Below are 115343 nucleotides of genomic sequence, written 5' to 3'. Positions count from 1 at the left end.
GTCTTCGCGCCGAAGATGACGGCCTGGAGGCCCGAGCCGCAGACCTTGCTCACGGTGGTGGCCGGCACCTTGCTCGGGATGCCGGCGAAGATGGCGGCCTGCCGGGCCGGAGCCTGCCCGATACCGGCGGACAGGACATTGCCGAGGAACACCTCCTCGACGGCCTCCGGAGACAGCTTTGCCCGCTCGAGCGCCGCCCGGATGGCGACCTCACCCAGGCGGGGGGCGGGCAAGGGCGAGAGTGCGCCCTGGAACGCGCCGATCGGCGTCCGGGCCGCTGCGACGATGTACACGGGGACGGGCAGGGTCATGATCTCCTCCAGCAGCGCTGATGCCATTTCATTCGATGACGCCGGCCATGCGCCTTGCGAATGTGTCTTGGGTACCTCGGTTGCCCTGGGGGGGCAAGCCGGCCCCGGGGACGCTCCGCTGCCTGCACGGTCGCGTGCGCGGTTGCCTGCGCGGTTCGTTCGGTTCGCGGGTTCACATCGATCGCCCCCCTGCCTCGCTCCGCCGGCCGGGCTCTTCGCGGCCCGGCTCCTCGCGATTCCATCGAGATCGTATGTCGCCACGCAGTCGTCCATCGCGCCCGCGCGCCGCGCCTCGCGGGACGGTCGCCGCGGCCGCGCGCAGGCGCGGAAAACCGCGCGTGGAGCGCTGTCGAGGTGCGGCCGCTTTCGGACGGAATCCAAGCTCCGCCCGAGCCGGATCCGGGCTGGCCCTGAGCGCCCGCGCCCTCCGGGCCGAGGCCCCGCTGACTCGGCGCCTCGTCGCCTCGGCGCGGCGCGCGGCGACGCTGGCGCGCGCCGGGGGGCGCTATGTGGTACGCCGGGGACGTCGCGTGATATCGTGCGCGCCGATGGGGAAGGGGGGCTGTCCTCCCTGCGCCCGGGCGGACAAGGAGCGAACGAGCGATGGTGAATGCAGGCGATCGTGCCCCCGACTTCTCTCTCGAAAGCGACAGCGGTAAGACAGTGGGCCTCGCGGATTTCCCGGGCAAGACGGTCGTCCTCTACTTCTATCCAAAGGACGACACGCCCGGCTGCACGCGCGAGGCCCAGGCCTTCTCCGCGGCCCTGCGCGCCTTCGCCGAGGCCGGCGCCGTCGTGCTCGGCGTCTCCCGCGACTCCGTTGAACGCCACCGGAAGTTCAGGGACAAATACGATCTCGGGGTGACGCTCCTCAGCGATCCGGATCTCGCCGCGCACAACGCCTACGGTGTCTACGGCGAGAAGTCGATGTACGGCAAGAAGGTGATGGGCACCATCCGGAGCACCTTCATCATCGGCCCCGACCGCGCGGTGAAGCACGCCTTCAGCGCCGTGAAGGTCGACGGACACGCGGACGAGGTGCTCGCGCTCGTGCGCGGCGGCGGCCGCGAGGCGCCGCCCGCGCCTGAAGCACGGGCGACCGCGAAGAGCGCAGCCAAGGCGCCTGCGAAGAGCGCGGCCAAGGCGCCTGCGAAGACTCGATAAAGGACCGCATGAACCGTCGGACAACGACATAGCCGACTCGCGGCGTGCGGGCTGTCGATCGCCTGATGCATGGCATCGCGAGGGCCTCCGGCGCGGGGATGGCGCGCTCGCCAAGCTGGACGGGCCCGGCGCTTCATGAAAGAATCTGTACCGTTGCTTGCAAATCGATGAAGTTACCACGACACCAGGGCTCATCTCTCGATCCGCTTCGTGGCAGGTGGAGCGATGAGCGCTGGAGCGAGGGAGTGAGGGAACTGGATTATGATGTTGAAGCATCCGATGCTACGGACTTTTGCTTTGCTGAGCTGCCTCTCCGCGATCGCCGCGTGCGGCGATGACGCGCCGCCGCCCAAGGTGACCGAGGGCGACGGCGGCGGAGGCAGCGGGGGGGACGGCGGCGCCGGCGGCACCGGCGGCGCCGGCGGCGTGCCGGTCGAGACGTGGGATCTCGACCGCAGCAAGCCGCTGTCGGACGTCGCTCCGGAGTTCACGGAAGCGGAGCACCCGCTCGCGCCGGGCGCCGTGCTGGCCGATCTCAAGGCCCCGCTCCCCACGAACGCCACCTGGATGAACTTCGCTCTCGGCGAGGGCGATCAGCGGATCAACGCCGCGCCGTACGACCTCAAGGCGGTCCGACAGGCGCTTTCGATCTCCCGGCCCGACGTCGTGGTGGAGAGCACGGCCGTCACCTCGGCGGACTTGACGCAGCTCGCGCTCAGCGCGCGCCAGGCCTTCGCCGGCCACACCGTCAAGTCGGCCGATCTCCTCTCGGTCACCGTGGAGTGGGCGGCGGAGGGCGGCACGATGACGGCGCCCATCGTGTACGGGATGCCGTACGTGACGGCCACCTACGACGGGCTCGCCCCCTCCGTCCGCGCCGGCGACGGCGTGGCGATCACCGAGGTCAACGGCGAGTCGACGAGCCCCACCACGGTCACGGGGGACCGATTCGAGATCTCGCTCAACAACGGCCAGACGTGGGTGCTCTATGCGTTCCCCGAGATCAGCCTCGAGTGGGACGCCCTCTCCATGACGGCGGATGAGCCGTACGAGGGCTCGCTCCGCCTCGCGCTCGTCCCCGGGCCGAACGCCGCGGCCGCGCTCGACGACCACGCCGCTGCGATCCCGGTCGGCGGCGACATCGAGGCCTCGGTCACCGAAGACACCGCCACGGTGCGCTTCGTCTGGAAGACCGAGGGCGAGGGCGATCTCCTGACCATGGCGCTGCCGCATCACATGGCCAAGCTCGATATGTACAAGACGGCGGACGTCTCGTACCCGACCGTGATCGGCCAGATGAAGGGCATCTCCGGCGCGAGCTGGGACCTCAAGTACGAGCTCAGCACGATCGGCTGGGACGCCCCGCGCCGCGCCTCGGACGACTGGGGCCCGGACATCGTCGCGGCCCTCGAGGAGGACAAGGGGTTCATGCCCGACGAGACGGTCGCCGGGACAGACCCCTATTTCGGAGGCAAGCAGATCGCGAAGCTCGCGCGCCTCGCGCAGATCGCCGAGGTGGTCGGCAAGGCGGATCTCGCGGAGGAGCTCAGGGCGCGGCTCAAGTCGCGCCTCAACCCGTGGCTCAACGGCCAGAACGACAACCCCCTCGTCTACGACACGACCTGGGGCGGCCTCGTGACGACCAAGGGCCTGACGGACGAGGCCGCCGACTTCGGCCAGGCGTATTACAACGATCACCACTTCCACTACGGCTACTTCCTCTACGCGGCGGCCGTGCTGGCGAAGAGCGATGAGGCGTGGCGCGAGGAGTACGGGGACAAGGCGCTCTGGCTCGTCCGGGACATCGCCAACCCGAGCGCCAAGGACACGTATTTCACGCCGTTCCGCAGCATGGATTGGTTCAGGGGCCACTCGTGGGCGTCAGGGCTGTTCCCGTTCGCGGACGGCCGCAACCAGGAGTCGACCTCCGAGGCCGTCAACGCCTGGTACAGCATGCAGCTCCTCGGCGAGGCGCTCGAGAACGAGGACGTGGAGAACCTCGGCCGGGTGCTCCTCGCCGTGGAGACGGCCTCGGCGCAGACGTACTGGCAGGTGACCGCGGACAGCACCGTTTACCCCGAGCCGTTCAAGAACAACGGCGCTGTCGGCGTGCTCTGGTCCACGAAGGCTGACTTCGGGACGTGGTTCGGCGCCAACCCCGAGTACGTCTATGGGATCCAGCTGCTCCCGATCACGCCGATCTCGGAGTCGCTCATCTCCAAGGACTGGATCCAGGACGCGTGGCCCGTGATCTCGGAGACCACGCAGGACGCGGAGGACCCCTGGAAAGCGTTCCTGATCGCGGCGCACGCGACCGTCGACAAGGAGGCGGCCTGGGAGGACGCGCAGGCGCTCACCACGCTCGACGACGGCCTCAGCCGGACCGCGCTCCTCTACTGGATCGCCACGCGGCCCTGAGCCGGCCGCCCTCGCAGTCGTTCGCCCCGCGGCCCGGTGGTGGGGGAATTCCCCCACCCTGCCGGAATGATGGAACCGCCAAGGCGCCATAAGACGCCAAGAATCTTGTGGTGTTCTTGGCGTCCTTGGCGCGCTTGGCGGTTCAAAAGACCCCCACCTTCAGCCAAAGTAGCACCCTACCACCTGTGGCCGTGAGCCGGCCGCCCCTCAGTCGATGGGCTCGACCCGCACGTCGACCGCGAGGCGCTCCGCCCCTCCGCCCACGTAGATCGTGCCCGAGGTCGGCGTCGCGTCCACGTAGTTGCGCCCGACCGCGACGCGGATGTGATCGGTCTGCGTCAGGATCCCGTTCGTCGGGTCGAAGCCCTTCCACCCGATCTCCGGCAAGTACACCTGGACCCAGGCGTGCGACGCCTCGCTCTGCCGCTGGTTCTCGTGCTTTGGCCCCGTGTAGATGTACCCGCACACGTAGCGCGACGGCACGCCGAGCAGCCGCGTCAGGCAGATGAACAGGTTCGTGAAGTCCTGGCACACGCCGCGGCGGTTCGCGTACACGTCGAACGCCGTCGTGAACAGGTTGGTCGACCCCTGCTTGTACTCGTACTCCTCGAAGATCGACGCGTTGAGGTCGAGCAGCGTGTCGAGCAGATCGTAGCCGTTCCGCTCCACGAAGGTCATCGCGTACTCGATGAGCTCCGCGAGCTCGCTCTCGGCCAGCTCCGGCGGCAGGAGGAACGGCTGCAGGATCTGGCGCTGCCACGGCATCCACACGAGCGGGATCGTCGACCGCGCGCGCAGCGGGCGGAAGCTCAGCGGATCGGTGTCGAGTAGCTCCACGCGCGACCTCGACTCGATGACGAGATCATGGAACGGCGTGTCGAGCAGCACCCGCCGCGCGCGGTTGCCGAAGACGTCGTCGTACTCGCGCTGCTGGCCCTCGACCGACACGTCGATCTCGTTGTGCAGCAGCGTCTGCAGCCGGTCGTGGGCCGGCGTCAGCCGCAGGAGGTGCGTGCTGCGCTCCACCGCGGTCGCATAGTGGTACGACGTGCGGTGCACCACCTGGAAGCGGCGGATCGCCGCGTGCACGGGGCGCCGGACCGGGCGCGACGAGAGCGGCGGCGTGGACGACGACGCCTTGCGCCGGTCGGTGCGCGGGGACGCCGTGGCCCGGAGCGCCCCCTGCCGCAGCACCACGAGGTGCCCCGGCGGCACGCGCTTCCAGGCCGCCGGCCGGCCGCCCGCGTGGACCTTGAGCTCCTCCGACGAGACGATGACACCCTTGCGGCTCTTGACCCCACGGCGCGTCAGGTCGACCTCCAGATCGTCGTCCCCGAACGCGAGGCGCTCGTACGGCGGCAGCACCTCCCACAGGAAGGCGTCCCCCTCGCGATCGCGATCCGCGTAGACCACCAGATCGCGGCCGTCGGCCAGGACCGTCGTGAGGGGGCCGTGCTCGTTCATCTCGTCGAACCAGTCGCGCAGCACCGCCGGGTCGATGTCGCCGATGCTCCGGAGGCCCTCGGACGCCATCCAGCGCATGAGCTCGCACAGGATGAGCTCCGTGTCCGTCGAGCCGACCGGCTGGAAGAGCGACTTCGGATCGACCTCGATCCGGTCGACCAGGCTGCCGCTGTGCGCGAACAGCCAGTCGCGCCCGCCCCAGCTCCGGCTGAACGGCTGCGTGTTGGCATCGTTGACGCTGCCCCACGTCGCCGTGCGGATGTGCAGCACGAGCAGCGACGACTCGAGGTGCTCCCACGCCTTGACGAGCTCGCTGCGGATGCTCCCCTGCGGCGGCGCCGGCTCCTTGAGCACCGAGGCGCTCGGCTCGCCGCCGGGGTAGTAACCGATGCCCCAGCCGTCAGGCAGTTTGCGTCCGGGCTGCAGGCAGGTGAGATCGAAACATGGGGCGAGCTCGCCCTCGAACGACATCGCGAGGAGATTCGGCATGGGTGCGTCGGCGACTCTTGCGGCTACTGGCTCGTGACCATGGGGTTGCTGTCGGGCGGCCCGTAACCGAGCAGCTCGCGACCGATACCGTCGCAGATCATCGCCGTTTCGTCGACCACATGGGTGAGCGCCACGTGGACCGCCATCGGGTCGAACGCCTCCGTTGCCCTGTCGGCCACCCACTGGTGCAGGAGCTGGAGCCGCTCGAGGCTCTCGCCGCCGGGGAGCGCCACGCTCTCCGGCGGCCGGATCTCGCAGAGGCGCGCGAACGCCGCGTGGACGCAGTGCCGGATCGAGCGCGGGAAGCGCGGCTCGTACAGGAGGAACTGGGCGACAGCCTGCTCGCTCACCTGACCCTGGTTGAGCTTCATGAACGGCTCGAACCCCGAGCAGGCGCGGAGGAGCGAGAGCCAGAGCGCCGTCTCCACGACCCGGTGCTGCCTGCGCAGCGCGCCCTGCGCCTGGACGCTCATCTCGGACGGCGGCGGCGGCGGCAGGTTGGTCAGGGCGTGGTGGTGCACGTCGAGCGTGCGCGCGGTCTGCCCGACGCGCTCGAGCAGCACGCCGAGCCAGATGAAATCGAGCGGCGTGTCGTTGAGCATCGTGCTCTGCGTGAGCCCGAGGCAGAGCTGTGTGAGCTGGCGCACGCGTCGGTAGAAGGCGTAGCGGCTCGACCTGAACTCCTCGGCCGCCTCCTCGCTGTTCACCCAGAGGTGGAGCTCGTTGACGGTCTCCCACACCTCGAGGCTGACGACCTCCCGGATCGACCGCGCGTTCCAGCGCGCGGCCGAGATCGAGCGGCGGAGGCTCGTCGGGTTGTCCTCGTCGAAGCTCATGTAGCGCTGCACGAGCTCGCCGTCGGCCGCGGCCTCCTCGCCGTGCTCGGCCCCGAAGTGCGCCTTCTGCCCGGCCACGATGATGACCGGCAGCCAGCACTGCTGCGTCGGGATCTCGGCGTCGAGCGCGAGGTTCTGCGTGACGGCGAGGATGCGGGCCATGTTCTCGGTCCGCTCGAGGTAGCGGCCGAACCAGAAGCAGTGATCGGCGACGCGGGAGATCACGGGGCCTCCGGGGGGTCAGAGCCCGGCGCCGCGCCGGGAGGGTCGTTGTTCGCGGCAGCGGGGCCCGCGTCGGAACCACCGACCGAGGGCGTGCGCTGCGCGCTCTCTCCAGGGCCCTTCAGGACCCAGGTGTCCTTCGAGCCCCCGCCCTGGCTCGAGTTGACGACGTAGGAGCCGGCCACCAGCGCGACGCGCGTGAGCCCGCCGGGCAGCACCCACGAGCCGTCGCGGCCCGTCAGCACGTAGGGGCGCAGGTCGAGCCTCCTCGGGACCGCGGTCTTCGCGGTCGGGTCCCAGGTGGGGCTCGTCGAGAGCTCGATCCGGTGCTGGGCGATGTAGCGGCGCGGCGTCGCCTGGATGCGCGCCCGGAACTCGTCCCGCTGCGCGGCGGTCGACTGCGGCCCCATCAACATGCCGTAGCCGCCGGCCTCGTCGACCGCCTTGACGACCAGCTGGTCGAGGTGGTCGAGCACATAGCGCCTGTCGTCGTCGCGCATGCAGAGATAGGTGGGGACCTGCTCGAGGACCGGCTCCTCGCCGAGGTAGTAGCGGATCATCTCCGGCACGAAGGGGTACACGGCCTTGTCGTCCGCCACGCCGTTGCCGGGCGCGTTCGCCAGCGCGACGTTGCCGGCGGCGTAGGCGCGCATCAGGCCGCGCACGCCGAGCAGGCTGTCGGGGCGGAAGGCCTCGGGGTCGAGGAACGCCTCGTCGATGCGGCGGTAGATGACGTGGACGCGGCGGGGGCCGCGCGTCGTCCGGACGAAGACCTGGTCCTGATCGACGAACAGGTCGGGGGCCTGCACGAGCTCGAGCCCCATCGTGCGCGCGAGGAAGCTGTGCTCGAAATAGGCCGAGTTGTAGGGCCCCGGCGTGAGCACGACGGCGCTCGTGCCGCTCGGGCTCGCGGGCGACACCGAGCGCAGCGTCTCGGCGAGCCGGGCCGGGTAATGGTCGACCCGCTGCACGCGCGCCTTGTCGAGCAGGTGCGGCAGGACGCGCTTGCTGATGAGCCGGTTCTCCAGCACGTAGGAGACGCCGGAAGGCGTGCGGAGGTTGTCCTCGAGGACCCGGAAGGTCCCGGCCGGATCGCGGATGATGTCCACGCCCGCGATGTGGATGCGCACGCCGCCCGGGGGCCGCAGGCCGTGGACCTGCTTCAGGTACTGCCCGGAGCCGAGCACGAGGTCCCGGGGGACGCGCTCCTCTTTGAGGATGCGCTGGTCTCCGTAGATGTCGTCGAGGAAGAGGCCGAGCGCGTGGACGCGCTGCTCGAGGCCCCGTTCCATGTGGGCCCAGTCCGCCGCGGAGAGCATCCGGGGGATGAGGCAGAGCGGGAAGATCTTCTCCGCGCCGCGCTGATCCGCGTAGACCGAGAACGTGACGCCCTGGTTGAGCAGGGCGAGCTCCGCGAGGTGCTGCGCGCGCGCGAACTCGTTCGGCGCGAGCGCGCCGAGGAGCGTGGCAGTGCGCAGGAACTCGGGGCGAGGAGCGCCGTCTCGACCAAACAGCTCGTCGTAGGCGCCGGGGAGGGGAGTGTAGCCGGCGAAGAGGCCGGCACCCGGGTTCTCTAACAACACTGGAGTGAAGCTACCGCTGGACGGCCCTCGAGGTCCATGGGCCATTTGCGGTTTTTGCCTCGATGGAGGCAGTGGCGCGGTCGGCTGATCGACGCGATCTACTCGGCGTCGAGGATTTGCCGCTCTCTGGAGCGCGTGAGCTCGTCGACCGCGGCGAGGAAGGCGTCGTAGTCGATCGGCTTGGGCAGCACCCGAGCGACACCGAGGCTCGTCGCGTCATGTTTTGAAGACGCGGATGAAACAATGACTGGTATACGGGCCGTCTTCTCGTTGTGCCGGAGCGCCGTGAGCAGGCCCCAGCCGTCCATCACCGGCATCATGATGTCGACGACGAGCAGATCCGGCGGCGCGATCTGGTCGAGCAGCGCCAGCGCCTCCTCGCCGTTCGAGGCGCAGCGCACCTCGTAGCCGCCCTCGCTCTCCAGGATCATGCTCACGACCTCCTGGATGTTGGGCTCGTCGTCCACGACGACCACGAGCTTGGCGCGGCTGTTCGGCGCGCTCGATCGTGTTCGTACTTCTGCGTTGCGCCGCACCGTCCGACCTCCGAGCGTATCGACCAGCATGCCGTTCTCCCCTGCGCTCTCCGGACCCCGAATTCTCCGGATGAACCAGAGTATTCCCCACGCGCTCCGTTCCGTCGCTGCGTGGAATCCAAGATTGAAAGCTCAGGAGACTCCCGAAAGCGGTGAGGTTCGAACGCTTGCATCATTACGCCCGAACCACGATCGGGCGCGCGGCGCGACCAGGACATCCGCGTGCGCACGCCCATGACAGGCCCGCGTCCGCCGCGCGGCCGCGTGGACGCGGGAAAGTTGGCCATTCCCGAATTTCCAGGTCGAGCGCCATGCGTCCGCCATGCGCCGTCGTTGGTCGTCGTTGTTCGTCGTTGTTCGTCTGTTCCGAGATTCCTACTGACCCGCGCTCTCCAGCTCCGCCGTCGCGTCGTGGTAGGCGCGCGTGACGTCGGATTCGTCCAGGATGCCGACGATCTTGCCCTCGGCGTCGGTGACCAGGAGCTCCCGAACGCGCAGCTCCAGCAGCACCTGGAGCGCGTGGTGCAGGTCCTCCGCTTCGTTCACCGAGGCGGGGCTCGCCATCATGTCGTGCGCGATCGCGAGCCCCGAGAGCTCGGGGCTCGTCGCGGTGGCGCGGAGGATCTCGGCGTCGATGGTGCCGACGACCTTGCCGTCCTCGGAGAGCACCGGGAAGGTGTCCTGCCACTCGCACGCCGCGATGCGCTCGACGACGATCGAGGCGGGGGTCCGCGCCTCGAACGACACGAACGGGCGGCTGCGGATGACGATGTCCGCGACGCGGATGCTGCGGAGCACGTCGACGATGAGCTCGCCCCGGTGCGCCGGGGACTCGCGCTTGGTCGCGACCTGCGCGCGGTACAGGGTGCTGTGCCTGAGCGCCACGAAGGCGATGCCCTCGCAGAGCATGAGCGGCACGAGCAGGTCGTAGCTGCCGGCGAGCTCGCAGACCATGACGAGCGAGGCGATCGGCACGTGCGCGATCCCGCCGTAGAACGTGCCCATCCCGACGAGCGCGAACGCGCCGGGGTCGATGCGCGGGTCGCCGAGGAGGAGCTCCGCCGCGCGCCCGAAGGCCCCGCCCGTGAGCGCGCCGAGCACGAGCGAGGGGCCGAAGTCCCCCGCGCTGCCGCCCGAGCCGACGGTGAGCGAGGTCGCGACGATCTTCGTGGCGAGCAGCACGAGCAGGAGCTGCACCGCGGTCCACCCGCCCGGCAGCCACGGGGCCCCCGTGATCGCGATCTGGGCCGCGCCATAACCCGCGCCCAGCATCCCGAACCCCTCCCCCGGCCTGTCGAAGCGCGGCCCGAGGAGCATCAGCAGCGGGGTCACGAGCGCGCCGAGCGCGAGGCCGCCGAGCGCGGGCTTTGCCCAGGGCGGCAGCGGGATCCGGTGCACCGTGTGCTCCACGGCGTGCAGCGTCCGGAGGAAGACCGTGGCCACGAGCGAGACGACGAGCGCGAGCGCGGCGTAGAGGGGGAGGTGGCTCGGGATGAACGGGTAGCGGGGCGCGTGCGCGAAGAGGGTCGACTCGCCGAAGAAGTAAATGAAGACGGAGTACGAGACGACGCTCGCGAGGATGGAGGGGATGAGCGCGTCGGCCTCGAAGTCGTCGCGGTGCAGCACCTCGACGGCGAGGAGCGCGGCCCCGAGCGGCGTCCGGAACACGGCCGCCATGCCCGCGGCCGCGCCGGCGATGAGCAGGATCCGCCGCTCGCGCGTGTCCACCCGGAGGGCGCGCCCGATGATCGAGCCGAGCGCGCCGCCGATCTGCATCGTCGGCCCCTCGCGCCCGCCGGCCCCGCCGCAGCCGAGCGTGAAGATGGAGGCCAGCGCCTTCACCACCGGGACGCGGCTGCGGATATGGCCGCCCATGTGGTGGAACGCCCGGATGAAGGCGTCGCCGCCGCCGCCGCGGGTCTCGGGCGCGAGCTTCGCCGTGAGCACCCCGCCGACGAGGGCGCCGAACGCCGGCAGGATGAGGACGAGCCAGGGCCGGAACGCCCCGATGTGCGTGCTCGAGAGCACCGCCTCGCCCTTGGCGCGGAGCGGTTCGTAGCCGGTGACCGCGATGAAGAGCTCGTGCTCGGCGAGCTCGAGGGCGGCGAAGAACAGCGAGCCGGCGATGCCGGCCGTCACGCCGACGAGGATCGCGTGGAGCAGCACCCGACCGACGAGCTGGAACGGGATCAACCCCTGCGCGCGGGGCATCGGCGTGCGCGCCGCCCCCGTGCGGCTGGGGCGTGATGGGGAGTACTCGCGGGACGACATCATGATCCGTGGCCCAGGGCTCCCCCGTCGAGCGATGGGCCTGGCAGGAGCGGTAGCTTCCCTGATCTTCGGCGGGTTGCCCCCTGAAATCGCCGCCAGGATCGGCGTTCCCAGAAGCTCCCTCGCGGTGTCAGCTTCCGCTCGGCTTCCGCTCGGGCCTTCCGCGCTCCATGAGGGAGGAAGGAAGCCTGGCGCGGGCGCGGCCTCCGGACCCGCCCGAGCCCGGACGAGGTGGAGTCATGACGACCGATCGGAGCACCGTCGAGTACGGCACCCTCATCACCGGAGACGCGAGCGTCACGATGGGCGACGCGGCCGTCCAGACGACGGACGAGAGCGTCCGCACGACCGCCGAGACCGTGGTCACGCCCGTGGTGGCGCTCGACCTGGCCGCCGAGATCCTGGCGGGCTCGCTTGGCACGCTGATCGACGAGGATTACGTGCAGGGCAAGACCCGGTTCCGGGATGTGCTCTGCGACCGGATCGACATCTCGCAGCTCGAGGCGGAGGAGCTAGTCGACGATATGGAGCGGTCGGGGCGGATCCGTTTCATCGGCGTGGCAGAGGGCCGAGGGTGGCACATCCAGCAGGGAGCGGGGGTGCGTTGATCGCCGCTCTCTCGCGCAGAAAGACGGGCTTGCCGGTGGTGCCTGACGAAACAATTCCCTTGCCGGCGTACTCAACTCGTGGCCTACGCTGAGGCGGCTATGGAGGACGGTACGAAGCCGCGCAAGGCCGTGGTCCCGAACGCTCCGCCCGCTCCGCTCGTGATCGTGGCCGGTTGTCCTGCCGAGCTCGTTGCCGTGTGCCGGGAGGCGGGGGCTCGGCTCGGGGTGGCGGTGCGCGAGTGCGATCTGCGCTCGCTCCGGGCGACGAGCGCGGCGTCGCAGCTGTACGCCGTGATCGTGGGGGAGGAGCTGTACCGGTTCGATCGGGAGGTGTTCGACGCGATCACCCGCCAGGCGCCGGCGTCGCTGGTGCGCGTCGACCGCCGGGAAGCGGACGACGAGTCGGCGCGGCGGCTGCTCGTCGAGGCCGTCTTCGAGTCGGCGGCGACCGAACCGAGCAGCGGTATCCGGTCCATCCTGACGTGAAGCGGCGCGGCGCGGCGCGATGGCGCGCCGCTGCCGCGAGCGGCAGCGTCAGGGCTTGCGCTTCATGCCGGGGAGGATGGCCTTCTCGGGCGGCGGCTCCAGGTACTCGATCTGCTCCGCGGACAGGATGCCGTACTTCGGGTTGGCCGCCGCGCCGCCGGTCGACTTCGTGAACGTCACGCCGTAGGTGCCGGTGACCTTCACCTTCGCGCCGACGGCCGGGATCGGGTTCGGCAGCTCCTGGCCCCAGAACTCGTCCGTGAGCTTCGCCTCGCCCTCTTTGCCGCGCGGCGCTTTGTCGATCGCCTCGATCATGCTGTAGATCTGCGCGAAGTTCGACGCCCAGCCCATGACGTCGATCATGTCCTTCGTCTCGCCCTTCTCGTCGGCGATCGCGAAGCTCGGGACCGGCGCCTTGCAGTCCGCCGGGTCACCCTTGCCCGTCTTGTGCACGGCACAGGCGGGGGCCTCCGCGAGGTTCGTCTTGACGATGTAGCCGACGATCGAGAGCTTCTTGCCGTTCACGTCCTCGAAGTGGACGCGGCTCCGGAGGTCGTGCGTGACGCCCCAGACCGTGTAAGCGTCGCCCTGCTTCTTGTTCTTCGCGGGCAGCGTCGGCACCGCGGGCAGGGTCGCTTTGCGGCCGCTGAAGGCGGGCTTTGCCTGGTAGGGCTGCTCGTCCGTTCCGCACCCTGAAGTGCCCGCGACGAGGAGGATAGCGGCGAGGAGGGTTCGACCGAATCGGGCGTTCATGGCATCTCCAAGGTCAGCGTGACGGGCCCTCCAGCAGGAAAGATCCAGCGCTGGAATAGCCCTCGGACAGCGGTGCGCCGCGTGCGGGTCAGGCGCCTCTCGCATGCGCGCGCGACGGCGGAAACGGCTAACACGGCCACGAGTCGATCGTAAAGAGAAACGGAGACGTCCCCCTCTCTTCATCGATCATCGTCGCGCATCGGCGCGCGGCAGCGCACCGCGGCGGAGGATGGGCGGAGGATGGGCGGAGGATGGCAGAGCGCGACGGGCCGCTGCCGGCGCCGCCCGATCGCGGGGCAGGAGGGCGCGAGAGGCGCCTCGGCGACGCGCGCCGCGCGACCCGCCCGGCCCCGCCCCGCGCCGCCAGGCCGGGTTGCGCGGCTCTCCGTGGCGTTCTCCCGGTCCCTGGGTTGCCTCGAATACGCGAAGGACGTGTTTCCGCTCTTCGCGATGGCAACATCGATCGAGTACCCTCTCCGTCCCATGCGCGAGACGACCCTGCGCACCGCTTTCGAAGCCTCGAAGGTTTTGGTGATGATCCTTGCTGGCGGCGAGGGCCGCCGGCTCGGCCCCCTGACGCACGACCGGGCGAAGCCGGCCGTGCCGTTCGGCGGCCGGTACCGGATCATCGACATCGTCCTCTCGAACTTCGTCAACTCCGGCCTGCACCGCATCAAGATCCTCACGCAGTACAAGAGCGCGTCGTTAGACGAGCACATCGCCCGAGCTTGGCGCCTCTCGCCGATGCTCGACAGCTTCATCGAGACCGTCCCAGCGCAGCAGCGTACGGGCAAGAGCTGGTTCAAGGGGTCGGCGGACGCCGTCTACCAGACCCAGCACGTCATCACGGACGAGTCGCCCGAGCACCTCTGCATCTTCGGCGGCGACCATGTCTACAAGATGGACGTGCGCCAGATGCTGCACGATCACCTGTCGCGCGACGCGGAGGTGACCGTCGCCGCCATCCCGGTGCCGAAGGACGAAGCCCGGGCCTTCGGCGTCATCGAGTGCGACGAGTCGGGGCGCATCCTCGCCTTCCACGAGAAGGCGCAGGATCCGCCGAGCATGCCCGGCAGGCCGGGCATGTGCCTCGCGTCGATGGGCAACTACATCTTCAAGACGAAGGCGCTGCTCGACGTCCTCGAGCACGACGCCGCGACCGAGGACAGCGCGCACGATTTCGGGCGCGACATCATCCCGCGCATGGTCCAGAGCGGCAGCCGCGTCTACGTCTACGATTTCCACGAGAACCGCGTCCCCGGCGAGGACGAGGGCGCGGGGTACTGGCGCGACATCGGGACGATCGACGCGTACTGGGCGGCCCAGATGGATCTCGTCAGCATCCAGCCGGCGTTCAATTTCTACAACCCGCGCTGGCCGATCCGGACCGGGATCAGCCACGACCCGCCCGCCAAGTTCGTCTTCCGCGACGAGGCGAACGCGCGCGTCGGCATCGCCACGGACAGCCTGGTCTCGCTCGGGTGCATCATCTCCGGCGGCAGGATCCACCGGAGCGTGCTCTCGAACCGCGTCCGCGTGAACTCCTTCAGCCACATCGAGGAGTGCGTGCTGTTCGAGGACGTCAAGATCGGGCGCCACGTCAAGCTCCGCCGCTGCATCATCGACAAGGACGTCGAGATCCCCGCCGGCGCCGAGATCGGCTTCAACCTCGAGGAGGACCGCAAGAAGTGGTTCGTCAGCGAGGGCGGGATCGTCGTGATCCCGAAGCGCGCCAAGATCGACTCCCCGTAATGCGCCTGACCGGCGCCCAGCGCGGCGCCCTCCAGGTGGCCGGCGTGTAACTACCCTGAATTGCATGTAAAATTCCGATCGCGGCGCGCGGCGGCGCGTGGTGGCCGCTGCGCGCTCGCCGGCGGGGCCGCGCGGTCCTGCGGCGTCCGCGGGGACGGGCCTGGGCGCCCCCCATGGAAGGGGCGTCCCTGCTACGTTGGGTGTGAGATGCCGCGCACGATCATCATCGGTGACGTTCACGGCTGCCGGGATGAGCTGGCGCGGCTGATCGAGCACGTGGGCCTCGAATCGGGCGATCGGGTCGTCATGGTCGGCGATCTGATCGTGCGCGGCCCTGATCCGTGCGGAACGCTCGATCTGCTCCGGGAGGTCGGCGCGATCTCCGTGCGGGGCAACCACGAGGATCGGCTGCTCCGCTGGCGTGCCGGGCGGAGCGATCCTCGCGGCGAGCCGCTGGGGGAGCTCTCGAAGGAGACCGCGCAGCAACTGCGCAAGCGGGACTGGGCGTGGCTCGAGACGCTGCCGTACTGGCTGGATCTGCCGGAGCACGGGCTCCGTGTGGTCCATGCAGGGTTGATCCCTGGGCTGCCAATCGAGCGACAGGATCCGCACACGTTGATGTACGTGCGCTGCCTCGGCCGCTACGGCGAGCCGGTCGAGCGCCGCGGGGGCAAGACGCTGTGGGGCCAGACGTACCAGGGACCGCCGCACGTGGTGTTCGGTCACAACGCGCGGAGCGAGCCGCAGATGCACACGTGGGCGACCGGGATCGACACGGGCGCGGTCTACGGGGGGCGCTTGACCGCGATGGTGCTCCACGACGGTGAGCGCGTCCCGCCGCCGGCGTCGCGCTCCGAGGTCCTGGTCTCGGTCCCGGCGCGGCGCCGCTATGTAGGACGTTAAAAATGCTCCGCATCTTCCAGCGCTTCCGCGCGATCGGCCGCGCCTCTCTGCGGGAATTTCGTTAGGCTCCCGTCCGCGCCGCGGCCGCTCTCCAGGCCGGCGGCCCGTCACGGAGCAAGCCAGGTGGAGCCTCGATACCCGTTCGTTGCAGTCGATGTCCCCGAGCCGGAGGCCGACGAGATCGGCGCCCTGCTCTTCGAGCTGGGCGCCAGCGGCGTCGAGCAGCGCGACGAGCAGACCCTCGTCCGCGGCGCGCGCTCGGGCCAGGTGACGCTCGTCGCCAGCTTCGAGGAGCACGGCGAGGCGATGGAGGCCATCGCGGCGCTCGGGGAGCTGTCGCCGCCGCTCGCCGCGCGGCTCGAGGAGGTGGTGGGCGACGCCTGGCGCGACGCGTGGAAGGAGCACTTCGCGCCGTTCGCGCTGACGCCCACGATCACGGTCGTGCCGCCGTGGGCGGAGCGCGGGCCGCAGCGCGAGGGCGAGCGGGTGCTCCTGCTCGAGCCGGGCAGGGCGTTCGGCACGGGGCTCCACGCGACGACGGCGCTCGTGGCGGAGCTCCTCGACGAGCACGCGGCGGAGCTCCGCGGTCGTGAGATCCTCGACGTGGGCACGGGCAGCGGCATCCTCGCGCTCGTCGCGCTGCTGCTCGGCGCAGAGCGGGCGGTCGCGATCGACAACGACGAGGACGTGATCGAGGTGGTCCTCGAGAACGCGGCGCGCAACGGCCTCGAGGGCCGCATCGAGGCGAGCGCCGGCGTGGTCGAGGGGGTGACGCGGCGGTTCCCGTGGGTCGTCGCGAACATCGAGGCGCGGGTGCTGCGGCCGCTGGCGCCGGAGCTCGCGCGTGTGCTCGATCCGGGCGGCTGGCTGATCCTGTCGGGCATCCTCGAGAGCGAGCGCGACGATCTGATCGCGCGGTACACGTCGCTGCCGCGCCCGCTCGCGCACGTCGCGACCCGGCCGGATCCGGCGTCGTCGGGCGGCGATCGCCGGGCGGGGCGGGGCGACGCGGGCGGCGAGGGCTGGGTGGCGCTCCTGTTCCGCGCGCCGGGCGGCGCGGCGTCCTCGACGGGATGAGCGGCCCGGGGCTTTTGCGGGTGCCGCTCGGCTCGATCGCGGCCGGCGTGATCGCGCTGCCGCCCGAGGCGGCGAGCTACGTCGTGCGGGTGCACCGCCTCCGCGAGGGAGATCGGTTCGTCGTGTTCGATCCGGAGCTCGGGGTCGAGGCCGAGGCCACGCTCGAGTCGATCGGCCGCCGCGGGGCGGAGGCGCGCATCGACGCGCCCCGCCCGGCCGCGCTGCGGCCAGGCCGGCGCGTGACGTGGATCCAGGCGGTGGGCAAGGGCGACAAGATGGACGCCGTGGTGCGCGACGCGACCGAGCTCGGGGCGACGCGGATCATCCCGGCGATCTCGGCGCGGAGCGTGGCGCGGCCCGCCGAGGACAGGAGCCAGCGCTGGCGCCGGATCGCGGTCGAGGCGGCGCGGCAGTGCGGCCGCGGGGACGCTCCTCGGGTGGAGGCGCCGATGAGCCTCGCGGCGGCGCTTGCGGAGGCGGGGGCGTCGCCTTCGACGGAGGGCGGTGCGCTGGGGTTGTGCCTGGATCCCTACGCGGAGACGCCGCTCGGCGCGCGGCTGGCCGCGCTCTCGCCGGGCATGGAGGCGGCGTTCGCGGTCGGGCCGGAGGGCGGGTTCACGCCGGAGGAGCTCGGCATGTGCGCGGCGCTCGGGTTCGAGCGAGTGCGCCTCGGCGCGCTGACGCTGCGCACGGAGACCGTGTGCGCGGCGGCGCTCGGGGCGCTGATCGCGGTGAGCGACGCGCGCGCGGGGTGATGGGGCGGCGGTCGGCGAGCGGCGCGCTGGCCAGCGCTGGTCGCAGCGCCAGCGGCTCGTCGTCGCGAGGTGCGGCGCGGTGGATCGCGGCGTTGCTCGGCGCGCTCGCGGTCGCGCTCTGCGCGTGCAGCAACACGGCAGACGCTCCGAGGAGCGCGCGGGCGCCAGCGCCCGACGGGGCCGCGCTTGGTCCAGCGGAGCCCAGCGTCGTGCCCGCAGCGCCGACCCCGCCCGTCACCACCGCCGCGACCGCGCCGCCCGAGCCGGCGCCGTGGCCCCGAGCGCGCCCGCCGCGCGTCGAGACGGACTGGTGCATCGACGGCGTCGACGCGCTCGACGAGGAGACCTGCTACGTGCTGCCGGACGCGCCGACCCGGACGCTGCTGCTCTACCTCCACGGCATCGTCCCGCCGGGGAAGGAGAGCCAGCAGAAGACCAACTTCGAGACGGTCGTGTCCCGCGCCGCCCGGCGCGCGGGCGTCGCCGCGCTGATGCCGCGCGGCAAGGTCGGCCTCGCGCCGAAGGGCTACGCGAGCTGGTGGGGCTGGCCGACGGGCGGGCGGGCGTACGACGAGCACGCCGCCGCGCTCGTCGCGTCGTTCGCGGAGAAGCGGAGGAAGCTCGAGGAGATCGCCGGCGCCTCGTTCTCGCGGGTGTACGTCGCTGGCTCGTCGTCGGGCGCGTACTTCGCCGCGGCGCTCGCGCTGCGCGGCGGGATCGACGCCAACGGCTTCGGCGCGATGTCCGGCGGGGGAGGCCACGCGACGCTCGAGCTCGCGACGCTCGCGCCGAGGCCGTTCTACATCGGCTTTGGCGCCCACGACACGGTGGGCGGCTCGGCCCGCGCCCTCGCCGGCGTGCTGCGCAGCGCGGGCTGGCCCGTGCGCGTCGCCGAGCACCCGTTCGGCCACGGCGCGAAGGAGGTGTACCTGGACGAGGCGTTCGCCTTCTGGCGCGAGCACGAGGCGCGGTAGAGCACCGAAAAGATTGAAGATCGCCTGAATTCGATAGGTGGTGCCGACCGCTGGATCCGTCGGGGAGCAAGCTGGAACGGCACGGACGGCGGTAAGAAGAGAGACCGCAAGGGCGCAAGGGGCGCAAGGGAACAGAGCTAAAAATCATCTTCCCTCTTCCCCTTGTGTCCCTTGCGCTCTTGCGGTTTTCTTCTCGGTAAGTTGATTCCCCGGGGATTCCAATGAGATCGGTGCTCTATGGCGCCTCGCCAGCACTACGTATCACCATCCCGCGCGTGAGGCGATTCGGTCCCTCACATTCGCTCGGGTCTCGCGGTAGAATGCCAGGTGCGTCAGGTAAGGCAGCATGATCTATACATTCTCAAGCTATGTGCCCGGCATTGCGATTGCCATCGCGGTCCTTGCTGCGTCGATCGGCGCGCTCCTGCTATGGAGGCGTCAGCCGCTGACAATCGCCCTGATCGCATTCGGGGTCTCTGCGGTAGCGGGTGGCCTCTTCGCGCCGATGCTGGCGATGGATCGGGTCGTACTCGACGACCAGAAGCTGGAGCAGACGACGGGTTTCTGGTTCGCGCCGACCGTGAAGGGATTTCGTCTCGCTGAGGTCGCATCCATCGCGATTGGCACCGCCAGGAACAGAAAGAATCGCGAGTACGAGGTGTGGATTGTGAAGGGGAGGGACGGCCAGGTGCAAGAGATCGACCCTGGTGACCTCTGGGAGATGAACGGTCAGGACATCATCCGGCGCCTGAGAGAAAAAGGAATCGACGTCAGGCAATGAGGAGAGGCTTGCTTATCTCGCGCTCGGTGTCGGCGACCGTCCCCGAGGCGCTGAGATTGCGCGGCGCCTGATGCCTCAGCCGATCCACGCCTCCGCGAGCGCCAGCAGCCGAGCGTTCCCGGGGACGTTCTCGAGGAAGCACCGCCGGATCTCCGCATCCGGGATCCGGTCCGCGCGCGCGAGCAGGTCCGCGCGCGCTGCCGCCACGGCCGCGCGCGCCTCGTCGGTCGATCCCGCTGCATAGAGCGCCTCGGCGTGCACCAGCGTGAGCTCGGTCGCCTCTGGAGGTCTGAGCCCGATCGCTTGCAGGCGCGCCACGAGGTCCTCTGCGATCGCCGCGGCCTCGGCGGCGCGGTCTTGGGCGAGCCTCACCCGCGCGAGCACCGATCTGCCCCAGTCATGGGCCAGCGAGGGCGTCGCGAGCCCCTCGATCCCCGCGAGCGCCTCGCGCTCGGCCGCGGTGAGGTCGCCGCGCCGATAAAGCAGGCTTGCGTGCAGCACGTGCGTCAGTCTCTCGAAGTCCCGATCCTGCTGCGCCGCGAGGGCGCTGGCGAGGTCGGCGATATCCGTGATCGCCTCGTTGAGCAGGCCGCGCGCGCTGCGCAGGAGCGCGCGCCAGAACCGAGCTACCCCGCCGCTCACGTCGGCTCGGGAGCTGCCCTCGGGCAGGAGGGTGCGCAGGAGCTCCTCGGCGCGGTCGTGGACCCCGAGCTCGATGTAGGCCTGGGCGATGCCCGCGCGCGCGTACTCCACCAGTAACCGCATCCCCGCCGCGTCGAACGCGGCCTCTGCCTGGCGCAGGAGCTGGAGCGCCGCCCAGCTGTCACCGCGAAGGAAGCGCGCCTCCTCCGCCTGCACTAGGCGCCAGTGGCCGGACACAAGCAGATCTCGGCGGCCGAGCGATTCGTCGAGGCGATCGAGCCGCGCGCGGTAAGCCTCGGCCAGCTCACATTGCTCCATGAACATCAGCCGGCACCAGGCAAGATACAGCGCTTGCGCGAAGGCTGCGGCCGCCTCGGGGTCGGGATCCATCGCGAGGAGATCTCCAGAGACCAGATCGATGAGCTCCGCCGACCCGTACTCCCCCAGCAGGTTCCAGAGCAGCTTGGCCGTCGCCAGGCACCAGTTCCGGCTTCCCGGTCGGGCGAGGCGCTGCACCTGCTTCGCCAGAGGGCCGGCCCGAGCCTTCTCCCCTACCCAGGAGAGCGCCTCGCACTGCAGAAGCCGCAGCGCCCCGTGGAGCTCGCCCTCGGCGCCGCACTGCACGCCGCGCTCCGCGCGCTCGATCGCCCCCGCGGTGTCGCCCCCGCGCAGGAGCAGCTCCGCCGCCTCCAGGTAGCGGGCAGCCGCCTGGGCGCGCTCGCCGCCGCGCTCCAGGTGCTCGGCGAGCACCCCGGGATCGCTCTCGCCCGCCGCCGTGAGCCACGCCGCGGCCAGCTTGTGCCCTAGCGCGCGATCGGCGTCGGTCAGGGTCGCGTACGCGCCCTCGCGCAGCAGCGCGTGGCGGAACGCCAGCTCCTCCTCGCCCGGAAAGCGGCTCTCGGCGCGGCGCTCGATCACCTCGCGCGCGACGAGCGACGCGAGCGCTCCGCTCACCGGCGAGGCGGGCTCGTCGCAGGGCAGGTGCGGCGCCTCGCCCATCCAGGTCGCCGCGCCGGTCGCGGGCAGGGTCACGTCGTCGCCCCCGGGCGGGGGATGGCCCCAGGTCTGAGGGGCCAGATCGCCGCCGAGCAGGCACCGCGCCCCGCCGGCCCAGAACACCTCGCCGAAGACGCTGGCCGCGCGCAGCACCCGCCGTTCCGCCGGATCGAGCGCGCTGATCCGCGCGTGCACCATGGCCAGCACGGTCTCGGGCAGCGCCTCGCCGCGCCCCTCGCTGACCGCGCGGATGAGCTCCTCCAGATAGAACGGGTTGCCGGCCGCGCGCTCGACCAGCTCGGCGATCCTGGGCGCGCCCACGGCGCCGCCGAGCGCGTGCCGGGCGAGCCGCTCGGCCGCGCGGCGCGGCAGCGGGGCGAGCCGGATCTCCTGGACGCTGCGCTCGGCCCACAGCCCGGAGAAGCGCTCGTGCACCTCGGGACGCCCCAGCGCCAGCACGAAGAGCGGCCGATCCTCGAGCCGGCGCAGCGCCTCACCCAGGAGCCGCACCGAGGGCAGGTCGCCCCAGTGCAGGTCGTCGAGCGCCAGCAGGATCGGCCGGGCCTCGGCCTCGGCGGCCACGAAGTCCTCGAAGGCGCGGCCGATCTGCTCCGCCATCGCGGCCGGGTGCTGGCGCGCCGCGCGGAGGGCGGGGCTCTTCTCGTCGGGGAAGGGCGCGCCCGCGATCTCGCCGAGCATCTCCGCGACGCGGCGCTGCTCGGCCTCGGGCACGCGCCGCGCGACCCGCGCGCGGATCCGCGCCTGCCGCTCGCCGAGCGGCGCGCCGGCCAGCGCGCTGGTGGCGCAGCGGATGGCCGCGCCCAGCACCCCGAAGGGCGCGCCCTCGCCCACCACGTCGGCGCGGCCCGTCCAGATCTCCACGTCGGGCCGGAGCGCGCGGATGCGCTGGAGCACCTCGTCGCAGAGGCGCGATTTGCCGATGCCCGGCGGCCCGGTCACCAGCGCCGCCCGGGCGAGCCCCTCGCCGGCGCACTCCTCGAAGAGATCCACGAGCGCGCGGAGCTCGCGGTCGCGGCCGACGCACGGGCTCTTTCGCCCGAGCAGCATGCGCGCGCCCCCGCCCGCCTCCCGCTCGCCGTGGAGCTCGAAGCCGGCCGGGCCGCGCCGCACCTCGAAGCGGGGGTCGAGCAGCGCCCGGGTCACCTCGTCGAGCATCGCGACGCCTGCCGCGGGGGGCGCGCTGGCCACCAGGGTGGCGGCGCGATCGATGAGATCCCCGACCGGCGTCTGCCCGGTGAGCTCCGCGCGCCCAGTGACGACCGCGATCCGCGCCGCACCCCCGCCGTCGCCGAGCAGCGGTCCGAGCACCATCGCGCACCGGGCCGCGCGCGCGGCCTGATCGGTCGCGCTCCCCTTGCTTTGGAGGCTCACCAGCACCCCGCCGCCGGCGAGCTGGTCCACCCGGCCGCCGAGGCGGGAGATCGCGGCCTCGAGGCGCCGCCGCCGCGCCGCGGGCACCTCGGAGGGCAGCGTCTCGCCGGCCGCGCAGGCGGCGCCCGCCGCGACCTCGGAGGGCAGCGTCTCGCCGGCCGCGCAGGCAGCGCCCGCCGGCGTGGCCATGACCAGCGAGAGCACGCGCTGCTCCCCCGCGGTGAGCGCCGCGCCGTGTACTGGCGCCGGCTCGCCGCCCTGCGCCCCGAGCGCGCGCAGCGCCGCGGCGACCTCGGCGGCGCTTGCTGGCCGGGCCGCCGGGTCCTTGGCGAGCATGCGCGCGACCAGCGCATCGAGCGCCGGCGGCACGTCGGGCCGGAGCTCGCGTACCCGCGGCGCGGGCTCGATCAGCAGCCGCGCCAGCACCGCGAGGATGTTCGTCCCCGCGAAGGTCGGCCGGCCGGCGAGGCACTCGAAGAGCACGGCCCCCAGCGCGAAGACGTCGGCACGCGCGTCGGCGTGCTCGCCGCGGGCCTGCTCCGGGGCCAGGTAGCCCGGGGTGCCCATCACCACGCCGGTCCGGGTGTGCAGGCTCGTCGCGACGCTGAGGCGCGCGATGCCGAAGTCGATGAGCTTGATGCGGCGCGGGTCGCCGCCGACAAGGAAGATGTTTGAGGGCTTGATGTCGCGGTGGATCACGCCGCGCGCGTGCGCCGCGGCGAGCGCCTCGGCCGCGGCGAGGGCGAGGGCCACGCTGTCGTCCACGCCGAGGCCCGCGCGCGCGATCCGCGCGGCGAGGTCCTCGCCATCGAGCCACTCCATGGCCAGCCAGCGCTGCCCCGCCTCGGTCACCCCCTGGGCGACGAAGCGCACGATGCCAGCGTGGCTCAGCCCGGCGAGGATGCGGCACTCCGCGGCAAAGCGCTCTTCCTCGCGGTCGCCCTCGCTCGCCAGGAGCTTGAGCGCGACCGGCTCGCCGCGGGCGCGATCGAGGGCGCGGTAGACGAGGCCCATGCCACCCCGGCCGGCCTGGCGCTCGATCACGAAGCGCTGGGCGAGGAGGTCGCCCGGCTGTGCGCTGGCTGGCGACAGCATGGCGAGAAGATGGGGCAGGGGTGCAGCGCGGTCGAGGGCGCGGCGCCGCAGCGAAGGTCGCCGCCGCGGCGCCGCTTTGAGCTGCGGCCTTGGCGCCATGGTGGTTGTCCTGCTGAACCGGGGAAACGGATGTGCCGCAAGCCCTGATGGGGGCGATTGCTACTTTCCGCCATGGCGCCGCCACCTCTGAGGTGGAGCTCTCCTCGGGTTCTCCCGTCGTTTCGTGTCGGCATGGGGTGTGCTCGAGGTCGAGCGTCATGCCGACGCTCGAGCACAACGCCCTCGTCGAGATGTTCCGCGAGCACCTCGAGCTCGCGCCCCACTGGCTCGCAACGCTCTTCCACCTCGAGGTGCCACAACACACCTCGGTCGGGATGGTCGAATCGTCGCTCGACCAGCTCATCCCGGTGGAGTTCCGCGCTGATCTGGTGCTCGAGCTTCGTGACGCGAGCGGCGCGCTCGTGCTGGCGATCGTCATCGAGGTCCAGCGCGACATGGATCCAGACAAGAAGTTCTCGTGGCCGACGTATGTCACGGTCGTGCGCGCCAAGAAGCGCTGCGGCACGGTCGTCCTCGTGATCGCACCGGATGCCGGCGTGGCTGTCTGGGCGGCGGAGAACATCGATCTCGGCCTGGGCCTCGGCAACGTCGAGCCGCTGGTGCTCGGTCCGGCCGTCGCCCCGAGATCACCGACCCAGCGGACGCGGAGAAGGACGCCGAGCTGGCCGTGCTCTCGGCGGTGGCGCACGGCAATGGGCCGAACGGGCTCACCGTGCTCAAGGCCGCGCTCGTTGCGCTTGGCCGGCTCGACCAGGAGCACGCCATGGTCTACTTTCATGTCATCTGGAACGGGTTGCGTGAGCCCATGCGGCGGGCTCTGGAGGCGTTGGTCATGGAGCGGCAGATCGAAGACGAGGCGAGGTTTCCGTTCGTGCGGGAGCTGATGGACCGCAGCAAGCTCGCGGGCCTACGTGAGGGCGAGCTCAAGGGCAAGAGGGACACGCTGCTGCGGCTGCTTGCGCGGGCAGGGATCATGCTCACCGAGCGCGAAAGCGCGCGCATCCAGGCATGCACGGACATTGCTACCCTCGACCGCTGGCTCGATAACGTCCTTGGGGCGAAGACCGCCGCCGAGGTGCTCTCCTGACGGTTGGCGGATGCGTCCCAACAAGGCGATGAATCTGACGGGTTTTGCTCGTGGATTGTCGCCGCATGTGGCCGAGCTCTGGGCTCCCCCTGACACCGGGCAGATGTGCCCATGTCGAGACGGGTGAGATAGGCTCGTGGCGCTGCACTGGTAGCTCGACGTCGCCTCAGCGCCAGCGCGCCAGCTCTCGAACGTCGATGCGATAGACCGGGCTGATCCGGCCCCGCTGCTCGAGATTCGGGCAACGCAGACCGGGTACGTCGTCGGACGAAGCCAGCTGGGGGAACCTGTTTGCCAGCTGGCCCCTGTTCGGGCCGTCCGGTTTGCGGTTGTATTCTCGCCGCAGGAACGTCACGAACTCGGCTTCGGTCCACGCCGGGTCTTGCGAATCGAACGTGCTGAAGCGCGGCTCGCCGCCGATGTTGCCGAGGTAGACGGCATTGGCACCCTGCCAGGTGGCGAAGGAGCTGTCGTGGTGGCGCTTGACGTAGTCCGGATGATTGTAGAAATACACCCAATCGCCGGGGCGCAGCTGGTCGACGGAGTCCACGGCCAGCGCCACCCGCAGCTTGCTCACGCTGCCATCGTCGCCCGGCGCGACCTGCACGATGTCCTCGGTGACCGCGTCGAGCGCCGCCGTGCCGACCGTCTTCATGAAGGCGCGCAGGAAGCAGATGTGCAGCGCGCTCATGCACTCGATGGCGATGGGATGGGCGTTCCAGGTGAACAGATCCTCGAGGGCGGCGGACGGGCTGAACTCCTCGGTGTTGGCGAAGTTCATGGTGGTGGAGTGGGCGGGGTGGTCGTCGCCGAGGGGCGCGTCCGCCATCCACGACCGCTGCGGGAAGCGATAGACACCGCCTTTCCATTCGTTGGCGTAGATGAAGCGTCGATCCTGGCCCGGACATCGCGCGGTGTTGAGCTCGCGGAGGCTGGCGATCATCCATTGGCCGAACAGCGCCTCTCGGTGCTCGACCACGCAGGTGCTGACAATGTCGACAAGGTCGCGTGCCCGGCCTTGCATGGGCTTCGCGCGGGCGTGGTTTCTGGCCAAGCCCACGAGCAACTTGCGGCGATAGAGCCACTCCCGGTCTGCGTACTCGGGCGGGATTTGACCTTGCTCAACCTTGGCCAGGCGCCGGAGCAGGATGCGCCGCTCGTTCTGGAGCTTTCGCGCCTTGTTGAGCACACGGCGGATGTGCTGGCTCTCGGCGGGCCAGTCGGTATTGCCGGGCGGGGCCGTGGTGTGGTCGAGACGGACGAGCTCCGCGTCGATCCGCTCGATGCGCCGCTGGCAGCGCGCGGCTGCCCGCAACAACGCCGCCACGTTCAACGGCACGCGCGCACCCGAACCGCAGCGACACTTGCCCACGCAGCCGCGATCGGGCGCCGTCGCATCGCTTACCCGATCACCAGCTCGTCCGTGATGGCCTGCGCCTTGGCCTCGCTGGTCACATCCCGGGCGCGGAGCGTGGCGACGAGCGCCGCGTACTCCGGTTGTTCCTCGAACGAGTCGCCGAGCTCGAAGCACAGATCCACATAGCTGGTCACGTGGGCCTCGAGGTGAAGCCCGTGGCCCGCCGCCCGCTGGAGCTGTGCCTTCAGGCGCTCCATCAGCGTCTCGTCGTTCGTGCTCCAGACCTGTTCCGGATACATCACCCGCACGCGTTCGAGAAGGCGCGGCATCAGCTCGGCGTCCGAGCGCCGGGCCAGGAGTCTCATTTGCTCGCGCCGGATGGTCAGCACGCAGCAATTACGACGGTTTCGTCGATCCGTGTCAAGGACGATAAGGCGAGCAAGGCCGATCCTGCAAGCCCGACCCCGCCGAGCGCGCCTCCCCCTCGCGCCAACGACGGAAGGACCACGCCGCCGAGCCCTCCACGCTCGCGCGAGGGTACCTCGAGCCCGAGGCGTGTTCCGAGCGGATCGAGCTCAGTCCGGTCGCGCCCAGCAAGGACCGGAGCGAGGCTCCGCGCCTGGGCGAGCGCCGCGGCGAGCGTTCCCGGGTAACCGTTGGCGCCGTACAACACCCACACCCGCGGCATTGTCGTGGCCCTGCAGGAAGCCCGGAAGCCGCTTGCCGGCTCGGAGAGCTGGCACGCCGGTTGCTCTGTCTGTGGCGTTGGCACACGTGGAGTGGATGAAACCCGCAATTCGAGCGTCCTTCGGCCTGGGGCCGCGGCACGGCGATCCGGGTTTGGCACACCGGCACACCAGCCCCCGTGCCGCCAAAGGAGTAGGAAACCCGTGCACACCCAACGAATCATCTCCACCCTGGTCAGCGTCGGCTTGCTGGCGGCGTGTTCTGCTTCCACCGAACCTGGCGGGCCGGGCCCCGCAGGTCCCGGCGACGAGCGTCCCGTCGACGTCGGAACCGAAGTGCAGCTCGAGCTCAGCTCGGTCACCGCGACCGAAGTCGAAGCCCAGGTGGCCACCGCCAAACAACACGACGCGGCATCCCTTCAAGAGGCCTACGCGGTCTCGTTTTCGAACGATCTGGGCTACGGTCTCACGGACGTTCAGAACCTCGATCTGATCCAGCGATCAGAGCTGGGCCTGAATGACGCGGAACTCGAGGTCTTGGCCGCGAACGGCTTCGTGGTCTCCAGTCGACTTGCCTATCCCAGCTTCCCCTACGCCTACGCTGCCATCTACGTGCACGATTTGCCGGTTTTCGTGAGCGGCGACATGGTGCTTGAGGCCATGCACCGTTCGTACGACGACATCTTGCAGGCCCTGGAACAAGCCGTATTGATCCCGCGTGTCACCCGCTTGCTCGACACGATGCGTGCTCGCTTGGCGTCCGGAAATTCCGGGCTCTCGGAGCAGGCAGCCGCCGACGCGGACTTCTACCTGACCGTCGCGCGCAGCCTGCTGATGGGAGCGCCGAGCGAACCCGTGGCGGGAGCCAGCAAAGCTGACGTCGCGTCCTTCCTGGCTCACGCCGAAGCGGCCGACGGAGAACAGGGAAAGTCCATATTCGGCGTTCCGCGCCGCTTCGACTTCTCGCAATTCAAGCCTCGGGGCCACTACACGGACACGGTGGAGCTCCAGCGCTATTTTCGCGCCATGATGTGGATGGGGCGCATCGATTTTCGGCTCATCGAAACCATGCCCGATGGTTCGCGCGTCTTCTGGCGCCGTCAGCTCGAGGCAGCGCTGGCGATGCGTGACTTGATGGATGCCGCGGCGCTGGAGGACTGGTCGGGCATCGATCGAACCATTACCGCGTTCGTGGGTGAGCACGACTACATGATCGTGCCCGAGCTGGACGAGCTGTTGAGAGGCCTGGGGGTGTCTGATGCGAGGGGGCTTGCTGCCATCGATGACACGACGATCGCTCAGGCGATCATCAACGGGCGCTACGGCGAACAGCGCATCGCAAGTCACATCATGCGAAAGGAGGGCGGCGATTCCACGTTCCCGCTCAACGCGAGCTTTGCGTTCTTCGGGCAGCGCTACGTGATCGATAGTCACGTGTTCTCCAACGTGGTGTACGACCGCACCGCGACACGCGTGGTTCCGAACCCGCTCGACGCCGCGTTCGCCGCCCTGAAGAACGACCACGCGGTGAGCCTGCTCGCGGGTGAACTCGAAGAATGGAACTACGCCGGCGATCTGGCGGCCGTTCGCGTCATCGCCGACGCCCACCCGCCATCGTACTGGGAAGGCAGCCTGTACACGTCTTGGCTTGGGGCGCTACAGACGCTCTCGGCGAACGCCACGACCCTGGGGCCGGCCGCGGAAGGTCTCCCCAGCGTGGCGCGCAGCGAAGCGTGGGGGCGCCGTCTGCTGAACACGCAGCTCGGATCGTGGGCACAGCTCAGGCACGACACGATCTTGTATGCCAAGCAGTCGTATACCGGCAGCAACGGCTGCGACTTTCCGGATGCGTACGTCGATCCCTACCCCGAGCTGTTTCAAAGGATCGCCAGATTCGCCGACCAGGGCCAGGCCTTGGTCGATACCCTCGACTTCAGCCTGAACGGGAGCGAAACGTTGGCGGAGCAGGTGAGCGCCTACTTCGGCACCCTGTCACGTATCGCGACCACCTTGAGTGAAATGGCGGAGGCGCAGCGGACGGGCATGCCGCACTCGGAGGAGCACATCACCTTCATCAAACAGGCAATTCACATCGAGGGCGGTGGCAGCGGTGACCCCTGGCAAACGGGCTGGTACAAGGATCTGTTCTTCAACCCCGTCGACGGCTTGAAGAGCGACCCGACCATCGCCGATGTTCACACGGACATCGGAGGCGACCTGCCGGTCCCGCGAGCTCCGTCGGTGCTGCACGTGGGCACCGGCAATCCACGCATGATGGTCATGACGGTCGATACCTGTCAGGGTCCTCGCGCGTACGCGGGCGCAGTGTTCGCCTACCACGAGCACCTGGCAGAGGGCTTCACCCGACTCACCGACGAGGAATGGGCTCGGAAGCTGTACGAGGATCCGCCGGCCGATGTGCCGTGGATGGCGCCGGTGCTGGCGCAGTAGAGACCGGCGCGGCCAGGCCTCGGCGCGCTCGCCGCCAGGAGACCGAAGCGTTGAACGCCAAGGCGCCTTGGCGCCAAGGCGCAAAAAAGCAAGAGGGCGAGAGGGGCATTCTTGCGACCATCGACCACGCGATTCATCGGTTCATCGCGCGACGGGCGCTGGAGGCCTTCAGTACGGGATCGCGCAGACCCCGTGGCCGCAGAAGTAGACGACGTGGTCAGCTGCCAGGACGCCGGCGACAGGGAGGGTCGTCACGACCGCCCCTGTCTCGACATCGTGGATGGTGCTCCCGCCCCGCACGTGGATCGCCGCCGGTGAGACGGGGACGATGCCCCCGTTATTGCCGCCCTGCCTGATGGGGATGGGCGGCAGCGTCGGCGTGGAGACCACGTTGCCGGTCGGGTCGTAGAGGGTGGACGCCTCGTACTCCCATCGATCCGAGGTGTTGCGTCGATACGTCTGGACGAGCGCGCGGGTGTCATCGACCCATCCGATCGCGCAGCCGGGCACCACGTTGACGAGCACCCCCTCCTCGTAGAACTGGGTGAACCCGCACCCGCTCCCGGGCCCCTTGTCCGACACGAGGAAATGCTGGCCCCCGGGGGAGATGACCGGCAGCAGCCCGGGTCCGGTGCTCTGGAAGAACACCGTCCCTCCGCTCACGTCGCTGACGATGCGAGTTCCGCTTCCGGCCGTGCCGGCGGGAGGAAAATATCTGCGGCCCAGCGTCGTCCCGCCCGCAGAAATGGAGAAGTCGACGAGGCGACCTCCGATGTCGGGCAAGGCCAGCTCCGCGCCGTCCGTCAGGGAGATGACCCGGAGGTCGCTGCCCGGCGAGCTGATGGCGTCATGCGCGAAGAGCAAGCGTCCGTCGGCCGAGAGCTCGACGTGAGAGCTCTTGAGCGAGAGGGACATCGCGGGACCGGCATCGAGATCGGCTGTATCGTAGATCAGGGTGGCTCCCGAGGCCGTCGCGATCGCGACGCGTCCGGAGGCCGAGCCGTCCAGGGTCGACGGTCCGCAGCCGAGGGTCGCGTTCGCGTCGGGGTCGGCCAGGGTTCCCCTCTGCGCGATGGTGTTGCCGAAGGTCGTGACCGCCCAGCGAAGCCCTCCGTCGATGTGCGCCAGGCTGTCGGTCGCGCGCGCGATCTCGTGCTCCGTTCGCGTGATCTCGGCACCGCCGAGGTCGATGACCTCGAACTTCGATTGTGAATAGTTGATGACGGCGATCGCGCGCTCGGTGGGCACGACGGTCGTTGTCGGGCCGTAGGCGTGCTCCGCCACGGGGATGTTCCCTCCGCCGACCCGATAGATCTTGAGCGGGTAGCCCGGGATATCGCCCTGGTAGGTCCAGAGATAATCTCCGGTCGCCGAGAGCCCGGCGGTGGTTGGCAGAGAGACGATGCTCTCCTGGACGCCGGCCTTCGAGTACACCCGCACCGTGGTGCCGGCCGTGGTGAGGAAGCGCGCTCCGTCCGCGGACCACGCGTGGAAGGAGCCCGTGAACGCGGGCGTCAACGTCTGTGGCGAGCCGTCGGCCGGCACGACCTCGATCGGCAGCGCGCCGCTCCCTTGCTGCGCGATGCGCACCGCGTCGGGGGCGGCATGGAGCGCGCCGGGTCGGCTCACCGTCGTCGACAGCACCTCGTCCCCGGAGGGGCTCCAGAGGGTGAGATCGCGGTAGTTGTCGAGGGTCCACACATAGCTCCCGTCGCTCGCGAGCCCCACCCGGTCGTACTCGGCGGAGACGGTTGCCAGCAGCGAGCCGTCGACGGCGCTGCGCAGGTCGAAGGCGTGCAGCGGGTTGGTCTGGACGAGCACGAGCTCGCCGCGGAGCTCGACGCCTCCTGGGAGCTCTGGCGGCGGCTCCATGGGATCTTCGTGGTCGATGCCGCCGGGCGCCTGACCATCGGCGATCGCGGCGCGGGCCGCTGTATCCCAGAGGATCCAGCGGTCGTAGTCCCAGCTCAGGACGCGATCCCCGGAGACGAAGAGCCGGCGTACGGTGGCAAGGTGTCCCAGATCGAGGAATGCTTCCGGCGTATCGAGGAGATTGCCGGACGTGCCGCAGGCAGAGCGGAATTCAAGACCACCGGAGCCGCCAGAGCCGCCGCCACCGGAGCCGCCGCCACCTGCGCCGCCGTCCCCTGCGCCGCCAGAGCCGGTGGGGTCACCGCCGCTGCCGCCGGAGCCGCCGGAGCCGCCGGAGCCGCCGCTGCCGCCGGAGCCGCCGGAGCCGCCGGAGCCGGTGGAGTCACCGCCGCTGCCGCCGCTCCCACCGGAGCCTCCGGAGCTGGTGGGGTCACCGCCGCTGCCGCCGCTCCCACCGGAGCCGCCGGAGCCGGTGGGGTCACCGCCGTTGCCGCCGTTCCCACCGGAGCCGCCGGAGCCGGTGGGGTCACCGCCGTTGCCGCCGTTTCCTCCCGCGGCGCCGGAGCCGGTGGGGTCAGCGCCGTTGCCGCCGGTATCTCCAGCGCCGGATGTGCTTCCGGTCGAGGCGCCTGGCCCGGAGCCAGAGCAGCCGACCAGCAAAAGGAGACACGAGATGTTGAATGATATGGCTCGCATGCCCCGCTCAGGTGCGTGTCCCCGGGCGTTTCATTCAGCATCACAAAGGTGACGGGCGCATTTCCTCTCCTCGGCACATGGGCCACGGCCATGGAAGCCCGGCCACGCGCCCCCGCAGCGCCGCCGGTGTGCCCCGGCGCGACGCTGCGGAAGCGGCCGTCCCGCGCTGGACAACTGACGCGACCGGCCGCCTCGCGCTTGCCGTCGTATGGATCCGCGCTCAAACGACAAAGCCGCGGCCTGGGGCGATACGATCCCGACCTGCGCTCTGCCGCTGACGGGGTGCGAGACGATGAACCCCGGCGAAGGATTGGCCTACGACCAGCTTCTTTTGCCTCCGGCGCGGGCGGCGGTGGCGGTCGCGTTTCGGGCTCGGGCAGCGCGGGGGCGGGGTCAATCGATCGCGAACCGGACGGCCTTCAGCGCGCCGCCCGCGCTCTTGGCCCGCGCGACCGCGCGGATGCGCGTCTTGCCCGAGCTGCCGATCGCCAGGTTACCGGGATCGATGTAAGTGAATTGGGCGCTCACGTTGTCGACCGCGTACGTCGGCGTGCAGGCGGCGTCGTAGGTGATGTCGCCTCCGCCGAGCCGCTCGTAAGCGACCTCGGGTGCGTTGTACCAGTAGTAGTCGACGTGCACCTGATCGCCGGCCTGGCACACGGTGGGTCGGATCGAGTGCGTGTGCCCGCCCGCCGCGTTCACGATGTCGACCTCGGCGATGAAGCGCGGGCAAACGCTGCCGTTGGCGTACGACGCGTCCGCGCTGTCCGCGAGGAACGTCGTCGGGCTGGCCGGATTGCCTGGCGACTCGGACAGGACGTCGGGCGCGTCGAGCAGGCAGTCGTAGACGGACTTGACCGCTCGCGCCACGGCGTCCCGGCGGTCCGGGAAGCTGCCAATCGCGCTGAAGCGCTGCTCGATCTGCACCCCACGGGAACGGCGCGCCATCTTGTTGACGAAATTGTCCAGGCCGTTCCCCGGCTCGCATCCCTGCGACCACCTGACGTTCAGGCCCGACACGACGCTGGCGAGCTCGTCGCGCACGATCTCCGCCATCCCCTGGCGAAAGACGCCCTCCATGCGGCCGCCGACCCGAACGTGCGTGTTGTTGTTGCAGCTCGAGTCCGAGCTGGCGTGGAAGGACACGGAATAGGGGAGCGGGTTCGTGATGAACGTGTTCATCCCGGGGAAGCTGAGCGGGCTGATCTGGGTCGAGGTGATATGATAGCTCACCGTCGCCCCCGACTGCGGGTTCCCGTTGATCGCGGCCGCCCACACGCCGTTCCGGGCCGTGTCGGACTCATGGATGAGCTTCACCTGATCGAACGCACCCCGCTCGGTGGGGTGGGCGACCGCGTACACGACGCCCGCGCTCGGGCCCCGGTAGGTGTATTCCATGACCCCGTGGTTGGTCCACGAGGTCGCCTGCGCGTCGGCCATGCTGGTGGCGGGCGCGGCGATCGCGGGCGCGACCCCCGGTGCGTACTCGTTCGACACCTCCACCTCCGGCAACGTCGTGAGCGGCAGCGTCGGGGAGTCGTACGACGACCAGGCGACCCGACTGCCGTATGCGGCCTCGTTCATCTCGAACACGGTGGGATCGCTGCTCGTCGTCGACTCGACGGTGCAGATGCCCATCAGAACGCCGCGGCGCTTGATGGTGAGCTGCGTGTTCGGAGCGAAGATGGGCACCTTGGGCGTCGCGTTCGGATCGACCGGCGGAACGCGGCACCTCTCCGACGGCGTCGCGCTGGTGAAGGTCACCAAGCGGAAGGTCTGGCCGGTCAGGGTCAGGCTGGATCTGGCCTCCTGGACCGGCTCGGCCTCCTCCGCGTCGACGGCCGAGTAACAGCCCGACAGCAGCGCGAAGGCAGCGGACATCATGACAAGGACCGGCGTGCCTCGCGGCGAGATACCATCATGTGAATTCGTCATGGCACATCCAAGAAGGGTGGAGCGTTCAGCGTTGATTCAAGGAAATAACGAGGGAGATCTGATCAAGAGCTCAGGTGTGGACCGAGCCTGCGCGCAGTCAAGCAAGGTGTATGCCGCCTTGTGCGCGTGCTCCGTGACATGGGCGCGCGGCGCCGTCAGGCCGAAAAGGACGGCTTGTCGCGCGTGTCGGGCCGGGCGGGGCCGCCGGGCCAGCGACCAGGAGATGTCACGATCGAGGGCGTGACATGTCACGCTCTCACCGAGACATGTCACGTGACATGTCAGGCCGCCGGCGTCTCTTCGCCAGCGCCGCGCGGCGGATGAGCGCGATCAGCGCCGGGGCGAGCTTCGCGCCGTCCGCCTCGCCGAGCTTCCACGGAGCCGCCGAGTGATCGACGATGACCTTGACCACGGCGAAGGCGATCGGAATCGACCGCGCGGCGCTCGCCGCCGTCGCTTTTGTGAGCCACCGGGACCCGCTCGCGACCACCTATTCCAGTTCCCGTGGTCTTGCCCAGCGCAGCCCTCGCCCCCCGGCTCACCCTCGTCCGCACCGGCCCCCTGGCCGGCCTGGACGACGCCGGCCTCGCCCGCGCGGCAGCCGAGGGCCAGCCAGGCGCCGCCGGCGCCGTCTGGGACCGCTACGGCGCCGTGGTGCACGGCCTGCTCCGCCGCGTGCTCGGCCCGGGCGGCGACGTCGAGGACCACGCCCAGGAGACGTTCCTGCAGTTCTTCCGGGAGGTGAAGAACCTGCGGGATCCCGCGGCGCTGCGGCCGTTCCTCCTCGGCATCGCCGTGCGCGTCGCGCGGTCGGCGCTGCGGCGCCGGCGGTTCCGGCGCTGGTTCTCGCTCACCGACAGCGGCGTGCTGCCGGATGAGCCGGCCGAGGGCGTCGACGAGGGCGCGCGCGAGGCGGTCGCGCGGCTCTATGCGCTGCTCGACAGGCTGGACGACAGGGCGCGGCTCCTCTTCGTGCTGCGCCACATCGAGGGGCTGGAGCTCGCGGAGACCGCGCAGGCAAGCGGGATGTCCCTCGCCACGGCCAAGCGCCACCTGGCCAAGGTGACCGCGCGCGTCCACGCGATGGCCGAGCGGGATCCGCTCCTCGCGGCCTACGTCGGGCCCGTGGAGGAGGCGAGCGATGGCTGATCCGAAGCCCGGGGTTCCGCCGGAGGTCGCCCTGCGGCGGCTCGCGGCGCTGGCGCGCGAGGCGGGGGCGCCCTCGCCGGCGGACCGCGCGCTCGCCCGCGGCCGCGCGCGGCTGATCGACGAGGTCGAGCGCCCCGTGTTGCCGCTCGCGCCGCGGCGGCGCTGGCTCCTGCCGGCGGCGCTGGCGCCGCTGCTCGTGATCCTGGGCCTCTGGGCGCTGCGTCCGGCGTCGCGCCTGTCGTACCAGGTCGACGGCGTCGCGCCGGGAGACCGCGCCGACGGCGCGGCGCTCGCGGACAGCTACGTGCGCGGGGGGACCAGCGGGGCGACGGCGCGCTTCAGCGAGGGGACGACCGTCCGCTTCGCGCCGGGGGCGCGCGGGCGCATCACCGCCGTGACGGCGCGCGGCGCGCAGATCCACATCGAGGGCGGCGCCGCGCACTTCCGGGTCGCCCACCTGCCCGAGGCCGAGTGGGTCGCGGCGGCAGGGCCGTTCACCGTCAGGGTGACGGGCACGGAGTTCGACCTGAGCTGGGAGCGTGAGCGGCTCGAGCTGACCATGCAGAGCGGCTCGGTCGCGGTCCGCGGGCCGCTCGCCTCGGGCGGCGTCGCGCTCCAGGGCGGCCAGCGCCTGGTCGCCGACGTGGTCCGCGGCGAGCTCACGATCGCGGACCTGAGCGCCGCTGGCGCGCGCGCGCCAGGAGGCGGCGCGCTGCGCGAAGCCGACGCGCCGGCGAGGACCGATGTGCTGGAGGACGCCGGGGCGCCGGCCGAGATGGGCATGCTGGAGGACGCCGGGGCGTCGGCCGAGATGGGAGGGGCAGCCACGGCGGGAGCAATGGCCGCGGCGGGGGCAACGGCCGCGGCGGGAGCGCCGGTTGCGACCGATCCGATGGCTGCGCTCGCGCCAGCTTCGGCCGCGGTCCGTGCGCCCGCGGCGCCTGCGCCCGCCTCGGGGAGCTGCAGCGAGCATGTCGCCCGCGGCGACTTCGCCGGGGCGATCACGGTGGCGGAGGCGCGGGGCATCGACGCGACGATCGCCGCAAGCCCGCTCCCGGAGATCGCCGCGCTGGCCGACGCCGCGCGCTACACGGGGCGGAACGACCTGGCGCGGCGCGCGCTGCTCGCCGAGCGCTCGCGCTTCCCCGGCTCGCCCGAGGCGCGCTCGGCGGCGTTCCTCCTCGGTCGCCTGGCGGAGGCGGGCTCGCCCGTGGCGGCCATCGACTGGTACGATCGGTACCTCGCCGAGTCGCCGGCCGGCTCGCTGGCAGCCGAGGCGCTCGGGCGGAAGATGATCGTGCTGCGCGCCTCCCAGGGCGATGGCGCGGCCCGACCGATCGCCGAGCAGTACCTCGCGCGCCACCCGCACGGGGCGTTCGCGGCCGCCGCTGCGGAGATCCTCCGCCGCCCATGAGGCGCAGCGGGTTCGGGCTTGCCCTTGCGCTGTGCGCCGCGCTCTTCGTGTCCCGGGGGGCGAGCGCCACGGAGGAGATCGGCGTGATCGTGGTGCGCGCGCCGCACGCCGGGAAGGTCGTCGAGGAGGCCACGGTGCGCCTCGCGGGCGAGCTGCGCGCCGTGGGCTTCTCGGTTCGCTCCCTGGAGGGCGCGCCGGGCGTCGACGGGCGCGCGCCGATCGAGGGCGCGGACGGCGTGTTCGCGGCCATCGCCATCCTCGAGACCGACGGCGGCGCCGTCGCCGACGCGTGGATCGCGGATCACGCGACGAAGGAGACGCTGGTCCGCCGCGTGGAGCTCGGCGTCCCCGGCGCCAGCAACGCGGCGAGCGATCTCGCCGTGCGGTCGGCGGAGCTGCTCCGGGCCAGCCTGCTCGAGCTGAGCGGCGAGCAGCGGCGCGAGCTGCCCGAGCGGGTGGCGCAATGGATCGCCGACGCGGCCGCGCCGGCGGGGCGCGAGGCCATCGCGCTCGACGCGGCGCTGCTGCAGCCGCGAGCGGCGGTCGCGCCCGCGGATCGATCCACGGAGGCGAGCGGGTCGGCCGCGCCTGCGGGCGGATCCCGGGCGGCGCGCGGGTCGGCCGCGCCCGGGCGGCCTGACCCCGGGAGCGCCGCGCCCCGGGCGCCCACGCCGCCCACGTCCGAAGAGCGCTGGCTGAGCGTCGAGGCGGGGCTCGCGGCGCTCGCCGGCGACGTCGGGGTCGTTCCCGGGCCCTACTTCCGCGTGGGGCACGATCTGACGGCGGGCGTCTCGCTGCGCGGAACCCTCGTGCCGGCCGTCATGGCCAGGAACCTCGACGCTCCCGGCGGCCGCGTGGCGCTGCGGCAGACCGCGGCCATGATCGGCCTGGCGTACGCCGCCGGCCCCGAGGCATGGCGGATCCATCCGGTGATCTCGCTCGGCGCGGGCGTCTACCATGTGACGGTCGCCGGCCGGGCGAACCCTCCTTACCGCGATCGGCGTGAAAACTGGCTCACCGCCGGCGTCTCCGCAGGGGGCGGCGTCGGCGTTCGCGTCCTGCCGTACCTCGCCGCCCACGCGGCGCTCGACGTCCTCGTGCTCGCAAGACAGCCTGTCTTCACCATCGCTGGTGTGGAGGTGGGCCGCACGGGGCGCCCGACGCTGCTCCCGAGCCTCGGCCTTCAGGTGAGCTTCTGAGTCGCCGGATCCTTCTGAATCGTTGATTTTGGTGAGCCACGGAGAGGAGCTCGCGTCCACTTACCAGAGCGAGGCACATCCCGGCTTCGCTTTGAGAGGGAGAGTCATGCGTCATCATCTTCTTTCGCGCCGTCCGCTGCTCGCCGTCGCAGGGCTGTTCTTGATGCAGGCCGCGTGCGAGGTGCGCTTCATCGAAGGGGTCGACTCGCCAGAGGAGAGCTCGAGCACGGGTACGTGTGTCGAATGTTGTTCCTCCTCGACGGACTGCGCGACCGGAGGCAGCGCCGTGGGCGGGTCGAGCGCCGTGGGCGGGTCGAGCGCCGTGGGCGGGGCGAGCGCCGGCGGGGTGTGCGGAGACGGCGTGGTGGACCCGGAGTGGGAGCAATGTGACGACGGCAACACGGCGGATGGAGATGCGTGCTCGAGCGACTGTCAGCTCCAGGCAGCGGGGGGCGCGGGCGGGGCGAGCGCCGGCGCGGTGTGCGGAGACGGCGTGGTGGACCCGGAGTGGGAGCAATGTGACGACGGCAACACGGCTGACGGAGATGCGTGCTCGAGCGACTGTCAGCTCCAGGCAGCGGGGGGCGCGGGCGGGGCGAGCGCCGGCGGGGTGTGCGGAGATGGCGTGGTGGACCCGGAGTGGGAGCAATGTGACGACGGCAACACGGCGGATGGAGATGCGTGCTCGAGCGACTGCCAGCTCCGCGCAGCGGGGAGCGCGGGCGCGGTGTGCGGAGACGGCGTGGCGGAGCCGCCGCGGGAGCAATGCGACGACGGCAACACGGCGGATGGAGACGGGTGTACGAGCGATTGTCAGATCGGCCCGGCATAGCGCCGTGAGCATCGTGGGGCGCCGCCGCCCGCCGCCTTCACCCGATCACGGCAGCACTGCGCGCCTCGGGCACTCGCCGTCACCCTGGAAGTCGCCGAGCGTGCGCGCCTGCGCGACCACGTAGTCGTACGCCGTCTCGATCGGGCCGCCGGACGCGCCAGCGAGGTTGTACTCATCGCCGAACACGTCAGCGGCGTTCACCTGCTTGAGCTCATCGATCGTCGTCTCACCGTCGCCGTCGAGATCGCTGTCCGCAATGTACTGCGCGTAGCGCTTGGTCAGCTCCACGCCCGCGGTGATGTTGTCGAAGAACCAGTGGTCGCCATGGATCGTCGGCTTCACCGCGACCGTGCCGCTGGTCGGGACGCTGAACCCGTTGAGCCCGTCCTCGGTCGCGCAATCATCGAACGACGTCCCGGCCGAGAGGCCCCAGCTGAAGCGCACCCGAGCCGCGGGGACGCACGCGTCGCCGGGTGGTGGGCACGACTCGCCGTCCTCCTTCTCGATGGATCCCTCGAAGAACAGCGAATAGCCGCCCTCGACCATGAGGTCGACGTCAGTCGCCGTGGTGGGCGGCAGCGTCTTCACCCCCGCCGTCGCGTTCGGAAGGTCGAACCCGAAGCGGTCCCAGCGCACCGCGCTCACGTCCTGGAAGTCCGCGATCACGTACCTCGTCGCCGGGGCGTTCTTGAGGTCGAGCACGAACACCGATGCATCGCCGAGCGTCTCCTCGGCGTCCGAGCGCGCCGCGCGCACGTTGCCGATCGTCACGAGGAACCTCTCGTACGTGACCTTCCAGCCGTCCGCGATGTTCTCCTCCCCCGTGCCCGGCTCGAGGCCCTCGGGGATGGTGTCCTCCGGCTCCACGAAGATCTGCACGGCGCCGGTCTCGGACGTCGCGCCGCTGTCATCGCCGCACCCCGCGGCGAACGCGAGCGCGCACGCCGTCACCACGAACCCTGTCTCCTTCAGTCTCTGCATGATCAAGCTCCTCAGTCGTCTCGAAGTCCCGACGAGCGCGCACGAGCGCGCCCGGCGAGCGCAGGCCCGCGCTCCTCGCGCGCCCAGCGCCCGCATCACCCTCTGGCCTCGTGAGATGATCAGGCCGCCGGCGGGGAGCTCTTCGGCGCCAGGATCAGCAAGGGGATCGGCCGGACCTCGGGCGAGGGCCGGATCGAGGCGAGGCGGACGACCTCGAGCAGCGTGGCCTCCGCCACGCGGTGCACGGGCGCGCCGAGCTGGCCGCGCAGCGCGAACGCGTCGCAGTGCTCGTCGCCCTCGTGGCGCGGCGCGAGCGCGTCGCACAGGTCGTCTCCCCCGCCGGGCCGCGCTCCTTGCGCGCCGGGCTGGTCGCCGGAGGGACGGCGCTCGGCGTGCAGCGTCGCCGCGGTGACGGCGACGGTCGCCGCGTGGACGAGCTCGCCGTGCTCGCAGCGGGCGTGCCGGACGAGCAACGCGTGCGCCAGGCTGCACAGCTGCGCCGCGAGCGCGAGCGCAACGAGCCAGCGCGCTCGCCACCGGCAGGCGGGGCTCCGGCCAGGCCGCCGCCGCGCAGCGGCCGTCGCGCGGGCCGGACGGCGGCTCACAGAGACCGCCTCATGGCGACGTCGACCAGAGGAACTGCGGCCGGTGCACCGCGATCATGTCGTAGCGCAGCCGCTGGTGCGCGGGCGATCCCGGCGCGATGGCGACCCTGGTCGCCCCTCCCTCGGCCAGGGCGTCGAAATCGACGCTCGCGAGCCACTCGTCCACGACGTCGAAGCGGACCACGAGGCGGACCGGCGCCGCGCCGACGCTCGCGGCGACCGCGAGGCTCGGGACCGCGAGCAGCCCCTGGCGCTGCGGCACGGCGTCGACGTCGGCCTCGAAGTCGAGCGCCTCCGCGCCCCGCGTCGCGCGCCCGCGCAGGTGGACGGAATTGACGCCGGGAGCCTCCGGCGCCGGCGTGGGCGACGACTCGGTCGAGAACCAGTGGATGCCGTAGTTGAACGACACGCTCCGGATCTCGCCTTCGAATCCGTGGACCAGGCCGAGCGGCTGCGGCGCGGGGTCGAGCAGGTTCACGCGCGTGATCGTGGTCAGCTCGGCGATCGCGGTCTCGCACAGCGTCGACGCGCCGGAGTCCGCGGCGCAGAAGTAGGCCGGGCCGAAGGCGACCGTCGCCTCATCGAGCGCGATCGTCCACGCGCCCGCGGCGATCTCCCCGGGGACGTCCGCCTCGGCGTGCGCGGCGTACGTGACCTCGGGCTGGCCGGTGCCGGCGCAGGCGGATGCGGACAACGCGGGCGACCCGAGGAGGACGGCGGCGACGAGGCGGCGCGAAGCCGGGGCGAGGTTCGGGGCGTTCATAGCGAGAGCGTCACGTTCGCGAGGAGTGAGCGCGGCGACCCGGCGCTGATGTGCCGGGCCGGCAGCTCCGAAGGGATCGACGGCTGTGACGCGCCCGCGGTGCCCGGCCAGGTCGACTTGAACGAGTACTCCGTGTCGGCGTACTCGGCGTCGAGCAGGTTCTGCGCCTCGACCCCGACCTCGATCCAGGGGCCGCCCTGCGCAGCGTCTCGGCCGACGCGCAGGCTCCGCCGGAGAGAGAGGGACGCGTCCACCACGAAGACCGGCGCGGCGGTCTGCGCGTACGGCAGCGGGCGCGGCGAGAGGAACGTCGCGCCGTAGCCGAGCCGCCCCTCGACGGGCGCGCCGGCGATCGTGAAGACCGGCCGCTTCAGCGCGAGGTCGGCGCGCACCACGACGGGCGGCACGAACGGGAGCTGCTGCCCCTTCACGTACGGAGGTGACGGGTTCTCGGGCGTCGGCGGGGGCGGCTCGTCCAGCGTGGCGTGGACGAGCGTCGCGCTCACGCCCGCCGTGAGCATGGGGCTCGGCGCGGCCTGCAGGTAGGCGACGAGCCCGCGGCGGGTCGTCCGGCCGATGCGCACGAGCGCGCCCTCCGCCGCGTCGAACGCGAGGTCGTAGGAGAGGCGCGTCTCGTAGGCGGCCGCGGTCACGCTGAGGCCACCGCCGGGGCGCAGCGTGGCGCCGGCCTCGTAGCTCCTCACGGTCGCGAACGGCGCGTTGTCCCCGTCCTCGAGCAGCCGCGCTTGCGGCGAGCGGTAGCCGTGCCCGTACGAGGCGGAGACGCGCAGGGCGGGCAGCGGATCGAGCTCCAGCGTGGCCCGCGGGCCGGCGGCCAGGCCCGCCGCCGTGCGACGGAACCCCTCGATGTGCGTCTCCTTCTGCGCCGCCGGGATGAAGTTGCCGATGCGGTCGTCCACATCGAAGACGAGCAGGTCGGCGCGCAGGCCGCCGCGGAGGCGAGCGTAATGCGACAGCTCGAGCAGCACGTCGGCGTGGGCGCCGACCCCGGTCACCTGGATCGACGCGTCGACGCGCTGATCCCACGTCTCGTTCTGCGGGGGCTGGAGGAGGTTCTGCGCCTGGTCGATGCCGTTGGTCTGCACCTCGGCGCCGACGGCGATCTGGCCGGTGAGCCAGGGCGCGAGCGGGATCCGCGGCGTGCGGTAGGCGAGGCCGCCGCCGAGCGCGGCGTCCTGGTTCGCCTGCTCGATGAGGTCGCCCCTGCCGACCCACTCGGGCCGCCGGCGCGAGCGCTGCGTGTAGCCGGTGAAGTTCATCCGGCTGCGGTACCCGGACGTCGCCGCCCAGAGCCAGGCGCTCTTCTGCGAGCCGTCGTCGGAAGGCCGCTCGACGCTCAGCGCGAGCTCCAGCCGCGTCGACGCGGCCGACTGCGCGCGCGCCGCGAGATCCGGATAGGCGTCGTGGAAGCCCACGCGCCCCGCCTCGATGTCGTCGCGCCGGAGCACCCCCGCGAGGTTCGCGCGGCCGCCGTGGGCCGCGATGTGCAGCAGCGCCGAGTACTCGTCCGGCAGCGGCACGCGGTACTGGCCGACAGCGCCCCCGGAGATCGCCCCGCGCGTGCCGTCGCCGAAGCCGTCGGTCGTGCGGACCACGGCGGCCCCGAACGTGTCCTCCGACTGGCCCTCCGGCGCCCAGACCGCGAGCAGCCGCCGCGTGCCGAACGAGCCGAGCGTGCCCTTGAGCAGGAGCCCGCGCTCCTCGACGCCGAGGTCGAAATACGCGCTGCCCGCGACCGCGAAGTCGCCCTGCTGCGGGTCGTAGACGCCCTCGACGACGCGGAGCGACCGCACCACCTCCGGGATGATCACGTTGAGGTCCGCGTAGCCCTGGCCGTGCACGTGCGAGCGCTGGTTCAGCGGGATGGGCCCGACGCGGAGCTCGACGTCCTGGCCGTGCTCCGCGTCGAAGCCGCGGAGGAAGATGCGCTGCGCGACCGCCTCGCCCTCGGGGTGCGCGACGTGGACGCCGGGCGCCGTGCGGAGCAGATCCGCGGCCGTGGCGTGCGGCGCGGCGGAGAGCGCCGCGCGGCCGATCCGGAAGTCGCTCGCGGCGCGGCGCGGCGGGTTCGGGCGGCCCTGCACGTGGATCTCGATCGGCTTGCCGGGCTCGGCCACCGCGTGCGGGCCCGCGACGCCCCCGGCGAACTCCACCGGCTTCGGCGCCGCCGGCCGGGGCGGCGGGGGCGCCGCCGGGCGATCCGCCGCCTTCGGCGCCTCGGTCTGCGCGGGCGCGGGTCGCTCCTCGTGGGGGCCCGGCGCGAAGTGGAACGGCACCCGGATCCGCGCCCGCAGCGGCGCGCCGCCGCGCATCGCCGGCGAGAAACGCCACCGCCGCACGGCCTTCATGGCCGCGTCATCGAACGCCGCGCCCCCGGACTCGGCCACGACCGCGTCGCTGACCGTGCCGTCCTTCTCGACCGTGACGAACAGCGTGACCGTGGTGTCGATGCCCTCCGCGAGCCGCTCGGGCGGGTACTCCGGATCCACGTGCTCGAGGATCTGCGGCGCCACGGGCGCTTCGGGCCGCGGCTCAGGCTGCCCGAGCGCAGCCGGCGCGGCGAGGGCGATCGCGGAGAGGCAGCAGAGGGACAACCAGCGCATGAGCAACCGAGCTCAACGCGACTACCACGTCGTACAGCGGCCGCAAGCACCACTCCGCCGGGCGCCGCGCGCGCAGACGACGGTGACGGAAGCGCGCGAGGTCGCGCGACGTTCTCGCGCGCGGCTTCTCGGCGACACGTCGCGCCGGTGCAGCGGCGGTCTCGCCGCGGGGCGCGGGGCCGTGTATCGTCTCGTCATGCCGAATGAGACGCTCGTCCAGGCGGTCAAGACCATCGTCGCCCTCGCGCGCGGTGGCGACCTCGACGCGGCCTACAAGGGATACCGCGACCTCTTCCAGAAGCCGGAGTTCCTCAAGCAGCGCCCCGAGGATCAGCGCCAGGTGCTGCGGCTCATGATCCTCGCCAAGGGCGTCCCGTCGACGCCGACCGAGGCGATGATCGAGGCCCACCGCGCCGCGGTCCCGGCGCTGACGGAGCTCGTGTCGATCCACGGCGATCCCGGCGATCACGAGCTCCTCGGGCTCTGCCACGTCGTGCTCGGCAACCTCGAGAGCGCGGACAAGATCTTCCGCGCCGGCCTCAAGGTCGAGCGCGAGCGCAACCCCCAGAGCGATCTGTGCGGCACCCTGATGAAGCGGATCTCGCTGCTCTAGTTCGCGCTCGTCAGGGACGGGACTAGTTCTCAGCCGCACCCGTCCTGTTAGGATGGCCCCCGGGCGCCATGACAGCGCGCCGTCAGGGAGTCCATGCACGTCATCGCGGTCGCGAGCCAGAAGGGCGGCGTCGGAAAGACCACGATTTCCCTCAACCTCGGGCTCGCCCTTGGGCGCGCGGGCAACCGCGCGTTGATCCTGGAGCTCGACGCGCAGGGGAGCCTCGGGCTGTCGCTGGGCCTCGCCGATCGCGCGCGGCCGGGCGTCGCGGAGCTGCTGACGGGCGCCGAGCGGCTCGAGTCGGTGCTGCTCCGGACGCGCGAGCCGCAGCTCCAGGTGCTCACCGTCGGCCGGGTCGATCCCACGACCGTCGCGGGCTTCGAGGACGCGCTCGCCCGCGGGCCCGTGCTCCCGAGCGTGCTCGCGCGGCTCTCGCCGGACTTCGACATCGTGGTCGTCGATTGCCCCGCGGGGCTCGGCAAGGTCACGACGCGGGCCCTCGAGGTGGCGACGCACGCGCTCCTGCCGCTCCAGGCCGAGCCGCTCGCGCTCCGCTCGATCGGCCAGCTGCTCGCGGTGATCGATCGCGTCCGCGCCGAGAAGAACCCGCACCTGTCGCTGCTCGGCATGGTGCTGTCGATGTTCGACCGACAGGCGTCCGCGTCGCTCGACGTCGCCGAGACGCTCTGGACGAAGTTCCCCGACGGGATCATCCTCGATACGGTCATCCCGCGCGACGAGGCGTTCCTCGAGGCGTCTCTCCGCGGGGCGCCGCTCCTGCTCATGCAGAAGCGCCCTCCGCCGCTCGCGCGCGTCTTCGATCAGCTCGCGAACGACGTGCTGGTTCGCCTGGACCCCACCTCGCCGGACGATGACGATGGCCCGATCTCGCTCCTCCTTTGATGTCGACGGCGCCGTCGTCACCGCGGCGGCGCTGGTCAAGCGGTCGAAGTCGCGGAGGCCGCGGGCGGCGTCGGTCGCGCCCGCGGCCCCGCCGCTCGTGTCGTTCGAGTCGCGGCCGCCGCCCTCGCGGGCGGAGCCCGAGCCGATGTCCTCGTCGCCGCTCTCGCCGTCGTTCGAGGAGCTCGCGCCCTCGAGCGATCTCCTGCCCCTGTCGAGCCCCCTGTCGAGCCCGGGCGTGGGCGGCGAGCTGGGGCTCCGGGGCGCGCTGCCCTCGTCGGCCGACGACGTCGACTCGCGGCGCGGCGCGCCGCTCGACCTGCGGCCTCTGGCCTCGCCGCCCTCGTTCGCGGCGGCGCGCGAGCCTCTCGAGGAGCGGCTCGACGGCGCCATCGAGGCGCTCTCGGCGGGCCGCGCGCCGCGCTTCCCGGACCTCGCCGCGGCGGGCGGTCCGGTCGCGCGCTGCGACCGGGTGATCGAGTGGATCGCCGAGGCGACGGGCGCCACGGACGTGTTCCTCGCGGACGCGGCCGGGCTCCCGTTCGCCGGCGCGATCCGCGACACGGAGGCGAGGCTCGCCGCCTCGGGCCTCATCGCGTCGGCGATCGGCTCGCTCGTCGCGGCGCTGCCCGGCGCCCCCTCGCAGCGCTTCGAGCTCTGCGTCGGCGACGGGCCGTTCTTCCAGCTCATCGGGTTCCAGGTGCGCTCCGCCGCGTACATCGTCGGCCTGATGCGCCCGGGCCCGCTCACGCCGCGCGAGGCGCACGCCGTCCGGATCGCGTGCCGGCACGCGCTCGACGCCGCGGTCGGGGTCGTCGTTTGAGCGCGGAGCACGGCGAGCCCTCGTTCGGTCGTGGCGTCGCGGTCGGCGCGGGCGCGCTGGACGACGACGACCCGCTCGCGCCGATCGCGCTCGACGGCATCGGCTACGGCGTCGGCGGCCTCGACGCCATCGTCGTGTTCCACCTCGGCGACGCGCGCGTCCACGCCGTGTTCGTCCGCGAGGGCGCGGCCCTCTCTCCGAGCGACGTGGCCGCGGGGCTGCGCGACGCGTACCTCGGGAGCCAGCTCGCCGCGCAGCGGCTCGTCCCGGAGCGGGAGGGCTCGATCCGCCCGGCCCGGAGCCGCGGCGCGCGATCGTCGAGCAAGCCGCCGCGCTCGCAGGGCCGCGCGGAGGAGCTCCCGGACCCCGTGGTCACGCTGGAGCTGAGCGGCCGGACCGTCCTCCTGCGCCGCGTCCGCGCGTGCGTCGTCGCGAGCCTGTTCGACGGCACGATGCCGCTCGGCATGGCGCGGCTCGTGGCGCAGCGGCTCGCCGCGACGCTCGCGCCCGAGCTGCCGCTCGAGGAGCCGCCAGAGGAAATGCTGAGCGACCCGTCGGGGCTCTTCGAGGAGCCGCTCAGCGCGGACACGGTGGACGATCTCGTGCGGGGCGTCGCGCGCTCGGCGCCGCCGAGGGGCTCGTCCAGCATCCCGTCGCGCCGGACCGGCGGGACGCCGCCGCCCGTCGATCCGCCGTCGGCCGAGGTCACGCGGATCCAGCGGCTGCTCGCGCTGCTCGAGGCGCGCGCGCCGGAGCCTCACGTGGCGCGGCTCCGGCTCGCCCTGCGCGCCGGGCTGACGCCGCTCGCGCTCGAGCACCCCGACGGGCTCGGCGCGGAGGCGATGGTGCTCGTCGAGACGGCGGTCGCGGACATCCTCGGCCTGGAGCGCGCCGCGCTGCGGAGGCTCCTGTGACGGCGCTCCGGCACGGCCTGCGGGGCCGCATCGAGGGCCCGCTCGGCGATCTGGTCGGCCCGATCGTCCCGCACGGGCTGCTCCACGTGGCGGATCAGCTGGTGATCGCGCACTCCCACCACTTCGCGCTCTTCCTGGAGCAGACGATCTTCGACGCGCTCGGCGGGGAGAGCCGCGGCGTGCGCCGGCAGGCGGCGTTCGAGGCGGCGCACGCGCTGCTCGGGCCGCTGTACGAGGACCGCCATGGGGCGTCGCCGCAGGAGAAGCTCGAGCTCGCGGGCGAGCTGTTCGCCGCGATGGGGCAGGGGCGGCTGCGGTTCGAGGTGAGCGCGGAGGGTGGCGCGGTGCAGGCGGAGTCGCTCTTCCACGGGACGAGCTTCCTCGCGAAGTACGGCGGTCGGATCCAGAACCGGCTGACGGTGGACGCGTTCGCCTCGGGCTACTGCGCGGCCGCGGCGAGCCTCGCGTTCCCGTCCGACTGGGGGCGGCTCGACGCCGACGAGGTGACGTGCGTCGCGCGGGGCGACGCGGCCTGCACCTTCCTGCTGACGCGGCGGTCGGAGCGGCCGCGCTTCGGCGAGGCGCTGACGCGCAAGCAGATCGAGTCGGCGCGGGTGCGCTGGGAGACGGAGGGCGGGCCGCTCTCTCGGGCGCAGCGCGTGGAGGGCGCGATGCTCGAGGAGCTCGGGGCGCTGCGGTCGGACGAGCGCGGGCTCATCTCGGCGTACGGGGTGAACCTGGCGCTCTTGCCGGTGGGGTACATCGATCAGAAGACGTTCGACACGGTGCACCTCATCGAGCGGCGCTCTCCTGAGCTGGTCCCGGTGTTCGAGGCGCTCGTGCGGGAGGCGGCGCAGACGGGCGCGTTCCACCTGCTCGGGGGGATGCTCTCGTCCTCGTCGTTCGAGGCGGCGTGCGGTCCGGTGGGCAGGGACCAGCACGAGCGTCTCGAGCAGCTGCTCGGGCTCGCCCGCACGCTCGGCTGGGGGGCGCTCTCCGCACCCGAGTTCCAGCCGGGCCGGGCGCTCGTGCTGCGGGCGCCGATCACACACGAGAGCGCGTATTACGCCATGAAGCACGGGTCCACGGCGCGGGGGCGGCTCCTGTTCCAGCAGGGGACGGCGCTCGCGATCATGCAGCTCCTGCACCGCGTCGATTTCGGGACGGTGCGGCCGATCGACGCCGAGACGTATGGTGGGCTGTTCAAGATGGGGACGCGGTTCCGCGTGCAAGAGACGAAGTCGCCGCTCAGGGGGGATGGCGCGTGCGAGGTGCGGGTGGAGGCGGTCGAGGACAGGTGGTGACGAACTCGTTCGCCCGCGAGCAAAACGAAGCACGAGGTTTTGAACGGCGAGCTCTCCGGGGTGGCCGGCGCACCAGCGGGAGGCCTGCCGATATGCTACCAGGTGCGGCCTATGCCAGGACTTGTATTCCCCTCAGGCTCGTTTGTCGCTTATCTCTTTGATTGCGACGGGACGATCGCGGACTCCATGCCGGTCCATTACCAGGCCTGGCTAGAGGCGCTCGCCCCGCATGGGTGCGAGTTCTCCGGCGAAGATTTCTACGGCTGGGCGGGTATGCCGACCGACCGGATCGTCGAGCTCCTGAACGGGAAGTACGGGCTCCGGATGCCGGTCGCTGAGGTCTTCGCGGCGAAGGAGGCGGCGTACCACCGCCTGATACCGACGGTGCGAGGCGTGCCTGAGGTCGTGGCCGCGCTCCGCGACGCTCCTCCGGGCGTGAAGCGCGCCGTCGTCTCGGGGAGCCCACGGGCGTCGGTGGAACGGACGCTCGAGTTCCTGGGCCTCCGCGGGTACATCGACGTGGTCGTCGCGGCGGAGGATTACGCGCGGCCCAAGCCGGCGCCCGACCCGTTCCTCGAGGCGGCGAAGCGCCTCGGCGTCGAGCCCGCGCGGTGCCTGGTCTTCGAGGACGCCGCGCTGGGGATCCAGTCCGCGCAGGCGGCGGGCATGCCGTGGGTCTTCGTCGATCCCCGGGCGCTCGCCGCCGAGCGTGGGTGAGTGGGGCGCAGAGGGCCGCCGGGGCTGAGCCGGGGGCGTCAGACGAACAGGACCTCTGCGCCGGGTGGCGCCTTTGCGGCAAAGCTCATGGACTGACCTTCTCCTGGGCGTCCGCTCGTCCCGGCAGCTCCAGGGCGATGCTCGGGCGAGACGGATGCCTCGCCTGGCTCGCATGGAGGCCGCGCGTCAGTGGGCCGCCGCGCGCCGCTCGGGCCGCGCGTTCCACACCCGCGTCGAAGTCGCCGCTCAGGGGGGATGGCGCGTGCGAGGTGCGGGTGGAGGCGCTCGAGGACAGGTGGTGAAGGTGAAGACGGCCGCTCCCTCCGCAGTTGCCGGCGCGTCGTCGTCGGAGCCGGCGGCGGGGAGGGCGGCTCGCTCGCCGCGTGACAGCGCGGTAGACTACGAATAACGAGGTCGAACATGGCCGAGCCCGCGCGGAAGCTGACGTTCACGTTTGCCGAGTACCTCGCCTGCGAGCAGGCGAGCGAGGCGAAGCACTAGCATGTGAACGGCGAGATCTTCGCGATGGCCCGGGGCACGCCGGAGCATGGGCTCATGGCGGTCAACGTGGTCAGCGTGCTCCGCAGCCAGCTGCTCGGCAAGAGCGGCACGACAAAACCTGATAGCAAAAAAGTGCGATGACGTAGGTGCGGCGGGCAGCAGTGGCGTCCGAGCGAGATTTGCAATGTTGGCGTACTGCGAAATGCCCTTAGACCCCAAGGAGACCCCAAGGCGACGAAGATGCACACTGCCGCATGGGTACCTTGGGCAGCTCGTGCTCGGTCAGATGCACTACCGTAGTAGCGCGGCGAAGGAGGCAGCGAGATGGTTCAACGAGCGCAGCGAATGCGGTTAATGGCAGTTCGGTAACGACGCCGCCGGACGGAACAGGGCGCGCTATGCCTTGGTGGAATTCCTCGCCAATTCTAAAGAGCCTCTCAACTTGATCGAGGGTTGCACTCGCGGATTTAAGAAAGCTTACTCTTCGGAGGCATCTTGGCCTTCTTCTTCGCTCGCGCGAGGTACACGTCGGCACTGCCCGTCAGGACTAGGCGGCGAATTCCGCCAGCGGCGTCTAAGGTGACCCCGACAGCGTTTCGTCTGGCGCTATCACCAGCTTTGGGAACGATCGTGATGACACCGTTTTTTGCTGCAAAATTTCGCCGTCCGCGCGAACGCAATGGAAACGGCCGATTCCGTTCGCCACCCCATTCAGGTGGAGATGTGATAGCGACGACCGCAGTACGTGCGAGTGCGGCAATTTGCTCAGGGCGCGGAGGGTTAGGGACTTTTCCGAGCTTGAACGGGGTAACGATTGCTAACGCAGGTCGCATGGAGGCCCATAACGTGTTGTCATGAGCTGCCTCGGATGCGTGATGAGCGACATTGACGACCTGGACCTCGCCAGTGATGTGCCCTCTGACCCGCTGCCACCCCGAATGTAGACCCCGTCCGCGAAGGAGATCCCCGGCGAGAAGCACAGCTGCACTTCCCCAACGGAGCAGGAGCGCTCCGCTGGTCAAATTGGGATCGTGCTTACGGGAGATCGTGCCGCATTTTGCTGCGACATCGAGGATTTCGGTCAACTCCTTTTGTGCATCATCAATGTCATCATCCGCAGGACCGCACGCATCAATGGCCAATTCGTGCCCGTGCATCGCTCGCCGAAAGAGCGGCTTCTGATGCGAAAGCTGCGAGAAACCGCTCGGATTCAGCGTCTGTACACGTTTCTTCTCTTCATGGAAGGCAGCAAGAACTCGCGTCAGGCCCTCCAGGTCGCCGGCGTCCGGAGCGTCACCGGTCCGGATTAGCTCAAGCCACTCAGGTAACGCCCTCTCGTACTTCGGCGTTGCATGTGTGACCGTCCACAGGTGACGGATCCTACCCGCGTACGCCTCGATGAGCCTGCCAAGTCCGCGGTAATGATCGGTATGCGGATGGGTAAGGCACACGAACTCAAGAGTGAAATTGTGCGACTTTGGCGAGCTTGCTTCAAGCTTAGTGAGAAGCTCGCGGACGGGGTCGCCGATTCCCTCCGGATTGCCATCTCGGGGCTCCCGGCAGCCATCGACGACGCCGATGGAACCGTCAGGCAAGCGGACGACGATAGCCTCTCCTTCACCAGGGCCAAAGACAGCAATGCTCAGCATCCCATCCGGTAGGTGCTCGGGTAGGATCTCGGTGGCATATTCGGGGGAGGGCACCCGACTCCTGCCTCCAGGCATCATTGGTTGCTATTCTCCCTGACATCCGCGAGCAGTGCGCGCAGTCGAATGCGATCGTTTAGATCTAACTCGCGCGACTCCACCTCCACGTGGATTCGCTGCCTCTTGCGGCCGCTTTTGGCGGTGTCGTCCCATGTCCAGATCCATAGTAGATCCCCCACGGAAGGGCTCCTGCCCTCAAGGTGCTTGGAAACCGAGAGCGTCGTAAGCCCCTCACGCCCGCTCGGACGCTCCCAGACGGTTACGGTTACTTCGCCCGCCGAACTCACGTCCTCGACTCGTCCCAGGTACGCGGCCACCGCGAGAGGCGTGCCCTTCACTTTGTCGGGTGGTGGAAACAGCGTCTTCTCGAGGCCTACAGGGAAGCGCGCTGGCCGAACGGGGACTTGTCGCGCGAGTGTGAGCGCCGACTCCGCAATTGGCGCCGATGCACGGGGGTAGTGCCGTGGCCGCTGGGGCCGAAGCAACCCTCGCTCGGTCATCGTGGCTCCGGCTCTCGATCGAGCTTCAGCAGTACGTCACGTACGATCGGTGGGCAGTCTTCCCCACGGAATATTGTTTGCAAGCTCACTTCTTCCTTGATCCAAATGGGGTTCAACACATGCGGGTTGGCGCTGCGATCTCGCAGGGCGTCCTCATGCAATTCCCTGCCTTGCTCCTCCTGACCGTGAACTCGGTTCAAGAGCAACCGTAGAATGTCGGGATCTTCGGGGCGAACAAGGTCGAGCCAGCGTGCAGCGGCACGGACATCTTGATAGTCCTGCGTCGCAACGAGGAACGCTCGCCACTCTACCCGCGCCTCGCCGAGCGTCGGCAACATAAAACCATCCTCGGAGAGCGGAGTCTTGGGGTTGTTTGATAATCGGAACGCGAGGTTCAGCACCGATCGTGAAAGACCGGGGATTGTGGGCGGTGTGTCAAAGACTACGAACACCTCTTCCGATTCATGCAGTAGCGCCGCGAATAGGTATTCGAGTCGACCCTCAAGGAACGCGGCGTGCTCCTCGTCGTAGATGACCGGCAACGCCCGAGCCAAATCCCGTGGTAGCGCGCTGCTTGGAAGAACACGAAGGTTCTTCGGCCCATCCTGCAACCTCCAGCTAATGGCGGAAGGCGGGATATCCATCGTTTCATCCCATTTTGCAGGGCTGAAGAGAAGGTAATCGTTGAGAAAGGGAACACTTACCGCGCCGGTGATGTCGGTTGGTGCCTGGCCTCGTTCCTCAATGCGCGAACTGGATTCGTCGTGCGCATGAAAATCCTTCGGCTCGGCAAGCAAATCAATTCGATCGCGCGGCCCGACCCTCTCCCAGGCCGGCGCCTCGAGCGGTAGTACGTCAGCGAGGCTCGTCCCCGTCAGGTCCATGTCGACCACATAGACGCGCGAGCGTGGGTTGGCGTCGGCTAGCGCGACAGCCGTCAAGACGGAGAGAGTGGATTTTCCGACTCCCCCCTTAACCGAATGGAATGAGTAGCATCGCAAGCGGTGGATCATCGTTTGGATCGAGTGGGTGCGGGGCCGGCTACCCCCAGCCGCCGAATCTCGCGCCGGAGGCCGAGGTGATCACTGAAGGGCGGGATGGCCGCGGCACTGGCGATTCGACCAAGCATTGCGTCGCGGCCGAGAGTCTTCGATGCGGAAGCGCGCCGCAGGGCGAAGAGAGCTGCGTTGAGACGTGTCTTGTCGTCGAGCTGTCTGTTTTCCATCATGTCGAGTAGACAATCCAGAGCACGGACCCAAATTTCTGCGCGGCTAAGTCGTTCAGCGGCGCCGGCCAGCGCGTCGACTACGAACGGTCGCCACTGAGGATCGGCGCTCGCTGCGAGATCGAGTATGCCTTCCGCCTCGTCGTCTATGATCTCGTCGAGGAGACCTGTTCCGAAAGTGCCGAGCACATGCGCGGGCGCGCGTCGCGTGTTCGCTAACGCGCGAAATACTTCGACGGCACGGGCGCGCGCGGCCGGACGAAGGTGCTGACCTTCACGTTGGATGGCGTAGGCGACCCAAGCATGATGCGTCGGATCCGTGGCGAACCGTTCGATTGAGTCGAGCTGCGCTGCCCCATCGACTTGCGCGAGCCAACCGATTCGCAGCTCGGTCATGAGCTGACGAGCGGCTAGGGCCGAAGCGATTGAATAGTCAGCAGGCCAGCCGAGAGCATTGCGCCCCGCCACGAGCGCACGATCGGCTTCCTCTTCGGCATTGCGGACCTCGTGCGATGCAATTCGTTGGAGTGCATGAACAAGTGGCACAGGTGTCGGGAGAAGCGTGTGTTCTTGGGCGCGTCCATAATGTGCGAGCACGCCCGCAATGAAGGAGACCTCCGCAATGTCGAGGCCGGTCTCATCGAACGTGAATCTGGCTGGATGAAGCGCGTCGGCATCACGGGGTACCGGCAGCGGCTCCTCAGGTAAGCGAGCACGGAGATGCGCGGCGAGCACCTCCTCATCTGCGCCAAAGAAGGGGCTGCGTCGGAGACATCCTTGAAGCCAACGTGCGATCGCCCAGCTCCGTCGTGCGGCAGCCATGCTCACATCGCCATCGATGAGGCGTGCGGCGTGCTGGAGAGCGAGCATTTCCAACTGGCGTGGGACCGCACTCGGCAGCGCATCGCCGAGCCACCCGGCTACCGCAGCGCTGAGCCGAACGGGGAGGTCGTCACGGAGATCTCGGCGAATTCCGTCTACAATGTAGAATGGATCATCGGCGGCGCGATTGAGGAGCCAGGCGAGCGCTGCCCCTCGTAGACTGAGCGGGCGTCCAGCCTCCAGCAGGTGAAGCCCTCGCAAAATCTGCTCGGTGCCATCGAGCGGCTGGGGCTCCCAGTCGGAAAGTACTTCGCCAGGGACGGCACTGTGCAACTCGTGGTAGCTGCGGGGGAGGTCGGGAGGATGCTCTTCCGCATCGCTGCGCAGCCCAGCAGCGGCGTCGACCCGCGAAGCGGAGAGATCGGTCGCGCCGAGGCGCTTCGGGCTCGGCATCCGCGCGAGCACGTTGAGATCTTGCACGAGGCGCCGACCAGGGCTCTCTAGCCACAGTCGCGCGAGTTCGCGAACGTCAGCGTGGTCGAGCCTCTCCCAGAGCGCGCCATCGACGGCCCACAGGTCAGGGAAGGCCTCGCGAAGCTTGCCCGAGCATCCGAGTGCGGCGATGAAGGCCGGGATCACGTGCGCCTCGCCCGCGGGCGCTCCTTCGAGGGCATAGCCGGCGCGCGTGCGGGCAGGCGCCTGGGAGGGCGGAACTCCGCGTAGCACTTGAAGCAGGCGGCGAAGCTCCGCGGAAGACCGGCGGCCCTCAGACGGATCGATAGGGGGTGGTTGCGGGTACAACCCCCGCTCCTCGTCGTGCTCGGCGCGCTCAATCGCGGCGAGCAGCGCATCCTCTGCGGACTCGTCGCCGCTGCGGCACAAATCCAGCGCCCGCGCCTCGAGCGCGTCGAGCGCGTCGGAGCGACTGGGAGGCGCGGTCGTGTCGGGGCTAGGGGGTTCCATCATTGAGGCGCGTCGGGTAAATACTACCGGGTGCCAGCTGGGAGCACCTGAAGTCTAGCGTACAACGTGGCCGGAGGAGAAGACCAGTTCATGACGACGGACAGCGGGGACAGGCGGGACCGGCTCAGTGAAATCTGGACGGCGTGGGGCTTGACACCCGACGAAACGACCAGCCAGGCGCAGCATCGCGCGCTCGATGTGGTTTCAGCCTGGCTTGGGCGGGGGAAGAGCGAACCGGAGATGACAATCCGTGCCGTACAGATTTTGCTCGCCGACCCGGAACGCCCGGATGCGAGAAGGCGTGCGTGCTGGGCCGCGCTTCGCAAAGCGTTGGCCGATGTGTGGGCGAGCGCCGGCACCGGGGCAGACCATGTGTTCTATGGGCAAGCCTTGCTCGTCGCGGCGTGGCCTCACGATGCGAACGAGGGCGGACTGACGCTGCCAGTGTTGCTCGACTCAGCTTGGGATGTCATGCGCGGGAGAGAGCGGCAGCGATCTGAACTGGATCACTGGAGGACCGAACGGAAATCCGGTAGACTCATCCGACAGCACGTAGCCGCCAGCACAGCTAGTCCCAAACTCGCCAAGATCGGAATTAGTCCGTTTGGTGGAATGTCCTTTCCCAATACGCAAAGTAGTATCAGTCATATTGAATCCAATCAGTCGCACGGGCATGTAGGCGCGATTGGTCCGCAGCTTGTCCAGGTGCTCAAAGAGTATCATGGCGCCATGGAAAAGCTGTCCGCCGGACTTGTGCGGGTGTCACAAGAGACCGCTAGGCTGGAGCAGCATACAGCTGTGTTCGTGGAGACGATCGTGCAGCAAGACATCGGGCGGCTTCGTGAGGAGGTATTGGGCCTACATGGAGAGCTTGATTTGCTATGGTGGGGGCAGGCTCGTTACTGTCGCGGACTTCGAATGCCTTATCGCCGCATGAAATCGAATCCGGATGCGCTCCTTTGGTGGGCGGCGATCGAGGCGGCGGAGTTGTCTTTGTCTGTAAATGTGGAGCCTGCCGCAGCATATCTTGTCGAGATGCTCAATGATCTGGGGCAGGAAGTCTCCGAGCAGAAGTCGGTCATCGGATGGATGGAGGGGCTTCGTGCGACATTGGCGAGTGCTGGAGATAAGGCACTTCGACTCTCCGAGGGTCTTGATCGTATCGCAAGTATAGACCCGCTTGGTCTGCCAGTTACATGGACGCGCCGTCAGACTGCTCGACAGGAGCCTCTTACTACTGCAGGGGACGTCATTGGGCTAAATCTGGATGAGAAGATCGACCGAGGACAATGGGTGTCTTGGATCTTTCGCGAGGCATTACTTGATCTTTACCTGGAAGAATTATGAGCCTCCCTCCCGTGCTAAAGCCTCTCCGGTGTCGGCACCCCGACTGTACGCTGCCTGAAGGCGGTCGATGCGCTCGGGCAGACGAGTATGCACATCCGCTGGCTGAATGCCCTGAACTAGAGCGCGCCGAAACTGGTGCGCCTGTCTCGGCGCCCTCTCCGGCCGAAGAGATCTTTGAATCCCCCACAGTGCTTGATGGCGAGGACTCGGCTCCATGGAAGGGCCGGCATCTCAGTCTTCAAGAGGCTGAGACTATCGTTCAGCGCTCACCTGCGCGGCTCATCTCGATTCTCGGGCCTTACGATGCGGGGAAGACCAGCCTCATGGCCTCGTTCTTCCTCCAAATTGCTAACGGACACTACGGGCGATTTCCTTACCGGTTCGCTTCGAGCCGCTCGCTGTATGGATTGCAGGAACTTGTGGCGCGAGCCAACCGCTGGATGGGTAAACCGGGCGAGACGATTGTTGCGCGCACTCCAAAGGATGAGTCAAAGGACGCCGGACGCTTTCTCCATCTCGGACTCCGGCCGGCAGACGAGGCCGACGACCGACATATCGACGTTCTCCTGAGCGATGTTGCCGGGGAGTGGATCGAAGGTTGGACGCGTCGCGTCGACGAGGATGCACAGCGCCGGCTCGCGTTCATTCCACGTAGTGATGGATTCGTTGTTGTCGCGGATTCATTCGAGTTGATCGGCAAATCAGGTGCAAAGTTGGATGCTGTCATAGGTAGACTTGTCCGTCGAATTTTCGGAGTCGCCGGCAAACGCAGGGGGCGAGCTCTAGCGCTTGTGTTCAGCAAGTTTGACCGCGTCGTTGACCAGGTCGATCCCCCCGAATTTACATCATGCGAGAACAGAGACGCGTGGGGACGTCTCGGAAAGCTCACTCCGACGATCTGGAGCGCACTTGGAGATGCGCGCGATGTAGGATTTAACGTTGCAGTGTTCGCGGTCAGCGCGTTTCCCAAACCTCTGGAGCAAGGCCAGCCTGTGGGGGTCGTTGCTCCGTTCGTGCACGTCATGGCACACGCCGATCGTAGGGATCGCTGGCCGAGGCTCGCATTACCTGTGCCCCAGGTGGGCAGCTACTTTCAGATGTTGCGTCGGAGCGAGGGCAATCCATGAGCGTGCGACCCACAGTGGCCCTGCTCGGCGGGCCAGCGAGCGGCAAGAGCACTTACTTGGGGGCGGTCGTCCGGGCTCTGGAGAGCGAGAGCCTAGCGACGTTGAAGTTGGCCGGGCTTCCAGACGATGCCACGGCTTATGAGCGCCTAAGCGAGCCACTCCTCGAGCTTACCTATCCACAACGGACGAAAGCTGGTGAGACCCATACGCTTGAACTTCCGCTTCGTGCAATGTACAGAGGACAGGTCGAAGAGATCTCCCTGTCGATGAGTGATTACGATGGAGAGGCAATAGAACGGCTCTTTATGGATCGAACGCAAGGCTTCTCTCCGGAGTGGCGGGCACGGGCAAATGCGCGTGGCATTTTGCTCTTCGTCCGTCCTGATGCGGTGAGGCCTCTGCCGCAGCTTGAGCCTCATGATGCCCTAACTGATCGCGAACGGATGCTCGCCCTCAAGACCAAGGCCGAGCCGAAAGGGCGGACGCGTTTGCGAAAGAAGATCGGCAGTGATCCAGAGGGAGTATTTGACGCTGGGCTCAAGGATGAAGCCAGGAAGCCGCGAGTGGCTACGCCACGTGAACCAGTGCAGATTCCAACTGTGCTCGCAATTGTCGAGTTGCTCCAGTTCCTTCGGCATCAGCGTTGTCTTCACCCCGGCGAGCGACCAAATCCAGGAGAAATGAGGCTTGCGCTCCTCGCCTCGGCCTGGGATTCCGTCGACTCTGTCTGGCAACGCATGGGGCCGAAAGCATTCTTTGCCGATCGAGCCCCGCTGCTGGAGGACTTTCTGTGGGCCAACTACCGCTCAGAAGACGTGTTCTATTTTGGGATTTCGTCCACGGCGGGAAATTTAAAAGACGAGAACTACAGAAATCAGTACCGCGAGGATCCGCACGGTTTCGTCATCTGGAGTGACGCGAGCGGTCGACTTCATCGCACCCGAAATGTTGCATTGCCTATCGAATGGGCATTGTTCGGAGACGACATGCTCGCAGATGGTGACATTATTTAATCGTAGTCGAAGGGTGCGTTGGGATCAGTAAAAAACCTTGCAACCGGTTCGCGCCATTGTTCGGCCAGCACAGGCTCTCTCGCGAGGGCGTCGGGCAGACTGGCAAGAAAGTCGCGTCCGCTCCGCTTGTGCGAAGCTCGACGCGCTACGCGGCGAAACAGGGCTTCGTCATCTCCGAGGCACCGTAAAAAGGACGCTACCGGCCATCGTTGATCGATCCAACTGTCGAGCAACCAATGCCGCCAGGTCTTGGCGATGTCCCATTCGTACCAAGTGAACCTTCTCAAGAGCGAACTGGACGTAACATTCAGTTCCCCTCGAACCAGCCGCTGGTAGAGCACGGGATAGGTGCGTTCCACCAATTTATACGCTGTGGGAAAGAGAGATCTTCGAGCAGCAACGAGCACTTGGGCGGCGAGGATCTGCCAACCGTCGCGATCTGGCGGCAATGCGAGAATGTTTGTGAGTTCGTCTGTCGCAGCGGAAAGACTGGTCGATCGTGCTTCGTCGAGCGGACGGTCAAGAAGGTTCGGAACCCAGAAGAGAGTCGCTGAAGGATCGCTGCTTACATAGATGCTGACGGCTCGGGCGAGATTCGGGAGGCAGTTCGTCACCCATGGGCGCGTGCCACTGAAGAGTGTCCAAGTGCTCGCATCGGCAATCGCTCGCTGGATGACACCGAGGCGGATCCATGGTGTTGACTGTTCGGCACTCCAGTTCCCCTCGGTGAGTTTACTCACTAGTAAGGGCGCGATCCAAGCCGCGACACGCTTGGCGGCGGGAGTGCTCGCCGCACTGGAGGCGAGCGCCACGGCGATGGGAGCACTCAAGAGGTGCTCATCACGGTGGGCGACGGGGAGTTGGTCCAGATAAGCTAGGAGCACGTTACCGCCGTTGGGCGCAGCTCCGCAGCGGGTGATGAGGTCGGAGAGTTCGAGCCTTTCTGATGCGGTGGCGCCCTGAGCGCCAGCCCATTCAGCGAGCCGCGGATCGATGACGTTGAGAGCCCACATCAATCGATTCTCTGCATCCACATGTGGGAGGATCGTCTCAAGGCGCTCCGGGCGTACCACCGGAGCTGCGAGGACGACGCTCGTGGCATCTTGAAGTGCGCGGTCCGGCTGGTTTAATGCGAGCCATGTGTCGACGACCAGCGGAAGATCGTCGAACCGACGCGCGGCAGCGAGAATAGGATCGGCTAGAAGTGTGCGTGCCTCCTCTGGAGCTGTTTGCAGTGCGAGCAGTGCAACGCGCTTGCGTCTCATCGGGGAGAGCGCAGCGAGGACAGCCGCCACGAGGAGAAAGTCTTTCACTGCGGTGCTTCCAAGGAGCAAAGTTCGTGCCTTCTCATCGGTCGCGTCCTCATCCGGCATTTCGGCGAATGCTGCCCCTACCCCGCTGGCGATTGCATCGCGAATCCACAATTCTATGTCGAAATTCAGCAGTGACACCAGTCCATCGATGGCTTCTGGTGGTGCGTCGGTGAGTCTCCGCCGTACCTCGTTCTTGATCGTATGCTCGACCTCCGCGGCGAAGTCCGGATCGGAGACCGCGAGCGAACCGACCGCTGGACGTCTGATGAAATCGCCGAGTTCCCAAAACGGACGTGGTGCCAGAGGTGCGTCGCTCTGTAGGCGCAAGAGTCGTCTGAACGTCTCAGAGACCAAGGGATGTTTCGGGGATAGATCAGGCCATAAGCGGTCCAGGAGATCCGCCCTCGCACGTGCGGCGGGTAGGCGCGTTTCCGCAGGTTTCTCGAGTTCGATAAAGCGATAGAAGACTGGAAACTCCGGCTCATCGATGAGAGCTAACGCTTCACTTTCGCAGAAGCGTGGCATGGATCTTGTTGTATCGGCCCTCCCTTCGAGAATCGCTCGAACCCAGGGCTGATCCACTCGGCCGCGGAGCGCCGCGCTTGTCAGTTGGCCATCATGCCACCATGCCGGGCTCTTTGCGCGCTCATGAAACGAGCCCCGTGACGAGGGAGGGAGCGCGAGGAACCCAAAGGGACGGCGCCGCAGATGGCGAACCTGAAGAGCGAAAGTACAGAATGAGAACCGCTCCCGAGCTTGTGGCCACAAGAGTCCCCACAAATACCGGACGACGTCGTCGGGTGAAGAGTCCTCTACCCAGAGTACTGGCCGCTCACGTTGGCCGAACCAGAGGACGATGGCCCCCGTCGCACGCTCGGAGGCCGGAACTGGCGGCTGCGTGATGGTGTGACTTAGATCCAGCGAAAGTTCTGTTGCGTATGGGGCACGATCTGTGGCGGAGGCAGGCTGGCGATGCCAGGGCTCGAGGCCCCATAGATCATTGATGCTGTCGAGCGCGTTCAGAGGAATGAGCAACGTGTGTGTGTGCACTGTACCCGCCCGTGGCGCCGTCCAATCTGGCCAAGTGCACGCGAACGCATAGTAGCGGCCGCACAAGAAGCCCGTATAATAACGGTCGAATTCGGTACCGAGCGGAACGTAACCGGAGAGATCGCTCAGGCGATCGAGCAGCGCGAACTCGGCATCATCTAGGTCGCCGCCATGTGCGAGCAGGCGATGCCCTTGGTCGTAGCCGTGAAGCGTCTGTGCGATCATCCTTACCTCGAGTCCCTGGTAGGGGCATAGCATCGGACGGGAGCGGCGCGTAGGAAAGCCGAGGCGACGCCGCCGAACCTTGCGGTCCTCTCGATCCGACGCGTCAACGCCGATGTCTCGCCGCAGGCCCAGCGACCACGCCGCCGCGTCCCGAGCCGAACCGTCCCCACGGTCCTTCGCCGCCGGCCCGCGGCATGCCCGGCGATGCGGCCACCCTGGTGCCGCTGTCGCGAGCGGCACCAAGGCGACCCGAGCCCCGGACTGACGGCGACCAAGCTCGAGCGGAATGTTCGGCTCGGCGGCCCACTGGGCTGACGAGCCGCCGAGCAGTTCGTGCATGCGCTGCCCTCGTCGGTGACGCCGTTGCAGTTGTCGTCGACGCCGTTCCACGACTCCGACGGGCCCGGCATGCAGGCGGGCGCCGCCCGTTCCGGCACCAGCTGACGTTCGTCTGACAGACGCCGATGCCGGAGGTGACGGCGGGATCTACTTGTCGACGGCGCCGTCGCAGTTGTTGTCCTTCTCGTAGCAGAACTCGGGCCCGGGCATCACCTGGCCGAGGCACTCGGTGTACGCAGTCCCCACATCTTTGCAGACCTGGACGTCCCCGTTGCAGGTCGCCACGCCGGCGGTGCCCGTGGGGCCCGCGTAGCAGGGTACGGCGGTGGTCGGGGCGCAGACGCAGCCTGGGCCGTCCTCGTTCCTCCGGCCGTCTAGTTCTGGGAGAGGCAGAACACAGGACCTCGTGACTGCGGCGCACGGCAGCCGGAGATCGCCTCTCGCACCGCGTCAGTGAGCCGCCGCGCGCCGCTCGGGCCGCGCGTTCCACACCCGCGTCGCCAGCGCGAAGCCGACGAGGGCGACCGGGAGCATGGCCATCGGCCATGGCATCCAGTTCCCCGGGTCCTTCGCCGCGTCGCCCGAGGGCAGGATGCTCCCGTAGAGAAACGACTGCGTCGCCGTGCCCAGGTAGACGAAGCCGTCGATGATGCCAGTCGCGACGCCGGCGTTCTTCCTTCCGCCAAAGTCCATGCTCGCGGTCCCGGACAGCATGCCGTGGACGCCGATCACGCAGAGGGACATGAACACGACGGTCCACCCGGCGATGGGGAGGCTCAGCGTGAAGAGGACGATGACCGTGCCGAGCACGAGGCCTGTATACAGCACCGAGGCCACCGGGCCGCGGCGCGACTCGAAGACATGATCGGAGATGAAGCCGGCGAACACGCCGCCGAGGATGCCGGCGATGCAGAGGAGCACGCCCCAGTGCGCCGAAACGAAGCCCTTGAGTCCAGTCTTGTCGGCGAAGACAAGATACCATTTCATGACGGCGTTGCGGAGAAATCCGCTGCAGAACTCGATAGCGACGATGATCCAGATGACCCGCTGCGAGAACATGCGCCGCGCGACCGCGATTGCCCCCAGGCGCTCACCGGTGTCGCCCGAGGAGGCGTCGGCCGTGTCGAAGTCCTGGAATCCCGCCTGGCCCGGCGTATCGCGGATGAGGAAGACGTCGAGCGCCAGGAACCCGAGCAGCAGCAGGGCGGGGACATGGAACACCCACGGCATCGGCAGGTGTTTGGCGATGAATCGACTCCAGTCGTAGGCGAAGTAGAGCCCGAGCGAGATCAGGATACCAAAGACGCCGCCGAGCATCCCGCGCTCGCGGACGTGGAACCAGGGCGCGTTCACCTTGACGATGGATACGGCGCCGAAGCTCTGGAAGTACATGTTGGCGGAGAAGAGCACCGTCATCGCGGTGATGGCGGTGCTGTGGTCGAGCTGCCCTTCCTGAGCGAGGCGGACGGCCACGCCCATCAGGACGTTCATGAGGGCGGATCCGCCCGCGGCGAGCAGGATGGTGGTGCGCCCGCCCCACCGGTCGGTGAGCGGCCCGTTCAGCAGGAAGGCGACCCCATAAACGGCCGAGCCCCACCCGTCGATGTTCCCGAACTCCTGCTTGCTGACGAGGTGCAGCGCGTCGAGCTCCGGTGCGTTGGCGGAGAGGTTGTACCGCCCCATGTAGAGGAAGGCGTACGTGAGCCCGAGCGGAAACCAGTTGAAGAACCGCCGGCGCCGGAACTCCTCCGAGTGCCCGAGATCGATCTTCGGCAGCCGCCGCATGACGACCGCGATGGCCGCGAGCAGGAGCAGGATCGGCAGCAGCTGATTGAGCCACGCAGGCATCGACGCCCTTCGACGATAATGGCCCTCTGCACGAGCGGCCATGCCTTCGCGCTTCCCCCGTTCGCCCGCTCGCCCGAACTCCGTCCGTGAGGTCGCAGCGCGTGCAGTGACGTGTTGCTGTCCTGAGAGCTACCCGCGGGAGCCGCGGTCAGCTGCCGTGGCGTCGGTCCGCTTTCCTGCGAGCCACCAGCGGGAGCCTTGGTCAGCTGCCGGAAGAGACATCGTTCGCTGTCCTGGAGAGCTGCCGGAGGGGGCAGGGAGCGCGTGCGGCGCGCGTGGGGACGGGCCGTTGTCCGAGCATACCCAGCCGGTGAATCGCCCGATCAAGGGCGGTTCACCGGCCATGCGAGTTCGGCGGGGCCCCACGCGCGCCGCACGCGCTCCCTGCCCCCTCCGGCAGCCCCTGCAGTCTCCAGGGGGCCCCTTCCGAGCCCCCTCCAGGATCACCCCCCCCGCCCGCGGAAGATCGCGTGGCGGAAGAAGTTGATCTGGCTCTTCGCGAACTCCTTCGCCGCGTCCAGCCGGTCCCCTTCGCGCGACGAGCTGCGGATCAGCAGCTCCCCGTTCTCGTAGAGCTCCCGCGTCTTGCTCCGCTGGAGCTTCCCGCTCGAGGTCTTCGGCAGAATGCCCGCCCCCACCGCCACCACGTCATCGACGGTGAGCCCCATGGCCTGCTGGACGACGCGCCGCACCTCGCCCTTCAGCGCCTGCTTCTCCTGCTCGTCCGACGCCGGCGTCTCGAAGACGATGACCACGCGCTCGCGGTCGTTGTGCGGCTTCATCGTCCCGAACGCGATCACGTTGCCCTTCCGGACCCCGGAGACGCGGCTCGCCTCCCACTCGAGATCCTGCGGGTAGTAGTTGCGCCCGTTGACGATGATGACCTCCTTCGAGCGCCCGCAGATATAGACCTTGCCCTCCGCGAGGTACCCGAGATCGCCGGTCCGCAGCCAGCCGCCCGCGAACGCTTCCTTCGTGAGATCCGGATCGTTGAAATAGCCGGGCATCACGCTCGGGCCCCGCAGCCGGAGCTCCCCGACCTCGCGATCGCCGAGCGGGCGGGCGCTCTCCGCGTCGTCCGACGCGAAGGCCGCGATCTCGTGCCCCTCGAACGCCGACCCGCACTGCACGAGCGACGACGCGCCCTCGCCCTCGGCCGGGACGGGCGTCGCCTTGCCCTCCTTCCAGAGCGTCTCGCCGTCCACCGCGTCGGTCTGCAGCCCGGCCCCGAGCGCGCTGAACGACACCGCCAGCGTGCTCTCGGCCATCCCGTACGAGCAGACGAACGCCTTCTCGTCGAAGCCGACCGGCGCGAACTTCTCGGCGAACGCGCGCAGGTTGTCGGCCCGGATCGGCTCGGCGCCGCACCCGGCGACCCGCCACGTCGAGAGATCCAGCCCCGCCATCTCCTGCTCTCGGATCCGCTTCACGCAGAGCGCATAGGCGAAGTTCGGGCCGAACGACACGTTGCCCCGGTGGCGCGTGATCGTCTCCAGCCAGCGCACCGGGCGCTTCAGGAACAGGAGCGGCGGCAGGAACGTGATCGTGTTGACGTAGTAGAGCGGGGCGATCACGAAGCCGATGAGCCCCATGTCGTGGTAGAGCGGCAACCACGACACGCCCGTATCGACCGACTCGCGCACCGCCAGGCCGAGATCCACGATCGCCCGCACGTTGGCCGCCAGGTTCGCGTGCGTGAGCACCACGCCCTTCGGCCGCGACGTCGAGCCGCTCGTGAACTGGAGGAAGCACACGTCGTCGAGCTCGACCTTGACCGGCTTGAGCTCCTCGCGGGCGCCCCGGAGGCCCTCCACCGCCACGATCTGCTCGAGCTCCGGCGCCTGCGCCTGGATCGTGCCGAGCATCCGCTTGATCTCGCCGCTGGTGAGCAGCACCTTGGCGCCGCTCTTCGCGACGATGTGCAGCGTGTTCTCGAGGTAGCCGGTCAGCTTGCCGAGGCCGGTCGGCGGGTAGATGGGCACCGGGATGACGCCCGCGCGGATCGCGCCCAGGAAGGCGAAGATGAAATCGGCGTTGTCCGGCAGGATCAACGCGACGCGATCGCCCTTGTGGAGCCCGAGCGCCTGGAGCGCGCCGCCGAAGCGCGCGCTGGCCCGCTCGATGCCCCCATGCGTGAAGAACGGCTCGTTCTCGCTCGACTCCTCGATGAAGCGATAGCCCGTCTTCGTGCTCGCCGCTGCGTCCTCGATCGCCTGCGCGACCGTCCGCGGTTTCCAAACAGCCGTCATCCCGAGAGCCTTCCTTCGTTCTTGAGCCGGAGCTCGATGGCCTTGACGACGTCGGCGACCGTGTCGACCTCGCGCAACATGTCGTCGGGGATCGAGAGGTCGAACTTATCCTCCATATCCGCGACGATCTCCATCACTCCCAGCGAGTCGAGGCTGAGGTCGGCGACGAGGTGGCTCGACTCCTCGATCTTTACCTCGCCGGCCGTGTGTCCTTCCAGGAGCTGGATGATCTCTGCCCGCAACGTCTCCCGTGTCCACGTCATCCTACGTTCCTACCCCAACTGCGGCGTGGCGAGGAGGGGCTTGCTCGGCCGCAAGGCCGCGGGAATTCGGCGTCGCACCCCCTGACCCGACGATCGCGCGTGCATCAGGGACGGGCGGCGTCGACGATCTCGCGCAGCCGATTGAGCCCCTCGAGCGCCCGCGCGCCGTACCACATGAGGTCCTTGCCGTCGCACCTGATCACGTGGCCACGGCGGGCAGCGGGGATGTCGAGGGAGCGAAATATTGCCGCGTCGGCGTCGGTGAAGGCGTGCGGCTCATCGGGCAGCAGGACGAGCTCCGGGGCGCGGGCGATCACCTCGTCGAGGGTCACGCGGGGGTAGCGGAGGTCGCGGCCCTGGACGCGCTCGGGGGGCAGCGGCGGCGCCTTGCCCAGGTCGGCCGCGAGCGGGTAGCGCCGGGCCCGATCCTCGAAGACGTTCTGCGCGCCCACGAGATCGAGCACGTCGGAGATGAACGTGTCGCCGTGGACGGTCATCAGCGGGTCCATCCAGATCGGGACGAAGGCGCGGATCGGCGGGCGCTCGCGGCGCTGCGCCTCGGCCGCGGCGTGGGCGCGGTAGGCGGCCGCGACCTGCTCGCGCGCTGCGGCCGGCGGCGGCTGGCCCGGGGCGCCGTGCTCCACGTACGCCGAGGGCGCGGGCGCGCCGGGCTTCGCCGCGGCGTGCCCGAGCAGGCGCGCCAGCCGGGCGAGGTGCGCCACGCCGTCGGCGACCCGCTTCGGGAACGAGACGAGCACCCGGAGCCCCGCGGCGTCGAGGCGCTCGATGTCGCGCTTGCTGTTCTCCTCCTGGTTCGCGACGACGACGTCGGGGTCGAGCGCGGCGATGCGGTCGACGTCGGCGTCCTTCGTGCCGCCGACGAGCTCGATGCCCTCGACGTCCTCCGCGGGCGCGACGCAGTAGCGGGTGCGGCCGACGAGCAGATCCCGGGCGCCGAGCCGGAGGAGCGAGTAGGTGTCGCTCGGGACGAGCGAGACGATGCGCCGTGGAGGGGAGCGCCACTCGTGCTTGCGCCCCCGGTCGTCGATGATGCGGATGAACGACCCGGCAAAGGCCGGTCCCCAGCCTGCGCTGAACGCCATGCGCCCGATGTAGCCCGCCGCCGCGCGCGCTGCACGTGAACTGCGCTGCGCCGCGCCTCCGCTGCGCGGCGCAGGGCCTGAACAGCGCGGCGTCCACTTAGTTGGCCCACCCGGGCGAAGTCTGCGACGACGGCTCGTGCAGATCGATCGCCTCGATGTGCGTCGCGGAGGCACGCTCCCGTACCCGCCTTCCGGCCTGCCCGCTCTCCCCCTCGGCGCCGCGCGCGAGGAGACACCCCGCCGCCGGGCGGCGCCCCGCGGAGGGCGGCTGCTGCCGTGCCAGATCGGCCGCTACACGCTGTTCGATCACATCGGCCAGGGAGGGATGGCCGATCTCTACCTGGCCCGGGTGCGCACGGACCTCGGCGCCGCGCGCCTCGTCGCCATCAAGGAGGTCGCCCCGAAGTTCGCGCACGACCCGCGCTTCGTCGAGATGCTCGCGAGCGAGGCCAGGCTCGCGGCGGGGCTGCGCCACGCGTCCATCGTGCAGGTCGAGGACCTCTGCCGCGAGGACGGCTCGCTCTTCATCGCGATGGAGTACGTCGAGGGCCTCGACCTGCGCGAGCTGCTCCGCCGCTGCGCGCGCCAGAAGGTGAAGTTCCCTGTCGCGTTCTCGCTGCTGATCATCGCCGAGGCGCTCCAGGCGCTCGCGTACGCCCACCGGAAGGGCGTCGTGCACCGCGACGTCTCGCCGTCGAACGTGCTCCTGAGCTTCGATGGCGAGATCAAGCTCTGCGACTTCGGCATCGCCCGCGCGCACGAGCGCTGCGGAACCATGGACGAGGCGCTGCAGGGCAAGGCCGGCTACATGAGCCCCGAGCAGGCCCGGGGCGACGCGCTCGACGCGCGCTCCGACGTCTTCGCGGCGGGCATCCTGCTCTGGGAGCTGCTCGCCGGCCGGCGCATGTACAGCGTGAGCCCCGGCGCTGCGCTCTCCAAGGAAGCGGCGCGGGGCGATCTGCTCGAGCTCGCGAGGCGCGCGTCGATCCCGCCGCTCGTGGAGCGCGGGCTCCCCGACGAGGCGGCGCTCCACGCGATCGTGGCGCGGGCGCTCGCGGTCGCGCCCGACGAGCGCTACCCCAGCGCGGCAGCGATGTTCCAGGACATTGTCGCCTATGCGGCGGCGGCCGAGCTGACGGCCAGCCCGCTGCGCTTCGGGGCGTGGCTGCGGGACAACTTTGGCACGGAGCTGGTCGCGCCCCGCCGGGCGCGCGAGCGCGCGGTGCGCGCGCTGGAGCTCGGTCCGCCTGTGGTGATCGAGCCGATCGCGACCGCGGCCATCGCGCCGGGCGCGACGGGGGCCGTCGCGCCGAACGCGCTGGAGGCCGTCGCGCCGCGCGCGACGGATGCGCCGGTGGCGATGGCGGCGGCAGCGCCGACGGCGATGACCGCCGGCGCGCAGCGCGCCTTGTCTGCATCGCAGGCTGCAGCTGAGCCGATGTTGCCCTGGGCGGACGCGCAGCCCCTGTTCGCTCGATCGCGGCGTGCGCTCGTTCCCCTGCTCGTGCTGCTCGCCCTCGTCGCACTGTGCGTTGCAGTCGGCTGGTATCTCGCGGCGCGCTAGCGCTCGCGACGTGAGGGAGCCACCCCGACTCCCGAGCAGCGCGGGTCGGCGCGGCGCGACTCCCGGCCGGCGCAATTCGCATCTGCAATGGTGCGATACCGAAATTTCAGATTCGCAACCGGCGACTGCCTCATCTGGAACGAAATACGTTCGAATCGCGAACTCCGCGGATGGCATGGACGGTGCTCTATGTCCGGCCAGCGCTGCCGGCGCGGCCTTCCCCCCCCCGAGGCCCCGGCGGCGCTTTTTTTTTGGAGTCTTTCCTTTCCGAGCCCGGCGCGGGCGCCCGCGCACGCCCCGCCTTCCTCGTCCTGGGCGGCGTTCTCTGGTATCTCGCCCGTGCCGCGCCGCGCGCGGCCCTCTCCCGGAGCGATGCCCCTCCTCGCCGACGTCGCGGTGCCCGTCCCGCTCTCGCAGGCCTTCACCTACGAGGTCCCCGCTGCGCTCGCCGCTGAGGTGCGGCCGGGGGCGCGTGTCCTCTGCGAGTTCCATCGGCGCAAGCTGCTCGGCGTCGTGCTCGCCGTCAGCGAGCGCAGCGCGGCCATCGATCCGTCCAAGATCAAGCCGCTCGCGGCGCTCGTCGACGCGCGCCCGGCGCTGCCAGCGGAGCTGCTCGCCTTCCTGCAGGAGCTCGCCGCCTATTACTTCGCGCCGATCGGCGAGGTGCTCCGCCTCGCGCTGCCGGCGATCGAGCGCGAGCAGGTGCGCGCGCTCAAGGCCCAGGGGGAGCTCGGCGGCGTCCTCGACCTCGGCCGCGCCAAGCAGGTCGGCGGTCGCAAGGTCGCGTACGCGAGCGCGACCGACGTGGTCGAGGAGCCCGGCACGCTCCGCGGGCAGGCCGCGGCGGTGCTCGCGCTGCTCCGGGCGAACGGCGAGCAGCCGGTCGCGCGGATCGAGGAGCGCTTCGGCAACGCGCGCAGCGCCCTGAAGAAGCTCGCCGAGCGCAACCTCGTCACCCTGGACGAGCGCGAGCCGCCGCGCGACCCGTTCTTCCGCCGCGCCGAGGAGCGCGACGTGCCCCCCGAGCTCAACGCGGCGCAGGCCGAGGCCGCGGCGCGCATCGACGCGGCGCTCGCGGCGCTGCCCGCGCCGTCCGGGGGAGGGGAGCACCCCGCGATCGCCGGGCAGGAGCCGCGGCCAGCCGGTCAGGAACCGCGGCCGAGCGCGTTCCTGCTCTTCGGCGTGACCGGCTCCGGCAAGACCGAGGTGTACCTGCGCGCCATCAAGAGCTGCCTCGACCGGGGCCGCGGCGCGCTCGTCATGGTGCCGGAGATCGCCCTCACCCCGCAGCTCGTCGCGCGCTTCCGCGCCCGCTTCGGCGACGAGCTCGCCGTGCTGCACAGCGGGCTGAGCGACGCCGATCGCCACGCGATGTGGGCGAGCCTCCACGTCGGCAAGGTGCGCGTCGCCATCGGGGCGCGCTCCGCGCTGTTCGCGCCGGTGCCGGACCTCGGCCTCATCCTCGTCGATGAGGAGCACGACGGCTCGTTCAAGCAGGAGGAGGGCGTGCGTTACCACGCGCGCGACATGGCGCTGCTCCGCGCCCACCGCGCGGGGGCGGTGTGCGTGCTCGGCTCCGCGACCCCTTCCATCGAGTCCGTCGCGCTCGTGCGCCGCGGCAAGCTCGCCGAGCTGCGCCTGCCGGACCGCGCGCACCGCGAGGCCAGCCTCCCCGAGGTCTCCCTCGTCGATCTCCGCCGCTTCGGCGCTGGCCCCTCGGGCGATCCGCTGATCTCCTTGCCGCTGCACCGCGCGCTCGAGAAGACGCTCGCGGCGAAGGAGCAGGCGATCCTCTTCCTGAACCGCCGCGGCTTCGCGCCGAGCGTCGTCTGTGGCTCGTGCGGGACGCTGACCACGTGCGACGCCTGCTCGGTCGCGCTGACGTACCACCGCGGGCGGCGCCGCGACGCGCGCCCGCCTTCGCCGGGCGGCGCGCTCGCGCCGGATGCGCCGCTCGACGAGCGGCCGGAGGGGGGGCGGCTGCGCTGCCACTACTGCGACTACGCGGGGCCGCTGCCGGACCGCTGCAGCTCGTGCGGCGCGCGGAACCTGCTGCTCGAGGGGCTCGGCACCGAGCGGCTCGAGGCCACGATCGCCGGCTCGTTCCCGGAGGCGCGCGTGGCGCGCCTCGATCGCGACGTCGCCGGCAAGGATCGCTCGCAGGCGATCCTGGCGAAGATGCGCGAGGGCAAGATCGACATCCTCGTCGGCACGCAGATGGTCACGAAGGGCCATGACCTGCCCAACGTGACCCTGGTCGGCGTGGTGAACGCCGACGCCGCGCTCGGGCTGCCCGACTTCCGCGCGTCCGAGCGCGGCTTCCAGCTGCTCGTGCAGGTGGCCGGGCGCGCGGGGCGGCGCGACCGCCCCGGCCGGGTGCTCATCCAGACGCGCAACCCCGAGCACCCGGCCATCGCGTTCGCCGCGGCGCACGACGTGCCTGGCTTTCTCGAGCGGGAGATCCGCGACCGCGAGGAGGTGGGTTATCCGCCCGCCACGCGCCTCGCGCTGCTCCGGATCGACGCGGTCGACGAAGGCGTGGGGCGCGGCGCTGCGGCGAAGCTCGCGGCCCACGCCCGCACCTGCCCCGAAGGGGTCGCCCGGCGCGTCGAGGTGCTCGGCCCGTCGGCGGCGCCGATCGCGCGCCTGCGCGGGCGCTACCGGTTCCGGGTGCTCCTCCGGGCGCGCGATCGCGGTCCGCTCCGTGGGGCGCTCGCGGCGCTGTCCGGGCTGATACGGGATGGCCTTGATCGGAACGCCCGCGTGATCATCGACGTGGATCCGGTCGCCATGCTGTGACCGGCGATCCGCCTGGAGACGGGCGCGCTCGCTGCGCCCGCGGCGCTCTTATCCATGCGCGGGGAGGCCAGGCGCGGTGAGCTCGCCGAGCTCGTCGCGCGACGCGCGCGAGAGCCGCTCGAACTCCACGCCCAGCCAGTCGAGGAACGCCGCGTCCCACGTCGGCCCTTCCGGGCGGGAGGCGATCGCCTCGGCGAGCTCACGGTCCCAGCGGCCGTAGACGTCCCGGAGGAGCGCGTGCGCCCGGCGGCTCTCGGCGGACGCAGGATCCGCCTGGCCGTCCGTGCGCTCGGCGAAGGCGTCCTCGCAGAGGAAGTAATTGCATGTCGCGGCCCGCCGCTCGGCGGCGACGGTGCAGCCGCGCGCGCCGTGATAGACGCACTTCGATTGCCGGGGGGCCGTGCGCTCCTCGCGCTTGCGCACGCGCCGGAGCTCGAGTCCGCGGCTCACGGGGAGCAGGTTGCCTGCGGCGATCTGCTCGAGCAGCCAGCCACGGCCGTCGAGGGCGACGATGCGCCCGATGTCCGTCCAGTCGAGCTCGGGCGGGCTGACGCAGCACCCCGCGGGGCCCTGCGGGCACTGGGCGCACAGCGTCGAGTGCAGCCGGGTGTGCTCTCCTGAAAGCTCCAGACGGATCATCGAACCCCTTGCCGTCCCCCGAAGGGGCCGAGACACGCGCTCGATACAGCGCACATCCTGCCAGTGAACGCGCCAGGAATGACAGAAGCGCCCCGCGGCTGCAACCGACGCAACCGACGCAACCATCGCTGACCGCGCCTCGACCCGAGCGGCGGCCAAGCGCCCCTCCTCGCCGGCATAGCGATCGAGAAGCGCGAGAACTCGCACTCCCGGGCGCTCTTGGAGGAGCTGAATCAGTTATAGTAAGTAAACGACATCGACGCGCGTCCACGCGCGAATGCAGGGAGAAACGTGCGATCGTCCTTTTCCGGCCGCGGCGGGAGTTGATAGGCTGCGCCGGCCATGAGCGATGCGCTTCCCAAGGAGGTCGGTCGAGCCATTCGCGTGCTCCGGCAGCTGCACGGGCTCACTTACGCCGAGTTCGCCGAGAAAGCGCGCCTCTCGGCGACCTACCTGCGGCAGGTCGAGCGCGGCGAACGCGATCTCGGGCTCGGCGCGCTGGCGCTCATCGCACAGGGGCTCAACTGCGATGCTCGGCTCCTCCTGCCCGGCGACGGGAGGAGCCCGGTCTCCGCGGTCGTCGCCGATCGCTTCGATCGCGCGCCCGAGGCTCTCCAGGAGGCGCTCCTCTTCCTCTTGATCGAGCCCGACGACTCGCCGAAGAAGCAGGCCATCCTCGCGCTCATCAACGAGGATCCGGAGCGCGCGCGGCTCCGCTCGCGGCCTCGGTCGGAGGAGCGAGGGTCGCGCGGCTCCGCCCCCTCGTCATCGAACCGGCGCGGGCGATGAACCCCTGAGCCCTCACGTCCCCGCGGACCAGCCCGCGACGCGAGGTGACCCAGCGCCGGATTCCGGCCGGCCACCGCCCCGCGGCTCTGCTCCGGGCATCGACGCGAGGCGCCGCGTGGCCAGCTGCTGAAACGCGGCCAGCGCTCGGCTCCGCCGCTTGTACGCCGTCGAGAGGGGGATTCCGGCCCGGCTCGCGAAGTCCGCCATGGGGACGCCCTCGATGTCGTGGGCCATGAGGATCGCGCCGAACTCGGCGTCGAGCTCGCGCAGGACCGCGAGCACGAAGAGGCGATCGCACTCCGAGATGATCTGCTCCTCGGCCGAGGGCTCGTCGAGCTCTGCGTCGAAGTCGTCGGGCAACGGATCCTCCCTCCGGCGCCGCTCGCGCAGCCCGTAGTGGGATGCGGCGTGGACCGCGATCTTGTTCAGCCAGCGGTCGGACGGCCCGAGATCCGGATCGTAGTTCCCGAAGCTCTCATGCGCCGCGAGCATCACGTTCTGGGCGATGTCCCAGCGATCCCGGCGCGGAACCCCCAGGAGGCGAAGCCATCGGCGCACGAGCACGATCGTTTTCTTGTTGAAGATCCGCCAATAGGCCCCTTCTCTGTCGTTTGGCGGCCCTGAACCGTGGCCTCCACGCCCCGTTCCCGACATCGCGTAACGATCGTTATCACAAGAAACGGAACTTGCAAAAACTGGTCGGGGCGATCACAGGCGAAATTTGATCGAAAAAGTGGTCAGATGTATGCATATGTAGTCGTCTCCTGCGCCGCCCTCCGCGTGCGCGACTGCGCGCATGCAGGCCGAATCGCTCGGGAAAGCGCCGCTCGACGATGGTTCTCGAGGTGTAACGATCGTTCCTCGTCCGAACCTGCTTCTAGGTACCCTGCGGCATCGTCGGCAACGATGGTGCGCCCGCCCGGCTGCTGCGGCGCGATCACCGCGCGGGCGGGCTCGGCGGCGGCCTGGTGCACCGCGGGGGCGGGCGCCTCCTTGCGCGGGCGGACGCCGCCGCTTTCCTCGCTGGACTCCGCTGCATCGCGCCGGTAGACAGGCGGCGCTCGATGCACAGCTTCCATCGAAGGATGCCGGCCCCACGGCGGAGCGGCGCGCCCTGCGGGGGGCGTGTCGCGACCGTCTGCGCGGGCTCTGGCGAGGCGCCCATCGCTCATGTCGGCTGACGCGCGGAAGCCAGGGACGGCGCGCGGCGACGACGCGGCGCCCGCGGCGGGCGATGCGGCAGAGGCCCCGGCGCCGCGCCAGCGGGTCGCCTACTTCGGGCGGCCCGGGACGTTCAGCCACGAGGTCGCGTCCCGGCGCTTCGGCGCGAGCGCGGACCTCACGCCCCGGCGCACCATCTCGGAGGTGTTCGACGCCGTGGCCGGCGGCGCGGCGACCTACGGCGTCGTGCCGATCGAGAACGCGGTGGGCGGCCCGATCTACGACACCGTCGATCAGCTGATCCGCCGCGAGGGCACGGGCGCCGCGCTCGTCGTGTGCGAGGAGCTCTCGCTGCACGTCACGCTGTCGCTCCTCGGCAGGGCGGGCGTGGCGCCGAAGCGCATCTATTCGCACTTCGTTCCGCTCAAGCACTGCGGCGACTGGCTGCGCGAGACCTACCCTGACGCGCAGATCCTCGAGGCCGAGAGCACCGCCGAGGCGGTCGAGCGCGCGGCGCAGGACGGCGAGGCCTGCGCGATCGGCAACAAGGGCGCGGCGGCCATCTACAAGCTGGAGATCCTCGTGCCGAAGCTCGGCGCGAAGGGCGAGAACATCACGCGCTTCTTCATCGTCGGAAAGGCCGCGGAGCCGCCGGCCTCGGGGGGGCGGACGCTGCTCCTGTTCGGGCTGGACCACCGCCCGGGCGCCCTGGTCGCGGCGCTCTCCGCGCTCGGGAGACACCACATCAACCTCACGCGCATCGTCTCTCGCGCGCTGCCGGACAGCCCTGAAGAGTACCTCTTCCTCGTCGAGTGCGAGGGCAGCACGGAGGAGCCTGCGTTCAAGGAAGCCCTCGCGCTGCTCGAGCAGCACGCGACGGGCGTACGCTCGCTCGGCTCGTTCCGCGTCAGCCAGAAGTACGAGTAGGCGCAGAAGTACGAGTAGGCGCCCCGCGTCGACCCGATGATGATCGCCGCCGATCCGCGCGGTCATCGGACGTACGGGCCGCGCGGCGCGGCCGGGACGTCCGATGACCGCGAGTCCACCGCGGTGGACGCGCGCCGGCCGCTCGTTGCGTAGGCGCCCCCACGCGCGGGGACAACAACACCGCTGCGAAGCTGGGAATATCTTCGCGCGGGGTATCCCGCGTGACTCATGCGCTCTTTTCAATAACCAGTTACCCCTCGCCTGTGACTAGAACGCTCGACAGGTGCGGTCTCGCACTCCTCAATAGGCAGGGTGTCATGGATCTACATTGGCGATGGCTCTTCGTGGTGGTGCCGGCGCTCATGGGTTCTCTGGAAGCGTGTGATGTGGACCCATGGGAATCGGAGTTGACGGTCGACAGCGAGATGCAGAGCGGCGGGGCGAGCCAGAAGCGCGTCCCCGTCGGCGCGAGCTGCGGCTGCGATGCGGACTGCGACGGCGAGGCGGCCGTCTGCATGCTCGGCATCTGCATGCAGCGCGCGGAGGGGCTGTGTACGGCGCCGAACAGCGAGCAGGGCTGCGCGCCGGGCGCTCGCTGCTTCAACACGGACATCCTGACCGACTCGGGGGTGTGTTATCCCCTCTATGATCCAGAGACCTGCGATGGCGTGCAGAACCGTCATGGCCTGTGCTCTCCTCGGCGCGGCGACGGGTGCAACGCGGCCTGCGGCGCGGCGTGCGCGGCGGACACGGTCGGCGCCGGGGAGATCGGCGCGGCCTGCGACGCCGACGAGGCGTGCTCGCTGCGCGGCGCGACCTGTTATCGTGACGAGGACCGCTCGGCGCCGAACGGCTGGGTGGAGGGGTACTGCCTCGCCTTCGACTGCGAGAGCGATGACCAGTGCGGGCCGGGCGCGGGCTGCTTCCCCGCGGCGGAGGGCGGCTCGCCCGTGTGCATGAACACCTGCGGCAGCGATCTCGACTGCCGGCCTGGCTACGTCTGTCACACCGTCGACGGCGAGGGCAGGTCGGCCTGCTACGCCGGCTGCGACGCCGCGTCGACCTGCCCGGAGGGCACGACCTGCCTCGGGGAGCTCTGCGTATCGGACGATGTCGCGTGCTCACCCGACGTCCCGTCCGGCTGGTGTCCGGAGGGCAGCTCCTGCGATGGCGGCGAGTGCCGCAAGGGCCCCTCCGCCTGCGGCGGCGAGGGCGACGCCCTCGAGCCCAACGACGACCTGGGAGGAGCGGTGATCGCGCCCATGGGCGTCACGAACGAGCTCACCCTCTGCGAGGGGGACGAGGACTGGTTCAAGATCGTGGTGCCGGAGCGGACCATCGTCCGCGTGGGCATCCGGTTCCGTCAGGACGCCGGGGACATCGATCTGGTGGTCTATGACGGCGTGGGCCGCCTGCTCGGCTCGCGCGATGGATCGCAGTACCCGTACTCGTACCGCGATCAGGAGACGGACACCGAGTTCTACGGGTTCTACTCCGAGCGGGGTGGTGCCGAGTACTTCGTCCGGGTCGTCGGCTACGACGGCGCGCAGAACGTCTATGGCCTGGACGTGACGTCGACTCCGTATGTCGATGGCCCGAGCTGCGTGGACGCCGGCTTCTCGCTCGACGAGTGCGCCGGCTTCGGCGAGCGCGGCGGCGGGCTCTTGCCGTTCCCGTTCCCCGACCCCGACGACTCGGTGGTCGGCGGCGGTTACATCTGGGAGACGTTCAGCAATTACCGCTTTGCCCGGCGCGAGCTCATCATGCTCGTCCGGGACGCCCTCGCCGAGACGATGCACGCGTTCCCAGGCACGACGCCGCTCTCGCTGATCGACGTCTGCCAGATCAACGGCGTTACGCCCGGCTACGACATCGACAGCCCGCGTCACCCCGAGTCGACGCACGACCAGGGGGGCAACATCGACATCGCCTATTTCCAGACCGACGGCTCGAACGATGGGCAGATCATCTGCGGAGACGGGTCGAAGCACGAGGATGGGTATTGCTCTTCGGCGGCGAAGCGGAAGCACATCGTCGACCTCGAGCGGGAGGCGTTCTTCATGGCCAGGCTGTTCCGCTCGCCCCGCACGCGCGTCGTCGGCGTGGACAAGGTCATCGCGCCGTTCCTGTCGAGGACCGCGGCCAGGCTGAACGCTCTTCCGGCGCGGGATCGGCGGAAGATCACCGACGACGAGCTCGCGAGCTTCTCGGACCGGATGGCGTACGGCGAGGGGTGGCCCTATCACCATCACCACATCCACCTCAGCATGGACTGGTGGCCGAGGAAGGCCACGGCCGGCGGCGGCACGCCGGAGGCGTCGTTCGCGGCGCCGCCCGCCATCCATCGTTCCCCCGCGCTCGCGGCCGAGCAGCGGATGGTGTGGCCACCGCGGCCTGCGGTCGTGCGGTGAACGACTAGCTCTCTCCGTTCGGTCGCGCCGCCCGGCGGACCGGCGCGAGGGATCGACCAACACCCTCGATCCAGGTGTCTCAGCGCCGCGCGCGGCCGAGGACGAACCGGCTGCTTTCGGGCTCAGCGTACGTCGTCCACACGAGCGCGGCGCCTTCGCCGGCCGGCGCGGCCGCGAGCCAGGCCAGCCCGACGGGCTCTCTCGCGAAGGCATACCGCGGGACGGCGATCGAGCCGCCGGCGTCCACGTGGAAGAGGCTCAGCTGCGTATCGTTTTCCTCGGCCAGCGCCACCACGGCGCGGCCGTTCGACACCACGATCGCGTGCTCCTGCGCCGCCTTCGTGGCGTCACGCGTCGCGATCGTCACGGGGGTCCCGGCGGGGGCCGCCTGTCCGTCGAACCAGCCGACCTCGAAGCGTTCTCCGTTGAGCCACACGCCGGCCGCCCGGTCGGCGCCGGCGGGCGCGAGCGCGACGTCGTCGATGCCAGCGAGCTCGCGCGCCGGGCCCACCGCGCCCGACGCGTCGATCGGCACGAGCTCGGTCGCCGACGCGCTGTCGCCGGTGATCACGCGCGCAGAGACGAGGAACCCCGGATCCGCGAAGGCCGCCGCGGTCACGTCGCCATAGGCCGCGTCGGCGACGGTCGCCTGCCACGCCACGTTCCCTCCCTCGTCGAGCAGCTCGGCGACGAGCTTCCCCTGCGCGGCCGCGTGCTCGCCGCTCGTATAGACGAGCAGCGGCGCCGCGCCAGGCCTCGCCGCGAGCACCGGGTACATGGCGTTGGCGATGGTGCGCGTCGCGATCTCGTTTCCGTTCGGATCGAGGCGGTAGAGGCGGAGCACAGGGCTGTCGCCCGCGCCGCCGAGCGCCATGATGAAGCCTCCGGGGCTCGGCGCGAGCGCCACCGTCGACGCCGGCGAGGGGACGCTCACGCAGCCCCATTGGCTCTCCAGATCGAGGTCCATCGAGAATCGGGCGAAGTGGACCTGACGGTTGAAGCTCCTCCACGCCGCCGCGAGGCCCTCTCCGTCGCTCGCGAGCGCGATGTCGCCGACGTTGTACCCGTCCACGCGCGGGCGCGCGCACGCGAGCTGGTTCGGGGCCCCGAGGCATGAGTCGCAGTCGCGGACATCGATCGAGCAGACGTCGGTGCACGCGAGGCGGCCTCCCCCCGCATATCCGAGCGAGCCGCATGTCTCGCTGCTGACGGTGCCGTCGCACCCCTCGGTCACGTCGCTGCACTGGACAGGGCTGGCGTCGAGGCTCCTGCAGACTTCGCACGTATCCAGCACGCCATTGCCGCAGCGCTTCACGTCGGTGTCGCAGATAGCGAAGCGCGCGGGCGGGCTGCAGATCTCGGGGAACGGCTCGGAGCTGCCCGTGCCGCCTGGAGCGCCCGTGTCGTCGGAGCCGCCCGTGCCGCCTGGAGCACCTGTGCCGCTGGACGCCCCCGCGCCGTCCGGATCTCGGTCGACCTTGACCCGGCCGCAGGCGCCGAGCGTCGTCACAAGCAACCATGCTATTGCGCAGGAAGGGATTGTCGTCCGCATGCCTCCCCTTGTAGCAATGCACCTGCCGGCGGGGGGCATCCCCGAAACCCAGGCGCCGTCTCCTAGGGGCCGGTCGAGGTGCGCGATCTCGTGAGGGCAGCTTCTGCGGATCGAGCCCAGGAACGCATCGTGCTCCGCCTGGTTGACGAAGGCGAGCCGGTCATCCAGTACGCCCGGATCGTGAAGACTCCTATTGAAACCGCGCTCCCGCAGCTCTGTCTAGGCTGCAAGCACATCGTATATGTCGGGTGCCGGCATCGCTTGCGGTAGAGTCCGCCTTCCTGGTGTCTCAGGCGACAGAAGGTCCCTTGCGCGATCTGCATCCCTCCTGGAAAAGTGCGCTGTATCCACAACGCATTCATGCACCAAAGGGGCCGCGTCCGACTCCACAGCCGCTGCCTGCGGGCCTCCTGCCAGCGGACGTGCAACAAGCAACCGATGCCGGCCTGAACCATGGGATTCCCAGCGGTGATCGAGCTTCTTCGCACGTCGATCCAGGGTAGCGCGCAGGCCCCCGTCACCCTCGATACATGACGCGCCGATGCGCGTGAAACAGCGGAGGATAACTACATGAGGGCGGGAATGTGGGATCAGCTCGGGTCCCATCTTCCACGCCCCGCGCCGCCATGCTTTACTGTCGCCGTTCTTGGGAAGATGCTGCCGCCTTTTCGGCGCCTTGTCCGCCGGACGGACAGGTCATCGACCACCTGAGGAGAGCTGCTTATGAGCAAGGAACGAGATACCGAGACCCAGGGCCCGTTGTTCAAGGTCGTTGACCGGCGGCAGGCGCTCCTGGGGCTGGGCGTGATTGCCGTCACCGTGTCGTGCGGAGATGGCGGCGAGTCGGACGAACCCGGAGGCACCGGCACCGGCGGCTCCACGAGCTCCGGGGGCAACGGGACCACGAGCTCGGGCTCGGCCTCGGGCACGGGAGGCGGGGGGCCTGACCCTGCCACCACCACGGCCAGCTCGGGCGGCGCGGGACCGGGCAGCACCAGCTCCACGGCAGGCACGGGCGGCTCAGGCGACGGGGGCTCCGAGCCGGGCACGGGAGGTGCTGGTGGTAGCGGCGGCGGTGACGGCCTCCAGGCGCCGCCGTTCGACGACGTCCCGACGTGCAGGGCGATCAACAAGACGGACGGCGCCGGTCAGGGCCCCTTCTTCATTCACGAGCTCGAAAAGAACGACGACATCTCCCTGGTCCGACAGGACATCCGTGGTCGCTACAATGAGAGCGCGCCGGCCGGCGTGGAGATGCATCTCCACCTGCGCGTGATCGACCTGAGCGCGCCCAGCTGCGATGGCAAAGGCGTCGGTCTGGCCGACGTGGACGTCTACATCTGGCACACGGACGGGCAGGGGTTCTACAGCGGCTTCGGGACCAGGGGTGCTGCCAGCGAACAGAAGCCCGACTCGCCCTATGCGGGCAGGCCGGGTCAGAACGATCTCAACAACACGGACCGTTTCTGTCGCGGCGTGCAAACCACGGACGCAAACGGCGTCGTCTCGTTCCGGAGCATCTTCCCCGGCTGGTACAACGGCCGCGACGTTCACATCCACTTCGTCTGCTTCAAGAAGGGATCGATGTCGAAGGGTCGCACCACGTACCAGGGTGGAGACCACATCTTCACGACGCAATTCTACTTTGATCCCGCCTTCACCGACTCCGTCCATACCAAGTACGATCCGTACAAGGCGCGTACCACCGGCAGCCTGGCGCAATACTACCAGGGCGCCATCAAGGCCGACGAAGCGGGCAACAGCGGCCTTCGTGCCAAGGCCGTGATGGAAGGGGACATCGTGATCGCTCAGATGCAGATCGCGGTGAATCCGGGCTAGGTAGAGCGGGCTCGCTCCCTCAAAGAATAGTACGGAAGGGCCTGCTCGGCCGCGCGGTCCTATCTCGGTGCGCGGCGCGGGCAGGATGAGGGACGGCGGGCATGCTAGGCTCGGGGCCATGAGACGCGATGGCCCTGACGCCGCTCCCTCGTCGATGGCCAGCGAAGTCGGCGGCTACTTGATCCGGCAGTTCGAGATAGCCTGGCAGCTCACCAGCTTTCACCTCGACGGGCTCTCCACCGAAGAGTGCTTGTGGCGCCCTGCTGACGAGGGATTGCACGTTCGTCAAACCCCCGATGGCCAGTGGCGCGCCGACTGGCCGGAGCACGAGGGCTACGATCTCGGCCCGCCGAGCATCGCGTGGCTGACGTGGCATCTCGGCTTCTGGTGGTCCATGGCGCTCGATCACGCCTTCGGCGACGGCGCTCTCACCCGCGAGGACGTGACGTGGCCTGGCAACGCCGACGACGTGCGCGCGTGGCTCGGAAGGCTTCAGGGCCAGTGGCGAGCGGCGCTCGAGCAGGCTACCGACGACGACCTGCGCTCGACACGACGGACGCGCTGGCCTTTCCAGGACCGCCCGTTCGGTGACGTCGTCGCGTGGGCCAACGTCGAGCTCACGAAGAACGCCGCCGAGATCGGCTATGCACGCTTCCTCTACGCACGAAGGCCGCGCAGCTAAGGGGGCTCGTCCTCAGGTGACGAGCACCAGAAACGTGAATGAGCGATCCAGGAGGCCCGATCAGGGCACGACCGTGATCCGGTCGAGCACGGGCGGGGAGACGGGCGAGTTCGCCGCGAAGTAGTCCCGTAGCGCGTCGAGATCCAGCGCGCCGCCGAGCCGATCGGTGCCGTCGTTGAGCACGGTGAAGCCGTCGCCGCCCGTCGCCAGGAAGCTGTTCACCGTCACCCGGTAGGTCCGCGCCGCCTCGATCGGGACGCCGTTGATCCGGATCGTGGCAATGTCGACCTTCGCGCCGATGGGCGCGCTCTGGCTGTAGGTGTACGTGAAGCCGTCCGAGACCTGCAGGATCAGGCTCTGCCGCACGCCCCCCGCGTTCAGCCGGAACTGCTGCTCCAGCAGCGTGTCGATCTGCGCCCCCGTGAGGGTCATCACGACCAGGCTGTTGCCGAAGGGCTGCACCGTGAACACCTCACCGAACGTGACCACCCCGTCGCTGACCTCGGTGGCAGAGGCCGCGTAGGTGAGATCCGCGCGGATGCCGCCCGGGTTCATGAACGCGATCTCGGCACCGCCGGTCCTCGCGTCGCGCGTGGCGGCGAGCTGGGCGTCGGCGATCACCGCGCCCATCGTGAACAGCCCGGCGCCCATGGCAGGGACCGCGCGGTCGAGATTCGCGGTGATGGTGCCGACCTGCACGTTGGCCAGCGGCGCCGCGAGGTCCTTGTAGCGCGTCACCAGGGTGCTCACGCCCGCGTCGGGCGCTTCGCGCGTCACGATGACGTTGTTCGCCGTCTTCGCCGTCACGTCGCCGGTGCTCTTGCTGATCTCCAGATCGATGTCAGTCACCAGGCGGCCGAACGACGCAGCGCTCGTCACGATCTTGTCGCCGAGGATGCAGTTGTACGCCTGATGGGTGTGCCCTGAGACGATCACGTCCACGGCGGGGTCGATGTTCGTGGCGATGTCGACGATGGGGCCAGAGAGGCCCGGGCACTCGTTGAAGAGGCCGGTGGGGAGCCCTCCCTCGTGGAGCACCACGACGATCGCCTCGATGCCCTGCGCCTGGAGCTCCGGGACGATGTCGTTCACCGTGTCGACCTCATCCATGAACGACAGCCCTGCGACGCCGATCGGCGTCACGATGGATGGCGTGTCCTCGAGCGTCATGCCGATGAAGGCGATCTTCACGCCGTCGAACTCGCGGATGTCGTAGCGCGGGAAGAGCGTCCTGCCGCTCGACGTGTCGACGACGACGTTGGCGGCGAGGAACTTGAAGTTCGCGCCCGGGAAGAAGGTGCCGTCCGTGCAGCCGTCGGCCGGGCTGCACCCGCCGTACTGCATCCGGAGGAGCTCCGATGTGCCCTTGTCGAACTCGTGGTTGCCGACACCGTTGATATCGAGGCCAAGGAGGTTCATGGCCTCGATCGTGGGCTCATCGTGGAACAGCGCCGACACCAGCGGGCTCGCGCCGATGAGGTCGCCGGCCGAGACCACCACGGTGTTCGGGTTCGTGGCGCGGAGTGCGGCGACGCGCGACGCCAGGTACATGACGCCGCCGGCGTCCACGGTGGTGTTGGTGGGCGTGGCAGGCACGGTGATCCTGCCGCTGCTGCCCGCGGGGGGCTCCAGGTTGCCGTGGAAGTCGTTGAAGGCGATGATCTGCACGCTCACGGTGTCGCCGCCGGAGCCGCCAGCGCCGCCGGTGCCATCCGAGCCGCCGGTGCCACCGGAACCGCCCGAGCCGGCAGCGTCGCTGCCGCCAGCGCCGCCAGCGCCGCCGGAGCCGCCAGCGCCGCCGGTGCCATCCGAGCCGCCGGTGCCACCGGAACCACCGGAACCGGCAGCGCCGCTGCCGCCAGCGCCGCCGGAGCCACCCGCGCCGCCGCCGGAGCCGCCGGAGCCGGCAGCGCCGGAGCCACCCGCGCCGCCGGAGCCGCCCGAGCCGGCAGAGCCGCCGGATCCACCCGAGCCGGCAGCGCCGCCGCCCGAGGTGGCGCTCGTTGCGCCGCCGCCGCCGCCGCCGCCGCTGCCGCTGCCGCTGGACACCGAGGCGGTGGTCGTCGCGTCGTCATCGCCGCAGCCCGCGCTGGCGACCGGCGGCACGCACAGCGCGGCTCCGAGGAGCGTGACCCGCCACGCTTGTGCGCATCGCCCGAGGACCCACGAAGCTCCGCTCGATCTCATCTCTGCTCCTCCACGTCGCAGCGCTCGCCGCTCCATGTTGCCACATGCTGGATTCCCGTGGAAACAGCCGTGTGAACGCCGCGCGGCGGGCTCATGGCCGGCCGCGGCCGCGGCTCCAGAACGCGACGACGTCCTCTGGCAGCTCCCGCTCGCGCAGGACCCGGAGGTCGTCGGCGTCGACACCGAGCACAGCAGGGATGCCGCGGCTGCAGTGGCGGGACCACATGCTCAGCGTGTAAGCCCCCGTGTCGCGGATGAGCACGAGATCGCCGGGCGACAGCTCCGGAAACGCGAGATCGCGGGCCAGCACGTCGCCGCCGAAGCAGAGCGGGCCGCCAAGGGTGCACGGCGAGAGCGGCCCCCCCTTGGGTGCGGCATCGGCATCCAGCGCCACGAAGTCATGGTGCCAGTCGTCCGGGTGATACGCGCGGCGCAGCAGGAAGTCGGCCCCGAGGTGAAGGATCGCGGTGCGCCCGGCCGAGTCCTTCTTCACGTACTCCACCCGCGAGACCGCGAAGCCGCAGCCCGCCTGGACCCAGCGCCCGAACTCGGTGATCAGCGAGGTCCCCTCCTCGAACAGCGTCGGCACCTCGCGCTGCAGCGCGGCCGCGTAGTCCTCGAGCGCCGGGGGGCGGTCCGTGGTCCGGTAGGCGACCGGCAGACCGCCGCCGATATCCATGGTGCCGGCGGCGAGCGGCCCCATCGCGCGCCGGAGCTCCTGGCGCAGCGCCTCGACACGGCCGATCCCGTCGACGAGCTGCGAGAGCGCGCACCCCTGCGAGCCGACGTGCACGTGCAGCCCGGCGAGCCACGGGTACCGCGCAAAGGCGGCGCGCACGGCGTCGGCCTGTTCGAGGGGGACCCCGAACTTGGAGCGCCGATCCGCGACGCTGGTCAGGGCGATGCTGGAGGCCCCGACCTGCGGGTTGATGCGCAGCCCGATGCGGCTGGCCGCCCCCTCGTGGCGGACGAGCTCGTCAATGCGATCGAGCTCATCCAGGTTGTCGGCGTTGAGCCGAACGCCCAGGCGGAGGGTCTCCGCGATGTCGGCGCGGGACTTCGCGGGAGAGTCGTAGACGAGGCGATCGGGAGGGCAGCCGGCGGCGAGCGCGAGCTTCACCTCCTCGAGCGAAGCCGCCTCGAGCCCCGCGCCGCAGTCGACCGCCGCCCGCAGGACCTCGACGAGGGGGTTCGCCTTGATCGCCACGGTGTGGAGGGCGCCGGGCGGAAACGCCGCGCCGATCCGTCCGATGCGCGCCCGCATGCGCCCCAGGTCGTGGAACAGGACCGCCGGCTCCACATCCATCCCGCGGCGCCGCGCCTCGCGGAACGCGCGCGCCATGCTCCCGGGATCCAGCCGATCCGTGTCGCTCATGGAACCTCCCTACCGCAGTCTGGCGCCCCGGAGGGCGATTGTCCGCCCCGCGTCGGCGTGGCGAACGGGAGAGGTGCCCTGTTTCCTCGAAATTTCGTGACATTCGGCAGGCAGCGGGGAGGCGCTGTCCCGGCTGGCCAAGAGGTGGCCCGGGTCGCGCTCGGGGGGGACGCACCGCCCCCCCGCGCGCCCTGAGGACACCCGTGCGCTCAGGCGTCGACGATGATGTTGAGAATGCTGGTGACCAGCCCCGAGGTGTACGTCGTCGGCATGACCACGTTGCCTGGCGGCGGATTGAGGCTGGACGCCGCGATGTTCGCCGAGCTAGCCGCGTAGGCCGGCTCGTTCTGGAAGACCTCTGCGCTGAGGTCCGCGTCGAAATAGAGCTGCGTCGTGATCAGCCTGGTCGTGGCGCCGTTGATGCGAGCGACCATGTGGACGTGGACCGGCCGCCCCGCGTCCGACCCGGGATAGATCGACTTGAAGCCCACGATCCCGTTGCGGTCGGAGAGCTGAACGCCGCGGCAGAACCGATCCTGGCTCTCCGGCGTGTGCTCGGCCGCGCCCGCGGACGGCGTGGAGGGGCTCTGATGCTCGAAGCCGCTGTAGTGCCCATCCGCGTCACAGTGCCAGATGTAGACCTCGGCATCGGGGATGGGCTCGTGGTTGTTCCGGGCGTCGAGCAGGCGGACATATATCCGGAGCTCACAGCCGGGGTGGTTGTCCCGGATGTCGCTGCGAAACAGGCTGATGTCGTTCGGGATCTCGCTGTCGTCGATGAGGAACGGGCCCCCGATGTCCGTGGCGGTCAATCGGCAGCTGCCGGCGCCCTTGAAGATCGACGGATCCAGCGCGTCGGCGCCGCCGGCGCTGCTCGAGCTGGTGGCGAAGGAGCCGGCGGTGCTGCTGTCCGTGCTACCAGCGCCGCTCCAGGCGCTTCCTCCGCCGCCGGTGCCGCTCCCGCTCAGGTCGCCGCCCATCTCGTCGTCCTCCCTGCAGGACACGAGTACGGGCTTGGTGATGGCGAACGCCTCGAGCTTGACGAGGGGCTGCCGACGGTTGAAGACCCAGTCGAGCAGATCTCGCGGCACGGCTCCTTGCCTATTACGCATACAACGGTCTCCTTCGATGAGTCGCTGATCTGACCCGTGCAATCACCCTGGTTTGACCGGACACGGAGCGGTGCCCCACCTCGGCGGCCGTGGCGGGGCCAGCGCCGGCGCTGCGCATGCTGGCGCCGTGGCTGACGGTGGGGCCGTGGTCGACGCCGCCAGCGCCGCTGGTCCCCGAGGAGGCGCTCGTCGACGCCGCGTCATCGGGGACGTCATCGCTGTTCCCGGTCTCGGACTGGCACGCCACCATGACGAGCGACGGGATGAGCGCGCCGAGGATGGGTCGGGGAGCACGGGTACCGAAGCTGCCCGAGGACAGGCTGCCCCACCCGCTGTTCACGGTGAGACAGTGCTTCAAGGACATACGGGCTTGGCCCTCCTAAGTAAGAACCGGGCGACGCGCCGAGGCGCGCGGTCGCGGAGCGACGGACCGCAAATGGGAGGCTCGTCGCTCGATCTCGTCGTCAAAAGGATCGATTAATTTCCCGGCCGAGGGAGAAATGGACGCTCCGATGCTGAGGCCGAGTCGACTCGCGGGCGGCTGGTGAGGACAGTACCGAGCTCCCCGCAAGGATCTCACGCCAACTTGCTGAGCACGGACCGTGCCCTGGCCGCCGGGCTCGTTGCATCTCGTCTCTTTCTCGCCTCGTCCAGATATATAGTGGAAGAGCCAGGGCTCTCATCGAAGCAGCCCTGGCGAAGAAGTGCAGCGCGCGCGGTGCGCACAAGGTTTCCTGTGTGACTCAGACGAATTCCCGGATCGGGCCGATGTGATCACGGCGCGGGCTCGAGGAGGGGGCCAGGCCGGTCGTCGGACGCTGCCGCGGGGCCCCTGACCAGCGCGGATCCCGTTGTTCGGAGCGGCGGGGGGCGGCGAAGGTTCGGGGCCTGGAGGCCGCCTGTACAGGTCGGTTGGTGTCGGACGATGAGCTCGCTCGCCCGAGGTCCAACCGGGCCTCGCCCGAGGCGGGGCGAGGCGCGATCGCCGTGTTCCCGCTCGGCGTGGGACCTCCTTGCCGGGAGGTCGCGGTGCTGGCGCAGCCGGGCGTGGAGCGCGCAGGGCGCCGCCGGGGACGCGTTCGCATGTCGGAAAGCCGACAACTGCTTCTGATTTTGTCGTTTGTGGTGTATTAGGCGCCCCCTCGAGAGCTCGAGCCGGACCTGCCGCATGACCCGCATCCTCCTCATCGACGACTCCGCCGCGATGCGGGCGTACATGCGAGCCGCGCTCGAGGGGGCGCCAGAGCTCGGGCCGGGGGTGGAGGTCGCCGAGACGGCGAGCGGGTTCGAGGCGCTCCGGCGGATGCACGGGGGCGCCTACGACGCGGTGATCATCGACATCCACCTGCCGGACATCGACGGCCTCGAGCTCATCCGTTTCATCCGGCAGAGCCGGTACCATCGCGACGTCGCGGTCGTCATCGTCTCGTCGATGTCCTCGCCGCGCGAGCGGGAGCGGGCGTTCCGGCTCGGTGCCCATGCGTTCGTCGCCAAGCCGTTCGCCCCGGATACGCTGGCGTCCGCCGTCCGGCGGGGGGTCGCGTCGAGCCAGCTGGGCCTGCGCGTCGCGACGTAGGCGGGCGCGACGCCCCGCGGCGAGGCTTCCGGCGCACCGCTCCGAGCTGGTAGGGTGCGGGCCATGACGCTCCTGTCCCACCTCCGCCGCTTCCGCATGGCTGCGCCGCTGGCGCTGCTCGTCGCGACCGCATGCTCTGCCTCGTCTCCCGCGTCCCGCGTCGAGCCGCCGCCCGCGGCCGCCGCGCCGGCGCCTGCGTCGTCCGGCGCGCTCGGTGAAGACGGCCCGACCGGGCTGCTCTCGGAGGAGGACTTCAAGGCCCTCCACCAGCTCAGGGCGGACAAGGCCCCGCCCGCGCGAGGGCAGACGGTCGAGGTGGCCGGCACGAAGGCGTACCTGAGCCTGCCGCGGGACGCGAAGCCGCCGATCGCGGGCGTCGTCGTCATCCACGAGTGGTGGGGCCTGAACGAGCACATCAAGCACTGGACCGATCGCCTCGCGGAGGACGGGTATGCGGCGCTCGCCGTGGACCTCTACGGCGGCAAGGTCGCGACCACGCCGGACGACGCGATGGCGTCGATGAAGGCGGTCGACGAGGCGAAGGGGATCGAGATCGTGCGCGCGGCGCACCGCTTCCTCACGACGGACGCGCGCATCCTCGCGCCGCGCACGGCCTCGATCGGGTGGTGCTTCGGCGGCGCGTGGTCGCTCAAGCTCGCGCTGAACGAGCCCGAGCTCGACGCGGCCGTCATCTACTACGGCCGGCTCGTTACCGACCCCGCGCAGCTCAAGGCGATCAAGGCGCCGGTGCTCGGCATCTTCGGCAACCAGGACAAGGGCATCCCGCCCGAGGTCGTCAACGACTTCGACAAGGCGCTCCACGACGCAGGCATCGAGCACGAGGTGCTCCGGTACGACGCCGACCACGCCTTCGCGAACCCGTCGGGAGAGCGGTACAACACGAAGGCCGCGGCGGACGCGTGGGAGAAGGCGCGGCGGTTCCTGGCGGCGAAGCTGAAGGGGTAATGCGCGGCCCTTGCGGAGGCGCCGGCCCCATGCCGAGAATCTCCGCCGGGAAGGCGCGGCGTGATCCCTCGAACGAAGATCGCTGGCATGGTCGCCGCGGTGGCGCTCGGGTCCGCCGTGTCGCCGCCGTCCGCCGCGTCGCAGGTGGCGGACGCGCGGTGCACGCCGGCCCGGGCGGGGGCGAGCGTCGCCGCGCACCCCGAGCCGTTCCGGCGGGCGGTCGAGGCGCTCGTCCGGTCCTCGGCCATCAAAGGGAAGCCCTGGAGCTGCGCCGGCGGTGTGATCGAGCTCGCCGCGCGCGAGGGCGAAACGACGCTCACCGTCACCGGCGAGGACGGGGCCTCGATCTCCCGGAACGTGGCCTCCCCGGACGAGATCGTGCCGCTCGGCGAGGCGCTGCTCGCCAAGCCTCTGCCCCCTCCTGCGGCCCCTGAGGGCCGCGCCGACGCGCTCGCGCAGCCCGCCGAGCGGGGAGACGGCGCGCACTCCACGGCGCCCCCGCCCGAGCCGCGCGTGCTCCTGAGCGCGCTGCTCTCCCCGCGTTATGCCGGCGGCGCGGACCTGATGTGGGTCGGCGCGACGGCCGCGCTCTCCGTGCCCGTCGGGTCGTGGGCGGCGGGGGCGTGGGTCCGCTATGACGCGCTCTCCGCGCCGCTCGGCGAGCGCAGCCCCTCCCTGCGGGAGGTGTGCGTCGGCGCCGCCGCATCGAAGGGCTTCGCGCTCCGGAAGATCGAGCTCCGCGCGAGCGTGGTGCCCTCGGTCGCGATCGTCACGCGGTCCTCCGAGCGGTGGGGGCGCGAGCAGTCACGCGTCGACGGCCGCATCGGCGTGGATCTGCGAGGGGTGCTGCCCATCGCCCCGCCGCTCCGCGCCGTCGTCGCGCTCGACGCCGAGCTCACTCCGCGCGAGATCGGCGGGGAGGACCGCGCCAGCGATGACCGCGACGACCGCGGGGCCGGCCGGGGGAGCTCCCCGGAGCGCTTCCCCGCCTACACGCTCGGGGTGAGCGCTGGGCTGGAGGTCGCCTTCCGATGAGACGGGTGCAAGCGCGCGAGGCGCGCGAGGCGCAGACCCTCCGCGACGAGACTGACGCGGCGCTGCTCACCGCGATCGCGCAGGGCGATCTCGGGCCGCTCGGGGTGCTGTTCGACCGCCATCACGAGCACGTAAGGCAGTTCCTGCTGCGCGCTGCGCCGAACGACGCCGACGCGGACGACCTGGTCCAGGAGACGTTCCTCACGGCGGCGCGGGCGGCGGCGTCGTTCGACGGGCGCGAAACGGCGCGACCGTTCCTGATCGGCGTTGCGGTCCAGCTCCTCCGGCGGCGTCGCCGAACGTTCGCGCGCCTCAGGGCGCTGATCGAGTCGTTCGGCAGCACGCCCACGCCGCCTTCGGCGACGCCCGAGGACCAGGCGAGCCTCGCCGAGGACGAGGCGCGGATCCGCAGCGCCGTCGCGCGCCTCGCGGATGAGCGGCGGCTCGTCCTGGTGATGGTCGAGTGGAACGGGATGTCGGGCGTCGAGGTGGCGCGCCTCCTCGAGACGCCGGTCGGGACGGTGTGGCGGCGCCTGCACGAGGCGCGCGCCGAGGTGCGCCGCGCGCTCGAGCGAGGGGCCCGATGACGGCGCCGGACTGTCCGAAGGCGGCGCTCGTCGAGGCGCTCCACAGCGGCCGCCTCAGCCCGCGGGAGGGACCGGCGGTGGAGCACCACCTCGGCGTGTGCGCCGCGTGCGCGGCGCTCGCGCGCGATCTCGAGCGGATCGGCGCGGCCGTGCGGGCGCCCCGCGCGCTCGCGACGCCGCTCGAGCACCAGCGCGCGCGCCTCTCACTCCTGCGGCGCGCTACCGAGCCGCCGGCCTCACGCGCGCCGCTGCTCCGGACGCGCCTCTCGCTCTCGGGCGTCGCGCTGGCCCTCGCGGGGGCGGCCGCCTGGGCCGGGACGGTCGCGGTGCGGCGACCGGAGGAGCGGCCGGCGCTGGCGCTGCGCCACGTCCTGCCCCCGCGCCCTCCGCCCGGGCGCGGGACGATCATCCGGCCGTCCGACGACGCGCGCTTCGAGCGCGAGAGGAACGCGGGGCTCGACGTCGTGACGCTCGTGAACGGCGCGCTCGATCTGACCGTTCGCCAGCTCGCGGCGGGGGAGCGGTTCCTCGTGCGGACGACCGACGCGGAGATCGAGGTGCGCGGGACGACGTTCCGCGTCGAGGCGGAGCGCGGTCAGATCCGCGGCGTGGCCGTGACGGAGGGCACGGTCGAGGTCCGCTACGCCGGGTTCTCCGCGGTCATCCCGTCGGGTGGCTCGTGGCGAGCGACGGGCGACGCCGATGCCGCTCTTCCGCCCACGGGGGCCCTCCCGCCGCCCCCAGGTGCCGGTGCGGCGGCATCGCCGAGCGGCGTCGTCGCGGCGCCATCTCCGGGCGCCGCGGCGGCCACCGCCCCCCCAGCGAAGCCTCCCGCGCAGGAGCGACGCGCGCCGCCGGGCGCGCCGTCCGCCGCGGCGAGGGGCCAGCGCTCCGCGGCGGGCGCCGCGCCGCAGCGCTCGCCCGCCGCGCGTGAGTTCGCGGAGGCGATGCGCGCACTCGGGCGCGGCGATTATGCCGACAGCGCAGCGCAGCTCGAGGCGTTCTCGGCCGCGCATCCGGGCGACGCGCGCGCCGACGAAGCGGACTACCTCCAGGCGATTGCCCTCCAGCGCGCCGGTCGCGCCGCCGAGGCCGCGGCCGCGGCGAAGCGCTACCTCGCGGCGCGTCCGAACGGCGCTCACCGGGCAGAGGCGAGGAAGATCGCCGGCGACTGACCCTCGGGATCGCCGGCCGCGGAGACGGAGAGAGCGCGCTCTCGATTTTTTTGCGAAGGGTCCGCGGTCGGCCGGCGAAGTAGGGCCGTAGGAGGATCTTATGCTTCGTTCCTTGTGGACGCGCGGAACGCCGGGCGTTCTCGTGCACGCGGCCGGTGTTCGTTCATCGGTCAACCGTGGTGTCGTATCTTTTCATGGAGGGCGCCATCGTGCGCGCTGCGCGGTGGCGCTCGCCTTCACGGGGCTCGCGCTCGGATTTTCGGGCGCTTGCGGCTCGTCGGACGAGGAGGTCTCCTTCGGCGACACCTCGAGCGCCACGACCAGCGGAAGCAGCAGCGGCGGAGGCTCGTCGACCACCGGAAGCAGCAGCAGCGGCGGAGGCTCGTCGACCACCGGCAGCAGCAGCGGCTCGTCGACCACCGGCAGCAGCAGCAGCAGCGGCGGAGGCTCGTCGACCACCGGCAGCAGCAGCGCGTCGAGCGGCGGCAGCGCGGCCAGCGGCGGCGCGTCGCAGTGTCCTGCGGATGCGCCGGAGGACGGCGCTGCCTGTGACACTCAGGGCGAGCGCTGCGCGTACGGCGACGCGCAGTGCAGTTGTTTCGGCGGCGAGTGGCAGTGCACCGCCTGCCCGGCAGAGCAACCGCAAGACGACGCGGCGTGTGAAGGCCGGGGGGCGAGCTGCGTTTATGGCGACGCGCGGTGCACGTGCGCTGACGGCGCCTGGAGCTGCGCGGCGTGCCCGGCGGAGCAACCGGAGGGCAGCTCCAGCTGCGACCAGGCGAGGCTTCGATGCGAGTACGGGGGCGTGAACTGCTCGTGCTTCGGCGGCGAGTGGCAGTGCTCCGACCCCTGTCCGGCGCAGCCGCCGGAGCCCGGGGCCGAGTGCTCCCCCGGTCCGATGCAGGAGTGTGTCTATGACGCGATGACGTGCGTCTGTCGGAGGGGCGAGTTCGTCTGCGAGTGACGGTCGGCGGCGCGATCTGAGAGGCGCCCTCGCTGCGCTCGCGGCCGGCGGGGGAGAGCCGCCGCGGCGGAGGCGCCGGGACGCAGGGCTTCGCCGAGGCGCTCCCCCCTCGCCTCGGCGTCCCCGCGCCTCCGTGTCTCCGTGGGGAGCCGCGAGGGCGTGCTCGAGGTCGCGACGTGACCGAGCCGCCTTTCTTCGTCGTCTGTGTTTCACGGTCGCCGCGCGACGCGCGGCGTTCTGCACCCTTGTCCTTAGCTGCTGGAGCAAGACATGTTTCGAGAACAGTCGGCCCTCAGATTTCGCAGTTGCCTCACGGGTGGTATTGGCGTCGGCCTCCTCGCTGCCGTTCTCGTCGCGGCCTGCGGCGGGGACGATGGAATGCTCGACCCGCGTTGCACCGGCGGAGCGTGCGATATCGAGTGCTCGACCGACGCGGCGTGTCCCTCCGGGTACGCCTGCGGTTCGAGCGGTCGCTGCACGCCGTCGAACGGCGCGCCGGGCGATGACGTGGGCACGGTCTCCCCGGGCGATACGGGCGCTGGTTCGAGCGGCCCGGGCACCACGACCCCGGGCGACGCCTGCGCTTCGTTCTCCGTGGGCTTCGAGCGCGCGGTCCCGAACGTCCTCCTTCTCGTGGACCGGTCGGGGAGCATGCGCGACCCCCTGGAGGGCGACGAGGACGATCCGGACTCCATCCAGCGATGGACGGCCGTGCGCAGCGCGCTCGTGGATCCGGCGAGCGGCCTCGTTCCGTCGCTGCAAGGACAGGTGAACTTCGGCCTCACGATGTACACAACGCCGCCCGACGACGAGGTCGGCGCGACCTGCCCCTGGCTCGTCGAGGTGCCGATCGCGTCGAACAACTACGACCCCATCGCGCAGGCGTATGAACCCGAGGAGATGGCCGAGCGTGACGGCGGCCGCACGCCGACGGGGCAGTCCATCGAGGCCGTGATACCCACGCTCACCTCGCTGGATCCGGTCAGATTCCCGGGCCCGAAGGTCCTGGTGCTCGCGACCGACGGCGAGCCGAACTCCTGCGAGGGCCGTGGCCGGGGCCAGGGCAGCGGCGTCGACGAGCGGGGCCGCGCGGCCTCGGTCGCGGCGGTCCAGCACGCGTTCGAGAGCGACATCGTGGTCTACGTCATCTCGGTCGGGGACGAGGTGGGCATCGATCACCTGCACGAGCTCGCGAACGCCGGGCAGGGCCTGCCGCTCGACGACCCGACCCCTCGTTACTACCCGGCGAACGACGTTTCGGAGCTCAAGGCCGCGTTCGATTCGATCATCGGGAACGTGGTGCGCAAGTGCGTCTTCACGCTCGACGGCAGCGTCCGGGGTGACGGGAGTGCAGGCACCGTCCTGATCGACGGCGCTCGCGTGCCCCTCGACGACGCGAACGGCTGGCGGCTCAACGGCCCGAGCGAGGTGGAGTTCGTCGGCGCAGCCTGCGAGACGGTCAAGTCCGGAGAGCACGAGATCAGCATCACCTTCCCCTGCGACGAGGTGATCCCCGTGCCTCAATGAAGCTCGCGCGCCGCCGCGCCGCGAACGCTGCGCGAGGCGGCGCGCCACGACCACCCTCGCGGGTGGCCTTCTCCCCCTGGCGGCCGAGTGCTCAGCGGGCCTTGAGCCGCTCTATCTCCGCGCGCGCCTGCTCCAGCTGCCTCTCTGTCTCCTCGCGCAGGCGCTGCTCCTCCTCGCGCAAGCGCTGCTCCTCCTCGCGCAGGCGCTGCTCCTCCTCGCGCAGGCGCTGCTCCTCCTCGCGCAGGCGCCGCTCCCTGTCGAGCTCTGCGGCCAGCTCCTCGGCGACGCGCTGCGCTTCCTCCTGGTGGGAGATGACCTGATCGAGCATCCCACCAAGGCGGGCGATCATCTCGTCGGCGTCCTCGAGAGGGGCGTTGCCCGCGAAGAAGCGGAGGCGCGTGCCGTCGAGCAGCAGATCGAGGCCGAGCACCTCGGAGGCGAACCGGCCAGCCTGAGGTACGATGCGCTGGTAGGCGCGTGGGCGTGACGGGTCGCTCTCCTGGGCCGCGGGCAGCCTGTAGGCGTGCAGGCGCAGGCGGGCGCGGTCGAAGAGGAAGTACTCGCGGATGCCGAGCCGGGCGTAGCGGTCGACGTTGAGCTGGTGATCCTTCGTGCGGCTGCCGGCCACGTGGACCTCGATCACGAGATCGAGCCCCTTGCCCTCGTGGTCGACAACCCACCGCATGCGCTCGTGGGGCTCGACGTCGACCACGGCGAGCAGGTCGGGCGCGAACCGCGGCTCGCCGGGGTAGAAGACGGCAAGCTCGGAAGAGAGGTAGATCTTGCGGGCGGTGCGGCGGAAGAAGCCGTCCAGGGCGTCGAGCGCGTCGCGCTTCGCCTTGCGGTGCGCGTCTCCCTCGGGAGGCATGAGCTCCAGCGGGACCTCGGCAGGGAGCATGTCGACGATGCGCGCGCGCTCGGCCGGGGTCATCCGCGCCCACTGCTCGCTCGTCGGCGCGCGCGGGTCCGCGGGGTCGAAGAGATAACCGGCAGGGAGGGCCTGAACCACACGCAAAGCCTAGCTCAACCCACCTCGCTCGGGGAGGCTCTCAGGGCGCCGCGCGCCAAGGTGACCCCTTACGGCCAGGCATCGTCTCGCGTGTGATTTTCAGGGGCGGTCGTCGCTCATCGCCTCAGCGGAGCTCGCGCAGCGCTGCGATGAGCTCCGAGAGCGACGTCGCGTCGCTCCGGTCGAGCGCCACCGAGCCCGCGGCGAGCGCCTCGGCGAGCGCGCGCGAGCCCCCGACCTCCGGCGCGGTGGCGGCGACGGCCGACTCGGCGCGCGCGATCTCCGTCACGAGCGCCCCGATCGCCGCCGGGTCGATCGCCGCGGCCCTCGCCGTCGCGGAGAGCGCGCCCGCGGCGCTCTCGACCTGCTCGACAGAGGCGCGCGCCGAAGCGTGGAGCTCCGCCAGGCGCAGCCGCTCGAGCAGCGCGCCGTACGCCGACTCCATCGCGGCGAGCTCGCGCAACGCGAGCGCCGCCGGGCCCTCCGCCGCCTCTGGATCGGTCGCACCGTCTTCACCGGGCGCACCGGGCACGTCCGGCGCACGCCGCTCCGCGATCTCCACGACCTCGACGCGCGCCGCCCGCACCTCGCCGAGGAACGCCTCGATCGACGCCGACGCCGGCGCGAGCGCGCCCGCGCCCAGGGTCGCGAGCGCCTGCGTGGCCTCGCGCGGCCGCCGCCGCAGCAGCCGCCGGAGCGGCGCGTTGCACGCGATCCGCAGCGCCGCGGCCTCCGCGGCGGCGAGCACCCGCTGGCCCATCGACAGCTTCAGCGAGGCCTCGTCGCATGCGCGCGCGAGGTCCTCGGCGAGCGCGCTCGCCTCCGGTGGCTCCGGAGGCCGCGGCCCGTCCTGCGCGCCGGCGCGCTTCGCCTCGAGCGCGGCGCGCGCGTCGGCCAGCGCGCCCACTGCGGCGCGCAGCCGCGCGACGGCGTCGTCGGCCGCGGCCGTCTCGGCGGCGAGGTCGTCTCCCTCGGCGTACGCGCGCTGGCTCGCCGCGAGCAGCCGGCGCCGCTCGTCGCCCGCCCGCAGCGCCGCGGCGCTCCGGCGGGCCTGCGCCGCCCCGAGCGCAGCCGCGGCGCGCGCGCCGAAGGTCCACGCGCACGCCGCTGTCGCCCCGATCGCGGCCGCGGCGGCGATCCCCACGGCGGCCGTCGGGACGGCCGCGCCCGCGCCCGCGCCCACGCGCAGCCCGACCATCCCGGCCGCGAGCGCGCAGGCCGCCGCGCCCGTGCCGATCGCGCGCGCGCCGCGCTGGCGGGGCGCGGCCTCGAGCGCCGTCACGCCGAGGTAGGCCACCGAGCCGAGCGCCACGAGCAGCAGGACGAGCGACAGCGTCGACGTCAGCGTGACGACGAGCCAGCCGAGCAGCGAGACGTCGATCATGGCAGCGCGCCGCTCGCCAGCGTGACCTCCCGGTCCTTCGCGCCGATCGACCCCGGCGCGCTCGTCACCTGGAACGACGCCCCGTCCCACACGATCGTCGTCACCACGAAGCGCACGTCCCTCCCCGGCGGATCGCTGCGGAACCGGACGCGCCACTCGAGGCGCGCGAGCTCCGAGGCGGGCAGCTGCACCGCCGCGAGCCCGACCGCCGGCGCGAAGGTGCCGTCGCCGAGCGCCGCGTCCACCTGGCCGTCCCGCGCCGCGAGGGCGAGCTCCGCCGCGTAGTCCTCCCAGAGCACGACGCGCAGCGCCCCGGGGCCGCTGAAGAGCTGGAGCTCCTTCAGCTTGCGGGCGAGGCTCTCCGCCTCGGCGCCGGCCGCGGGGCCTGCGCCGCCACCCCCGGCGAGCAGCCGGCCGATGCGCGCCGCCGACAGGAGCCGCGCCCACGCGCGCGGATCGTCGGGCCCCGGCGTGCCCTCCGCGGCGGCGACCTTGCGCTGGATGCGGAGCGCCTCGTCGACGCGCCCGCTGCCCGCGGCGGCCGCGGCGAGCCTCAGCCAGCCCTGGGGCTCGGCCGGCGCGAGGTCCGTGAGCGTCGTGTACTGGCGGTACGCCGCCGCGTACCAGCCGTGCCGGAGGTAGACGTCGCCGAGCATCGCGCGCGACGCGGGGCTCGTCGGATCGAACTCGACGACCTCCGAGTACGTGCGCAGCGCGTCCGCCTCGAAGCCGCTCGACGCGAGCACGTCGCCGAGATCGAGCGCGAGCGCAGGGCTCATGAAGCCGCGGTCGCGCAGCCGCCGCCCGTAGGCGAGCGCCTCGTCCTTCCGGCCCGCCTCCGCGAGCAGGCGCACCCGCCGGATCTCCCCCTCCGGATCGTCGGGCCGGTCGGTGAGCGCCTGCCGCACCAGCGCGAGCCGATCGTCCACCGCCGGGAGCGCCGCGAGCCGCTCGTCGAGGAGCACCCAGCTCGCCCTGGGATCGACGCCCCCGAAGAGCGTGCGCCGCACCGCCGCGGAGATCGCGGGGTCCACGCTCCGCCTGAGGAGCGCGTGCGCGATGAACCGCTGCGCCTCGGGCTCGCCGGCGAACCGGGCGAGCAGCGCCTCGGCGCCGCCCTCGGTGGACACCCTCGCCTGGAGGAGCGAGAGGAGCGCGGCCCTCGATCGCCAGTCCGGCAGCTCGCAGGTCGTGAGCGCGCCCTCGTAGCGCGCGATGAGCTGCTCCGCGGTCGTGGCGCGGGCGAGGCGCTTCGACCAGACGACGATGCGCTCGGCGAGCGGCCGCCGCGCGGTGTCGCTGCACGGCGCCATCGCGACCTGCGGGCGCCTCGGCGGCGGCGAGGTCCGGGAGGCGGGGTGCGCCGCCGCGGGCGCTGCCTTGCGGGCCTTCTCCAGGCGCGGGAGGGCGTCGGACGCCGCGAGCGTACCGCCGCCGCCCGTCGCGCGCTTGAAGCCGGTCGAGCCGATCGCGGCGAGCTCGGACGGCTTGTCGGCCGCTGGTGGGCTCATGGGCGCAGCCAGCGGGCGGGGGGCGGCCGGCTGGTTCGCAGCGGCCTCCTGCTTCAGCCGCAGGGGCTCTTGCTCCGCCTCCTCGGCCGGGCGCGCCGCCGTCGCCTCGGGCGCAGGGGGCGGGGCCGCCAGCGTGGCGCCGGGCGCGGCGACATCCCCCTTGGGGCGCTGGTCCCGCTCGTTGCCCTGCTCCGCGATCGCCGGCGCCATCGCCGGCGCTGGCGCCGCCGCCTGCGCCCTCGCGCCGTAGCCGCCTTCTTTCGCCGAGCTCTCCTCGTAGCTCGGGCTCGACTCGCTCCTCGAGCACCCGGCGGCGACGGCCGCGGAGGGCGGCGCGAGCAGCGCCGCGAACTCGCGCTCTCGCTGGGGCGTGAGCGCCGTCAGCCGCTCGCCCCGGAGCGGCGAGCGCCGCCGCCGGATCCCCTGGTTCACGTAGGCCTGCTCGCTCTCGAGCGCCAGCGTGCTCGTGAACGGCGTGATCAGCCCGTAGTCGAGCCCGAGCTCCACCACCTTGCCCCGGTGCGCCTCGATGTCGTCGCCGTCCGCGAGCAGCCGCCGCATCTTCTCGGCCGCCCAGAAGCGCGGCACCAGCGCCGCGCCGACGCCCCGATCGAGCTCGATGGGGTGCTCGCGGGTGTACTCCTTCCCCGCGAGCCGCCCCTTCACGATCGCCTTCGTGGGCAGCGCGTGGTGCGTGCGCGCGAGCAGCAGCACCTCCTCGCCGCGCGACACCTTGCCGCTCGCGGTGAGCATCGGCTCGTCGAGCCCTGCGCCGAGGTCGATCGCGAGATCGGTGATGGTCGGCGTCTTGATCGCGCCGGCGAGGCGCAGCACCTCGGACGTCGAGCCCTCGGCCTCGTCGATCCGGAACGCCTGTCCTCCCCCGGCGCGCGCGAGCTCGCGGAGCAGCGCGTGGTTCGAGTTCTCGCCGACGCCGACCGTGAAGAAGCGCGCGCGCGAGCCCGTGAGCGAGCGCCGGAGCCGCTCCGCGAGGCGCGCGCCCGTCACCTCGCCGCTCGTCGCGAGCCCGTCGCCGATGTAGATGACCGCCGGCTGCTCCTTGCCGTGCACGCGCCCGAGCGCCGACTCGAACAGCGCGCCGAGGTCGGTCGCGCCCCCCGTCGCGTGCTCGGCCAGCCGCGTGAGCGCGGCGGAGATCTCCTTGTCCGACGCCTCGGCCAGCCCGTCCTTCGGGTGCAGGACCGCCGGCGCCGAGTCGAGCGCGATCAGCGCGAAGTGGTCCGACGGCGACATCGCCCGCAGGATCGCCTCGGCGGCCGCCGCCTTCTGCTGCCGCGCCGACTCGTCGGCCGACGCCGACGTGTCCACCACGACGACCAGGTCGGCGGGCAGCTCCTTGAGCTCGGCCCAGTCCACGTCGGGCACGTACCTGGCCATCACGTAATCCGCGCGGTCCTCGCCCGCGGCGAAGCGCGACACCCGCAGCGGCGACGGCTTGGCCTTGACGGCGGCCTCGAGCTGGAAGTCCGCGCGCGGCTCGTAGCCGCTCCGCCGCATGCTCACCCGCCGCCCGCCGTCCTCGATCACCGCGTCGGCCAGCGTCGCGATCTGCAGCCCCTGGCCGGCCTGGCCGAGATCCACGGAGAGGGAGAACTCGCCGATCTGTACGGGCTCGCTCGCGCGCATCGGGTAAACGTAAGCAAGCTTACCTGATGGCGCGCTGAGCAGCTCCACGTAGCGCAGCACGACGCGCCGGGAGCCGCTGGCGGGCACGGGGAAGATGCGGGCGCGGTAGCTGTGCCCGTCGACCCACTCGAGCAGCGCCGGCTCGTGGCCGGTCTGCACGGCGGTCTGGTACCGCTGGGCCGCTTCCTTCCGCTCGATGACCTCGCCTTCGACGAGCACGCCGTTGGTCTCCACGGCGAACGAGCTCACGATCGCCCGCTCGGGCACGGTGAACCAGTACCAGCCCTCGACCTGGCGTCCGCCCGGGTTCGAGAAGGTCTGGTCCACCTCGGTCTCGGCGATGCCGTCGCGCAGCACGGCCCGCACGGCTTGCCGGCTGATCTCGAGCGTGCGCGCCTGCGTTCCAGGAGCGCCCTGCAGGTCGACGCCGTAGATCCGGCCAGATCCGCTGCCTTCGCCTGCGAGCGGCCGGTGGTCGCCCATGCCTCCGGTCCAGTCCTCCCAGTAGGCGAGCGGCGCCACCTTGGGCGCGGCGCTGCCCGCGACCGTCGCCTGCTCCCCTGCGTGCACCTCGACGCGCCCGCCGGGGGCCGCGACGACGGCGAGCCCGCGCGCCACGTACACGCTCACGGCGTCGCCCGAGCGCCTCATCGACAGGCCGGCGTCGGCCGCCGACACGTTGACGTCCCCGAGCGCGTGCGAGAGCCCGCTGCGCCCTTCGGGCGGCGCGTCGAGCCAGACCTCGCCCTGGGCGATCGAGAGCCCCTCGGCGCGGAGCGCGATCTCCGAGTCGGCGCGGAGGAACACCGCGGAGCCGTCGGCGAGCCGGACGAGCGCCCGCGCGCCCTTTCCGGTCGCGAGCTTCCCCCCGACCGGGACCGGGATCCCGGACACCACCGTCGACTTCCTGTCGTCCTGCGCGCTCAGCGTGACCTCCCCCGAGGACAGCTCGAGCCGCGCGCCGATGGCGCTGGTCTTCTCGGGCTTCGTCTCGTGGCTCAGGACCAGCGCGGTCACGCTGGCGGCGAGCGCGAGCGCCCCGAGCGCGAGCCGGAAGCGCAGGCCGCGCCTGCGGCGCGCAAGCTCAGCCCCTGCCCTCACTGCGCCCTCTTCTGCCGGCGTCTCGGCCGGCTCTACCTGTTCGTGCGACGACATCCAAGACCTCCTCGCCGCGGTGGCCCTCGCCCCCGGGAGCCCAGCGCGGGGCCGCATGCAGACGTCCCATGCCCCCCCGGCGATCTGCCGAAGCGATCGCGCTGGTCATCGTAACGGGAAAGCGCGGACGAAGCGTAGCCCCAAGCCGGAGCGGGACGGCGCGCGGCGCTCATCCGGCTGCCGCCTGGTGTGGGGACGAACTGCGAGCCGCCCAGGCGCAAAGAGAGAGAAAGAGAAGAGGAGAAGGAGAATTGAACGCCAAGGCGCCAAGATGCCAAGAGAAGAAAAAAGCTTGTGAAGGCGCCAGAAGAAGATTGGAACGCTCGCGCGCCGCGGGAGCGAAGGAGGAAAATGATTCTCTCTTGTCTTTTTGCGTCTTTGCGTCTTTGCGCCTTGGCGTTTAAATCTTCCTCTCCATCCGACCGGCGCTTCAGGCCACCTCGCGCCCCGCGGGTCAGGCGTGGCGAGCGCTTTCAGAGGGCAGGGCGGACGCCGGCACGCCGTGGGACCGGCTCAGGGCGCCGGAGGTGGGTAGCCCCGCTCAGGGGTCATCTGTTGCACCCATCGTTCGATCAAGGCGACCCCCTCGGCGTCCACCTGGGTGGTTCCCTGACGCGGCATCGCCGCATCTTCGTTGCGGCGGCGCATGCGCACCAACATCAGGCTGCGCTCGGTGTCGAGCGGGCGAAGATCCACGTAGCTCCCGCCGCCTGGCGGGGGCGGCAACACCGAGAGCGGCGCGTTCGGGCTCGGAGCGCGCTCGAGCCCGGTGACCCACACCGGCGTCTCGAGCACCGAGCCGAGCGCGCCGTGATCGAGCCGCGTGAAAAACCCGCTCTCTTGCGCCAGCGCGCGCGGCGAGTCGTTGTGACAGCTCACCCCGCAGTTCGCGTGCAGATAGCCCAGGGCCGCTTTCTCGACCGCGTCGCCCGGGATCGAGAGCTCGAGCGGATCCGGCGCGCCGGCGTCCTTGTCCTTCCAGGTCACGAGCCCGCGCTCGACCAGATCGCGCCGGGTGAGACCGGTCGCGCCCTCGCCCAGCATCAGCGCGTCCCAGCCCAGGATGAAATCGCGCCGCCCCGAATGGCACTCCTTGCACTCCTCGCGCGAGGGCACGGTGTGCTCGGTGCCGAGGAGCTTCGTGACGCCGTCATTGGTCTGCACCGCGGTCGTCGCGTCGGCGTCCCAGACGTAGGTCGTGTACATCCAGCCGGCCGCCACGCGACGCATCAGCCGCGTCTCGCCGAGCTTCCGGCCGCCTCCGTCCGTGATCAGAAACTCCTTCCAGAACTGCGTGCCGACGGGGTAGCGGAAGTCGTCGGGGTCGGTCACGTCGACCTTCTCGCCGGGCGGGATCCATGCGTAGCGGCGCTTCTCGGCGCCGTCTGCCCAGAGCGAGTACGCCGGCGCGTACTCCATCACGCCGCACGCGAGCGAGCGCCGCTCCCAGTCGCCGTAAAGCCCGGTGCAGCGAAGCTCTCCGGGGAGCACGGCGCCTTCGGGGATCGTGCAGTCGGCCGGCATCACGAAATCGCTGCAGGCGTCGCTCCCCGCGCCGCCGCCGGTTGCTGCCGTGCCGCCGTTCGTCGTGCTCCCTGACGCACCGCCCGTCCCCGCACCCGCGGAATCGGCGCCTCCCGTGGTTGGGGACCCGGCCGTTCCACTCGCCCCTGGCGGTGTCGGCTCATCCCCGCCGCCGCAACCGAGAGCGCCGAGCACCGCGGCTGCCCACCACAGGCGGCATGCGCCGCCAGTCAAGCGAAGGAATCGAACGGAGCCGATCGAAGGAGGGATCATAGGAACGAAGAACCAAGGGTGCATCGTGGCCTAGGGCGCCGGGACCACCTGAGCGAGCGTGTTGCCGTTGATCACCAGGTACATCTCGTGCTCATGGTCCTCGACGATCGACGTGATCGACTCGATCTCGGGCACGCCGTCGCCCCGCAGGAGGAATCCGTTGTTCGGCTGGTTCGGGTCCGGCACGATGTCGATCACGGTGACCTCGGAGGTCTGGTCGCCGCAGTGCACCAGCGCGGCCAGGTTGTCGGCCGACCAGTCGCCGAAGAAGTACACGCCCTGGAGCTCCGGTAACGCCGACCCGCGGTACACGGGCCCCCCCACGATCGCGCCGTAGTCACAGAACGGCGACGTCTTGCACTCGACCCGGATCCCGCTCCCGCCACCGTGCGTCGTGAAATAGATCGGCGGCGTCGGCGTGCTGCCTTCGCGCAGCGCGCGCCCGGCGCAGGTCGCCTCCTCGCCTTCGAAGGCTGCCCACCCGAAGTTCAAGCCCTTCGAACCCGCCGGAGCGACGTTGATCTCCTCGTGGGTGTCCTGACCGACCTCGCCGATGTAGAGGTCGCCCGTGGCCGGGTCCCACGAGAAGCGAAACGGGTTCCTGAGCCCGTAGTGGAACACGCGCGGGTCGCCGTCCGCGACGAACGGGTTGTCCGCTGCGCCGTAGGGCGACTGGCTCTTCGGATCGAAGCGCAGGATCTTGCCGTACGGCTTGGTGATGTTCTGCGGCGAGCCGACGAAGCCTTGATTGTCGTTGCAGCTCCCGCCGCCGTCGCCCATGCCGACGTACAGCATGCCGTCGGGCCCGAACGCCGCGTGGTACCCGTTGTGGATGTTGGCGAACAGGTCGTTCGGCGTCTTGCCCGCGAGGTTCAAGAACTCCCGAACGACCGTCATGTCGGCCTGGTACGGATCCGCGCTCGCGCGGCGGTGCTCGAGCACCAGGTCGCGGTTCGCGCGCGCGCCCGTGGTCGGCGTGACGACCACGTAGAAGAGGCCGCTCGTCGCGTAGTCGGGGGCGAATGCGATCGAGTGCAGCCCGCGCTCGTCATAGGTCGGGTCGAGCTTGATTTCGCTCGAAAGGTCGAAGAATGGCGCAGGCCGCAGCGCGCCCTCGGAGAACACCCAGACCTTTCCGCCCTGGCCTATCAAGTACCAGTCGTCGGAGCCGGGAGCCTGCACCGCCTGCGACACGCCCTGGAGCTGGCTGCTCGACACGATCGCTTTCAACCCGAGCCCGCCGACCACCGGCGCGGCGCTCGCGTCGCATGGCTTGGCGCCGCCCGCGCCGGCCGTTCCAGAGCTGCCGCTCGTGCTCGGCGCCGCGCCGCCCGTGCCGGCGAGCGCGCCGCTGCTGCTCGACGCGCCGCTGCTGCTCGACGCGCCGCCGCTTCCGCCGGAGCTCGAGCTCGAGCCGGCAGAGCCTCCGGACGGCGCTGCGCCGCCGGAAGCCTCCTCCGAGCCTTCGCTCTTGCAGGCCAGGGACGATACCGCGAGCAGACCCACGAGCCACCAGGGGCGAAGGAGCATGGCGCGCATCCTATACCGCTTTATCGATGCGTCCAATGCCGCATCCATTCAACGCAACCCCACGACTCAATACGATCTCACGATATAGCTCCGCCGGCACTGCACACACGCCACCCGCGCGGGTGCCCCTTGTGCTCGAAAGGCTGAGCAAGGAAAGCTTCACCTGCGAGCGCGAGCTGGGATGCCGGGCTTGCCGCAGTGGATGTGGACCATGTTGATGGTGCTCACGTCGATGCCCTCGAGCATCACGCTGTCGCGGACAGTACGAACACCGCCTCTGCGCAATAGGCCGCCAGGCGCGTTCCATCCGGCGACCAGGCGAGGCCTCTGCGCAGCTCGTCGAAATGCGCCCATCGCTCGAGGTCGCCGTCGGCGCGCGGCAGCCTCCGCACCACCCCGTCGCGGCAGGCGGTGGCCAGCTCGCCGTTCACCGACCAGGCCATGGCCTCGATGGTCCGAGGGTGCCCATCGAGCGCGCGCACGCCGTTCTCGTCCTGGACCCACAAGCGATGGTCCTTGCCTTCGGCCGCGACGAAGCGGCCGTCGCGCGAGAAGGTGACGGTCCTCGCCCACGGATCGACGATGCGCGAAGCGCACCTCGCCAGCCGGCTCTCGCCCTCTTCGAACAACGCTTCTCCCCAGGAGGTCCAAAAGAGGGCCTCTCCCGCGCCCGTCCCTTCGGCCTTCACCTCGCCGTCGCGCGCGCCGAGCACTCGGAACATCCCTCCCCAGGAGACCGCGAGGAGCCTCGCGTCCGGCGACCACCGCACCTCGCCGGGGTAGATCGGGTCCTCCTCGAAGCGGGCGCGCTCGACGACACGAACCCGGTTCACATCGGAGAACGCGTCCACGCCGATCACGCGCCGAGATCGCTTCTCTCCACGGCGCCACAGCGTCGCCCCGCTCCCGGCGTCGCAGACGACGACTTCGTCATCCACGAAGGCGATCTGCCGTCCATCGGGCGACCAGGTCACGGCGTCGACGGCGGCCTGCCCGATCGAGGCCCGCCAGATCTCCGCGCCGTCCGCCGCGTGGAGGAGGCGCTGGAGATCGCGGCCGTCGTAGGCGACCGCGAGCGCGCTCCCGTCGGGCGACCAGGCCACCGAGCGCACGCTCTCGCGCGGCTCGCCGAGCACGAGGGCATTCGAGTCCCGCACGCGCACGACCACGAGCCCCTGCCGCCCGAACACGGCCAGCCGCTCTCCGGCCGGATCCCAGGCGAGGACGCCGTCGAGAGCGTCGCAATGGACGGGGAGGCGCAGTGGCTCCGCTTCACGCACGTCGTGTCTCCATCCTCGATATCCGGAGTCGGGGCGGATAGGAAACCGTAGAACTTTCGCCCGAGTCAAGCCCCGCGGGGGCGGCGTCTGGCGAGCCGTTTTTGGTCCATCGGACACCCGCTTGCCCCGTCGCAGGGCAGGGGCGGCGTGCTCCGGGCGCAGCCGTGCCTCGACGACGGCGGCGTGCGCTCGCCATGACGGGGACGGGTCGTGTGCCCAGCTACGCGGCGTCGAACCCGAACGCCATCGGCTCCCACGTCGGGTCGCGTGCGGGTGCTGCCGTTCGCGGGTGTGAGGCGAGGTCGAGATGAACGAGGATGCGGCGCGCGGCCTTTGGGTCCGTGATCGTGGAAAGCGCGCACATCTTCCGTTTACATCTCGGGCATCGCAGAGCATCGAACCCGAAGGCGCGTTTCATGAGCACGGTCCACTCAACCGTCCACCCATTCGACTCGACACCGCAGCTCTGTACACAACGAGCGATGAGCGCGCCGCCCAGCACGGGTCACTCGACGATCGCCCCGTGATCTCAGCTGCTCCACGTTTGCTGCGGAGGAGGCCGGCTGTCATGGTGGATCCCGGGATCGAAGGCGACGTCGAGCGAACGAGGCGTCGAGATGCGATATGGACTTCCAAAGCGCGCAAGCACCTGACTACCAGTCTTTCGTGGAAAACCTCGCGGGGGCGAGCCTCGAAGAGGACATCAAGGAGATCTTCCGACGCAATATCCCGAGCGACGACGCCCTTGCCGGTGGTCTGTTCGAGGCCATCCCCGGGAGGTACGATCCCAAGATCGCGGCGCTCCTCGCCTCGGCGGCCGCGTGGGCGTACTCGGACGCCGACTCCATGGCCAGGATGCTGCGCGTCCGCGGTCTCCCCAACAACAGGACCGTGACCATCCACTGGAACAACGAAGGTGTCTTGGTGGATACCACCGCGCACGTCGTCCAGAGCGGGACCGGGAAGGTCGTAATCCTCTGCTTCAGCGGGACGCGCGTAACCAACCTCGTCCAGGTACTGGCGTCGGCGGACATGAGGTGGGACCCCTTCTTCTCCGCGGGATCGGTGCACGGCGGCTTCTTCCGCGCGTTGCTGGCGCTCTGGCCTTCTCTCAAGATCCTCCTCGATGGCGCCCTGCAGGGACACTCTATCTGCGACATGATACAGATCGACGCCGCCGGGCATCGCTGCCCTACGCGCTTCGACGAGGATGGCGCCGCGCGCCCCGCGCCGTACGCCTCTCGGCCGGAGGGCGGGGGGGCGCTGGAGACGCTCTACATCACCGGGCACAGCTTCGGCGCAGCGCTCGCGGTCCTGGCCGCCGCGGCGATCCATACGGAGCCCGCCCTCGTCGCGCTCAAGGAGAAGCTCGGCGGCGTCTACACGTTCGGGCAGCCGATGGTCGGCGACGAGGTGTTCGCCGCCAAATTCTCCAAGATCTTCGGGGACCGCCTGTTCCGGCACGTCCACAGGAACGACGTGATCCCCCGCCTGCCAGGTCGGATGAATGGACGGTTCGCCCATTTCGGAAACGAGTATCGCTCGTCAGCCACGGGCTGGAAGCTGGCGGGCAAGGGCGCGACGCCACGCCAGACTACGTTCGGGACCATCGCCACGCTGATCGGGATGCTGGGCTGGCTCTTGGATCTGCCAGTGCCTTATTCGATGGAGGATCACATGCCGCTCCAGTACCTGCGCACCTCGATGCGCTCCGCACCTGGCTCCGAGTTCCTCCCCTGAATGGTTACCGTCGAGAGAGACCACATGGATTACGAGAGCGCCAAGGCACGCGACTACACGTTCTTCACGGAGCACTTCAAGGGGCTGGGCCCGAGGGCGCGGAGGGATCTCGAGGACGTTCTCAAGGCAGAGCTCCCCAACGACGAGAGACTCATCCACGACTTGGTGGAGGTGCTGCCGGGGAGTTACGATCAGAAGGCCGCCGCCGTGCTCTCGGCCGCGTCCACCTGGGCGTACTCGGACGCGGACGTCATGGCCCGGATGCTGCGCCTCCGCGGCTTCACCAACAACGAGACCATCTCCATGCGTCTCAGGAACAACGCCCTCCTCCTGGACACCACCGTCCACATCAGTCAAAGCCGCGATGGCGAGCTGGTGTTCGTGTGCTTCGGGGGGACGGACCCGAAGAACATTATCCAGCTCCTCCTCGATGCGAGCGCGAGGAGGGACTCGTACTTCTCCACCGGGGAGGTGCACGGCGGCTTCTTCCGCGCGTTCCTGGCTCTATGGCCCCTTGTGAGGATCCTGCTGCGGGGAGCGCTGCTCGGGTATCCTATTGGCCTCCTGGCGGAGCTCAACAGGGTCGGCCACGGCGTCTCCCTGGCGGAGCCCGGGACGGGGTCGGGTACGGTCCGCGGCTTGGCGCCATTGCACTCCGTGACGCGCGCACCCGAGGTGAGCCCAGCGTCCCCGATGGGCGAGATCCCGAAAGCGTCCGAGGAGAAGCTGAAGGCGCTGTACATCGGCGGGCACAGCCTGGGCGGCGCACTCGCGGTTCTGGCCGCCGCGGAGATCCACCGGGATCCCCTCCTCGCTCCCCTCCAGAGGAAGGTCCGCGGGATCTACACCTTCGGCCAGCCGATGGTTGGCGATGCGGTGTTCGCCCGGACGTGCGACGATCGGTTCGGAGAGAAGCTCTTCCGGCACGTTTACCGGCGCGACGCTGTACCCCAGTTCCCGCCGATCACGATGGGGAGGTTCGCGCACTCCGGGCAGCTCTACACCGCGCCGCCTCTCGACACCGGCTGGGCCTTGCAGCGCGCGCAGGTGAGCGCGAACGGGCTGCTTATCGGCAGCGAGCAAGCGCTCGCAGGGACAGCGGCGCTGGCGCTGGGGGCCTTCGCCTGGCTCAAGGACCAGCTCCCCCTCTTCTCGTGGCTGCCCCTGCCGTACTCGCTGGCGGATCACTCCCCGCTCAACTACCTGCGCACGTCCCTCGAGGTCGTCCCTGGCTCCGAGTTCCGCCCCTGAGCGACCCCGGGCAACGATGGAGTTCCCGGCGGGCTCAAACTCCTCGGTCTTGGTGTGGCTGTCGTCTGCGGCGCCTGGCTCCTCGGGGAAGCTCTGAAGCCCAAGGGGGCCGCTCGCAGCGACTCGCCTCGGAGCCGGAGCTTCTACTCGCCGCCCGAGGACCCCGAGCAGGCGGCGAATCCGGCGGACTGCGAAGCGGCACGTCAAGAACGGGGCCGAGGTCTTCGCGGACATCCCCGGCTGGCCGAGGCCGCTGAAGCTCGACGGCCACATCCCCGACGTCTTCGCCGTCTACTAGGATCGAGAGATCGCGGTGGAGTTCGAGAACAGGAGCTCCGTCGGCCGAGCCCATGCGCGGCGGCAGGACGCAGCTTTCTCGTCCTGGGCCGACCGGGCGGTTGAGCCATGACGAAGAGGAACGCCCGGATCGGTCGCACGGCAGCGCACCGAGCATCGCCATCGACGCGGCGCCGCGTCCTGGAGGTTGACTCGTGGTGCCGCGTGCAGGCCCAGGCGTCGGCGACTTGACCTCGACAATAAGCGCGCCGGACCGAGGACAGCTCTCGCCTGCTCGTGCCTCCCCAGCGCTGCTCCCCTGGGATGGCTCACCCGCAACGTGGAAATCTTGCTGCGCCACGCCGTTCCGAACGCCGATCGGGCACGCTGCCGCCACGATGGCCGACCGGGCGATGCAGAACAGCAGCGCTGCCTTCTTGATATCGCTCGCGCTAGCGGCCGTCGCCGCCTGCGGAGACGACGGCAGCGGAGAGGCGAGCGCCTCGACGACATCTTCCGCGAGCTCGGGCACAGGCGCGAGCGCTGGGACCGGCGGTGGCTCCATCGGCGAGGGCGGCGCGACCGACGGCGGTGGTGGCAGCGGCGGCGCGGCGGACGGCAGCGGCGGCGCGGCGGACGGCAGCGGCGGCGCTGGCGCCACAGGCGGCGTGGGCGGGTCGGCCGGCGGCGGCGGCGCGGCGGTGGATATCCTGGATCAGCTGCGCGCGCTCGACCTCGCCGAGGTCACGGAAGAGGCGTCCAAGATCCCCGGCTATCGGTTCTTCGTCATCGAGATCGAACAGCCTGTCGATCACGATGCCCCGGGTGGCGAGCGCTTCCGGCAGCGGCTCGCGCTGCACCACCGCGACGCGAGCGCGCCGCTCGTGCTCGCCGCGACCGGCTACTCGCTGTTTCTCCCCGAGCAGTACATCGAAGAGCCCACCGCGCTCTTGAACGCAAACCAGATCTACATCGAGCACCGCTTTTTCACGCCGTCGCGCCCGGAGCCGGCGGATTGGACCAAGATGACGATCGAAGCGGCGGCCGCCGATCACCACCGCGTCGTCGAAGCGTTCCGCACGATCTACACCGGGAGATGGCTCTCTACGGGTGCGAGCAAGGGGGGAATGACCTCCGTCTACCATCGTCGTTTCTACCCCGATGACGTCGACGGCACGGTGGCCTACGTGACTCCGCTTAGCCACGGCGTGGAAGATCCACGCTACATCGATTTCCTGAACCAGGTCGGCGAGGCCGACTGCCGCGAGCGCATTACCGCGTTCCGGCGCGAGGTGCTGCTCCGGCGCCCGGCCATGCTCGAGCGCGCGGAGACGGAAGCGGACGCGCTGGGCTTGACCTACGACCTGTTCGGCGTGGAGGCGCAGCTCGAGAGAGCTGTGATATGGCTCCCATTCTACTTCTGGCTCTCCCTGCACGAGGTCAACTGCGGCCAGATCCCGGATGCGTCGGTGTCCGACGACGACCTGTGGCTGGCCCTCGGCCTGATCTCTCCCGTGAGTGCCGGCGCCGATGCTGCGTATCTCGCCTTCGAGCCGTACTACTGGCAATGCTACACAGAGCTCGGCGCCCCCATGCCCGACACCGCTGATATCGCTGACCTGCTCACGTTCGACTGGGGGTCGGTCGACCGCCTGCCGAGCATCCCCGTCGAGCCGGAGTTCTCGCCTGCCGCGATGGAGGACGTCGCGCGCTGGGTCGCTACCGAAGGCAGCGAGTTCCTGTTCATCTACGGCGAGAACGACCCCTGGTCTGCCGGGGCCTTCGATCTCGGCGCGGCGGTGGACTCGTATCGCTATTTCGCGCCGGGCGAGAACCACGGCGCGCACATCGGCGGCCTCGCCCCGGCCGACAGGGATGCCGCGGTGGCGACGCTCGCCAGGTGGGCGGGCGTGCCACGGTCGCTCGTGACGGCGCAGCCCTTGCGCGATGCCCTCCCTCGCTCTCCGCGCATGCTGCGCCCGTGAGTGGCTCTCTGATCGTCTCGCTGTGCCATCGTTTTGCGCCTCCCAGAGCTGGTTGCCTGACCCGTCGAGCACCTTGACGGCGCTGTTCCCCTCGGGGGTCGGTTGCCCGCCATCGTACAGCGAGCGGCGACGCCGTAGCCCACGTCGATCCCCCCGGCGCCGAACCGCGCAGACCAGCGCGCCGCGCCGGTCGCTTCACCGTGGCCACCTTCGCCGCCGCCATGGCCACCTTCGCCGCTTCTCGATTGCTCATGCCCGTCTGTTGCTCTCCGTGGGACAGAGGTTCAGCCCGCCGGCCGCACCCGGAACGGCCGGCGCCCGTCCGGCGGAATCGCCGCCCCGAGCGGCCGCTCCCGGGCTAACCTCGAGCGATGAGCACCGCGGACCACGGGGAGCACATCGCGGCGATGCGGCCGCAGCAATGAGCGAGGAAGCTCCCGGCGCGGCTTCGCCCCAGCGATTTCGCAAGGTCGAGGTGCAGGACGTCCGCCGCGACAAGCGCCTCCTCGGATCCCTGGTCGTCGCATCGCTCGTCGGCACGTTCGCGGCTCCGTGGGGGCTAGCCGTGCTCGGGATGGAGAAGGCCTCGCTCTTCGCCGCGCTGATCGGCCTTGGCAGCTACTTCGTCAACGCTCTGTCGTTCGCCGGCGCGGACCGCGGACCGGGCGAGCGCCGCCTCCGCGACGGCAGCGTGAAGATCGAGGGCGAGCGGCTGCTGATCACGGAGGGAGCGAAGGAGAGCAGTCTGCCGCTCGCGCGCCTCGCCGGCGGCTGGACGGAGCGGACGCCGAACGGCCACGCCGCGGTGCTGTCGTTCTCGGATGGGCGCGTCGCCGCCGTCGAGGAAGCGTCCGAGGAGGAGGCGGTCGACCTCTTGTCGCGGGCCGGGGCGGGGGCACAGGCGCGCGCGGTGCGGATGCGCACGTACCGCGAGGACTCCAGCGGTCGCAAGATCGCGGGCTGTCTCCTGGCCTTCTTCGTCCTGATCCTCGCCCCGGGTGTGCTGGCGGTGCTGATCCTGCTGTTCACGGCCATCGCGAAATGGTCAATCGCGCCCCTCGCGCCGATGACAGCAACGGGCGGGCTCGCGCCGCTCCTGGGCGTCGCGGCCTGGCTCTGGTCCAAGGTGACGCCGACCTGGGTGCATATCGGCACCGACGGAGTGATGGTCAAGAGCGCGTTCCGGCGGCGGTTCTTCCCGCACAGGGCCATCGTCCACGTCACTCTCACCCACGGGGGAGTTGGCGGCGTCTATCATTTCGTGAAAGTCGGCCTGCGGGACGGCAAGTCGATCACCGTCCCGGCGGCCAGCCGCGCTGAGGCCACGGCGCTGATCGAGCGTATTCAGGCCGCTCAGGCCGTCGCCGCGACGCAGGATCGGGCGCGGCTGCTGGAGGTCATCGCGCGCAATGGCCGGCCGCTGGCCGAGTGGAAGAGAGCGCTGGAGTCGCTGGTGGCCAGGACCGGATACCGGACGGCGGGGAACGACCTCGAAGAGGTGCTGCGCATCGTCGAGGACGGTTCTGCGCCGCCGGAGCAGCGCGTCGCTGCGGCGCTCGCGGCGCGCCCGCACGGGGGCGAAGCGGTGGAGAAACGGATCCGCGTCGCCGCCGAGGCGAGCGCCGAGCCGAAGCTGCGGCTGGCGCTGGAGAAGGTGTCCGCGGGGGAGGATGAGGATGATTTGCTGGAGGAGATCGGCGCCGGCGAGGCCCGGAAGGCGGCGGGGTGAGCGGTGCTATCTGACCGGCTCACGGCGACGCCGGTGAGATGAACGAGAATGCGGCGCCACCTTGGGCGCGGCGCTGCCCGCCACCGTCGCCCGGTTTCCTGCGTGCACCTCGACGCGCCCGCCGCTGGTCATCGTAACGGGAAAGCGCGGAGGAAGCGTAGCCCCAAGGCGGAGCGGGCCGGCAAGCGGCTCTTGGCCGGCTGCGGCCTGGTGTGGGGACGAGCTGCAGCCGTCCAGACGCCAAGAGAAGAGGAGAGGAGAAGAAGAAGAATTGAACGCCAAGGCGCCAAGACGCCAAGACGCCAGGAGAAGAGAAAAATCTCGTGAAGGCGCCAGAAGAAGATTGGAACGCCAGCGCGCCAAGGAGCGAAGGAGGAAAATGATTCTCTCTTGTCTGTTTTGCGACTTTGCGCCTTTGCGCCTTTGCGTTCAAATCTCCCTCTCTATCCGACCGGCGCTTCAGGCCACCTCGCGCCCCGCGGGTCAGGCGCGGCGAGCGCTTTCCTAGGGCCAGGGCCCTCTCTATATCTTCATGGAACAGGCCGCCTGGGCAGGGTGAAAGTCCGCGCGATGCGCGAACGGCGGTGTCTGTGGGGCTATCCATCATAGGAGGGGGCGATGGCAGGATTGCTTCCGGAGTTCCGGAGGTTCATCGACTACGTGTCTCTTGTCTCCCGGAGGCGGGGCCTGCGCCGGGAGCTGCCGGGCGACAGGTTCCTCGCCGAGGTGGTGAGGACGGTCGACGGCGACACGCTCCGCGTGCGCGACGAGCACGGCGTGACCCATCCTGTCCGTATGCTCTCGATCGATACGCCGGAGACGCACTTCCTCGGCGCCTCGCAAGGATACTGGGCCGAGGTGGCCGCCGAGCGGCTCTCCGAGCTGCTCCCTGACGGCGCCGAGGTCGAGATCCAGACAGACGAACAGCCGTTCGACGCCTACGGTCGCGTGCTCGGATACGTCCTGTCGCGCGGCCGGCTCATCAACCGGCAGATGCTCGAGGAGGGCCTGGCGACGACCTACATCGTCGCCCCGAACCTCCGTTACGCCCGGGAGCTCTCCGAGGCCGCGCGGCGGAGCTTCGCCGAGCGCCGCGGCATGTTCGGCGACTCCAGCGTCCTGCTCCCGTACGAGTTCCGGTGGAGGATGCGAGGCCACTCGAGCGCGAAGCTCGTCGGCAGCCTGTCCCGAGGCGAGGTGTACGATCTGGCGGAGCGGGAGCGGGTCCCCGTCTGGGATCGGGTGTTCTTCTTCGACGCGAAGGACGTCAAGGCGCCGTTCTTCCGCGCCAGGCCGGAGCGGGGCGCGCAGGGCGGCTGAACGGATCGCCGTGGGGCGCGCGCGCTCGCGCCGCGTGCGCGCGCCCCCGGTCGCGCAGGCGGAGCGACGCGGGCCATCATGCCACGGATCGTGGCAGTTTGCCTCGCGCTGCCCTGCTCCTCGGCTGGACGGAGCGCGCTCGTGAGCTCTGTCGGCACGGTGACCCGCGATGGCGCGAGGCGTGCTCGTCTGCCGATCCAAGCGAGGAGGCACGATCTCCCGCGCAAATTGCCCCGCTCCGGGCCTGATCAGGAACGGAGCGCACAGCGGGCGCGCTCCTGGCACAGGAGTCGCCTGCGGGCGGAACTGCTCAAAGCGCCTCGGCTGTGTGCCCGGCGAGCTGCCATTCGTGTGCACCGGGCGGGAGCTCCGCGCGCTGGGAGGCGGGGCGCCTGGCCGGCCATTTCTGACGACGTACCCCTCGTGAAGGAGCTGCTCGTATGCCTGTGAAGAGAATGGATATCACGTGCATGGTCGCGTGCACTGCCGCGCTCTCGCTCGGCCTCGTGCACTGCGCCTCGACGCCGGGGGCGGTACCTCTGGAGCCTGTCAGCACGCGTGACGCGCCGCCGGGGACGGCCGAGGCGGTCGCGCCGGCGGGCCCGAGGGCGCCCATGAACGCGTATCCGCCGCCCGGCCCCGACACGCCGCGCACGAGCTACCTGCCGGTCGTCGACAAGGAGCCGTTCGCCGCGCTGCTCGCCCGGATGAGGGCCGACAAGCCCGCGGTGATGAAGCGCCACCAGACGCTGCTCGAGGCGCGGTACGACCTCGCGAACCGGCCTGCGCCGGGGGTCACCATGTCGCGCGGCAAGCCCGTCCAGGGCGGCGTCCGGGTGAAGCTCGAGAAGGGGACGACCTGGGAATCGCTGGCGGCGCTCACGCCCGACGCCATCCGGGATCAGGGGCTCTGGCCGCAGGGCTTCCTGCCGCTGCCCCACCCGAACCAGCCGGAAGGCGGGATGGTCTTTCCGAAGCTCCAGATCGAGGAGCTGAAGCGCCAGACGGGGAGGGATCTCACGCGCTTCGATCTCGACTTCGATATCCCGGATCACCTGATCTCCGAGTTCCCGCCGCCGATGTACCTCACGACGCGGCCTGACCTGGGCGACGTCTCCAAGGGGCAGCTCGTCACGATCGACAACTTCTACGAGCTCTTCAACGGCATCCTGAACCCGAAGCAGCTCGAGGGGCTTCGCCTCCTCGTCACGCCGTTCCCGCAGATGCAGTTCAACGCGACCGCGGACCGGCGCTCGGAGAAGGCGAGCCTCGGCGTCGCCTGCTTCGATTGCCACGCGAACGGGCACACGAACAACGCGACCCACCTCGTGGGCGACATCCGACCGCAGGAGTTCCGCCACCGGGTCGACACCCCCACGCTGCGCGGCGTGAACATCCAGCGCCTCTTCGGCTCGCAGCGGGCGCTCAAGACCGTCGAGGATTTCACCGAGTTCGAGCAGCGAGCGGCGTACTTCGACGGCGACATCGTCATCGCCGTGAAGAAGGGGATCAACATCCTGGACCGCGGGCACCAGGTGCACCCGATGGCCGAGTTCCAGGAGATCCTCGACTTCCCCCCGGCGCCGAAGCTCGCGTTGAACGGGCGCCTCGACCCCGCGAAGGCCACGCCGGAGGAGCTCCGCGGAGAGCAGGTCTTCAACGGCAAGGGCCAGTGCGCGACGTGCCATGTCGCGCCGTACTACACGGACAACCTGATGCACAACCTGCGGGCGGAGCGCTTCTTCAAGCCCGTGCTCATCAACGGACGGATGGCGACCGCGGACGGCCCCATCAAGACATTCCCGCTGCGCGGCATCAAGGACAGCCCTCCCTACCTGCACGACGGGCGCCTGCTCACGCTGGAGGACACCGTGGAGTTCTTCAACCTCGTCCTCGGCACGAAGCTGACGGCGCAGGAGAAAGCTGACCTCACGGCGTTCCTGCGGGTGCTGTAGAAAGGCCGCAGCTACCGCCGCTCGCGGGGACCTTTTCCGGGCGCTGCTCCGCAGGAGAGGCGCGCCGCGATGCCGTCGAGCACGCAGTCTAGACCCCTGTCGAACGCGGCGTCGGCCGGCGGGTGGGTGGCGTCCTTGACCACCTTGGCGAGCGTCGGGAAGCGGCCGGTGGCGATCATCCGGCGGATGTACGCCTCCGACGCCAGCTGCCATTCGGTCTGATCCATGCCGCTCGCGACCTCGGCGCGCAGCTCGTTGGCCTCGCCGCGGATGGCGCCGATCACGTAGGCGTTGACGGTCGCGACCGCCATCATGACGGCGTCGATGTCCTCGAAGCCCGGAGCGCCGCTCAGCGCGGCGAGCGAGGCCTCGAGGTGCGCGAGGGCGTTCGGGCCCAGGTGGGGACGGCCGCCCAGCAGATCGAGGAACCACCCGTGCTCCGTGGCGGCCCGCCGGGTCCGATGGGCGATCGTCCAGAGGGCCTCGCGCCAGCCGCCGGGGATCGGCCCCGCGGACGCCATCTCCCCGTACACCGCGTCCACCATGAGCTCGAGCAGCTCCTCCTTGGTGTCCAGGTAGCCGTAAAGGCGCATCGGGCCGGCGTCGAGCGAGGCCCCGATCTTGCGCAGGGATACCGCGGCGAGGCCCTCCGCGTCGGCGAGCGCGATGGCGGCGCGCACGATCCGGTCTCTGCTCAGCGGCCCGGGAGCGGGACGGAGCGCCGGCTCCGGGCGCTCCCAGATGAGGGACGCGCCGGTCGCGTGCGGTTTTTTCTGCCGTGCGGTCATCGCTCGTCTTGTTCGCATCGGCACCCGGTTGACAA

At 70.3% G+C, this 115343-nt stretch carries 86 protein-coding genes (1 of these 86 running past the window's edge); 47 read left to right on the top strand and 39 right to left on the bottom strand.

Annotated elements, in window-relative coordinates:
* On the bottom strand, positions 1-311 hold the 5' end (the start) of the coding sequence (locus WME79_RS38990; RefSeq protein WP_437540027.1) for a thiolase family protein. The gene continues 874 nt to the left of window position 1, outside the view; only the first 311 of its 1185 coding nucleotides appear in the window; the start codon lies at positions 309-311; its stop codon lies off the left edge, out of view.
* 603 nt (positions 312-914) lie between these two features.
* On the opposite strand from WME79_RS38990, the gene WME79_RS38985 reads away from it, so the two are divergent.
* Positions 915-1475, top strand: a complete 561-nt coding sequence (locus tag WME79_RS38985) for a peroxiredoxin (RefSeq protein ID WP_437525507.1) — start codon at positions 915-917, stop codon at positions 1473-1475.
* Between the two features lie 279 nt (positions 1476-1754).
* Positions 1755-3893 carry a glucan endo-1,3-beta-D-glucosidase gene (locus tag WME79_RS38980; RefSeq protein ID WP_437525506.1) on the top strand — a complete coding sequence of 713 codons (2139 nt, stop codon included), beginning with the start codon at positions 1755-1757 and terminating at the stop codon, positions 3891-3893.
* A gap of 207 nt (positions 3894-4100) precedes the next feature.
* Here the strand turns inward: WME79_RS38980 and WME79_RS38975 are convergent, their stop codons facing one another.
* From WME79_RS38975 to WME79_RS38955, 5 genes are all read right to left on the bottom strand, one after another.
* Positions 4101-5846, bottom strand: a complete 1746-nt coding sequence (locus tag WME79_RS38975) for a class II glutamine amidotransferase (protein ID WP_437525505.1) — start codon at positions 5844-5846, stop codon at positions 4101-4103.
* 23 nt (positions 5847-5869) lie between these two features.
* Positions 5870-6907, bottom strand: coding sequence for an alpha-E domain-containing protein (locus tag WME79_RS38970; protein ID WP_437525504.1), 1038 nt, complete (start codon positions 6905-6907; stop codon positions 5870-5872).
* Positions 6904-8532 (bottom strand): circularly permuted type 2 ATP-grasp protein, encoded by a 1629-nt coding sequence (locus WME79_RS38965; protein WP_437525503.1) that lies wholly within the window; start codon positions 8530-8532, stop codon positions 6904-6906. The genes WME79_RS38970 and WME79_RS38965 overlap by 4 nt, the downstream gene beginning before the upstream one ends.
* A 53-nt stretch (positions 8533-8585) precedes the next feature.
* Positions 8586-9053, bottom strand: a complete 468-nt coding sequence (locus WME79_RS38960; protein ID WP_012239707.1) for a response regulator — start codon at positions 9051-9053, stop codon at positions 8586-8588.
* 345 nt (positions 9054-9398) lie between these two features.
* Positions 9399-11234 carry a chloride channel protein gene (locus WME79_RS38955; RefSeq protein ID WP_437525502.1) on the bottom strand — a complete coding sequence of 612 codons (1836 nt, stop codon included), beginning with the start codon at positions 11232-11234 and terminating at the stop codon, positions 9399-9401.
* A gap of 299 nt (positions 11235-11533) precedes the next feature.
* Between WME79_RS38955 and WME79_RS38950 the strand changes: the two genes are divergently transcribed.
* Together WME79_RS38950 and WME79_RS38945 are read left to right on the top strand one after the other, a co-directional pair.
* A complete protein-coding gene (locus WME79_RS38950; RefSeq protein ID WP_437525501.1) occupies positions 11534-11902 on the top strand; it encodes a hypothetical protein in 369 nt (122 codons plus the stop codon).
* Between the two features lie 99 nt (positions 11903-12001).
* Positions 12002-12388: a hypothetical protein gene (locus WME79_RS38945; protein ID WP_437525500.1), complete on the top strand. Its 387-nt coding sequence runs from the start codon at positions 12002-12004 to the stop codon at positions 12386-12388.
* A gap of 48 nt (positions 12389-12436) precedes the next feature.
* On the opposite strand, the gene WME79_RS38940 is transcribed toward WME79_RS38945, so the two are convergent.
* On the bottom strand, positions 12437-13141 hold the full coding sequence (locus tag WME79_RS38940; RefSeq protein ID WP_437525499.1) for a hypothetical protein: 705 nt from the start codon (positions 13139-13141) through the stop codon (positions 12437-12439).
* Between the two features lie 483 nt (positions 13142-13624).
* Between WME79_RS38940 and glgC the strand changes: the two genes are divergently transcribed.
* The 6 genes from glgC to WME79_RS38910 all read left to right on the top strand — a co-directional run bounded on the left by glgC (position 13625) and on the right by WME79_RS38910 (position 19383).
* The gene (glgC, locus tag WME79_RS38935; protein ID WP_437525498.1) at positions 13625-14893 is read left to right on the top strand and encodes a glucose-1-phosphate adenylyltransferase; all 1269 of its coding nucleotides are present in this window, start codon (positions 13625-13627) and stop codon (positions 14891-14893) included.
* A 207-nt stretch (positions 14894-15100) separates the two neighbouring features.
* Positions 15101-15796 carry a metallophosphoesterase gene (locus WME79_RS38930; protein ID WP_437525497.1) on the top strand — a complete coding sequence of 232 codons (696 nt, stop codon included), beginning with the start codon at positions 15101-15103 and terminating at the stop codon, positions 15794-15796.
* A gap of 123 nt (positions 15797-15919) precedes the next feature.
* A complete protein-coding gene (locus tag WME79_RS38925) occupies positions 15920-16873 on the top strand; it encodes a 50S ribosomal protein L11 methyltransferase (RefSeq protein ID WP_437525496.1) in 954 nt (317 codons plus the stop codon).
* On the top strand, positions 16870-17628 hold the full coding sequence (locus WME79_RS38920; RefSeq protein ID WP_437525495.1) for an RsmE family RNA methyltransferase: 759 nt from the start codon (positions 16870-16872) through the stop codon (positions 17626-17628). Before WME79_RS38925 ends, WME79_RS38920 begins: the two co-directional genes overlap by 4 nt.
* Positions 17628-18602: an alpha/beta hydrolase gene (locus WME79_RS38915; RefSeq protein WP_437525494.1), complete on the top strand. Its 975-nt coding sequence runs from the start codon at positions 17628-17630 to the stop codon at positions 18600-18602. Before WME79_RS38920 ends, WME79_RS38915 begins: the two co-directional genes overlap by 1 nt.
* Positions 18603-18948: 346 nt before the next feature.
* Positions 18949-19383, top strand: a complete 435-nt coding sequence (locus tag WME79_RS38910; protein ID WP_437525493.1) for a hypothetical protein — start codon at positions 18949-18951, stop codon at positions 19381-19383.
* Positions 19384-19458: 75 nt separating this feature from the next.
* On the opposite strand, the gene WME79_RS38905 is transcribed toward WME79_RS38910, so the two are convergent.
* Positions 19459-23508 carry a serine/threonine-protein kinase gene (locus WME79_RS38905; protein WP_437525492.1) on the bottom strand — a complete coding sequence of 1350 codons (4050 nt, stop codon included), beginning with the start codon at positions 23506-23508 and terminating at the stop codon, positions 19459-19461.
* 727 nt (positions 23509-24235) lie between these two features.
* Between WME79_RS38905 and WME79_RS38900 the strand changes: the two genes are divergently transcribed.
* Entirely contained in the window at positions 24236-24655 is a 420-nt protein-coding gene (locus WME79_RS38900; protein ID WP_437525491.1) for a hypothetical protein, read from the top strand.
* A 166-nt stretch (positions 24656-24821) separates the two neighbouring features.
* On the opposite strand, the gene WME79_RS38895 is transcribed toward WME79_RS38900, so the two are convergent.
* Entirely contained in the window at positions 24822-25994 is a 1173-nt protein-coding gene (locus tag WME79_RS38895; protein WP_437525490.1) for a hypothetical protein, read from the bottom strand.
* 62 nt (positions 25995-26056) lie between these two features.
* Complete coding sequence (locus WME79_RS38890) at positions 26057-26377, bottom strand: hypothetical protein (RefSeq protein WP_437525489.1); 321 nt, start codon at positions 26375-26377, stop codon at positions 26057-26059.
* A gap of 525 nt (positions 26378-26902) precedes the next feature.
* On the opposite strand from WME79_RS38890, the gene WME79_RS38885 reads away from it, so the two are divergent.
* Complete coding sequence (locus WME79_RS38885; protein ID WP_437525488.1) at positions 26903-29149, top strand: DUF3160 domain-containing protein; 2247 nt, start codon at positions 26903-26905, stop codon at positions 29147-29149.
* A 168-nt stretch (positions 29150-29317) separates the two neighbouring features.
* Here the strand turns inward: WME79_RS38885 and WME79_RS38880 are convergent, their stop codons facing one another.
* The 3 genes from WME79_RS38880 to WME79_RS38870 form a co-directional block, all read right to left on the bottom strand.
* A complete protein-coding gene (locus WME79_RS38880; protein WP_437525487.1) occupies positions 29318-31717 on the bottom strand; it encodes a hypothetical protein in 2400 nt (799 codons plus the stop codon).
* A 393-nt stretch (positions 31718-32110) separates the two neighbouring features.
* A complete protein-coding gene (locus tag WME79_RS38875) occupies positions 32111-33652 on the bottom strand; it encodes a hypothetical protein (protein ID WP_437525486.1) in 1542 nt (513 codons plus the stop codon).
* A gap of 256 nt (positions 33653-33908) precedes the next feature.
* Positions 33909-34142, bottom strand: a complete 234-nt coding sequence (locus WME79_RS38870) for a hypothetical protein (RefSeq protein WP_437525485.1) — start codon at positions 34140-34142, stop codon at positions 33909-33911.
* Between the two features lie 14 nt (positions 34143-34156).
* On the opposite strand from WME79_RS38870, the gene WME79_RS38865 reads away from it, so the two are divergent.
* The 4 genes from WME79_RS38865 to WME79_RS38850 all read left to right on the top strand — a co-directional run bounded on the left by WME79_RS38865 (position 34157) and on the right by WME79_RS38850 (position 38246).
* On the top strand, positions 34157-34801 hold the full coding sequence (locus tag WME79_RS38865; RefSeq protein ID WP_437525484.1) for an RNA polymerase sigma factor: 645 nt from the start codon (positions 34157-34159) through the stop codon (positions 34799-34801).
* Positions 34794-36215 carry a FecR domain-containing protein gene (locus WME79_RS38860; RefSeq protein ID WP_437525483.1) on the top strand — a complete coding sequence of 474 codons (1422 nt, stop codon included), beginning with the start codon at positions 34794-34796 and terminating at the stop codon, positions 36213-36215. The genes WME79_RS38865 and WME79_RS38860 overlap by 8 nt, the downstream gene beginning before the upstream one ends.
* On the top strand, positions 36212-37414 hold the full coding sequence (locus tag WME79_RS38855; protein WP_437525482.1) for a hypothetical protein: 1203 nt from the start codon (positions 36212-36214) through the stop codon (positions 37412-37414). The genes WME79_RS38860 and WME79_RS38855 overlap by 4 nt, the downstream gene beginning before the upstream one ends.
* Before the next feature lie 106 nt (positions 37415-37520).
* A complete protein-coding gene (locus tag WME79_RS38850; protein ID WP_437525481.1) occupies positions 37521-38246 on the top strand; it encodes a DUF4215 domain-containing protein in 726 nt (241 codons plus the stop codon).
* A gap of 45 nt (positions 38247-38291) precedes the next feature.
* Here WME79_RS38850 and WME79_RS38845 read toward each other — a convergent pair whose 3' ends face one another.
* From WME79_RS38845 to WME79_RS38830, 4 genes are all read right to left on the bottom strand, one after another.
* Entirely contained in the window at positions 38292-39227 is a 936-nt protein-coding gene (locus tag WME79_RS38845) for a hypothetical protein (protein WP_437525480.1), read from the bottom strand.
* 119 nt (positions 39228-39346) lie between these two features.
* Positions 39347-39832 (bottom strand): hypothetical protein, encoded by a 486-nt coding sequence (locus WME79_RS38840; protein ID WP_437525479.1) that lies wholly within the window; start codon positions 39830-39832, stop codon positions 39347-39349.
* A 10-nt stretch (positions 39833-39842) separates the two neighbouring features.
* Complete coding sequence (locus WME79_RS38835; RefSeq protein ID WP_437525478.1) at positions 39843-40595, bottom strand: hypothetical protein; 753 nt, start codon at positions 40593-40595, stop codon at positions 39843-39845.
* Positions 40592-43219 (bottom strand): TonB family protein, encoded by a 2628-nt coding sequence (locus WME79_RS38830; RefSeq protein ID WP_437525477.1) that lies wholly within the window; start codon positions 43217-43219, stop codon positions 40592-40594. Before WME79_RS38830 ends, WME79_RS38835 begins: the two co-directional genes overlap by 4 nt.
* A 196-nt stretch (positions 43220-43415) precedes the next feature.
* Between WME79_RS38830 and WME79_RS38825 the strand changes: the two genes are divergently transcribed.
* The 7 genes from WME79_RS38825 (at position 43416) to WME79_RS38795 (ending at position 49132) form a co-directional block, all read left to right on the top strand.
* On the top strand, positions 43416-43832 hold the full coding sequence (locus WME79_RS38825; RefSeq protein ID WP_437525476.1) for a hypothetical protein: 417 nt from the start codon (positions 43416-43418) through the stop codon (positions 43830-43832).
* Positions 43833-43925: 93 nt separating this feature from the next.
* Positions 43926-44735, top strand: coding sequence for a ParA family protein (locus WME79_RS38820; RefSeq protein WP_272104085.1), 810 nt, complete (start codon positions 43926-43928; stop codon positions 44733-44735).
* Complete coding sequence (locus WME79_RS38815; RefSeq protein ID WP_437525475.1) at positions 44710-45555, top strand: hypothetical protein; 846 nt, start codon at positions 44710-44712, stop codon at positions 45553-45555. The genes WME79_RS38820 and WME79_RS38815 overlap by 26 nt, the downstream gene beginning before the upstream one ends.
* Positions 45552-46469, top strand: a complete 918-nt coding sequence (locus tag WME79_RS38810) for a hypothetical protein (protein ID WP_437525474.1) — start codon at positions 45552-45554, stop codon at positions 46467-46469. The genes WME79_RS38815 and WME79_RS38810 overlap by 4 nt, the downstream gene beginning before the upstream one ends.
* Positions 46466-47773, top strand: a complete 1308-nt coding sequence (locus WME79_RS38805; RefSeq protein ID WP_437525473.1) for a hypothetical protein — start codon at positions 46466-46468, stop codon at positions 47771-47773. Before WME79_RS38810 ends, WME79_RS38805 begins: the two co-directional genes overlap by 4 nt.
* A gap of 111 nt (positions 47774-47884) precedes the next feature.
* Positions 47885-48490, top strand: a complete 606-nt coding sequence (locus tag WME79_RS38800; RefSeq protein ID WP_437525472.1) for an HAD family hydrolase — start codon at positions 47885-47887, stop codon at positions 48488-48490.
* Positions 48491-48994: 504 nt separating this feature from the next.
* Positions 48995-49132: a hypothetical protein gene (locus tag WME79_RS38795; RefSeq protein WP_437525471.1), complete on the top strand. Its 138-nt coding sequence runs from the start codon at positions 48995-48997 to the stop codon at positions 49130-49132.
* 326 nt (positions 49133-49458) lie between these two features.
* Here the strand turns inward: WME79_RS38795 and WME79_RS38790 are convergent, their stop codons facing one another.
* The 3 genes from WME79_RS38790 to WME79_RS38780 all read right to left on the bottom strand — a co-directional run bounded on the left by WME79_RS38790 (position 49459) and on the right by WME79_RS38780 (position 54210).
* On the bottom strand, positions 49459-50694 hold the full coding sequence (locus WME79_RS38790) for an MBL fold metallo-hydrolase (protein ID WP_437525470.1): 1236 nt from the start codon (positions 50692-50694) through the stop codon (positions 49459-49461).
* A 499-nt stretch (positions 50695-51193) separates the two neighbouring features.
* A complete protein-coding gene (locus WME79_RS38785) occupies positions 51194-52210 on the bottom strand; it encodes a P-loop NTPase (RefSeq protein ID WP_437525469.1) in 1017 nt (338 codons plus the stop codon).
* Positions 52207-54210: a hypothetical protein gene (locus tag WME79_RS38780; protein ID WP_437525468.1), complete on the bottom strand. Its 2004-nt coding sequence runs from the start codon at positions 54208-54210 to the stop codon at positions 52207-52209. The genes WME79_RS38785 and WME79_RS38780 overlap by 4 nt, the downstream gene beginning before the upstream one ends.
* Before the next feature lie 87 nt (positions 54211-54297).
* Here WME79_RS38780 and WME79_RS38775 point away from each other — a divergent pair, with 87 nt between their 5' ends.
* The 3 genes from WME79_RS38775 to WME79_RS38765 are packed head-to-tail and all read left to right on the top strand — an operon-like array spanning position 54298 to position 57694.
* Positions 54298-55554 carry a hypothetical protein gene (locus tag WME79_RS38775; protein WP_437525467.1) on the top strand — a complete coding sequence of 419 codons (1257 nt, stop codon included), beginning with the start codon at positions 54298-54300 and terminating at the stop codon, positions 55552-55554.
* On the top strand, positions 55551-56681 hold the full coding sequence (locus WME79_RS38770; RefSeq protein WP_437525466.1) for a TRAFAC clade GTPase domain-containing protein: 1131 nt from the start codon (positions 55551-55553) through the stop codon (positions 56679-56681). The genes WME79_RS38775 and WME79_RS38770 overlap by 4 nt, the downstream gene beginning before the upstream one ends.
* On the top strand, positions 56678-57694 hold the full coding sequence (locus WME79_RS38765) for a hypothetical protein (RefSeq protein WP_437525465.1): 1017 nt from the start codon (positions 56678-56680) through the stop codon (positions 57692-57694). Before WME79_RS38770 ends, WME79_RS38765 begins: the two co-directional genes overlap by 4 nt.
* Here the strand turns inward: WME79_RS38765 and WME79_RS38760 are convergent.
* The 6 genes from WME79_RS38760 to WME79_RS38735 form a co-directional block, all read right to left on the bottom strand.
* Positions 57691-60282 carry a hypothetical protein gene (locus WME79_RS38760; RefSeq protein ID WP_437525464.1) on the bottom strand — a complete coding sequence of 864 codons (2592 nt, stop codon included), beginning with the start codon at positions 60280-60282 and terminating at the stop codon, positions 57691-57693. The genes WME79_RS38765 and WME79_RS38760 overlap by 4 nt on opposite strands.
* Before the next feature lie 486 nt (positions 60283-60768).
* Positions 60769-60906 carry a hypothetical protein gene (locus WME79_RS38755; RefSeq protein WP_437525463.1) on the bottom strand — a complete coding sequence of 46 codons (138 nt, stop codon included), beginning with the start codon at positions 60904-60906 and terminating at the stop codon, positions 60769-60771.
* Between the two features lie 165 nt (positions 60907-61071).
* On the bottom strand, positions 61072-62469 hold the full coding sequence (locus WME79_RS38750) for an MFS transporter (protein WP_437525462.1): 1398 nt from the start codon (positions 62467-62469) through the stop codon (positions 61072-61074).
* A 443-nt stretch (positions 62470-62912) separates the two neighbouring features.
* Positions 62913-64718: a fatty acyl-AMP ligase gene (locus WME79_RS38745; protein WP_437525461.1), complete on the bottom strand. Its 1806-nt coding sequence runs from the start codon at positions 64716-64718 to the stop codon at positions 62913-62915.
* The gene (locus tag WME79_RS38740) at positions 64715-64981 is read right to left on the bottom strand and encodes an acyl carrier protein (RefSeq protein WP_012239660.1); all 267 of its coding nucleotides are present in this window, start codon (positions 64979-64981) and stop codon (positions 64715-64717) included. The genes WME79_RS38745 and WME79_RS38740 overlap by 4 nt, the downstream gene beginning before the upstream one ends.
* Positions 64982-65085: 104 nt before the next feature.
* The gene (locus WME79_RS38735) at positions 65086-66084 is read right to left on the bottom strand and encodes a helical backbone metal receptor (protein WP_437525460.1); all 999 of its coding nucleotides are present in this window, start codon (positions 66082-66084) and stop codon (positions 65086-65088) included.
* A gap of 136 nt (positions 66085-66220) precedes the next feature.
* Between WME79_RS38735 and WME79_RS38730 the strand changes: the two genes are divergently transcribed.
* Both WME79_RS38730 and priA read left to right on the top strand, forming a co-directional pair.
* Positions 66221-67648, top strand: coding sequence for a serine/threonine-protein kinase (locus WME79_RS38730; protein ID WP_437525459.1), 1428 nt, complete (start codon positions 66221-66223; stop codon positions 67646-67648).
* Between the two features lie 372 nt (positions 67649-68020).
* The gene (gene priA, locus WME79_RS38725; RefSeq protein ID WP_437525458.1) at positions 68021-70447 is read left to right on the top strand and encodes a replication restart helicase PriA; all 2427 of its coding nucleotides are present in this window, start codon (positions 68021-68023) and stop codon (positions 70445-70447) included.
* 48 nt (positions 70448-70495) lie between these two features.
* Here the strand turns inward: priA and WME79_RS38720 are convergent, their stop codons facing one another.
* Positions 70496-71086 carry a hypothetical protein gene (locus WME79_RS38720; RefSeq protein WP_437525457.1) on the bottom strand — a complete coding sequence of 197 codons (591 nt, stop codon included), beginning with the start codon at positions 71084-71086 and terminating at the stop codon, positions 70496-70498.
* A 342-nt stretch (positions 71087-71428) separates the two neighbouring features.
* Here WME79_RS38720 and WME79_RS38715 point away from each other — a divergent pair, with 342 nt between their 5' ends.
* Complete coding sequence (locus WME79_RS38715; protein ID WP_437276749.1) at positions 71429-71875, top strand: helix-turn-helix domain-containing protein; 447 nt, start codon at positions 71429-71431, stop codon at positions 71873-71875.
* A gap of 12 nt (positions 71876-71887) precedes the next feature.
* On the opposite strand, the gene WME79_RS38710 is transcribed toward WME79_RS38715, so the two are convergent.
* Positions 71888-72433: an RNA polymerase sigma factor gene (locus WME79_RS38710; protein ID WP_437525456.1), complete on the bottom strand. Its 546-nt coding sequence runs from the start codon at positions 72431-72433 to the stop codon at positions 71888-71890.
* Positions 72434-73045: 612 nt separating this feature from the next.
* Here WME79_RS38710 and WME79_RS38705 point away from each other — a divergent pair.
* Positions 73046-73963 (top strand): prephenate dehydratase, encoded by a 918-nt coding sequence (locus tag WME79_RS38705; protein ID WP_437525455.1) that lies wholly within the window; start codon positions 73046-73048, stop codon positions 73961-73963.
* A gap of 317 nt (positions 73964-74280) precedes the next feature.
* Positions 74281-76374 (top strand): hypothetical protein, encoded by a 2094-nt coding sequence (locus WME79_RS38700; protein WP_437525454.1) that lies wholly within the window; start codon positions 74281-74283, stop codon positions 76372-76374.
* Positions 76375-76453: 79 nt separating this feature from the next.
* On the opposite strand, the gene WME79_RS38695 is transcribed toward WME79_RS38700, so the two are convergent.
* On the bottom strand, positions 76454-77884 hold the full coding sequence (locus WME79_RS38695; protein ID WP_437525453.1) for a hypothetical protein: 1431 nt from the start codon (positions 77882-77884) through the stop codon (positions 76454-76456).
* 765 nt (positions 77885-78649) lie between these two features.
* On the opposite strand from WME79_RS38695, the gene WME79_RS38690 reads away from it, so the two are divergent.
* Positions 78650-79765: a hypothetical protein gene (locus WME79_RS38690; RefSeq protein ID WP_437525452.1), complete on the top strand. Its 1116-nt coding sequence runs from the start codon at positions 78650-78652 to the stop codon at positions 79763-79765.
* Positions 79766-79883: 118 nt separating this feature from the next.
* Positions 79884-80447, top strand: a complete 564-nt coding sequence (locus WME79_RS38685; RefSeq protein WP_437525451.1) for a DinB family protein — start codon at positions 79884-79886, stop codon at positions 80445-80447.
* Between the two features lie 60 nt (positions 80448-80507).
* Here WME79_RS38685 and WME79_RS38680 read toward each other — a convergent pair whose 3' ends face one another.
* The 3 genes from WME79_RS38680 to WME79_RS38670 form a co-directional block, all read right to left on the bottom strand.
* Positions 80508-82634, bottom strand: a complete 2127-nt coding sequence (locus WME79_RS38680; protein ID WP_437525450.1) for a bifunctional metallophosphatase/5'-nucleotidase — start codon at positions 82632-82634, stop codon at positions 80508-80510.
* Positions 82635-82725: 91 nt separating this feature from the next.
* Positions 82726-84009, bottom strand: coding sequence for a diaminopimelate decarboxylase (locus WME79_RS38675; protein WP_437525449.1), 1284 nt, complete (start codon positions 84007-84009; stop codon positions 82726-82728).
* A gap of 209 nt (positions 84010-84218) precedes the next feature.
* The gene (locus WME79_RS38670) at positions 84219-85100 is read right to left on the bottom strand and encodes a protocatechuate 3,4-dioxygenase (RefSeq protein WP_437525448.1); all 882 of its coding nucleotides are present in this window, start codon (positions 85098-85100) and stop codon (positions 84219-84221) included.
* Between the two features lie 137 nt (positions 85101-85237).
* On the opposite strand from WME79_RS38670, the gene WME79_RS38665 reads away from it, so the two are divergent.
* The 8 genes from WME79_RS38665 (at position 85238) to WME79_RS38630 (ending at position 92951) form a co-directional block, all read left to right on the top strand.
* On the top strand, positions 85238-85504 hold the full coding sequence (locus WME79_RS38665) for a hypothetical protein (RefSeq protein WP_437525447.1): 267 nt from the start codon (positions 85238-85240) through the stop codon (positions 85502-85504).
* Positions 85505-86289: 785 nt separating this feature from the next.
* Positions 86290-86697 (top strand): response regulator, encoded by a 408-nt coding sequence (locus WME79_RS38660; protein ID WP_437525446.1) that lies wholly within the window; start codon positions 86290-86292, stop codon positions 86695-86697.
* Between the two features lie 63 nt (positions 86698-86760).
* Positions 86761-87663 (top strand): dienelactone hydrolase family protein, encoded by a 903-nt coding sequence (locus WME79_RS38655; protein WP_437525445.1) that lies wholly within the window; start codon positions 86761-86763, stop codon positions 87661-87663.
* A gap of 60 nt (positions 87664-87723) precedes the next feature.
* Positions 87724-88698: a hypothetical protein gene (locus WME79_RS38650; RefSeq protein WP_437525444.1), complete on the top strand. Its 975-nt coding sequence runs from the start codon at positions 87724-87726 to the stop codon at positions 88696-88698.
* The gene (locus WME79_RS38645) at positions 88695-89285 is read left to right on the top strand and encodes an RNA polymerase sigma factor (RefSeq protein ID WP_437525443.1); all 591 of its coding nucleotides are present in this window, start codon (positions 88695-88697) and stop codon (positions 89283-89285) included. The genes WME79_RS38650 and WME79_RS38645 overlap by 4 nt, the downstream gene beginning before the upstream one ends.
* Positions 89282-90460: a FecR domain-containing protein gene (locus tag WME79_RS38640; protein ID WP_437525442.1), complete on the top strand. Its 1179-nt coding sequence runs from the start codon at positions 89282-89284 to the stop codon at positions 90458-90460. Before WME79_RS38645 ends, WME79_RS38640 begins: the two co-directional genes overlap by 4 nt.
* Before the next feature lie 223 nt (positions 90461-90683).
* Complete coding sequence (locus tag WME79_RS38635) at positions 90684-91424, top strand: hypothetical protein (protein WP_437525441.1); 741 nt, start codon at positions 90684-90686, stop codon at positions 91422-91424.
* 378 nt (positions 91425-91802) lie between these two features.
* Positions 91803-92951 (top strand): vWA domain-containing protein, encoded by a 1149-nt coding sequence (locus WME79_RS38630; RefSeq protein ID WP_437525440.1) that lies wholly within the window; start codon positions 91803-91805, stop codon positions 92949-92951.
* Between the two features lie 91 nt (positions 92952-93042).
* Here the strand turns inward: WME79_RS38630 and WME79_RS38625 are convergent, their stop codons facing one another.
* From WME79_RS38625 to WME79_RS38600, 6 genes are all read right to left on the bottom strand, one after another.
* A complete protein-coding gene (locus WME79_RS38625; RefSeq protein WP_437525439.1) occupies positions 93043-93960 on the bottom strand; it encodes a Uma2 family endonuclease in 918 nt (305 codons plus the stop codon).
* A 124-nt stretch (positions 93961-94084) separates the two neighbouring features.
* On the bottom strand, positions 94085-95344 hold the full coding sequence (locus tag WME79_RS38620) for a hypothetical protein (protein WP_437525438.1): 1260 nt from the start codon (positions 95342-95344) through the stop codon (positions 94085-94087).
* Positions 95341-99657, bottom strand: a complete 4317-nt coding sequence (locus WME79_RS38615) for a VIT domain-containing protein (RefSeq protein ID WP_437525437.1) — start codon at positions 99655-99657, stop codon at positions 95341-95343. The genes WME79_RS38620 and WME79_RS38615 overlap by 4 nt, the downstream gene beginning before the upstream one ends.
* Before the next feature lie 513 nt (positions 99658-100170).
* Positions 100171-101181, bottom strand: a complete 1011-nt coding sequence (locus tag WME79_RS38610; RefSeq protein WP_437525436.1) for a hypothetical protein — start codon at positions 101179-101181, stop codon at positions 100171-100173.
* Positions 101182-101484: 303 nt separating this feature from the next.
* Entirely contained in the window at positions 101485-102984 is a 1500-nt protein-coding gene (locus tag WME79_RS38605; RefSeq protein WP_437525435.1) for a PQQ-dependent sugar dehydrogenase, read from the bottom strand.
* A 245-nt stretch (positions 102985-103229) separates the two neighbouring features.
* Positions 103230-104264, bottom strand: coding sequence for a WD40 repeat domain-containing protein (locus WME79_RS38600; RefSeq protein ID WP_437525434.1), 1035 nt, complete (start codon positions 104262-104264; stop codon positions 103230-103232).
* 624 nt (positions 104265-104888) lie between these two features.
* On the opposite strand from WME79_RS38600, the gene WME79_RS38595 reads away from it, so the two are divergent.
* The 6 genes from WME79_RS38595 to WME79_RS38570 all read left to right on the top strand — a co-directional run bounded on the left by WME79_RS38595 (position 104889) and on the right by WME79_RS38570 (position 114520).
* Positions 104889-106004: a lipase family protein gene (locus WME79_RS38595; RefSeq protein ID WP_437525433.1), complete on the top strand. Its 1116-nt coding sequence runs from the start codon at positions 104889-104891 to the stop codon at positions 106002-106004.
* A 24-nt stretch (positions 106005-106028) separates the two neighbouring features.
* Positions 106029-107255, top strand: coding sequence for a lipase family protein (locus WME79_RS38590; RefSeq protein ID WP_437525432.1), 1227 nt, complete (start codon positions 106029-106031; stop codon positions 107253-107255).
* A 491-nt stretch (positions 107256-107746) separates the two neighbouring features.
* Complete coding sequence (locus tag WME79_RS38585) at positions 107747-109516, top strand: S28 family serine protease (RefSeq protein WP_437525431.1); 1770 nt, start codon at positions 107747-107749, stop codon at positions 109514-109516.
* 421 nt (positions 109517-109937) lie between these two features.
* Complete coding sequence (locus tag WME79_RS38580) at positions 109938-111245, top strand: hypothetical protein (protein ID WP_437525430.1); 1308 nt, start codon at positions 109938-109940, stop codon at positions 111243-111245.
* Positions 111246-111863: 618 nt separating this feature from the next.
* Entirely contained in the window at positions 111864-112565 is a 702-nt protein-coding gene (locus WME79_RS38575; protein WP_437525429.1) for a thermonuclease family protein, read from the top strand.
* 614 nt (positions 112566-113179) lie between these two features.
* Positions 113180-114520 carry a cytochrome B6 gene (locus WME79_RS38570; protein ID WP_437540025.1) on the top strand — a complete coding sequence of 447 codons (1341 nt, stop codon included), beginning with the start codon at positions 113180-113182 and terminating at the stop codon, positions 114518-114520.
* An 11-nt stretch (positions 114521-114531) separates the two neighbouring features.
* On the opposite strand, the gene WME79_RS38565 is transcribed toward WME79_RS38570, so the two are convergent.
* A complete protein-coding gene (locus WME79_RS38565) occupies positions 114532-115308 on the bottom strand; it encodes a TetR/AcrR family transcriptional regulator C-terminal domain-containing protein (RefSeq protein WP_437525428.1) in 777 nt (258 codons plus the stop codon).
* Between the last annotated feature and the right edge of the window lie 35 nt (positions 115309-115343).

Origin of the sequence: Sorangium sp. So ce726 (genome assembly GCF_051521405.1) — a bacterium.
Classification (GTDB): Bacteria; Myxococcota_A; Polyangia; order Polyangiales; family Polyangiaceae; genus Sorangium.
The sequence above is the reverse complement of the archived record's forward strand: the minus strand, read 5'-3'. Positions and strand labels throughout refer to the sequence as shown.

Coding starts and splice junctions, on each gene's coding strand:
- WME79_RS38985 (WP_437525507.1), top strand. CDS start 915: ATGGTGAATGCAGGCGATCGTGCCCCCGACTTCTCTCTCGAAAGCGAC.
- WME79_RS38980 (WP_437525506.1), top strand. CDS start 1,755: ATGCTACGGACTTTTGCTTTGCTGAGCTGCCTCTCCGCGATCGCCGCG.
- WME79_RS38975 (WP_437525505.1), bottom strand. CDS start 5,846: ATGCCGAATCTCCTCGCGATGTCGTTCGAGGGCGAGCTCGCCCCATGT.
- WME79_RS38965 (WP_437525503.1), bottom strand. CDS start 8,532: ATGGCCCATGGACCTCGAGGGCCGTCCAGCGGTAGCTTCACTCCAGTG.
- WME79_RS38960 (WP_012239707.1), bottom strand. CDS start 9,053: ATGCTGGTCGATACGCTCGGAGGTCGGACGGTGCGGCGCAACGCAGAA.
- WME79_RS38955 (WP_437525502.1), bottom strand. CDS start 11,234: ATGCCCCGCGCGCAGGGGTTGATCCCGTTCCAGCTCGTCGGTCGGGTG.
- WME79_RS38950 (WP_437525501.1), top strand. CDS start 11,534: ATGACGACCGATCGGAGCACCGTCGAGTACGGCACCCTCATCACCGGA.
- WME79_RS38945 (WP_437525500.1), top strand. CDS start 12,002: ATGGAGGACGGTACGAAGCCGCGCAAGGCCGTGGTCCCGAACGCTCCG.
- WME79_RS38940 (WP_437525499.1), bottom strand. CDS start 13,141: ATGAACGCCCGATTCGGTCGAACCCTCCTCGCCGCTATCCTCCTCGTC.
- glgC (WP_437525498.1), top strand. CDS start 13,625: ATGCGCGAGACGACCCTGCGCACCGCTTTCGAAGCCTCGAAGGTTTTG.
- WME79_RS38930 (WP_437525497.1), top strand. CDS start 15,101: ATGCCGCGCACGATCATCATCGGTGACGTTCACGGCTGCCGGGATGAG.
- WME79_RS38920 (WP_437525495.1), top strand. CDS start 16,870: ATGAGCGGCCCGGGGCTTTTGCGGGTGCCGCTCGGCTCGATCGCGGCC.
- WME79_RS38915 (WP_437525494.1), top strand. CDS start 17,628: ATGGGGCGGCGGTCGGCGAGCGGCGCGCTGGCCAGCGCTGGTCGCAGC.
- WME79_RS38910 (WP_437525493.1), top strand. CDS start 18,949: ATGATCTATACATTCTCAAGCTATGTGCCCGGCATTGCGATTGCCATC.
- WME79_RS38905 (WP_437525492.1), bottom strand. CDS start 23,508: ATGCTGTCGCCAGCCAGCGCACAGCCGGGCGACCTCCTCGCCCAGCGC.
- WME79_RS38890 (WP_437525489.1), bottom strand. CDS start 26,377: ATGAGACTCCTGGCCCGGCGCTCGGACGCCGAGCTGATGCCGCGCCTT.
- WME79_RS38880 (WP_437525487.1), bottom strand. CDS start 31,717: ATGCGAGCCATATCATTCAACATCTCGTGTCTCCTTTTGCTGGTCGGC.
- WME79_RS38875 (WP_437525486.1), bottom strand. CDS start 33,652: ATGACGAATTCACATGATGGTATCTCGCCGCGAGGCACGCCGGTCCTT.
- WME79_RS38860 (WP_437525483.1), top strand. CDS start 34,794: ATGGCTGATCCGAAGCCCGGGGTTCCGCCGGAGGTCGCCCTGCGGCGG.
- WME79_RS38855 (WP_437525482.1), top strand. CDS start 36,212: ATGAGGCGCAGCGGGTTCGGGCTTGCCCTTGCGCTGTGCGCCGCGCTC.
- WME79_RS38850 (WP_437525481.1), top strand. CDS start 37,521: ATGCGTCATCATCTTCTTTCGCGCCGTCCGCTGCTCGCCGTCGCAGGG.
- WME79_RS38845 (WP_437525480.1), bottom strand. CDS start 39,227: ATGCAGAGACTGAAGGAGACAGGGTTCGTGGTGACGGCGTGCGCGCTC.
- WME79_RS38835 (WP_437525478.1), bottom strand. CDS start 40,595: ATGAACGCCCCGAACCTCGCCCCGGCTTCGCGCCGCCTCGTCGCCGCC.
- WME79_RS38830 (WP_437525477.1), bottom strand. CDS start 43,219: ATGCGCTGGTTGTCCCTCTGCTGCCTCTCCGCGATCGCCCTCGCCGCG.
- WME79_RS38825 (WP_437525476.1), top strand. CDS start 43,416: ATGCCGAATGAGACGCTCGTCCAGGCGGTCAAGACCATCGTCGCCCTC.
- WME79_RS38820 (WP_272104085.1), top strand. CDS start 43,926: ATGCACGTCATCGCGGTCGCGAGCCAGAAGGGCGGCGTCGGAAAGACC.
- WME79_RS38815 (WP_437525475.1), top strand. CDS start 44,710: ATGGCCCGATCTCGCTCCTCCTTTGATGTCGACGGCGCCGTCGTCACC.
- WME79_RS38800 (WP_437525472.1), top strand. CDS start 47,885: ATGCCAGGACTTGTATTCCCCTCAGGCTCGTTTGTCGCTTATCTCTTT.
- WME79_RS38785 (WP_437525469.1), bottom strand. CDS start 52,210: ATGATCCACCGCTTGCGATGCTACTCATTCCATTCGGTTAAGGGGGGA.
- WME79_RS38780 (WP_437525468.1), bottom strand. CDS start 54,210: ATGATGGAACCCCCTAGCCCCGACACGACCGCGCCTCCCAGTCGCTCC.
- WME79_RS38775 (WP_437525467.1), top strand. CDS start 54,298: ATGACGACGGACAGCGGGGACAGGCGGGACCGGCTCAGTGAAATCTGG.
- WME79_RS38770 (WP_437525466.1), top strand. CDS start 55,551: ATGAGCCTCCCTCCCGTGCTAAAGCCTCTCCGGTGTCGGCACCCCGAC.
- WME79_RS38765 (WP_437525465.1), top strand. CDS start 56,678: ATGAGCGTGCGACCCACAGTGGCCCTGCTCGGCGGGCCAGCGAGCGGC.
- WME79_RS38760 (WP_437525464.1), bottom strand. CDS start 60,282: ATGATCGCACAGACGCTTCACGGCTACGACCAAGGGCATCGCCTGCTC.
- WME79_RS38750 (WP_437525462.1), bottom strand. CDS start 62,469: ATGCCTGCGTGGCTCAATCAGCTGCTGCCGATCCTGCTCCTGCTCGCG.
- WME79_RS38745 (WP_437525461.1), bottom strand. CDS start 64,718: ATGACGGCTGTTTGGAAACCGCGGACGGTCGCGCAGGCGATCGAGGAC.
- WME79_RS38740 (WP_012239660.1), bottom strand. CDS start 64,981: ATGACGTGGACACGGGAGACGTTGCGGGCAGAGATCATCCAGCTCCTG.
- WME79_RS38735 (WP_437525460.1), bottom strand. CDS start 66,084: ATGGCGTTCAGCGCAGGCTGGGGACCGGCCTTTGCCGGGTCGTTCATC.
- priA (WP_437525458.1), top strand. CDS start 68,021: ATGCCCCTCCTCGCCGACGTCGCGGTGCCCGTCCCGCTCTCGCAGGCC.
- WME79_RS38720 (WP_437525457.1), bottom strand. CDS start 71,086: ATGATCCGTCTGGAGCTTTCAGGAGAGCACACCCGGCTGCACTCGACG.
- WME79_RS38715 (WP_437276749.1), top strand. CDS start 71,429: ATGAGCGATGCGCTTCCCAAGGAGGTCGGTCGAGCCATTCGCGTGCTC.
- WME79_RS38705 (WP_437525455.1), top strand. CDS start 73,046: ATGTCGGCTGACGCGCGGAAGCCAGGGACGGCGCGCGGCGACGACGCG.
- WME79_RS38700 (WP_437525454.1), top strand. CDS start 74,281: ATGGATCTACATTGGCGATGGCTCTTCGTGGTGGTGCCGGCGCTCATG.
- WME79_RS38690 (WP_437525452.1), top strand. CDS start 78,650: ATGAGCAAGGAACGAGATACCGAGACCCAGGGCCCGTTGTTCAAGGTC.
- WME79_RS38685 (WP_437525451.1), top strand. CDS start 79,884: ATGAGACGCGATGGCCCTGACGCCGCTCCCTCGTCGATGGCCAGCGAA.
- WME79_RS38680 (WP_437525450.1), bottom strand. CDS start 82,634: ATGAGATCGAGCGGAGCTTCGTGGGTCCTCGGGCGATGCGCACAAGCG.
- WME79_RS38675 (WP_437525449.1), bottom strand. CDS start 84,009: ATGAGCGACACGGATCGGCTGGATCCCGGGAGCATGGCGCGCGCGTTC.
- WME79_RS38665 (WP_437525447.1), top strand. CDS start 85,238: ATGCTGGCGCCGTGGCTGACGGTGGGGCCGTGGTCGACGCCGCCAGCG.
- WME79_RS38660 (WP_437525446.1), top strand. CDS start 86,290: ATGACCCGCATCCTCCTCATCGACGACTCCGCCGCGATGCGGGCGTAC.
- WME79_RS38655 (WP_437525445.1), top strand. CDS start 86,761: ATGACGCTCCTGTCCCACCTCCGCCGCTTCCGCATGGCTGCGCCGCTG.
- WME79_RS38645 (WP_437525443.1), top strand. CDS start 88,695: ATGAGACGGGTGCAAGCGCGCGAGGCGCGCGAGGCGCAGACCCTCCGC.
- WME79_RS38640 (WP_437525442.1), top strand. CDS start 89,282: ATGACGGCGCCGGACTGTCCGAAGGCGGCGCTCGTCGAGGCGCTCCAC.
- WME79_RS38630 (WP_437525440.1), top strand. CDS start 91,803: ATGCTCGACCCGCGTTGCACCGGCGGAGCGTGCGATATCGAGTGCTCG.
- WME79_RS38620 (WP_437525438.1), bottom strand. CDS start 95,344: ATGATCGACGTCTCGCTGCTCGGCTGGCTCGTCGTCACGCTGACGTCG.
- WME79_RS38615 (WP_437525437.1), bottom strand. CDS start 99,657: ATGTCGTCGCACGAACAGGTAGAGCCGGCCGAGACGCCGGCAGAAGAG.
- WME79_RS38610 (WP_437525436.1), bottom strand. CDS start 101,181: ATGCCGGCCGACTGCACGATCCCCGAAGGCGCCGTGCTCCCCGGAGAG.
- WME79_RS38605 (WP_437525435.1), bottom strand. CDS start 102,984: ATGCTCCTTCGCCCCTGGTGGCTCGTGGGTCTGCTCGCGGTATCGTCC.
- WME79_RS38595 (WP_437525433.1), top strand. CDS start 104,889: ATGGACTTCCAAAGCGCGCAAGCACCTGACTACCAGTCTTTCGTGGAA.
- WME79_RS38590 (WP_437525432.1), top strand. CDS start 106,029: ATGGATTACGAGAGCGCCAAGGCACGCGACTACACGTTCTTCACGGAG.
- WME79_RS38580 (WP_437525430.1), top strand. CDS start 109,938: ATGAGCGAGGAAGCTCCCGGCGCGGCTTCGCCCCAGCGATTTCGCAAG.
- WME79_RS38575 (WP_437525429.1), top strand. CDS start 111,864: ATGGCAGGATTGCTTCCGGAGTTCCGGAGGTTCATCGACTACGTGTCT.
- WME79_RS38570 (WP_437540025.1), top strand. CDS start 113,180: ATGAACGCGTATCCGCCGCCCGGCCCCGACACGCCGCGCACGAGCTAC.
- WME79_RS38565 (WP_437525428.1), bottom strand. CDS start 115,308: ATGACCGCACGGCAGAAAAAACCGCACGCGACCGGCGCGTCCCTCATC.